This is a genomic window from Trichococcus sp. K1Tr (genome assembly GCF_028309625.1).
Taxonomy (GTDB): domain Bacteria; phylum Bacillota; class Bacilli; order Lactobacillales; family Aerococcaceae; genus Trichococcus.
In genome coordinates this window covers 1-115343 of the sequence record NZ_JAQMHR010000006.1, presented here as the reverse complement: position 1 = coordinate 115343, position 115343 = coordinate 1, and the positions used below count along the sequence as shown (strand labels likewise).

At 46.3% G+C, this 115343-nt stretch carries 96 protein-coding genes, 1 tRNA gene, 2 pseudogenes and 2 riboswitches; of the genes and pseudogenes, 77 read left to right on the top strand and 22 right to left on the bottom strand.

The features are described from left to right. Positions 1-129 precede the first annotated feature (129 nt). The 5 genes from tsaE (at position 130) to PH235_RS10725 (ending at position 4277) form a co-directional block, all read left to right on the top strand. On the top strand, positions 130-612 hold the full coding sequence (tsaE, locus tag PH235_RS10745; protein ID WP_272162338.1) for a tRNA (adenosine(37)-N6)-threonylcarbamoyltransferase complex ATPase subunit type 1 TsaE: 483 nt from the start codon (positions 130-132) through the stop codon (positions 610-612). A gap of 1 nt (position 613) precedes the next feature. After that, positions 614-1144 (top strand): GNAT family N-acetyltransferase, encoded by a 531-nt coding sequence (locus PH235_RS10740; protein WP_272162337.1) that lies wholly within the window; start codon positions 614-616, stop codon positions 1142-1144. Positions 1145-1814: 670 nt separating this feature from the next. Continuing rightward, positions 1815-2795, top strand: a complete 981-nt coding sequence (locus PH235_RS10735) for a metal ABC transporter substrate-binding protein (RefSeq protein ID WP_272162336.1) — start codon at positions 1815-1817, stop codon at positions 2793-2795. 182 nt (positions 2796-2977) lie between these two features. Continuing rightward, entirely contained in the window at positions 2978-3631 is a 654-nt protein-coding gene (locus PH235_RS10730) for a phosphoribosyltransferase (RefSeq protein ID WP_272162335.1), read from the top strand. Then, entirely contained in the window at positions 3624-4277 is a 654-nt protein-coding gene (locus PH235_RS10725; protein WP_272162334.1) for a dienelactone hydrolase family protein, read from the top strand. The genes PH235_RS10730 and PH235_RS10725 overlap by 8 nt, the downstream gene beginning before the upstream one ends. Positions 4278-4360: 83 nt before the next feature. Here the strand turns inward: PH235_RS10725 and PH235_RS10720 are convergent, their stop codons facing one another. The 3 genes from PH235_RS10720 to PH235_RS10710 are packed head-to-tail and all read right to left on the bottom strand — an operon-like array spanning position 4361 to position 6216. Further along, complete coding sequence (locus tag PH235_RS10720; protein WP_272162333.1) at positions 4361-5146, bottom strand: SDR family oxidoreductase; 786 nt, start codon at positions 5144-5146, stop codon at positions 4361-4363. Positions 5147-5189: 43 nt separating this feature from the next. Continuing rightward, entirely contained in the window at positions 5190-5951 is a 762-nt protein-coding gene (locus PH235_RS10715; protein ID WP_272162332.1) for an exodeoxyribonuclease III, read from the bottom strand. 16 nt (positions 5952-5967) lie between these two features. Continuing rightward, positions 5968-6216, bottom strand: a complete 249-nt coding sequence (locus PH235_RS10710; RefSeq protein WP_272162331.1) for a hypothetical protein — start codon at positions 6214-6216, stop codon at positions 5968-5970. 336 nt (positions 6217-6552) lie between these two features. Between PH235_RS10710 and murB the strand changes: the two genes are divergently transcribed. The 9 genes and pseudogenes from murB to PH235_RS10665 all read left to right on the top strand — a co-directional run bounded on the left by murB (position 6553) and on the right by PH235_RS10665 (position 14925). Continuing rightward, on the top strand, positions 6553-7467 hold the full coding sequence (gene murB, locus PH235_RS10705) for a UDP-N-acetylmuramate dehydrogenase (RefSeq protein WP_272162330.1): 915 nt from the start codon (positions 6553-6555) through the stop codon (positions 7465-7467). 98 nt (positions 7468-7565) lie between these two features. Then, complete coding sequence (locus PH235_RS10700; RefSeq protein ID WP_272162329.1) at positions 7566-9269, top strand: ABC transporter ATP-binding protein; 1704 nt, start codon at positions 7566-7568, stop codon at positions 9267-9269. Between the two features lie 182 nt (positions 9270-9451). Continuing rightward, positions 9452-10540: pseudogene (locus PH235_RS10695) on the top strand (ABC transporter ATP-binding protein). Between the two features lie 11 nt (positions 10541-10551). Continuing rightward, complete coding sequence (locus tag PH235_RS10690) at positions 10552-11367, top strand: ABC transporter permease (protein WP_272162328.1); 816 nt, start codon at positions 10552-10554, stop codon at positions 11365-11367. Next, complete coding sequence (locus PH235_RS10685) at positions 11364-12215, top strand: ABC transporter permease (RefSeq protein ID WP_272162327.1); 852 nt, start codon at positions 11364-11366, stop codon at positions 12213-12215. The genes PH235_RS10690 and PH235_RS10685 overlap by 4 nt, the downstream gene beginning before the upstream one ends. Then, complete coding sequence (locus PH235_RS10680; RefSeq protein WP_272162326.1) at positions 12212-13282, top strand: ABC transporter substrate-binding protein; 1071 nt, start codon at positions 12212-12214, stop codon at positions 13280-13282. The genes PH235_RS10685 and PH235_RS10680 overlap by 4 nt, the downstream gene beginning before the upstream one ends. Positions 13283-13562: 280 nt before the next feature. Further along, a complete protein-coding gene (locus tag PH235_RS10675) occupies positions 13563-14237 on the top strand; it encodes a zeta toxin family protein (RefSeq protein ID WP_272162325.1) in 675 nt (224 codons plus the stop codon). Beyond that, a complete protein-coding gene (locus PH235_RS10670; RefSeq protein ID WP_272162324.1) occupies positions 14230-14391 on the top strand; it encodes a hypothetical protein in 162 nt (53 codons plus the stop codon). Before PH235_RS10675 ends, PH235_RS10670 begins: the two co-directional genes overlap by 8 nt. Before the next feature lie 156 nt (positions 14392-14547). After that, positions 14548-14925 carry a RidA family protein gene (locus PH235_RS10665; protein ID WP_272162323.1) on the top strand — a complete coding sequence of 126 codons (378 nt, stop codon included), beginning with the start codon at positions 14548-14550 and terminating at the stop codon, positions 14923-14925. Positions 14926-15145: 220 nt separating this feature from the next. Here the strand turns inward: PH235_RS10665 and sdaAA are convergent, their stop codons facing one another. Further along, a complete protein-coding gene (sdaAA, locus tag PH235_RS10660) occupies positions 15146-16084 on the bottom strand; it encodes an L-serine ammonia-lyase, iron-sulfur-dependent, subunit alpha (protein ID WP_272162322.1) in 939 nt (312 codons plus the stop codon). Between the two features lie 18 nt (positions 16085-16102). Beyond that, positions 16103-16783: a serine dehydratase beta chain gene (locus tag PH235_RS10655; protein WP_272162321.1), complete on the bottom strand. Its 681-nt coding sequence runs from the start codon at positions 16781-16783 to the stop codon at positions 16103-16105. Between the two features lie 291 nt (positions 16784-17074). On the opposite strand from PH235_RS10655, the gene rpiA reads away from it, so the two are divergent. The 3 genes from rpiA (at position 17075) to PH235_RS10640 (ending at position 19474) form a co-directional block, all read left to right on the top strand. After that, on the top strand, positions 17075-17752 hold the full coding sequence (gene rpiA, locus PH235_RS10650; protein ID WP_272162320.1) for a ribose-5-phosphate isomerase RpiA: 678 nt from the start codon (positions 17075-17077) through the stop codon (positions 17750-17752). Positions 17753-17830: 78 nt separating this feature from the next. Further along, positions 17831-19132 carry a pyrimidine-nucleoside phosphorylase gene (locus PH235_RS10645; RefSeq protein ID WP_272162319.1) on the top strand — a complete coding sequence of 434 codons (1302 nt, stop codon included), beginning with the start codon at positions 17831-17833 and terminating at the stop codon, positions 19130-19132. Between the two features lie 132 nt (positions 19133-19264). Beyond that, entirely contained in the window at positions 19265-19474 is a 210-nt protein-coding gene (locus PH235_RS10640) for a hypothetical protein (protein ID WP_272162318.1), read from the top strand. A gap of 20 nt (positions 19475-19494) precedes the next feature. Here the strand turns inward: PH235_RS10640 and PH235_RS10635 are convergent, their stop codons facing one another. Continuing rightward, positions 19495-20199 carry an MgtC/SapB family protein gene (locus PH235_RS10635; protein WP_272162317.1) on the bottom strand — a complete coding sequence of 235 codons (705 nt, stop codon included), beginning with the start codon at positions 20197-20199 and terminating at the stop codon, positions 19495-19497. A 168-nt stretch (positions 20200-20367) separates the two neighbouring features. On the opposite strand from PH235_RS10635, the gene PH235_RS10630 reads away from it, so the two are divergent. From PH235_RS10630 to PH235_RS10620, 3 genes are all read left to right on the top strand, one after another. Next, positions 20368-21072, top strand: a complete 705-nt coding sequence (locus PH235_RS10630; protein WP_272162316.1) for an AzlC family ABC transporter permease — start codon at positions 20368-20370, stop codon at positions 21070-21072. Then, positions 21065-21388: an AzlD domain-containing protein gene (locus tag PH235_RS10625; protein WP_272162315.1), complete on the top strand. Its 324-nt coding sequence runs from the start codon at positions 21065-21067 to the stop codon at positions 21386-21388. The genes PH235_RS10630 and PH235_RS10625 overlap by 8 nt, the downstream gene beginning before the upstream one ends. A gap of 386 nt (positions 21389-21774) precedes the next feature. Beyond that, positions 21775-22800, top strand: a complete 1026-nt coding sequence (locus PH235_RS10620) for an ABC transporter substrate-binding protein (protein WP_272162314.1) — start codon at positions 21775-21777, stop codon at positions 22798-22800. 395 nt (positions 22801-23195) lie between these two features. Here PH235_RS10620 and fni read toward each other — a convergent pair whose 3' ends face one another. The 4 genes from fni to mvk are packed head-to-tail and all read right to left on the bottom strand — an operon-like array spanning position 23196 to position 27349. Further along, entirely contained in the window at positions 23196-24260 is a 1065-nt protein-coding gene (gene fni, locus PH235_RS10615) for a type 2 isopentenyl-diphosphate Delta-isomerase (RefSeq protein ID WP_272162313.1), read from the bottom strand. Beyond that, on the bottom strand, positions 24257-25372 hold the full coding sequence (locus PH235_RS10610; protein ID WP_272162312.1) for a phosphomevalonate kinase: 1116 nt from the start codon (positions 25370-25372) through the stop codon (positions 24257-24259). The genes fni and PH235_RS10610 overlap by 4 nt, the downstream gene beginning before the upstream one ends. A gap of 23 nt (positions 25373-25395) precedes the next feature. Then, positions 25396-26403 (bottom strand): diphosphomevalonate decarboxylase, encoded by a 1008-nt coding sequence (gene mvaD, locus PH235_RS10605; RefSeq protein WP_272162311.1) that lies wholly within the window; start codon positions 26401-26403, stop codon positions 25396-25398. Next, positions 26396-27349, bottom strand: coding sequence for a mevalonate kinase (gene mvk, locus PH235_RS10600; RefSeq protein WP_272162310.1), 954 nt, complete (start codon positions 27347-27349; stop codon positions 26396-26398). Before mvk ends, mvaD begins: the two co-directional genes overlap by 8 nt. Positions 27350-27742: 393 nt before the next feature. On the opposite strand from mvk, the gene coaA reads away from it, so the two are divergent. The 27 genes from coaA to PH235_RS10460 all read left to right on the top strand — a co-directional run bounded on the left by coaA (position 27743) and on the right by PH235_RS10460 (position 62489). Further along, complete coding sequence (gene coaA, locus PH235_RS10595; protein ID WP_086987514.1) at positions 27743-28666, top strand: type I pantothenate kinase; 924 nt, start codon at positions 27743-27745, stop codon at positions 28664-28666. 21 nt (positions 28667-28687) lie between these two features. Further along, positions 28688-30241, top strand: coding sequence for a glutamine-hydrolyzing GMP synthase (gene guaA, locus PH235_RS10590; RefSeq protein ID WP_272162309.1), 1554 nt, complete (start codon positions 28688-28690; stop codon positions 30239-30241). 217 nt (positions 30242-30458) lie between these two features. After that, positions 30459-31385: a tyrosine-type recombinase/integrase gene (locus tag PH235_RS10585; protein ID WP_272162308.1), complete on the top strand. Its 927-nt coding sequence runs from the start codon at positions 30459-30461 to the stop codon at positions 31383-31385. A gap of 706 nt (positions 31386-32091) precedes the next feature. Further along, the gene (locus PH235_RS10580) at positions 32092-32355 is read left to right on the top strand and encodes a hypothetical protein (protein WP_272162307.1); all 264 of its coding nucleotides are present in this window, start codon (positions 32092-32094) and stop codon (positions 32353-32355) included. 28 nt (positions 32356-32383) lie between these two features. Next, complete coding sequence (locus PH235_RS10575; protein WP_272162306.1) at positions 32384-32572, top strand: hypothetical protein; 189 nt, start codon at positions 32384-32386, stop codon at positions 32570-32572. Between the two features lie 303 nt (positions 32573-32875). Beyond that, on the top strand, positions 32876-34150 hold the full coding sequence (locus PH235_RS10570) for an exonuclease domain-containing protein (protein WP_272162305.1): 1275 nt from the start codon (positions 32876-32878) through the stop codon (positions 34148-34150). A 194-nt stretch (positions 34151-34344) separates the two neighbouring features. Further along, a complete protein-coding gene (locus PH235_RS10565) occupies positions 34345-35073 on the top strand; it encodes a GIY-YIG nuclease family protein (protein WP_272162304.1) in 729 nt (242 codons plus the stop codon). Between the two features lie 1068 nt (positions 35074-36141). Further along, positions 36142-36729, top strand: a complete 588-nt coding sequence (locus PH235_RS10560) for a recombinase family protein (protein ID WP_272162303.1) — start codon at positions 36142-36144, stop codon at positions 36727-36729. Positions 36730-37871: 1142 nt separating this feature from the next. Then, entirely contained in the window at positions 37872-38825 is a 954-nt protein-coding gene (locus PH235_RS10555) for a hypothetical protein (protein ID WP_272162302.1), read from the top strand. Beyond that, on the top strand, positions 38822-39121 hold the full coding sequence (locus tag PH235_RS10550) for a hypothetical protein (protein ID WP_272162301.1): 300 nt from the start codon (positions 38822-38824) through the stop codon (positions 39119-39121). The genes PH235_RS10555 and PH235_RS10550 overlap by 4 nt, the downstream gene beginning before the upstream one ends. A 3-nt stretch (positions 39122-39124) precedes the next feature. After that, positions 39125-39796 carry a hypothetical protein gene (locus PH235_RS10545; RefSeq protein ID WP_272162300.1) on the top strand — a complete coding sequence of 224 codons (672 nt, stop codon included), beginning with the start codon at positions 39125-39127 and terminating at the stop codon, positions 39794-39796. Then, a complete protein-coding gene (locus tag PH235_RS10540) occupies positions 39796-40857 on the top strand; it encodes a hypothetical protein (RefSeq protein WP_272162299.1) in 1062 nt (353 codons plus the stop codon). Before PH235_RS10545 ends, PH235_RS10540 begins: the two co-directional genes overlap by 1 nt. A 74-nt stretch (positions 40858-40931) precedes the next feature. Then, the gene (locus PH235_RS10535) at positions 40932-41834 is read left to right on the top strand and encodes a hypothetical protein (protein ID WP_272162298.1); all 903 of its coding nucleotides are present in this window, start codon (positions 40932-40934) and stop codon (positions 41832-41834) included. Positions 41835-42507: 673 nt separating this feature from the next. Beyond that, positions 42508-43257, top strand: coding sequence for a metal ABC transporter ATP-binding protein (locus tag PH235_RS10530; protein WP_272162297.1), 750 nt, complete (start codon positions 42508-42510; stop codon positions 43255-43257). Next, entirely contained in the window at positions 43247-44095 is an 849-nt protein-coding gene (locus PH235_RS10525) for a metal ABC transporter permease (protein ID WP_272162296.1), read from the top strand. Before PH235_RS10530 ends, PH235_RS10525 begins: the two co-directional genes overlap by 11 nt. Beyond that, positions 44089-45039, top strand: a complete 951-nt coding sequence (locus PH235_RS10520) for a metal ABC transporter solute-binding protein, Zn/Mn family (protein ID WP_443080874.1) — start codon at positions 44089-44091, stop codon at positions 45037-45039. The genes PH235_RS10525 and PH235_RS10520 overlap by 7 nt, the downstream gene beginning before the upstream one ends. 130 nt (positions 45040-45169) lie before the next feature. Continuing rightward, on the top strand, positions 45170-46111 hold the full coding sequence (locus PH235_RS10515; protein ID WP_272162295.1) for an alpha/beta hydrolase: 942 nt from the start codon (positions 45170-45172) through the stop codon (positions 46109-46111). Between the two features lie 237 nt (positions 46112-46348). Further along, positions 46349-47902 carry a sodium/proline symporter gene (locus PH235_RS10510; RefSeq protein WP_272162294.1) on the top strand — a complete coding sequence of 518 codons (1554 nt, stop codon included), beginning with the start codon at positions 46349-46351 and terminating at the stop codon, positions 47900-47902. Positions 47903-48316: 414 nt separating this feature from the next. After that, positions 48317-48449: riboswitch (SAM riboswitch) on the top strand. A gap of 86 nt (positions 48450-48535) precedes the next feature. Further along, a complete protein-coding gene (locus tag PH235_RS10505) occupies positions 48536-50077 on the top strand; it encodes an aminotransferase class I/II-fold pyridoxal phosphate-dependent enzyme (RefSeq protein ID WP_272162293.1) in 1542 nt (513 codons plus the stop codon). Between the two features lie 48 nt (positions 50078-50125). Continuing rightward, the gene (gene speB / locus PH235_RS10500) at positions 50126-50983 is read left to right on the top strand and encodes an agmatinase (protein WP_272162292.1); all 858 of its coding nucleotides are present in this window, start codon (positions 50126-50128) and stop codon (positions 50981-50983) included. 341 nt (positions 50984-51324) lie between these two features. Further along, entirely contained in the window at positions 51325-55902 is a 4578-nt protein-coding gene (gene gltB, locus PH235_RS10495; RefSeq protein WP_272162291.1) for a glutamate synthase large subunit, read from the top strand. Positions 55903-55916: 14 nt separating this feature from the next. Next, positions 55917-57398 carry a glutamate synthase subunit beta gene (locus PH235_RS10490; RefSeq protein ID WP_272162290.1) on the top strand — a complete coding sequence of 494 codons (1482 nt, stop codon included), beginning with the start codon at positions 55917-55919 and terminating at the stop codon, positions 57396-57398. A 518-nt stretch (positions 57399-57916) separates the two neighbouring features. After that, a complete protein-coding gene (locus tag PH235_RS10485; RefSeq protein ID WP_272162289.1) occupies positions 57917-59494 on the top strand; it encodes a hypothetical protein in 1578 nt (525 codons plus the stop codon). 379 nt (positions 59495-59873) lie between these two features. Further along, positions 59874-60842 (top strand): tocopherol cyclase family protein, encoded by a 969-nt coding sequence (locus PH235_RS10480; protein WP_272162288.1) that lies wholly within the window; start codon positions 59874-59876, stop codon positions 60840-60842. A 183-nt stretch (positions 60843-61025) separates the two neighbouring features. Continuing rightward, positions 61026-61319: a VOC family protein gene (locus tag PH235_RS14565; protein ID WP_334223640.1), complete on the top strand. Its 294-nt coding sequence runs from the start codon at positions 61026-61028 to the stop codon at positions 61317-61319. A gap of 51 nt (positions 61320-61370) precedes the next feature. Beyond that, a complete protein-coding gene (locus PH235_RS10465) occupies positions 61371-61778 on the top strand; it encodes a secondary thiamine-phosphate synthase enzyme YjbQ (protein WP_272162285.1) in 408 nt (135 codons plus the stop codon). A gap of 87 nt (positions 61779-61865) precedes the next feature. Beyond that, positions 61866-62489, top strand: a complete 624-nt coding sequence (locus tag PH235_RS10460; protein ID WP_272162284.1) for an NUDIX hydrolase — start codon at positions 61866-61868, stop codon at positions 62487-62489. A 257-nt stretch (positions 62490-62746) separates the two neighbouring features. Here PH235_RS10460 and PH235_RS10455 read toward each other — a convergent pair whose 3' ends face one another. Beyond that, complete coding sequence (locus tag PH235_RS10455) at positions 62747-63121, bottom strand: acyl-CoA thioesterase (RefSeq protein WP_272162283.1); 375 nt, start codon at positions 63119-63121, stop codon at positions 62747-62749. A 72-nt stretch (positions 63122-63193) separates the two neighbouring features. Next, the gene (locus tag PH235_RS10450; protein ID WP_272162282.1) at positions 63194-66625 is read right to left on the bottom strand and encodes a pyruvate carboxylase; all 3432 of its coding nucleotides are present in this window, start codon (positions 66623-66625) and stop codon (positions 63194-63196) included. A gap of 454 nt (positions 66626-67079) precedes the next feature. On the opposite strand from PH235_RS10450, the gene gcvT reads away from it, so the two are divergent. The 4 genes from gcvT (at position 67080) to gcvPB (ending at position 71580) form a co-directional block, all read left to right on the top strand. Continuing rightward, a complete protein-coding gene (gene gcvT, locus PH235_RS10445; RefSeq protein WP_272162281.1) occupies positions 67080-68198 on the top strand; it encodes a glycine cleavage system aminomethyltransferase GcvT in 1119 nt (372 codons plus the stop codon). Positions 68199-68386: 188 nt separating this feature from the next. Further along, entirely contained in the window at positions 68387-68782 is a 396-nt protein-coding gene (gcvH, locus tag PH235_RS10440; protein WP_272162280.1) for a glycine cleavage system protein GcvH, read from the top strand. A 1-nt stretch (position 68783) separates the two neighbouring features. Further along, positions 68784-70139, top strand: coding sequence for an aminomethyl-transferring glycine dehydrogenase subunit GcvPA (gene gcvPA, locus PH235_RS10435; RefSeq protein WP_272162279.1), 1356 nt, complete (start codon positions 68784-68786; stop codon positions 70137-70139). Then, a complete protein-coding gene (gene gcvPB, locus PH235_RS10430; RefSeq protein ID WP_272162278.1) occupies positions 70132-71580 on the top strand; it encodes an aminomethyl-transferring glycine dehydrogenase subunit GcvPB in 1449 nt (482 codons plus the stop codon). The genes gcvPA and gcvPB overlap by 8 nt, the downstream gene beginning before the upstream one ends. A gap of 80 nt (positions 71581-71660) precedes the next feature. Here the strand turns inward: gcvPB and PH235_RS10425 are convergent, their stop codons facing one another. From PH235_RS10425 to PH235_RS10410, 4 genes and pseudogenes are all read right to left on the bottom strand, one after another. Beyond that, complete coding sequence (locus PH235_RS10425; RefSeq protein ID WP_272162277.1) at positions 71661-71873, bottom strand: iron-sulfur cluster biosynthesis family protein; 213 nt, start codon at positions 71871-71873, stop codon at positions 71661-71663. 244 nt (positions 71874-72117) lie between these two features. Further along, positions 72118-73566 carry a transposase gene (locus PH235_RS10420; protein WP_272162276.1) on the bottom strand — a complete coding sequence of 483 codons (1449 nt, stop codon included), beginning with the start codon at positions 73564-73566 and terminating at the stop codon, positions 72118-72120. Between the two features lie 216 nt (positions 73567-73782). Next, a pseudogene (gene tnpA, locus PH235_RS10415) lies at positions 73783-74090 on the bottom strand (IS200/IS605 family transposase). A gap of 411 nt (positions 74091-74501) precedes the next feature. Next, entirely contained in the window at positions 74502-75122 is a 621-nt protein-coding gene (locus tag PH235_RS10410) for a DedA family protein (protein WP_411354484.1), read from the bottom strand. A 249-nt stretch (positions 75123-75371) separates the two neighbouring features. Here PH235_RS10410 and PH235_RS10405 point away from each other — a divergent pair, with 249 nt between their 5' ends. The 9 genes from PH235_RS10405 to PH235_RS10365 all read left to right on the top strand — a co-directional run bounded on the left by PH235_RS10405 (position 75372) and on the right by PH235_RS10365 (position 87650). Beyond that, the gene (locus PH235_RS10405; protein ID WP_272162275.1) at positions 75372-75950 is read left to right on the top strand and encodes a chromate transporter; all 579 of its coding nucleotides are present in this window, start codon (positions 75372-75374) and stop codon (positions 75948-75950) included. Continuing rightward, positions 75947-76510: a chromate transporter gene (locus PH235_RS10400; protein WP_272162274.1), complete on the top strand. Its 564-nt coding sequence runs from the start codon at positions 75947-75949 to the stop codon at positions 76508-76510. Before PH235_RS10405 ends, PH235_RS10400 begins: the two co-directional genes overlap by 4 nt. Before the next feature lie 54 nt (positions 76511-76564). After that, positions 76565-77137 (top strand): dihydrolipoamide dehydrogenase, encoded by a 573-nt coding sequence (locus tag PH235_RS10395; RefSeq protein ID WP_272162273.1) that lies wholly within the window; start codon positions 76565-76567, stop codon positions 77135-77137. 33 nt (positions 77138-77170) lie between these two features. Then, positions 77171-78520, top strand: coding sequence for a glutathione-disulfide reductase (gene gorA / locus PH235_RS10390; RefSeq protein WP_272162272.1), 1350 nt, complete (start codon positions 77171-77173; stop codon positions 78518-78520). Between the two features lie 471 nt (positions 78521-78991). After that, on the top strand, positions 78992-81700 hold the full coding sequence (locus PH235_RS10385; protein WP_411354485.1) for a cation-translocating P-type ATPase: 2709 nt from the start codon (positions 78992-78994) through the stop codon (positions 81698-81700). Positions 81701-82005: 305 nt separating this feature from the next. Next, complete coding sequence (locus PH235_RS10380; RefSeq protein ID WP_272162270.1) at positions 82006-82365, top strand: DUF2294 domain-containing protein; 360 nt, start codon at positions 82006-82008, stop codon at positions 82363-82365. 342 nt (positions 82366-82707) lie between these two features. Then, positions 82708-83946: an L-lactate MFS transporter gene (locus PH235_RS10375; protein WP_272162269.1), complete on the top strand. Its 1239-nt coding sequence runs from the start codon at positions 82708-82710 to the stop codon at positions 83944-83946. Between the two features lie 3 nt (positions 83947-83949). Further along, the gene (locus PH235_RS10370) at positions 83950-84792 is read left to right on the top strand and encodes a DUF6671 family protein (RefSeq protein ID WP_272162268.1); all 843 of its coding nucleotides are present in this window, start codon (positions 83950-83952) and stop codon (positions 84790-84792) included. Positions 84793-85046: 254 nt separating this feature from the next. Next, positions 85047-87650: a cation-translocating P-type ATPase gene (locus tag PH235_RS10365; protein WP_272162267.1), complete on the top strand. Its 2604-nt coding sequence runs from the start codon at positions 85047-85049 to the stop codon at positions 87648-87650. Positions 87651-88032: 382 nt separating this feature from the next. Here the strand turns inward: PH235_RS10365 and PH235_RS10360 are convergent, their stop codons facing one another. Together PH235_RS10360 and PH235_RS10355 are read right to left on the bottom strand one after the other, a co-directional pair. Continuing rightward, positions 88033-90765 carry a cation-translocating P-type ATPase gene (locus tag PH235_RS10360; RefSeq protein WP_411354479.1) on the bottom strand — a complete coding sequence of 911 codons (2733 nt, stop codon included), beginning with the start codon at positions 90763-90765 and terminating at the stop codon, positions 88033-88035. Positions 90766-91020: 255 nt separating this feature from the next. Continuing rightward, complete coding sequence (locus PH235_RS10355; RefSeq protein ID WP_086627271.1) at positions 91021-92484, bottom strand: NCS2 family permease; 1464 nt, start codon at positions 92482-92484, stop codon at positions 91021-91023. Positions 92485-92823: 339 nt separating this feature from the next. On the opposite strand from PH235_RS10355, the gene PH235_RS10350 reads away from it, so the two are divergent. Genes PH235_RS10350 through PH235_RS10340 form a run of 3 tightly spaced genes read left to right on the top strand, consistent with a single transcriptional unit; the run spans position 92824 to position 96237 of the window. Further along, a complete protein-coding gene (locus tag PH235_RS10350) occupies positions 92824-93531 on the top strand; it encodes a metallophosphoesterase family protein (protein WP_272162265.1) in 708 nt (235 codons plus the stop codon). 52 nt (positions 93532-93583) lie between these two features. Further along, complete coding sequence (locus PH235_RS10345) at positions 93584-95767, top strand: Tex family protein (RefSeq protein ID WP_272162264.1); 2184 nt, start codon at positions 93584-93586, stop codon at positions 95765-95767. A gap of 14 nt (positions 95768-95781) precedes the next feature. Continuing rightward, a complete protein-coding gene (locus PH235_RS10340) occupies positions 95782-96237 on the top strand; it encodes a SprT family protein (RefSeq protein ID WP_272162263.1) in 456 nt (151 codons plus the stop codon). Between the two features lie 94 nt (positions 96238-96331). Here PH235_RS10340 and PH235_RS10335 read toward each other — a convergent pair whose 3' ends face one another. Next, positions 96332-96901 (bottom strand): TetR/AcrR family transcriptional regulator, encoded by a 570-nt coding sequence (locus tag PH235_RS10335; RefSeq protein WP_272162262.1) that lies wholly within the window; start codon positions 96899-96901, stop codon positions 96332-96334. A gap of 717 nt (positions 96902-97618) precedes the next feature. Between PH235_RS10335 and PH235_RS10330 the strand changes: the two genes are divergently transcribed. From PH235_RS10330 to PH235_RS10265, 14 genes are all read left to right on the top strand, one after another. Continuing rightward, positions 97619-97792 (top strand): Flp family type IVb pilin, encoded by a 174-nt coding sequence (locus tag PH235_RS10330; protein ID WP_272162261.1) that lies wholly within the window; start codon positions 97619-97621, stop codon positions 97790-97792. Positions 97793-97935: 143 nt separating this feature from the next. Then, positions 97936-98508 carry an A24 family peptidase gene (locus tag PH235_RS10325; RefSeq protein WP_272162260.1) on the top strand — a complete coding sequence of 191 codons (573 nt, stop codon included), beginning with the start codon at positions 97936-97938 and terminating at the stop codon, positions 98506-98508. An 18-nt stretch (positions 98509-98526) separates the two neighbouring features. Further along, positions 98527-98919 (top strand): TadE/TadG family type IV pilus assembly protein, encoded by a 393-nt coding sequence (locus PH235_RS10320; protein WP_272162259.1) that lies wholly within the window; start codon positions 98527-98529, stop codon positions 98917-98919. A 75-nt stretch (positions 98920-98994) separates the two neighbouring features. Beyond that, complete coding sequence (gene cpaB / locus PH235_RS10315; RefSeq protein WP_272162258.1) at positions 98995-99660, top strand: Flp pilus assembly protein CpaB; 666 nt, start codon at positions 98995-98997, stop codon at positions 99658-99660. 26 nt (positions 99661-99686) lie between these two features. After that, positions 99687-100862, top strand: coding sequence for an AAA family ATPase (locus tag PH235_RS10310; RefSeq protein ID WP_272162257.1), 1176 nt, complete (start codon positions 99687-99689; stop codon positions 100860-100862). Between the two features lie 38 nt (positions 100863-100900). Next, positions 100901-102298 (top strand): CpaF family protein, encoded by a 1398-nt coding sequence (locus PH235_RS10305; protein WP_272162256.1) that lies wholly within the window; start codon positions 100901-100903, stop codon positions 102296-102298. Between the two features lies 1 nt (position 102299). Next, on the top strand, positions 102300-103262 hold the full coding sequence (locus tag PH235_RS10300; RefSeq protein WP_272162255.1) for a type II secretion system F family protein: 963 nt from the start codon (positions 102300-102302) through the stop codon (positions 103260-103262). A 13-nt stretch (positions 103263-103275) separates the two neighbouring features. Beyond that, complete coding sequence (locus PH235_RS10295; RefSeq protein WP_272162254.1) at positions 103276-104193, top strand: type II secretion system F family protein; 918 nt, start codon at positions 103276-103278, stop codon at positions 104191-104193. 25 nt (positions 104194-104218) lie between these two features. Continuing rightward, entirely contained in the window at positions 104219-106720 is a 2502-nt protein-coding gene (locus tag PH235_RS10290) for a VWA domain-containing protein (protein WP_272162253.1), read from the top strand. Between the two features lies 1 nt (position 106721). Beyond that, positions 106722-107066, top strand: coding sequence for a DUF192 domain-containing protein (locus tag PH235_RS10285; protein ID WP_272162252.1), 345 nt, complete (start codon positions 106722-106724; stop codon positions 107064-107066). A gap of 64 nt (positions 107067-107130) precedes the next feature. Continuing rightward, positions 107131-108051 (top strand): Tad domain-containing protein, encoded by a 921-nt coding sequence (locus tag PH235_RS10280; protein ID WP_272162251.1) that lies wholly within the window; start codon positions 107131-107133, stop codon positions 108049-108051. A 536-nt stretch (positions 108052-108587) separates the two neighbouring features. After that, on the top strand, positions 108588-110090 hold the full coding sequence (locus PH235_RS10275; protein ID WP_272162250.1) for a hypothetical protein: 1503 nt from the start codon (positions 108588-108590) through the stop codon (positions 110088-110090). A gap of 1219 nt (positions 110091-111309) precedes the next feature. Beyond that, positions 111310-111393 (top strand) — tRNA-Leu (locus PH235_RS10270). A 181-nt stretch (positions 111394-111574) separates the two neighbouring features. Continuing rightward, complete coding sequence (locus PH235_RS10265; RefSeq protein WP_272162249.1) at positions 111575-112441, top strand: YitT family protein; 867 nt, start codon at positions 111575-111577, stop codon at positions 112439-112441. Positions 112442-112733: 292 nt separating this feature from the next. Here PH235_RS10265 and thiT read toward each other — a convergent pair whose 3' ends face one another. The 3 genes from thiT to PH235_RS10250 form a co-directional block, all read right to left on the bottom strand. Next, positions 112734-113309, bottom strand: a complete 576-nt coding sequence (gene thiT / locus PH235_RS10260) for an energy-coupled thiamine transporter ThiT (RefSeq protein WP_272162248.1) — start codon at positions 113307-113309, stop codon at positions 112734-112736. A gap of 58 nt (positions 113310-113367) precedes the next feature. Continuing rightward, positions 113368-113468: riboswitch (TPP riboswitch) on the bottom strand. Positions 113469-113582: 114 nt separating this feature from the next. Then, a complete protein-coding gene (locus PH235_RS10255; RefSeq protein ID WP_272162247.1) occupies positions 113583-113900 on the bottom strand; it encodes a hypothetical protein in 318 nt (105 codons plus the stop codon). A gap of 145 nt (positions 113901-114045) precedes the next feature. After that, complete coding sequence (locus tag PH235_RS10250; RefSeq protein WP_272162246.1) at positions 114046-114834, bottom strand: NAD-dependent epimerase/dehydratase family protein; 789 nt, start codon at positions 114832-114834, stop codon at positions 114046-114048. Positions 114835-115343 lie beyond the last annotated feature (509 nt).

Genomic DNA, 115343 nt, shown 5'->3' with positions numbered 1-115343 from the left:
ATCCGGCTTTCCATTTTTTGTTGTGCTTGAAAATAGGCCATCCGCAAAAAAAAGGTGCATTCCGGAGTGAATATTTCTATAATAAGTAATGGAATAAAATAAATTGGTGAAGATGGGAGCAGATTCAGAATGTTCACCTTACTAGCAAAGAATGAAGAAGAAACGATGTTGATAGCCGCGCAATTGGCGCAGCTACTGGAACCGAAAGATGTCATCCTCCTAGAGGGGGATTTGGGGGCCGGCAAAACCACTTTTACAAAAGGCCTGGCAAAGGGGTTGGGCATTGACACGGTTATAAAAAGCCCCACGTATACTTTAATCAGAGAGTACACAAAGGGCAGGTTGCCGCTGTACCATATGGATGTCTATCGTTTGGAGGATGTCGGCGGCGATGAACTGGGCTTCGAAGAATACCTCTATGGGAATGGCGTTTCCGTGATCGAATGGGCAAAGTTCATCGAAGAGGAATTGCCGGATGCATATTTGACGATCCGCTTGGTTCCTACCGGGGAATTTTATGAAAACCGGGAAATCACTTTTCTGCCGACCGGCGAACGTTATGATACTTTGGTCGAAACATTACAGGGGATACTCACGAAAGAAGGAAAATAGCATGCGCAAAAGAGAAAAAGTCGAAATCATGATCCGGGAAGCCATCCCTGCAGATGCGAAGGATATCATCGCCTTCAGCAAAAAAACCGGCGCCGAAACGCCTTATTTGGCATATGGGGCTGAAGGCTTGGAATTGTCCGAAGCCTTCGAAGAATTATATCTGGAAGATCTGATGGAGAAAGACAACAATGTGATGCTGATTGCGACGATTAACAACAAACAATTGATCGGTTTGGCGTCAGTAGGGGCAACAGATAAACCGAAGCTTAGGCATGTAGGAGAAGTCGGTATCACCGTCGAGAAGGATTATTGGGGATTCGGAATCGGCTCGGTTCTGATGGAAGAAATCGAAACATGGGCAATCGAGAGCGGCGTGATCCGCCGCTTGGAGTTGACAGTCCATGGAGAAAACGAACGGGCCATTCATCTCTATGAGAAAATGGGTTATCAGCAAGAAGCGGTGATGCCGCGCGCCATGCTGATCGATGGGGAATTTGTCGATGGCGTATTGATGAGTCTGATGATCGATTAGCGTACAGGGACAGAATGACGTTTTAGGCAAAAAAAGTTGAAAAATTTTTGTTGAAATCGGCATTTCCTACTTGACGTGTTAGCGCTTACATGTTATTATAACTATACAAAGAGAAACATACTAAGTTAAACAAAGAAACACAAAAGAGTATGCTACTCTTTCAGGGAAATCCTTCAAAAAGATTTTCCGGTTAACAGCTTTTCAGTTAAGCTGTTAATGCAAAGTCTTAGATGGTTCGGAATTTGTGTTCTAGATGTATTTCTAAGACATGAAAACTTGAACCATTCTAAGATTGATAAACAGTAGATTTCATTCAAGCAGCTAGAAGCGAAAGCTTACATGTCTTGCCTGAAAAACAAGCATAACTAGTATTGAAAAGTTCGCAGATCGTTAAGATTGAACAATCAATGAAGCGAGGATGAGGCTACTGATTTAGGAGGAAGTGTTCCGATTGTTGGAGCACTTCCTTTTTTTTGCGTCGCTCGGGAAAGGACGTTATTTTACTGTTTATAAAAATTTGCATATATGAAGAAACAAATTATTGCACACAAATGACTTGCATCAGCTCAATCTTTACGCTATCCTTTAAATCGTAATCGTTACGATTTGTATCGAGCAATCATTATCCGATTTCGGATAGTCCATAAAGAGAAGGCGGAGGGAATAATAAATGAATCAAAAAAAGAGTATGAAGTGGGCATTGTCTCTATTGGGGACAACTGCACTATTGGCAGGATGCGGCGCAAACAGCGAATCTGCGGTGGACAGCAGTGCGGATTCAGGAACAGAAAAGCTGCAGGTCGTCACGACCTTTTATCCGATATATGATTTTACGAAACAGGTCACGCAGGACGATGCCGACGTGAGCCTGCTTTTGGAAGCCGGAATGGAAGTGCATTCCTTTGAGCCTTCGAGCCAGATGATCGCGGAAATCCAGGATGCGGATGTGTTCATTTACAACAGCGCTGAGATGGAGACGTGGGTACCAGACGTGCTGGCGTCCCTCGACACTTCGGATATGGTTGTCATATGTGCAAGCGAAGCAATCACACTATTGGAGTATGAAGGCGAGGCACACGCGCATGAGCATGAGTCCGAGGAGGAAGATGCGGAGTCTGGACATACCCATACTGTCGATCCGCACGTATGGTTGGACCCTGTGTTGGCGCAAACAGAGGTTACGACGATTGCGGAAGGGTTGGCCGAAGAGGATGCGGACCATGCCGAGAAGTATCTGGAAAATGCCGAAACTTACAACGGAAAACTGAACGAATTGGATGAAGCATACCGTGCTGCTTTTGAGGGAGCGGAAAACCGCACTTTCGTGACGCAGCATGCTGCCTTCGCCTATTTGGCGGCCCGCTATGATCTTAATCAGATTTCCGTGACGGGTCTGAATGCCGAAAGCGAGCCGAGTGCGGCAGCTTTGGCGACACTTTCCGATTACGTGAAGGCCAACAATATTTCGCACATCTATTTTGAGAACAATGCTTCTTCGCAAACAGCAGAGACGCTTGCCGAAGAGGTAGGCGTGGAATTGGCGGTGTTGAGTCCTCTCGAAGGGATCACTGAAGAGGACCAGGAAAGTGGTTCGGATTATATTTCGGTCATGTTGGATAATCTTGAGGCTTTGAAGAAAAGTATCAACTGATCCAGAAGTGTTATTGTTCCTCCTTGTGGCGTTTGCGTGCTATGATTTGGTTGAGATGAGATAACAGAACAATCGCAAAATGACTCAGTTGAGAAAACAGTCGAGCCAAGCGTAATTTCAGTCGACCAGCACGCACTTGTTTCAGTCAATGGGAAGGTATTGTCGGACAAGGAGGGAACTTTATGCTTTTTAACGATCGGAAAGAGGCCGGCATCCTGCTGGCCGAAGCTTTGGAGAAGTACCGCGGAGAAGATATCGTCGTATTTGCTTTGCCGCGTGGGGGAGTGCCTTTGGGCGTGGAGATCGCCAAGAAATTGGTGGCACCGCTTGATCTGCTTATCACGAAAAAAATCGGACACCCGTTCAATCCTGAATATGCCATCGGCGCCATCACAGAGGATGCGGACCCAATCTTCAATCCGGGCGAGCATGGGGTGTTGGACCAGAATTGGCTGGAATGGGAGCTGAAGCGGCTTCGCCAGGAAATCAAAAGGCGCAGGGAAACGTACATCGGGGCAGCGAACATCCAATCGCTGGAAGGTAAAACGGCCATCATCGTGGACGACGGCATCGCGACCGGCTTCACGATGTTCGCTTCGATAGCAGCACTCAAAAAGCGGAATCCGAAACGCATCATCGTGGCCATCCCGGTCACGCCGGAGGATACCGCGAAAAAGATGGACCAAATGGTGGATGCAGTCGTTGCTTTGGAGCGGACGGACGACTATCTCGGCGCTGTGGGCGCCTATTATGTCCGTTTCGATCAGCTTGATGACGCGGAGGTCGTCGCCTTGCTCCGAAGCATGAACGTGAAGGAGGGGAAGGCAGATGAGTGATCCAGAGAAGGCAGTGAAGATAACCGGTGCTGGTGTCACCTTGAATGGTGATCTGGTCTTGCACAGAGACCCGAAAGGACTCGTTATTTTTGCCCATGGCAGCGGGAGCAGCCGACACAGTGTGCGCAACAAATATGTTGCCAGTGTGCTGCGGGCGCATGGTTTATCGACCCTGTTGCTGGATTTGTTGACGGAGGCGGAGAGCGAATGGACCGACAAGCGTTTCGATATCGATTTGTTGGCCCAACGGTTGACGCTTGCGGAAAACTGGGTGAAGCAACAGGAGGAAACAAGACAGTTACCGCTCGGGTATTTCGGATCCAGCACCGGCGCGGCTGCCGCTTTGCAATCGGCCGCTGTGTTGGGAGATGGAATCAAGGCCGTCGTATCGCGGGGCGGCCGGCCGGATTTGGCCAAAGCCTATTTGGCTAAGGTCACAGCCCCGACGCTGTTGCTGGTCGGCGGCTATGATGACGGGGTGATAGAACTGAACGAGCAAGCCTATGCGTTGCTGAACTGTGAGAAGGAAATGACCATCATTCCGGGAGCAACCCATCTGTTCGAAGAAGCCGGCACGCTGGAACAGGTCGCCGAGTTGGCTGCGCAATGGTTCGTGAAGCAGTTTCCGGGAAATAAGGCTGGATAACAAAAATAAGCAGGACCCTTTCATAAGAGAGGCGTCCTGCTTATTTTTTTATGGGAACTTCAGCTTGCTTTCGACAATGCCGATCACTTGGATTCGGGATTGTAGGTCCAGCCATGATCGTTGTGGTAAATCATCAGCTTGGACATCCCGCCGTCGACAGTGAAATTCTGCCCGGTGATGAAGCCGGCTGCGTCGCTGCAGAGGAAGCGGATCGTCTGCACGATGTCATCAGGCACGCCGACACGACCGACAGGGTGCTGCAGGAGATCCGCCGCCTCGTAGGCAGGATGATAATCCTCATCTTTATGGAAGGAACCCGTGTCGATCCAACCTGGGCTGATGGAATTGACGCGGGCTTTTCCAGCCAACGAAATGCTGAGCGCATGCGTCAAAGCAAGGATGCCGCCTTTAGCTGCCGAATAACTTTCGGTGTCCTCTTGCGACATGAAACCGCGGCTTGATGCGATGTTCACAACTGAAGCGCCAGCTGTGAACACCGGTAAAAGCAAACTCGTCAACAGGTATGGTGCCGTGACGCCCAAAGCCAGCACATAATTGAAGTCCTGATAGGAACATTCCGACAGGATACCCTTTTTGCTGATGCAGGCGTTGTTCACCAGATAATCGACTTTGCCGAAGCGTTGCTTGACGGCTTCCGCAAAAGCGTGAAGGGCAGCTTCCGCCGCGATGTCCCCGTGATGGAAATACACATCCTTCGCTGCGAAACGGGAAACGATCTTTTCGCCGGCTTCCTTATCTGTGTCCACGAATGCGACAACAGCACCTGCTGTCAAAAAAGATTCCACAGTGGCTCGGCCGATGCCGTTCGCTCCGCCGGTCACCACGACCACACGATTTTGAAAATCCATATTCCATTCCTCCTGACTGGTTGATGCTTCAAATGTTTCGCGACTACAGTGAAAGCCTCAGTGATACCGGGCAATGGTCGCTGCCGAAGATATTTTCATGGATATCCGCGTCGACCAAAGCATCCTTCAAAGCGTCCGATACAAGGAAATAGTCGATCCGCCAGCCGGCATTGTTTTTGCGGGCGTTGAAGCGATAGCTCCACCAGGAATATCTTCCTTCCGCATCCGGATGAAAGTAGCGGAAGGTATCGATGAATCCGTTGGCGACCACTTCGCTGAACTTGGCGCGTTCCTCGTCCGAAAAGCCTGCGTTCTTGCGGTTCGTTTTCCAATTCTTCAAATCGATGTTTTCGTGGGCAACGTTAAGGTCTCCGCAGACGACAACCGGTTTTTCAGACTCCAGCCTTTTCAGATAAGCCAGAAAAGCAGTCTCCCAATCCATCCGGTAGTCCAACCGCTTCAGTTGCTCTTGGGAATTGGGCGTGTAGACAGTGACCAGGTAGAAGCCGGCATACTCCAAGGTGATGACGCGGCCTTCCGAATCATGTTCGGAAGCGCCTATGCCCAACCGGACAGAAAGCGGTGTATGCTTTGTGAATATGGCCGTACCGGAATAGCCTTTGCGCTCCGCGTAATTCCAGTAGGATTCATACCCGGGGAACGCAAGATCGATCTGGCCTTCCTGCAATTTCGTTTCCTGCAGACAGAAGAAATCGGCATCGAAGTCCGAAAAAATATCCGCAAAATTTTTATTTACGATGGCCCGCAAACCGTTGACGTTCCATGAGACAAATTTTAGATCCATTTTATGTTCACCTGCCTTAACGCAACGCAATCGTATAGTAAAGGAACAGGATGAAGAGGAAGAGATTGATGGCGGCCAGTGTCCACTTCATTTTAGGCTCTGGGATGTTCAGCGCAAAAATCGTTCCGACAATCGGCAAAAACAGCGCCAATATCAACGAGGTAGTGGATACGGAGCCGGGATCTTTGGTAGTGAAGAGGTAAAGAGGGTAAAGGATGGACAATAGTGTGAATGTTATTCCGTTTCTGGTTTGTTTCGGTTGCATAAAGCAGCCTCCTTTTTCTGTTATCTGTAATATTTTACCATACCTATGCGCTTGGATCGCAAGGAATAGGGCCGGAATTCGTGTCCAAAAAATGAAAAAGGATTCTTTCCGGCAGACAGATATCTAACAAAGCTATTTCAAATTGATTAAATTGTAAATTTTTTCATAAACTTGTGTTAAAATAGCATGAACAGGTGCGGAAATGCTTTTGATTAAAAAACGATTAATAATTGGTTAAAGAAATATAATTAATCGCTGCCGCTTACTTATTTGATACAAATCCGCATCAAGTGATGTTAGAATGGACTACATAAATAAAATTAGTGGGTGAAATGCATGTTGGGGACGGAAATAAAACAACAGTTTCCTGAAACGATCATTAAAGAGAATGAAAACTTATCAAATTATACATACACAAAAACAGGTGGCCCTGCGGATGTGCTGGTCTTTCCGAAATCCAAAGATGAAGTAGCGGCAATCGTTGCATGGGTGAATGAAAAGCAAGCGCCTCTGACCGTATTGGGCAATTCCAGCAATGTCATCATCAAGGATGGCGGCATCCGCGGTATCGTCATGATCCTGACGGAAATGGACCACATGGAAGTGAAGCGCCATCGGTTGATCGTCCAGAGCGGCGCACGCTTGATCGATGCTTCGCGGATGGCCTTGGCGGAGCGGTTGAGCGGCTTGGAATTCGCATGCGGCATTCCCGGCAGCGTCGGCGGAGCGGTCTACATGAATGCCGGAGCTTATGACGGTGAAGTCGAAGAAGTCATCGAATCCGTAGTGGTGATCACGCGTGAAGGCAAAATCAAAACCTACGAGAAAAATGAACTTGAGTTTTCCTATCGCCACAGCAAGCTGCAGGAAACGAATGAAATTGTTCTGGAAGTCGTTTTCCATCTGGAAAAAGGCAAGCAGGAAACAATCAAAGCCCGAATGGATGAATTGACGGCTTTGCGCGAATCCAAGCAACCATTGGAATATCCTTCATGCGGCAGCGTCTTCAAACGGCCGACCGGGTATTTCACAGGCAAATTGATCCAAGAAGCGGGTCTCCAAGGTTTGATTTGGGGCGGGGCACAGGTGTCGATGAAGCATGCAGGCTTTATCGTGAACATCAACAGTGCCACAGCGACCGATTACATTGAACTGATCGCACATATCAAAGAAGTCATAATGGAACATTATGGTGTGCCATTGGAAACGGAAGTCCGGATCATCGGAGAAGATACAGTGGGAAGCGTATAGGTGAAAAGAAGGCTGGGTGCGAACATTCAGCTCTTTTTTGAATAGCACTTAATTATTTTTTTATTATTTTTTGAATATATAATGAAGGAGGATAGCCCATGCGAAGACCACTGATATCTTTTCAGAACTTTAGTTTCACCTATTCAGATCAAAAGGAACCGACGTTAGAAGAACTGAATGTCACCATCTACGAAGGAGAAAAAATACTTGTGCTCGGCCCTAGCGGCTCCGGGAAAACGACCTTTGCCCGCTGCCTCACTGGCGTATTGCCGAGTGAAGAGAACGGCGATGCGAGTGGAAACATCCTCTTTCACCATCAGATCGATCAAACGGTTGCCCCCTTTGAAGATTTTCTTCCGAATGAAATGAAACTGGTCAAGAACAGTCTGATTCCCCACGCGGATCAGATGGGAAAATTTGGAGTGAAGCAACATGTCCCGTTCCGTACAGTGGATGATGTGAAAAAAATGGACAAATGGCACGACTTTCTGAAGAAACGCCCTTATCTGAAGCGCAGTTTCATGAAATTGTCGGAACAGCAGTTGGGTGATATCACGATGGCCGGCATCTCCTTGGATGGCAAGCCAGTGATTTTATTCGATGAGCCATTGGCGAATCTGGACCCGAGTTCCGGGGATTTGGCCATGAAATTCATCGATGATCTGCATCGCGTCAGCGACACGACCGTTCTCATCATCGAACATAGGCTGGAAGATGTTTTGGCGCAACCAATCGATCGCATTCTGCTGTTTTCCGGCGGGCGGATCATCGCGGATGCGACCCCGGAGGAGATACTCCGCACCGAAATTTTGAGCGATATCGGCATCCGGGAACCCCTTTACATCACGGCCATGCGCTATGCCGGAGTCGATCTGGACAATGTCCGGGAACTGGCGAATGCAAAGAAAGTGAACGGGCCGCAATTAAAGGAACAGATGGAGAGTTGGCTGAATTATCTGCCGCAATTCAGGTATCCCGACTATGATGAAGTGCTTCTGGAATTGGATGGCTTATCGTTCAAATACCCATGGAACGACAAGGATATCGTCGACGGTGCCTTTCTCCGCATCTACAAAGGGGAAATGCTCAGCCTGGTCGGTGCAAACGGCGCCGGCAAATCAACGCTTTCCCGTTTGATGACAGGTGAGGAGAAACCGCAGAGTGGCCACATCTATTGGAAAGGCCAAGAAGTCAGCGACATCGATGCGGATGAAGCGGAAAACTATGTCGGCTACGTCCCGCAGAACCCGAAAGACAGCCTCTCACAGGAAACCGTGTATGAAGAGATAGCCCTAAAAATGAAACAGCGCAACATGCCTGAGGAAGAGATTGTAAGGAAAGTCGATGAAGTTGCGAAAGTTTGCGGACTGCAATACATCAAAGACTTGCCGTTATCGATGCTGAGTTTCGGTCAACTGAAACGGGTGTCGATTGCATCCGTATTGGCGCTGGATCCGGAGCTGATCATCTTGGATGAGCCGGCAGCCGGGCAGGATTTCAGCCATTATAAAGACATCATGCATTTCCTCCAGCGGATCCACCAGAACGGTGTGACCGTTGTGATCGTGACGCATGACATGCACCTAATGCTGGAATACACCCGCAGAGCGGTCGTCATGGCCAAAGGGAAGATTGTGGCCGATACGAGTTCCGCTTTTGTCCTCATCAATCCGAGGCTGATCCAGATCGCCTCATTGAAAGAGACCACCTTGTTCACCTTCGCTAATCAGATTGGAATGACGGATCCCTACTCCTTCACGGAAAAATTCGTCTACTACGATCGGGCAGCGCGTCTTTTCTAAAAAAATACATATAAGTTCCAAACGTCAGAATGATCTTTCTGGCGTTTTTTGTTGTAAAGGATGCTACTTCTTATATAATAATAGTGTTTTGTGCTAACATAATAGTGATGAGTGAATATCCGGTCGCATCCGATTGGAGTGAACGTTCAACGCCCATACATAAACGATAAAGGCGGGAGAAAATGACTGATAAACCAATCATTACTTTAGAGAATGTAAAAAAAGTATACGATGATGAAACTGTGCTGCATGATATTATCTTTGAGCTTGAAAGAGGCAAATTCTATACCCTCTTGGGACCATCCGGCTGCGGGAAGACGACGATTCTGCGTTTGATCGCGTGATTCGCGGACGCAACGGAAGGCATCATCAAAATCAATGAAGAAGTAGTGAATGACATACCGGCGAACCGACGCAAAGTCAATACGGTTTTCCAGGACTACGCTTTGTTCCCCCACATGAATGTTTTCGATAATATCGCATTCGGTCTGACGATCAAAAAATTGCCCAAGGACCAGGTAAAGCTGAAAGTGGAAGAAGCACTGAAAATGGTTCAACTTGAGGGCTATGAAAACCGTGAAATCAGCGAAATGTCGGGCGGCCAGCAACAACGGGTCGCAATCGCCAGGGCAATCGTCAACGAACCGGATGTGCTGCTTTTGGATGAACCGTTGTCGGCTTTGGATTTGAAACTGCGCACGGATATGCAGTACGAACTGCGGGAACTGCAGGAGCGTCTAGGCATCACCTTCATTTTTGTCACGCACGATCAGGAAGAGGCATTGGCGATGAGCGATTGGATCTTCGTCATGAACAAAGGCGCGATTGTCCAGAGCGGCACACCTGTGGATATTTACGATGAGCCGATCAACCGATTCGTTGCGGATTTCATCGGCGAAAGCAATATCGTTTCCGGAACAATGGTGGAGGACTACAAAATCAGCTTCGTCGGCAAGGAGTTCGAATGTTCCGATGCGGGCATCACTCCGGGTGAAAAAATCGAAATCGTCATCCGTCCGGAAGATCTGGAGCTGACGACTGTCGAAAACGGCAAACTGGTCGTGAATATCGATACGCAGCTGTTCCGCGGTGTCCACTATGAAATCATCGGCTACGACAAGGACGGAAACGAGTGGATGATCCATTCCACCAAGCGCGCGGAAATCGGCAAGGATGTCGGCCTCCGTTTCGGTCCGCAGGATATCCATGTCATGCGCCTGGGCGAATCCGAAGAAGAGTTCGATGCCCGTCTGGAAAGCTATGAAGAATAGGGGGAAGAGACATGACGAAAAATTCTAGAGCGTTCTATTCTGTTCCTTACGTGCTTTGGCTGGGGTTGTTTGTCCTCTCTCCGATGCTGCTGATCCTGTACCAGTCGTTTTTCGACATCACCGGAGCATTCACGTTTGCCAACTACGCGACCTATTTCAGTTCGGGAAATTATCTGCGGATGACGTTGAATTCGTTCCTGTATGCGTTCACCATCACCCTCGCGACGTTCCTGATCAGTTACCCGACGGCCCTTTTCCTGAGCCGGACGAAGCATAAGCAGCTCTGGCTATCCTTGATCATTCTGCCGACCTGGATCAATCTCTTGCTGAAGGCCTATGCCTTCATCGGTTTGTTCAGTCAGAGCGGTACGGTCAACCAATTCCTGAGCTTCATGGGCATCGGTCCCCAACAGATCCTCTTCACGGACTTCAGTTTCATTTTCGTGGCGGCCTACATCGAGCTGCCGTTCATGATCCTGCCGATCTTCAATTCGATCGAAGAGCTGAACCCGTCCCTGATCGTGGCCAGCGAGGACCTTGGCGCCACAAGGATGCAGACTTTGACGCGGGTCATCTTTCCTTTGACGCTGAGCGGCGTTCGCAGCGGTTTCCAGGCCGTCTTCATTCCATCACTATCGCTCTTTATGCTGACGCGACTGATCGGCGGAAACCGGGTCATCACTTTGGGAACTGCTGTGGAGCAGCATTTTCTCGTCACCCAGAACTGGGGGATGGGTTCCACGATCGGCGTCATTCTGATCATCAGCATGATCGCCATCATGTCCCTGACGCGTGACAAAAAGAGGAAAGGCAGGGGAGTCAAATGAAGGAAACAACCAACACGAAGTGGAACAATGCGTTCCTTGTGCTCGTTTTCGCCATCCTGTATCTGCCGATCTTTTATCTGATTTTTTATTCGTTCAATGCCGGCGGGACCATGAACGCCTTCACCGGCTTCACTTGGGAGCATTACCAGGCCGTGTTTGAGGATACGCGCTTGATCGGAATCGTTTTGAACACATTTTTGGTGGCTTTGCTGTCGGCCCTCATCGCAACTGCAATCGGCACGATGGGCGCGATTTTCATTTATTACACGAAAAAACGCAGCATCAAGAATACGCTTTTGAGCCTGAACAACGTGCTGATGGTTTCTCCGGACGTCATCATCGGGGCGAGCCTGTTGATTCTGTTCACGATGCTGGGCTTCTCGCTGGGCTTCTCCTCCGTGCTGTTGTCGCACATCGCTTTTTCGATTCCGATCGTCGTGCTGATGGTGCTGCCGAAGCTTTATGAGATGAACGATTCGATGATCAGTGCGGCCCAGGATCTGGGCGCCAGCTCCGGCCAAGTGTTCAGCAGAATCCTGATCCCGAGCATCACTCCAGGGATACTGAGCGGCTTTTTCATGGCCTTCACCTATTCCTTGGATGATTTTGCGGTGACATTTTTCGTGACCGGGAACGGCTTCACTACATTGGCGGTGGAAATTTATTCGCGGGCCCGCCGTGGTGTCAGCCTGGAAATCAATGCGCTCAGTGCGCTGATGTTCCTGTTCACGCTGCTGTTGGTCTTGGGCTACTATTTCATTCAACAGTACGGGCACAATAAACATGCGCAGCAATTGAAGGCAATCGGGAAGCGCGCCGGCTCGGGACGGACGGTGAAAAAAGGATGAAAAAATTAATGGGAATGGCGGCCGTTGTCCTGCTTGCTTGTGCAGCGATCGCTTTCGGTATAAACGCTTTGAACAGAGCGCAAGGTTTTTCGGAAGGGAATACGCTGACCATCTACAACTGGGGCGACGATATCGAACCGGAGCTGATCACGAAATTCGAAGAGCAGTCCGGGTATAAAGTCTCATACGAGACGTTCGATTCGAACGAGGCGATGTACACCAAAGTCAAACAGGGCGGGACGGCTTACGATCTGAGCATCCCTTCGGAGTACATGATCAATAAAATGGCTGAAGAAGGCCTGCTGATCGAATTGGACCATTCGAAAATCGAAGGCCTGGAGAACATCGATCCGCGCTTCCTGGATTTGCCGTTCGACGAAGGCAACAAATATTCCATCCCTTATTTCTGGGGAACCTTGGGCATCATCTACAACGACAAAATGGTGACGGAAGAGATCACCTCCTGGTCCGATCTCTGGGATCCGAGCTATGCGAACAGTCTGCTTTTGATCGACGGGGCGCGCGAAGTGATTGGATTGGGACTCCAAAGTGAAGGCTACTCGCTGAACGAAACGGACCCGATGATCTTGAATGAGATTGCGGAGAAACTGAAGGACATCACGCCGAACATCAAAGCCATCGTTGCCGACGAAATCAAGATGTACATGATCCAGGAAGAAGCGGCCATCGCCGTGACTTTCTCCGGTGAGGCCAGCGAGATGCTTTGGGAAAACGAAAATCTCCATTATGTGATCCCTGAGGAGGGATCTAATCTGTGGTTCGACAACATCGTCATACCGAAGACCGCCAAGAACATCGATGGTGCCTACGCCTTCATCAATTTCATGCTGGAACCTGAGAATGCGGCCATCAATGCGGAATACGTCGGCTACGCCACGCCAAACCAAAACGCCATCGAGCTGATGGATCCCGAAATCACCAGCGACGAACAATTCTACCCCTCGGATGAAATCGTGGACAAACTCGAAGTCTACGAAAACCTGGGAGCCAAAACCCTGGGAACGTACAATGACCTGTTCCTGGAAATCAAAATGTATCGGAAATGATGGAAAACTTAAGTATAAACATTGTTATGATATCTTTTCTAGAGTTTTCTGCCAAAGAATATGCACTAAAAACCATGTTAGGAAAGGTTTACAGCACCTTTAATTAAAATGGAAATCATAACAAAAATGATTTAAGACGTTCAAGTGAATTGGGCGTCTTTTTTTTTGTTTAAATTTATTTGGAAAATAGTTCTTTAGTGTAACCATCTTCAAGCTGCTGTCTTTTTTTCATAAATGTCGTATAATGATTATAAAATAAGGAAAGTAAGAAGGTGTAAATTTGGGCATCAATGATCAATATTTAGATTTCGCCAAGGTAAACAAAGATCAGTTCATTGAACGTATTATCGAAGGCAAAAATCCAAGTGGTGAAAAAGATGCTGTGTTTATGGCCGGAAGTCCAGGAGCTGGAAAAACAGAAGTTTCATCAGGTTTAGCTGAAAATTATGATAATCACGTTGTTATTGATGCTGATTATTATAGAACTCAGTTTCCAGACTATAATGGGAAAAATTCTAGTCTTTTTCAGAAAGCTTCTTCCTGGTTAGTTGAACAATCTTTGAAGTATGTGCTAGAAAATGGCTATTCTTTCATATTGGATGCAACTTTTGCGATTCTTAGTGCAGAAAAGAATATTACACGGGCATTGAAAAATGATTTCCGAGTAACCATTTTCTATGTTTATCAAGATCCCAAAATTGCTTGGCAATTTACTCGAGAACGTGAAATTGCTGAAGGCCGCCATGTTCCTAAACAAACTTTTATCAATGCGTTTATCAAATCAAGAGAAAATATTGAGAAGGTTAAAGGGAGATATCCTGAAGTTACACTTCACATTATTATTAAGGATTATCAAAATAATATCTCTGAAATTCATTTTGATACAGATAATGTTGGGTTGATATTGCCGTTACGATATACTTCAAAAGAATTGGAGGATGAGTTACATGACTGAGAAGGAACAAGTTAAAAAAATCGTTAATAAATACAACAAAAGTATCGCTGATTTGTCAGATAACGCTTCAGCAAAGGAGTTCAAAACTGTGATGAAATATATTGCAGATCAAGCGAATCTGAAACAACGTAAAATGGTAGGTTTAGATAAATAGGTATTGAAAAATAATAAATGTTTAGTAGCTGTTCAGAGTGAACTGTTCTTGGCTTTTTTGTTTACTGTCGACATCCCGTCGGTGAATTTCCGCTTCACAATCTGCGCAAGGTTGTGCTATCATTAAAATAAGATTAAAAAGAAAGAAGGGAATCTCTTGACTAAATTCATCAGCTCAGACAAAGCACCCGCAGCGATCGGTCCTTATTCGCAAGGAACAAGAAAGAACGGTTTCATCTTTTCATCCGGACAATTACCGATCGATATGGAAACGAAGGAACTTGTTTCTGACCCTGCTGCAGCGACAACTGCCAGCTTAAACAATGTGTTGACGATCGTCAAAGCGGGCGGCGGCTCGTTGGAATCAATCGTGAAAGTCAACGTGTTCGTGAAGGACATCAATGATTTCGACGCCATCAACGGCGCGTACACTGCATTCTTCGGCGAACATAAACCAGCCCGTTCCTTGGTGCAGGTTGCCGCTTTACCGAAAGATGCCGTCATCGAAATCGAAGCTATCGCAGCAAAAGACTAATAATAATAAAGAAGAACGGCTAATCTCACTTTTTGAAAGCCGTTCTTCTTTTATTTGATAGGAATGTGTTCGGGATGTCCGATTCTTCCGGGTTATCGGACAAGTTTCTATCTGAATGTGTTCTGTATGTCTGATTCTTCCGCGTTATTAGACATTCCTAGCATTGATGTGGATGCAGCACAATGAATCTCAGATCAATCAATTAGGAGAGAGACGTCCGCTATTCGAACGGATTCGCTTTGACCGGTGGCTGGTCATCCACCCATTCCGGCTTGATTTCCAGCTGCTGCCCGAAGATCATCATTTTCAGCCGAACCCCTTCCCGGGTGGCTGCGAGGCCTCCCAAGCCGGTTTCGCGCAGGGAAGCGGGAAGGTTTTTTCCGACTTTTCGCATCGCTTCGATCACATCGTCGGCGGGTATTTTGTTCGTCAGCCCGGCCAAGGCCATATCGGCGCTGATCAGGGCATTGACCGCACCAATCGCATTGCGCTTGACGCAGGGAATCTCGACCAGTCCGGCAACCGGGTCGCAGACGAGGCCGAGCAGATTGCTGATGGCCATCGCCATCGCTTCCGATGACTGCTCCGGCGTGCCGCCCGCGATTTCGACGGCCGCAGCGGCTGCCATCCCGGATGCGCTCCCGACTTCGGCCTGGCACCCTCCGGCAGCACCGGCGATCATGGCATTGTTGGCGATCACCATGCCGAAGCCGCTGGCGCAGAAAAGCATCTGGACCATCTGTTCCTCCGTGAGAGCCAATTTGTCCTTAATGGCGAACATCACGCCGGGCAAAGTCCCCGATGAGCCTGCAGTCGGTGTGGCGCAGATGATCCCCAACGAAGCATTGACTTCGTTCGTGGCGATGGCGCTCTCCACCGCAATCAGCAGGTCGTCGCCGGAAAGTGTATTGCCGCGTTGGCGGTAGTTCCGCAGTTTCACGGCTTCGCCGCCTGTCAAACCAGTGGGGGAAAACACGCCGTCGCCAGCCAAGCCTTTTTCGACTGCGGCTTTCATGACGTGGTAATTGTTGCGCATCTGTTCCCAAATTTCCGTGCGCGTCCTGTGGCTCTTGGCCATTTCCTGCAGCAGCATCAATTCGGAAATCGGTTTGCCGCTTTCCTCCGCGGCCGTAACCAGTTCTGCAATCTTATTGTACAAAGCGGTATTCCTTCTTTCCTAACTGATCAGTATCGCCTTTTCGATGAAAGGCAGTTCGTTGATTTCGTAGATCATTTCTTTAGTGGGGACCGTATCCAGATAGAGGACGACCCATTCGGTATCGCTCTCCCTGAAAATGCGGATATCGTTCAGGGGATAGCCTTTGAATGCGAAATAATTCTGCCATTCCGCTTCGCTGAACAGGTGGTATTGGAGCGTATTCTGGTGGATGAAATAGATAGGCAGATGCGCGTCCAAACGCATCGAAAAGTTGTCGATGTCGACCTGGTTCAGAACAATCGAACCGCCCCCGATGGAACTGCCCGTGACGGATATTTTTTTCTTGTCCCGTTCCAACACCATCGTGGCTGTGTTAGGGTGGCCGACGGGAGAGTCGCCGATTTCTTCGATGAAGGTCACGGCTATCTTTTGGGATTCGGCCATTTTGAGGGATTGCGGAATCATCGGATCGTCCGCCGCAAAACCGAGTATTCCGCCAAGGATCGCAAAATCGGTGCCGTGCCCGAGATGGGTATCTGCGAACGATTCGTAGTAATGGATTGTGACCTTTTTCGGTTTCACCTGAAAAAGTTGTGCTGCCGCCTTTCCCAACGCCAGAGCACCTGCAGTATGCGAGCTGGAGGGGCCGACCATCACCGGACCGATGATATCGAAAATGCTTCTGAATGTATGGCTCATGCCGATCCCCTTTCCTTATTGGTTGATAAAAGCTTGCCTCTCATTATAGCGAAAAGGCTGTCGGAATGACAGAAGGCCGACGCGCTTTTTAGGAGATTCTAATGGCACGGGCACGATTATCGTGAAAGCAAATTACGTGGACAATCTGTGCGCGACTTTCTGATTCATCCATAAAATGAAATTTTCATGTGGGATTGCAAAAGCTCTCTCATTATCGGCATTCCGGCATAGTAACGCTTCCTTTTCATATGATATAATGACTTCATCATCCTGAAAGGAACGCGTGAGAATATGGAACTAAAAGAACTGGTTGGATTAAAAGCTGCAGAATACATCAAAGACGGTATGACAGTAGGTCTGGGGACAGGCTCAACTGCCTATTATTTTGTGAAGGAAATCGGTAGACGCGTGAACGAGGAAGGATTGAAGATCACTGGGGTGACGACTTCGATCCAAACGAAGGAATTGGCTGAGTCGTTAGGGATTCCGTTGAAGAGTGTGGATGAAGTGACTTGCATCGATATCACTGTGGACGGAGCCGATGAAATCAGCGAAGATTTCCAAGGGATCAAAGGCGGCGGTGGGGCGCTTTTGTTCGAAAAAATCGTTGCCGACAATTCCAAGAAAGTCATCTGGATCGTCGATGAAAGCAAAATGGTGAAACATCTGGGCGCCTTCCCGCTACCAGTGGAGGTCGTCTGCTACGGATCGATCCAACTGTTCAATAAATTCAATGAAAAAGGCTACAATCCGGAATTCCGCAAGACGGCAAGCGGAGACTATTATTTGACTGATGAGAAGAACAACATCATCGATCTGCATCTGGGTGAAATTTTGGATCCGAAGGCACTTGCCGAGGACCTGATCCATCTGACCGGTGTCGTGGAACATGGTTTGTTCCTTGACTGTGTGGATACCGTTTTGGTCGGTACAAAAGACGGTGTGAAAGTGATTGAAGCGAAAAGATAAGCTTCAACTAAGATGCACAAAAACGTTTTGCGCTGTGCTTGATATTCGAAAAGTCAGATTCAGATGGAGGAAAAGCCTATGAGAATGGTAGATTTAATTATCAAGAAACAAGAAGGCAAAGCATTGACGAAAGAAGAGATCCGTTTCATCATCGATGGCTACACGGATGGATCAATTCCCGATTATCAGATGAGCGCATGGGCGATGGCCGTCTTTTTTCAGGACATGACCGATGAGGAACGGATGGAATTGACGATGGCCATGGCTGAATCCGGCGATCAGATCGATCTTTCCGCCATCGCGGGCATCAAGGTCGACAAACATTCAACCGGCGGCGTCGGCGACACGACTACGCTTGTGCTCGCGCCATTGGTCGCCAGCTGCGGCGTGCCGGTAGCGAAAATGAGCGGACGCGGCTTGGGGCATACAGGCGGCACGCTGGATAAACTGGAATCGATTCCCGGCTTCCACGTCGAGATCGATGAAGCGACATTCGCGTCCATTGTGAATGAAAATAAAGTCGCCGTCATCGGACAATCCGGCAATCTCTGCCCGGCGGACAAAAAATTGTATGCATTGCGGGATGTGACCGGAACCGTGAACTCATTGCCGCTGATCGCAAGTTCGATCATGTGCAAAAAAATCGCAGCCGGTGCGGATGCGATCGTGCTCGACGTGAAAACCGGAGCCGGCGCGTTCATGAAGACGGAAGAGGATGCGCGGGCACTCGCCCATGCCATGGTCAAAATCGGCAATCTGGCCGGCCGCAAAACGATGGCGATCATTTCCGACATGAGCCAACCTTTGGGCGTGGCGGTCGGCAATGCTCTGGAAGTTGAAGTTGCAATCGAAACGTTGAAGGGCAACGGGCCGAAAGACCTGGAGGCGCTCTGCATCGAATTGGGAAGCCAGATGGTCTATCTGGGCGGAAAAGCGGCTGATTTGGCTGAAGCCCGCGAATTGGTAACCGAGAACCTCCGCAACGGCAAAGCGTTGGAGAAATTCAAAGTTTTCATTGCTTCCCAAGGCGGGAACCCGGAAGTCGTTGATGATTATTCATTGATGCCGCAAGCCTCGCGCCAACAGGATGTTTTGGCGGAAGCATCCGGGTATGTGACGGAAATCGTTGCGGATGACATCGGCGTAGCTGCGATGTTGCTTGGTGCTGGGCGCGCCACGAAAGAAAGCACGATCGATCTGGCGGCCGGACTGAAGATCCTGAAGAAAGTCGGCGACCCGGTCCAAAAGGGCGAAGCAATCGTCAGGATGTTCGCCAACAAAGCAGATTTCGCCCAGGCCGAAAAGCTCATCCAGGAAGCCTATTCCATCGGCGAAGAGAGAAAAGAAATCACCTTGATCCACGGCGTCATCACAGACTGAAAACAAAAGCATCCGAGCCGTCTCATATAATATGAGGCGGCTTTATCTATTTATATGCGTTCGCATTCTGCGGCATAAGCTGTACGGAAGCGCACTGGATTGGATCGAATATATCTATATGATGGATGGAACATGAATAAAGGCCAAGTATTCATGTTTTCGGATGCTGGGGTGCGAAAAAAGATGAATATCGGAAAAGTATTCATCTTTTTGAGTATCTGGCGGACGAAAAAGATGAATAAGGATAATTTATTCATCTTCCTGAGCCGTCGTGGGACGAAAAAGATGGATATCGACCAATCACCCATGCCGGCCACTCGCAAAAGGGCTGCCTCAATTTAAGAGACAGCCCCATGCTTTTCCTATTGGTCGAAGCTTACGTTCGTGATGTCCTTGCTCATGTTCATCAGATCGTTCACCAGATCCTTTTTCTTGTAGTAATGCGGCAATCCGATCCCGTAGATGACGATGTATCTCGGGTGCTCGCTCTCCGGATTCTCGATCAGAAACTTCATGTCCGAAGTCTCGATGTTGTTTTCGGAAAGGAACAGTTCGATCGCCTTTTTCAGATCCTGGTGCCGGTAATGGATCTCCACATGCAGCCCGCCTATGGAAGTCCTGAGTTTTTTGATGATATGCAGAACGACATAAAGAATCAGGCAGCCGATGAAAGATAGGAAATAATAGCCCATCCCGACGGCAATACCGAGACCGGCGACCGTCCAAATCGTTGCTGCCGATGTCAGGCCGGTGACCGTATCCCGTTTGGTGATGAGGATTGTGCCGGCGCCGAGGAAACCGATGCCGCTGACGATCTGGGCGATGATGCGGGTAAAGTCGACCGTGATGCTGGATGCGATATCCGGATTGGCGATCGCCAAGTTCAGACTGTAAAAAGCGATTTCTAGCTGAATCAAGGTGATAAGGCAAGCTGAAACGGAAACGATGATGTTCGTCCGCAGACCTGCCGCTTGGCGGTTCTCTTCGCGTTCATAGCCGATGATGCCACCGACAAATACCGCCGCAAGCAAGCGCATCGTTATTTCCAATGTGCTGATGGCATACACAGCAGTCCCCCCTTTCAAAATAGAGCATTTCTTCTATTCTAATGCACGGACCGTTTTATGTAAAAGGAAATGACGATTTTCTGAAAATATGCAGAATCCTCCCGATTCTTCCGTCAGCATGTGATAAAATGGAAGATATTATGATTTTTTGATTAGAGGAGGGACAATATGTCGAAAAAAGAATGGCTGGAGGGGATGAAAGCCATCTATCCGGTTTGTTTCGGCTACATTCCGATGGGGTTAGCCTGCGGGGTTCTGCTGCAGCAAGCCGGCTATCATTGGCTGGCTGTCATGCTGATGAGCCTGCTCATCTATGGGGGCGCTTCCCAGTTCATGATCGCATCGATGACGGTGGCCGGGGCAGGGCTGCTGGAAATGGTCATCATGATTTTTTTCATCAATCTTAGGCACCTGTTGATGAGTTCCAGCTTGGCCCACAGAATCCGCGAGAAGAACACGGCTTTCAGCATGTTCTTTGCGCAGACGATCACCGATGAATCGTTCGCCGTCAACACGCTGTATTTCAAAACCGAAGGCATGTGGAATCCGACGAAAGCGATGGCTGCGAATGTGACGGCCTATTCAACTTGGATTTTGAGCACCGGGATCGGAGCGATGGCCGGTAAGAGCATCGCTTTGTCGCCGGTTGTGATGAACTACATCCTGATTGCGATGTTCATCTTCCTGCTCGTTTCCCAAATCGAGAACCGCATCGTGTTCTGGACGGCGGTATTTTCCGGCATCACAGCGGTCCTATTAATGAACTTGCTGCACCATAACATCGCCATCGTTCTGACGTCGATCTTGGCTTCCGGGTTCGGGCTCTATCTGCAGAACAAGAAAGACGAAAAGGAGGGGATTTTGCGTGGATGACAAAGCATTGTGGCTCATTTTGGGTGGCGGATTGGTGACTTTTTTGCCCAGATGGCTCCCGATTGTCGCCCTGAGGAATGCGCGGATTCCGATCTGGTTCCAGAAATGGATGAGCTTCCTGCCGGTTTCCATCTTTTCAGCATTGATCGCCTCGGATATCTTTTTCTGGGAGGGAAATGTTTCCTTGAACGCATTGGAAAACGCCAAATTGCTGCCTTCGCTCGTGACAGCTGCGGTAGCCTATTATTCAAAAAATATGATCCTTTCCGTCATCGTCGGCATCGTAGGCATCAGCCTGATGGTGTGGGCACTTTAAGTTTTCTTGTTGTTTTCTAATTATTTAGCCATCTTTTTATCATTATTCTGTTGACATGCTTTTGTTTGTTGATTATGATGAATGCATACCCAAGGGAAAAGGAGGCAGTCGAATGCAAACGATCACGCGTGTTACAGCAATGAACGGAAAAAGCTGGCAAATCCGCATAGTGTAGGTTGATCGTGTGACAGGACTGTCCATAGATGCAACCTCAGATTCAGTCTGGATTAGCGTCTATGCGGATTTTTCCTACTTTTACTTATTCAGGAAACCAACACCGCAAAGACTATTAGGGTCTCTGCGGTGTTTTTGTATCCAAAAATGCGTTGCCGATCCAGATTGGGATGTGTACGAAAAATCAAATTTCAAAAAATGGAGGAGTTTTGATGATGAAAAATACGATGAAAAACATGTTACGAATGAGTTCGGTATTGGCAATCGGGATATTGGCTGCTTGCGGAAATACAGCGTCGGAAAGTGATTCTTCTGCAGCGACGACGGAAAGCAAACAGGAAAAAGTCTATATTGGCATTCTGCAGTTGACGACGCATCCGGCTTTGGATCAGATTACGGAAGGGATCATGGATGAATTGGCGGCGGCCGGCTATGTCGACGGCGAGAATGCCACCATCGATTTCCAGAATGCGCAAGGGGACCAGGCCAACATGAAATCGATCGCGGAAAGCTTCGTCAGCCATGACGCGGACATCATGATCAGTGTTGCGACACCTGCCGCGCAAGCATTGAAGAACGCATCAGATGAGATTCCGGTGATTCTTGGGGCAGTACAGGATCCGGTCGGCGCCGGCTTAGTCGAATCTTTGGAAGCTCCCGGCAGCAATGCAACGGGGCTGTCTAACCGGACACCATCCAATGAACAGATGGCATTGATCAAGCAATTCCTGCCGGATGCCACAACAATCGGTGTCATGTACACAACTGCCGAAGACAATGCGATCATCTCCGGCCAACGCGCCGAGCAAGCGGCAGCGGACTTAGGCTTCGAGGTCGTCACGAGAACGATCACTACTTCGAACGACATCGCCCAAGCGGCGGAAAGTCTGGCTAAAGAAGTGGACGCGATCTATGTGCCGAACGATAATGTCATCGCGAGCGGGATGGCAACCTTGGTGGATGCGGCCGATGCATTCGGCATCCCGGTTTTCCCGGCGGCTGACACAATGGTGAAAGACGGCGGCGTTGCAACTTTCGCGCCAAGTCAATACGGCATGGGTACGCAGATCGGCCAAATCGCGGTCGACATCCTGAAGGGCGCGGATCCGGCGACTTATCCGGTCCAGTTGGTCAAAGAGAATTCCGTTTACATCAACCAAGCCAAAGTGGACGAATTGGGCTTGACGATTCCGGAAGAAGTCAAAGCCGATGCGGTGTTTGTGGAATTGGCTGAATAATAATTGTTTAGAGGAGGGGCTTCATCCAAGTGCGGATGGGCCTCTTTTTTTGGCGTGGCGCTAGTTAGGCGATTACTGAGGTTACCGGATACAGAACAAAAGCCATGAGGATATGTCGGCCGAACGCATGAATTATTAGTGTGAACAGCCGAGACATACCGAATGTCTTGACTGAACGTATCAAGCGTTGGCGCGAACAGCCGAGACACACCGAATGCGTTGACTGAACGTATCAAGTGCCTCACCGAACAGCCGACGCAGCGGGGGTTTGTCGATTGTTCGCCCGTAAATCCAAAATAACAGCATATATCAAAACTACACCCAACAAAAAAACGCGCCAGCGACCGGTATCATTCTCCCGTTCGCTGGCGCGTGCTATTTATATTTAGATCAGGTTACTTCACTGAACGATTGGCGTACTGACGGTAGTCGATCCCGCGCATGTCGCACCAGTCGAGGATGTCCCGTTGGAAGATAAGATCTGTTCGATCCAGATCGGCAACCGATGTTTTGCCCAGCATCGCCATCACCGTTGTGATCTGTTGCTTCCAGGCTTCGACCGTTTCGGCCGTCTTATCCGGTCCATCGCTCAGGACCTTATGCAGGAATTGGCCGGAAAGGCCGACAGCCTTCGCGCCCAGGCTCAAAGCCTTGACGATGTCCAATGGTGTTTTGATGCCGCCGGATGCCAGGAACTCCGCTTTGCCGCGATGAACATCGGCTTCAAGCAAAGAGATCAAAGTCGATTGGCCCCAGTTTTCCAGGTCGTCATAGGCTATGGCCGTGCGCCTTGCGTTTTCGATCGCCGCAAAGTTTGTGCCGCCTTTGCCGGAGACATCGATCGTCCGGACACCTACCGCAATCAATTGCTGGATCGTTTCCCGGCTCATGCCGAAGCCGACTTCCTTCACGATGACGGGGACGCCGACATGCGCGGTGATCTCTTCGATCTGACGAAGCCACATCGTGAAATCGCGGTCGCCTTCCGGCATGATCATTTCCTGTGGTGCGTTGATGTGGATCTGCAGAGCATCGGCTTCCAGAATATCCACGGCGCGCTTGGCATTCTCAAGCGAATGGTGGGCACCGATATTCGCGAATATCTGTCCGTTCGGGTTCACCTTGCGGATGACCGAAAAGCTGTCGCTCACGCTGGGATCCTTCAACGCCGCACTGACGGAACCGGAAGCCATCGCCAAGCCGGTCATTTTTGCGACTGTCGCCAAATCGGCATTGATCCGTTTGGTCCGCTCGCTACCGCCGGTCATGCCGTTGATGTAGAAGGGCGCAGCCAGGTTCATCCCTGCCATCTCCGTCTGCAGCGAAATATCCGCCACCTTCAGATTGGGCAAAGAGTGATGAACAAAGCGCATCTTCCCGAAGTCGGAAAGGTCGGCTGGTTGATACTGTTTTTCGGCCAGATCGACATGCTGGTCTTTTCTGTTTGAATCAAGCGTCATTCGGAAGCTCCTTTCCAATCAATGGCTGCTGCACTTCTAACGTAGCTGAAGACGTGCAGCGGCAAGTTCATGATCCCGACTTTTTCCCATTCCGAAATCAAGGGGATGATGCCAGATTGCCTGTCGATGATGACGATGCCGCAGTCTCCGCCGCCGGCACCGGATGATTTTGCCGCACCCAGGTTCTCTTCTGCCAAATCGCATAATTGCGTCAATGGGGGCGTTTCAATGACGACGCCGGTGTGCACAGTCAACTGTTGCAGCAGCAGGCGGTTCTCACGGATGCCTGCTTGAATCATCTTCAGATCGCCATGTTCGAAAGCGGCGATCATAGCATTTACGCACTTTTTGCTGGCTTCCAGGAATGTTTTGTAAAAATCATCGATGCCGCCGCGGACATCATTGACGCGGTCGACAAGATGGGTGGTCGAAGCCGGGGAGCCGGTCCAACCGATCACCAACCGCAGATTGGCTGGTGGTGTCAATGGCCGGATCATTAATTGCGGCCAGGCTGATTCCAACAAATCGGTGAGCGTCAGCTCGGTTGCCTTCTTCATTACCCATTCCCTGTCGAAACAGGCATACGCGATCCAGCCGCCGTAGGTACTTGCGGCAATGTCACCGAAGGAGCCGTTGCTTTTGACGGACAGGTGCGCCAAAGAAGCCAGTTTGTAAACCAACTCAAAATCCGGATCGATTGCATAAAATTTCAGCAACGCTTTGATCGTTGCGACCGTTACAGCGCCGCTCGATCCCAGTCCGTATTTTTTTCCGCTGGCGTTGTCCAACTCGCTCTTCACGGACAGATGGAAATAGGATAACAGTATCCCGGTTTCTTTGATGTAGCGTTCCGTCACCTTGACAGCCTCGGTAATGTAGAGGAAAGGATTTTCGCGCTGGTCGATGACCAACTGATCCTCTTCGCGGATCCAAGGAATCGGCAAACCGCCATACTGCGCCGACCGGATCGTCCCGGTCGTATCGGCTTCCTCCAAAGAAACCGTAATGAACTGATCCAATGCGACCAAAATCGATGGGTGGCCCGGCGTCACTACCGCATATTCTCCGGCGATGAACAATTTACCCGGAGCACTTGCTTCTGTTACAGTCATGAATTCAACCCTCTCTGTTCCTGTTAGTCGTTCCAACTGTAGACAGCGCGTTCGTCTGCAGTCAATTCCCGGATTCCTTTTCCGGGCTTGGTGATGATCAATTTATCCTCTGTGAAATGTTCCAGCAACGCTGCTTTTATCGTTTCGGCTTGCGAAAGGCGGCACAGCACCTTCACATTCGGGCCGGCATCCATCGTGACATAACAAGGGATGCCTTGTTTGCGCAAAGCCTGTGCGGTCTTGATGGCGACGATGCTGTCCGGTTCCCAATAGGAAAAAGGCGGTTCCGCCCCTAACATGGTTCCGTGCATCTTCATGCCGTTCGCTTCGGTGATTTCGCCCAAACGGACGAAATCCTTCGCAGCGATGGCTGCTTTGATGTCCAGGATATCTCTTTTCGCCGATTCCACCCAAGCCGGATAGAAGGGCGAAGTTTCGACAGTCCGTTTCATGCCGACGCGGCTGGAGACTTCCTTTGCTTTCTGGTTGACGGCCACAATGACCATACCGATATCCCAGCCGGCATCGTCGACCGGTACCGCGAAGGAATCGTCGGAACAAGTCCCCATATCCCATTCCACAAAACCGCCGTAGATGCTGCGCGTGGCACTGCCGCTGCCGCGTCTTGCAAAGGTCGACAATCGCTGCGGATCCAAATCAAGTCCCAAAGCCAAGTTGGCAGCTCCTGCCAAAGCAGCGAAGGCGGAGGCTGATGAGGCCAAGCCGGCTGCGGTAGGGACGTGATTGATGCTTTCAACGCGCGCACGTATGGCTGTCTTTTTTTCTTCACGGAACAGATCAAGGAATTTGGAGATTTTTTGTGTCTCTTTTTCGCCTTGCTTCTCGCCGTTCAGATAGAAGGAATCCTGCGGGAGGGCTTCATCGAAGACGACCATCGTATCCGTATAGAGTTTATCCAAAGTCATGGAAAGGCTGCTGTTCATAGGAAGAAAGTCGGTTTCATCCCGCTTCCCCCAATATTTGATCAGCGCGATGTTGGTATGCGCTCGGACATAAGCTTTCTTAGGCATCTTCATTTCCTCCCATTTGATAGATCCAAGTCCGGATCGCCCCGGCTTGGCGTATAGCTTCTTCAACTTTTTCCGCTTCGGAGCGGGTACCGGCCAAAGCAATCATGCAACCGCCGCGTCCGCCGCCTGTTAATTTGGCGCCCAGCGCTCCTGAAGAAAGGGCGGCTGATACGAGTCTGTTCAGATCAGGACTGGATACGTCCAGAAAAGACAACACCTCATGGGCCTGGTTCATCAATTGCCCCAATTGTTGCGGGTCATTTGCTTCGATTGCTGACTTCGCCCTTTGAGCAAGGTTGCCCAAACGGGTGATGGCGGCTCGGTACGGTTGCGGATTTTTTCCGTTCAGTTTTGTGGCGATGCTGGTTACTGCTTCCTTTGTTTGGCCTGTCACGCCGGTATCCCCGACAATCATGTAAGCCTTCAGGTTCAAAGGAAAAGCTTCGAATGGCTGGCCTTTGATGTAAAAGAGCGGTGCCTCGCCGCTTGCCGTTGCGGCATCCAGACCGCTGGGGTTTCCGTGTGCAACCATCTCGGATATATTAACGAGCCGCAGCAAGGTCGCTTGGTCCAGCGGCTTATCGAAGTAGGCGAAAAGGGCGCGGGTCAAGGCCACCGAAACGGCAGCGCTGGAACCCATGCCTCTTTCGGCCGGGATGGTGCTCGCGAGCGAAATCGCCAAATCCTTGTCCGAAACCTGCAGTTCGGCCAAAGCCGATTGGATCGCTGTCCGCATGCTTTCCAGGATTTCAGGCATTTCTGCAGCGATGCCGTTATAATAGGAACAATCAATGGTCAAGGGACCTTCCGCTTCGCATACGGTCGCGGTCATTTCAACTGCCGGGAAGGGCAGTGCAATGGATGGCTCCCCGTGGACGACAGCATGTTCACCCATCAGGATGATTTTGCCGTGAGATTTGCCGGTTGAGCAACGAGTTTTTATCATATGGGATCGTCCTTTACTGGTTATGAATCAAGCGGAAAAGTCGTACTGTCGCTGATTCTTACGCGTCTTCTATTATGCTTGCTGTACATGGATTTTGCAAATCGGCATGATTTCGCCAGATCATTCGCATTTTAAATTCTTTTTTAAATAAAATTTGACGAATTCAGCACATATTTTCCGCTATTTTCTTTCATCATTTTCATTGTATCGGAGCAAAAATGCAAAGTAAATCAAATCTTTGGGATTTTACGGAAACTTAAAAAGCTTTACCACCGCAGAAAGCAAAGATTAGGTTTCAATTAAAATTTAATGTTCGTATTTGATGGGGGTTAAATTTTCAGAAAAGTGTGATACAATTACCAAAAGTTTGATTATTTCCAGAAGGGAAAAGCTATGATAGAAGATAGAAACTACTACGAAATCCATCGTGAAGAATGGCAAACTTTTCATCAAGATTCCATTCCGACAATCACGGAAGAGGAACTGAAGGAATTGACATCATTGAATGATAGGCTTTCATTGGAAGATGTTAAGGATGTCTATGTGCCGTTGGTGCATATGTTCGATATTTACTTGCAGCAGTACCGGAATCTTCAGCGGGATAAAAGCAGATTTCTTGGCAGATCCTATGAACCGTCGCCGCTCATCATTGGCGTTACGGGTAGTGTCGCAGTCGGTAAAAGCACGACAGCACGTGTCCTGCAGAACCTTTTGAAGCGGGCTTATCCGACAAAAGCTGTCGAATTGATGACAACAGATGGTTTCCTGTATCCGAACCGGATATTGAGGGAACGCAACATCATGGATCGTAAAGGATTCCCGGAAAGTTACGATATGGAAAATTTGGTGCAATTCCTGTTGGATGTGAAGACAGGCAAGCCGAATGTCCGGTTTCCGGTCTATTCCCACCGCATCTATGATATTGTCCCTGGCGATTATGAGGAAGTGAATCATCCGGATATCCTGATCGTGGAAGGGATCAATGTGCTGCAGTTGCCGAGCAATCAACAGATTTACGTCAGCGACTTCTTTGACTTTTCCATCTATGTGGATGCCGAGGAAGAGATGATCGAAAAATGGTACATCGAACGTTTCGAAATGCTGATGGACTTGGCAATCGATCAACCGGACAATTATTATTACAACTATGCAATCGGCAAACGCGAGGATGCCATCGAGATGGCCAGAGGCGTCTGGAAAAGGGTCAACCTCAAAAACCTTCGGGAGTATATCTATCCCACGATCACACGGGCAAATTTAGTGATTCATAAAACAACGAATCACTTTATTGATGAATTGTACATAAAAAAATATTAAGGAAATTGGAGAGATTATTAGATGATAGAGCAATTTACCGAGTTGGAAAAAATCGTCGTACTGGATTTCGGCAGTCAATATAACCAATTGATTACACGACGCATCCGTGAATTCGGCGTATTCTCAGAGTTGGTTTCACACCGCACAACTGCTGAAGATATCAAAGCGATGGGGAACGTCAAAGGGGTCATTTTCTCCGGCGGCCCGAACAGCGTCTATGAAGACGATGCTTTCAAAGTCGATCCGGCCATTTTCGCTTTGGGCATCCCTGTACTGGGCATTTGCTACGGCATGCAATTGATGACCGACCATTTCGGCGGAAAAGTCATTCCTGCTGATGAAAGAGAATACGGACGTTCCGATATCCAAATCCTTGATTTGGATACGCCAATGTTCAAAGGCCTTTCCGACATCGAGTCTGTCTGGATGAGCCATGGTGACAAAATCACTGAAATTCCTGCTGGCTTCAAAGTGACTGCGACAAACGACAACTGTCCTGTTGCAGCCTTCGCCAATACAGCAGAAAAATTCTACGGCGTTCAATTCCATCCGGAAGTACAGCACTCTGTACACGGCAATGAAATGCTGAAGAACTTCGCCTTCGAAGTCTGCGGCTGCTCAGGCAACTGGTCGATCGCCAACTTCATCGAAATCGAAACCAAAAAAATCAGAGAAACTGTCGGCGACAAAAAAGTCTTGTTGGGACTGTCCGGCGGGGTTGATTCAAGCGTAGTCGGCGTGTTGCTGCACAAAGCGATCGGCTCTCAATTGACTTGTATCTTTGTTGACCACGGCCTTTTGCGCAAAGGCGAAGGCGATCAAGTTATGGAAAGCCTTGTAGGCAAATTCGGCTTGAACATCATCCGCGTTGATGCGAAAAAACGTTTCATGGACAAACTGGCAGGCGTCAGCGATCCGGAACAAAAACGTAAAATCATCGGTAACGAATTCGTTTACGTATTCGATGATGAAGCTACGAAATTGCAAGGCATCGACTTCTTGGCGCAAGGAACGCTTTACACCGACGTGATCGAAAGTGGAACGGAGACTGCCCAAACAATCAAGTCCCACCACAACGTAGGCGGACTGCCTGAAGATATGCAATTCAAGTTGATCGAACCATTGAACACATTGTTCAAAGATGAAGTCCGCGAATTGGGAACACAACTTGGCATGCCTGACAGCATCGTTTGGCGCCAACCATTCCCAGGCCCTGGTTTGGGTATCCGTGTCATCGGCGAAATCACCGAAGAAAAATTGGAAATCGTCCGCGAATCAGACTACATCCTGCGCGAAGAAATCGCGAATGCTGGTTTGGACCGCGATGTATGGCAATACTTTACAGTCCTGCCAGGCTTCCGCAGCGTAGGCGTAATGGGCGACGGCCGTACGTATGACTACACAATCGGTATCCGCGCCGTGACATCCATCGATGGCATGACGTCCGACTGGGCTCGCATCCCTTACGAAGTGTTGGACAAAATTTCCCGACGCATCGTAAATGAAGTGAAGCACGTCAACCGCATAGTGTACGACATCACGAGCAAGCCACCATCGACCATCGAGTGGGAGTAACCCGGGCATTTTCCGGTTGTTATTGCCGTTAGAAACGTTGATATATCAGGCTATTGTAGGTATTAATACAGCTATTTAGCAGTTTATACCTTATACTATTTACCTGATTGAGGTGCAACTATAGTACACGTTATATCAAATTTAATAAGCTAGTGCTTTTAAGCACCCTTTTAACTTGAATTTCCTTAAATGGAACAGGTTAGGAGGGTGCTTTTTTATGCTTATTCGGGATGCTATAGAGGATTTTACGCTAAATCAGGAGATATTAAGCAGAGCTCAAAAGTATATCGAGCTTTGCACGTATACCCTGGAGGAGTTTGAAACGTTCTTATTTAAGCAGTACGAGATAAAAACGATAGAGGCCATTAAATCAGCGCATATTAAACAGTTAATTAGATACTGGCAACAGTCCGGGCGCCTTAAAAACATTACAATAAACGGCAATATTGCCCGGGTAAAGTCTTTATACACGTTCCTAGTAGAGGAGGAGTATATAAGCCGTGACGATAACCCTACACGGTTTATAAAGAATCTGAAAGAGGAAAAGACTGTAATAAGAACATTTAACGACAGAGAAGTAAGGGCCATGCTTAAGGACTGTGAGGGCCGGACGTATAGCAATATCCGGGATATGTTAATGCTTATGCTACTTTTTGACTGTGGTTTGAGGGTGTCGGAATTGATCGGGATTAAGACAGAGGATATTAACCGCAACGGGCTACTTGTCAGAGGTAAGGGGAGCAAGCAGAGGCTTATGTATATCAGCCCCAGGGTTAAACGGCAGATGAACAAATACAAGTTTGCTAAGGAGAAACGCTTTTCTAATTGGGACCCTGAGGAGCTAGAGGATTATTACTTTTTAACGCAGTCAGGCAAGAAAGTTACACGTACCCGCATTAATCAGATGTTAAAGGAACACGGTAAGAACGTAGGAGTAAGGGAGGGTGTAAGGTGTTGCCCGCATGATTGCAGACATTACTTTGCACAAAAACAACTGAGGAACGGGATAGACATTTACAGCCTTTCCCGGCTACTGGGCCATTACGATACGACAATAACAGCCACGTATTTAAAAGGGCTTGATGATGAAATGATCGTTAAGCACGGGGTTAAAACTAGCCCCTTACAGAATCTTAAGCAGTAAATGAAAACTGAATATAAGGGCACAAAAAGAGCCCTATAACCGTTATTACCAGGTATTGGAGTACCTTAGTAACGGCCTGATAAAACAACTATCAGACGGAACGGCTACAGAGCTATATAAGTAATTTTAGCAGTGTAGCGGTTAAATTTCAAGTATACGAAACCCTATACAACGGGATCAGCGCTTGTACTGTTATCTGAAAGTGTATCAGGAGCAGTATAGGCGCTTTTTACGTTGCTCTAACGTCTATCCCGGAGGAATGTTAGTTACCGGGCGAGGACGGTTATAAACCAGGCACGGCTCAGCCATTGTACTAACCCTAGTAAGAGAGCAGGGTTACTTTGCGTAAGAATACCACAAGCAAAGGGGCGAGCACGGCCCTGGGAGCTATTCCCTAAACAGTGAGGCAGGCTTGTCTGTTTTTGGCGGGCCCGTTAACCATTAAGCCGGATACAAAGCCCGTTACACAAAACACGGGAGCGGTACTCTTAAAGTCTCAACCGCAGAACGAAATGCAGAGATATGCCGGTAAAGGGTTGTCTGAGGAGCAGATAAAGACATAAAAACGGGCTTACATTCTATACCATACCAATAGAATAACGTTCTTTTGTAGGGCGTATTCTGCCCATAGCCCGGCAAGCCGGACAGGAACTAACAGCATAACCAACGGCAATAATAAACTTAATATAAAAGGAGAAATGACAGCATGAATAAGACGGTAACAGCGGGACGATCAATTACACAGGAGGCACAACATGAACAGGTAACCCAGGCACGGCTTAATGAGGTAGTGGACGTACTGGCAGAGGAATTAGGGAGTAACGCCCTTATAGATATGTTAATCAGTAACCTGGGGGACAAAGCTATTACCGTGCTTACAGATATTGCCGAGGAAATAGGTTTAGGACAGGAGGTACAGGATCACTTAAGGGCTGATGGCGAGGAACAGGAGCATTTTAAGGTAGTTTAACAAGAGCATACAGAGAGGAGCGCTTAACATGGGACAGCATTATATAGCTAAGAATAACGTTAAAATAACTGTAGACAAGGATTACCTAGCTAACATGCTTATGTTTTTGGGGGACAAGGTGGAGGCGTGCTACCAGGCGGAGACCGATAGAATTATCCAAAGTTTGATACAGCAGATTGAAGCCGGGGCTGTAGTACCTGAGGATACAGAGACCTAGGGGCAGGAAAGCCGTAAGCCCTGGAATAACAGCACTACCTGGATAGCAGTATCCCTAACTTAATAGCCACCCTTAAGGCTCTTACAGGCAATCGCTGTAGGGGCCTCTTTCTTTCATACGCTTTTTAAGCACAGCTAAAAGCCTGGACACTACACCCTGATTATCACTAAAGTTAAATTATTTTTACAGTTGATTGTAAAATATATAGGGCAAAATTACGGCATAAAGAGTATACTAAAGGAAGATACACAGCTTTTTATCTCAGTGTTGGCTTTACAATAACAGCTAGGGAGATGGGGAAAGATGGAGGGTATTAATTTTGTAGCTTTAGACGTAGAGACTGCTAATTACAATAAGGGGAGTATTTGTTCTATCGGTTTAGTTAAGTTTCTTAACGGTGAGATAGTGGATACTTTTGATACGTTAATAAACCCCGAGGAAGAATTCGACGGCTATAACATTTATATACATGGGATAACTGGGGACGCAGTGAAGAACAGCCCTACCTACCCGGAAATAGCCCCCGATATTTTAAGTTTTATTGACAGCCTACCAGTAGTGGCACATTATGCCCCGTTTGATTCAGGAGCCATAAGAGAATGTAATGAGAAATACGGTATTAATGATTTTTACATGGAATACTTTTGTTCTTACTACCTTTCAAAAGCCGTAATTTCACGTTTAAGTTACAAGCTGAAAAACCTGGCTAAAGAATTTAATATCCCTCTTAACCATCATAACGCTCTATCAGACGCACAGGCCTCAGGGTTAATAATAACAGAGCTGATCAGGCAGAGTAATGCGCAAGATCTTGCTGACCTACTGGATAAAACGCACTATAAGCGGTTGGGTGTTATTAATGGTAGTGAGCGGTCCCCTTTCTCAAAAGCAATAAGGCACATCAAAAAAGAGCATGTTAATTTATTAGATACCCTGGATCCTAGCTATTTTAATGAGGACCACCCGTTCTATCGTAAATATGGAGCAGTGACCGGTAAATTAGAGACTGGGCCCCGTGAGTATATATTCGAGTTGTTCGGCAAAGTTGGGGGTATTAGAGAGGAAAACATTACAAAGAAAACTAACTTTCTGATCATGGGCGAGCAAGATTTAAGCCATTTGAACGGTAAGAATGAGAGCAGTAAGATGATTAAAGCTAGGAAATACCTGGAACAAGGACAGGATATAGAGTTAGTAGGTGAGGACGATTTCCTAAGGATGTTACAGCTACCGATAACGGAGGAAGAGCAGGCTAACCTTACGGCGGAGGCAGAGCAGGATGACCTTAAGAAAATCACATCTACTAACGGTTTTACTTTTATTATTGATGATACGAGTTCAGACAGGGATAAACGTCAAGGTATTTACAGGGGCGATCACATTCTGTTAAGCAGGCGGAAAACTTTAGACCCTGTTACTCCGTTCTTTGCCAAGGACTCTCAAACAGTGAGATATGAAAATGTATCGGAAATTGCAGATCCTGCGGATATTGAAAGAGAGATATTCCTTACGCTTAAAGCCGGCCAGGACCTTACAGAGGATCAAAAGGAATATATAAAGAGTAATTATGTAAGATAAACTATAGTAATCAGAGGTATCTGTAAATTTAAAGTAACTTAATAGTGTAGGTTGTTCTGAACCACGAGGCGGAACAGCCTTTTTTTATGTATACAACTAAAACGACATTGTGGGCCGGAAATTCAAGACTAATAAGAATAGATAAATAAGTTAAGGTATCATGATGTTTAAAGATAGAATTCAGGGGTGATTGCATGCTTACAGAAAGTGAAATAAGTTGGATAAGAGAGGTGCTGGGTGATGAACCTTTTGGAGAAATATCTCCGTCATATTTTTATAGAAAGGATCTTGAAATCGAACGAACCCAAAACAAAAGACGCGTTAGGAAAGAGCTAGATAGTTTACGAAAAGAAATGCCAAAATATGCTCCCAAAGACTTTTATGAACTTAAGAAGAAAGGAACAAGTGAATATCTTGTTGGTATTTATCTTATCTATAATTATGATAGAGACCTTTATTATGTGGGTAAATCGAAAAATATGGTTAACAGAGTATATGAACATTTTATGCTAAATATGGGAAGTCCCGAATTACATGAAGATTATTGTTCGGGAGAAAAATTCAGCATTAGCTTGATTCCTTTAGCAAAAACATCGTTCTCATCTTTAGATGATTTAGAGGATTATGCGATAAGGGCATATGATTCATTATTACCAAATGGATATAACAAAATACCGGGGAACATAATGGTGAAACCCATTTACAGAAACGATGATCACAAAATAATATCAGATTTAATATTAAATGACATAAAGGAAACGGAAGAATTTTTTAGTCTATCTAATGACAAAAAGAGGAGGAATTACATCCGTGATTTACTCTCAGAACTAAACTTACCGCAAAACTGGAGTTTTATTTCAAGTTTTATGAAAGCGATAAAAGAATATCAAAAAGATTATAAAAAAACGAATAAACCACAATAAAATCGGGGGCTGGTCAAAAAGAGCGTATCAAAAATAACGACATATATAGTATGTAAAGTGTATCCGAACACAATGATGGATGGCCTTTATATTTGAAATTGTAGATAAAAATAAATTGGCGACAACATATCAAGAATTAATTATAATTGAGCATGTAAAGTTTTAATACATTGATCAAATCATATTAAAGGAGTTGCTTTGCAATGAGAATGTTTATGAAGACGCTTATAAGAATCGCTATGTTTCTGTTAATTATCATTATCATATCTTTGTTCCCAATAATTTTCGGTAGCGTGCTGTACGAAGCCGTAAGTTGGACCATGCTAGTATTACCATTTTTGTTTGTTGCGTTTTTGATCGTGGCAATAGGCTTAATGTTACGTATCTACAAGAACAAATAAAAAAACAAAGTAAAAAATGAATTCGTAAAAGCGTATTAACAACAACTGCATGTATACGGTATGTTAGGCTTATTCGAACTAGGTGGCCCTGTTTGAAAACTATTTTTAGGAATTGTAAAAATTTTATAGGGTTATCCTGTTTTTTTAAAAGCTAAAAACCTGGGTACGGGGGTACAGGACAGTATGGTGGCTGTAGACTACCGTACTGTCCTGTTTTCCGTTCCCCGGATCCCGTACTGTTAAAACGCCCCGTGCAGAATCTCAGAGGGGGTGTCCCCCGGGGTACCCAGGTCCGCCCTATAACTAGGCCTACAACGTGAAAAAAAGACTCAGACAGCGAAAACTAATCGTACAGCTTAATACATTTACTAAAGGTAAAACGCTGTTAAATGGCTGTTATGCGCTGTTTATTAACGTATCATTAACAGTAACAAGGTTGCGATCCTGGGTAATACAGTTAGTATCACAGGAGTTTAACAGCCGTACCTAGGATAAACAGTAAAGCCCCCAGATATAGCCAGTCCCCTAGCCAAGTATAACCGTAAATAGAACGCCTTGTATCATTGAGGTATACTCACTTGACACAATAGCGGAATGGCTTTATACTAGGGTTATGGATGTATCAGGTGAGTGTATCAAGAGTAAGCGGGGAAAAGGGGTTATTACAATGATTTACGGATATGCAAGGGTCAGCTCAGTAGGTCAGGATCTTACAATACAAAAGAAAGCCCTAAAGGGGGCCGGGGCTGAAAAGATTATCTCAGAGAAAGCAAGCGGTAAGAATACAGACCGGGCCGGGCTAAATAAGCTACTTAATCAGCTACAGGCCGGAGATACGTTAATCATTACCAAAATGGACCGTATAGCCCGTAACGTTACCCAGGGCATACAGCTTATAGACAGCCTAAACGATAAGGGAATAACCCTAAACGTGCTTAATATGGGCGTATTCGACAACAGCCCTACCTCTAAACTTATAAGGAATATCCTGTTATCTGTAGGGGAATGGGAACGGGAAATGATACTAGAACGGCAACGGGAGGGCATAGCAGAGGCTAAGGCTAGGGGCGTATATAAGGGTATGCCTAAAAAGTACACTAAGGACAATAAGAACTTACAGCTTGCCTTAGAGTTAATGGCTAACCGTGATACCAACGGAAAGAGCGTTAACGATATTGCAGAGGCTACAAAGATAAGCCGGGCTACCATTTACAGGGAATATCGGGCGCAAGGAGCACGGCAGTATAGCAACTAAACAGCAGTTATATCAGGGGCCTACAGGGTCCCTTTTTTGTTGCCCTGGGAACAAAGGTTTACCGGATCCACAGCAAGGCCTATAACGTTATTAAGGGCCCTACAGCGTTAACAGGGTCCTTGTAATTAAGGCTATCCCTTTTCTAGCCCTGTAGGAACAGCAACGGGAACAGTGGTAGGACCGGCCCAAAGCACAGCAGTAGCAAGGGTTTAACGTTCTTAATGCCGGTGAATTGTTAAATATTGGGCCAGTGGAACGGTCAGGCACAGCCGGCACTTCCTGGGTGTAACGGGTATTTTTACAGTGCTACACAGTACCTATACAGCCCTTAAACAGCGTATAAACGTCCTAGCCCCCTGGTACAGCATTACCTGGAAATACAGCGGTACAGCAAGGGCCCGGGTTTATACCTGAGGGCCTCCTTTTTTACCCTTTTTTTACAGTGTATCCTCATAAGTACCTTACCCCAGGGCTTTTCGTACCTCTTTTATATACGGTAATAACCGTTAGTTAAGGTTAACCCTTATAGGGTCCCTACCGGTCCCCTGGCCTACCGGCCCCGCCTAAAACAATACCTGAGATATTACCTTTTTAGTTAACAAGGATCCAGTAACAGTACCCAAGGCTTACGGCTTAACGGCTATACAGTACCCCGGCCAGGACGTTATAAAGAAAAGGGATTTAAATATGGTTATTTTGTAAGGATGCGGGCGTAGCCCGTCGTGAAGCCGTAGGCTAACGAGTATTCTTTATTAACTGTTAAACAGTATTAAGGCAGTGGGAACGTTAGAAAGGCAGTAATAAACAGTTAGATAACGGGGATCAGGTTAGAAGATTAAGAAGGGTTCTTTTTAGGATGAAACGCTGTACGCTTACGGCCCCAAAGGTTACAGCGTTTTTTTAGCCTGAAAGTCTTGCCACTTATGCAATGTCTGAGGCGTATTTTGACCCACTTTTGCATTGTTTGAACACGCTATAGCCGGGAAAGTCCTGGACTATAGCTTTTTTTTTATGGTTTATGTCCTACGTAACTGGAGAAATGGCATAACACCTAGAGTCACAGATAACCGTTTTCCCTCTTAATATAGTAATAGAACGGGAAAAGAAAGCCCGTTACTAACATTTAGGAGGGATCGCTAACAATGGGTATTAACAACAATACTAACAAAGGCACTAACCTAGCTTTAGTCAATACAGAAACAGGGGAAATAATCAGCGATGTAGCAAATTACAGAACAGTGGCACAGCAAAAGGCCTACCATCAGCTTAAGCATAAAGAAACACAGCTAGCCTCAGCTGATACTAAACCGGAACAGTTTATCTTTGCCGGAATGCAGGAACTAAAGGAGAGGCTGGAAAATATGACAGAATTAACATTTAGACAACTGGGGTACCTGGCTGTAATCAGCACTTACGCAGGTTATGACGGTATTTTAAAACTGACGGATCAGAGCAACGTACCAATGAACAAGGCGGAGCTTAAAGAGGCACTTAAAATAGGAAAGGACCAAACCCTTAACGAGCTGATTAAGGACCTGAAAACGGCCGGCTTTTTAACAGAAATCACGGTAGATAAGTACGGGCAGAGACGCACAGCATTTCTGTTAGATACGTCTATTCTGTTTAGGGGAGCAGGTGCAGGTAATGGCGTAAATGAAAAAGCTAAACTATGGCAGGCAAACATACAGCAGGCCTTTAATGATGGCACTGTAACGGTTTATAACCTGGGGCTATTGTTTGCCATTATCCCCTACTTGTCCTATGAGAGCAATATTCTAGCCTATGACGTTATGGAACGTGAGGGGGATAAAGTCCAGGGTATCGCTATTGTAGACCTGGCAGAAATGCTAAATATAGACGTAAGCACGTTACAGCGCAACATGAACAGCGCTAAGTTTGACGGTATGCACATCTTTGGCAAGTCCCAGGCAGGAAAAGAAAAGTTCATTAAGGTTAACCCTTTGATTGTTTACCGTAAAGCAGGCGTACCGCCTCTAAGCTCTTATATTGAGTTCAAAGCTAAGGTTGGTAAGCCGAAAAAGAAAACTGTTACAACTAAGAAAACAGCAACTAACCAGGGAGGCACAACAGCATGAGCATAGACAGCATAAGCAAGGCATACAGTAAAATTAATTTTACAAAGCCCCGTAAGCAGGCCGTTATTACACGGGAGAGCCTGGGTATTTCGATCCGAGGACCTGAAAAGAATGAACGGGTAAAGAGCCCTACAGAGCGTATCAGCAACGGCCTACAGGCTAGAAAAGACGCCAAGTTTGAAAAGGAACTACAGAAACGGGCTAAGGCCAGTAATGACGCAATCGCTAAGAAGAACATAGAGGACCATGAAAAGGCAATGGCACACTTAAACGCTAACACGAAAGGGAGTAAATAAACTATGAATACATTGAGCGCACAGAATACACTTATCACAGCAACGGGGAACAACAGAGAAACGTTACTAGAGACGTTTAACAAGGAGGTAGAGGCGTTAAAATTGTTATCAGAGCCTATTTTTTCAGCGGTGCAGGAGTACGAGGCTAACGATCAAGAACAGCAATTAATTACAGCTAGAATTGCAGAGATTGACAAGGCCTTACTGACTATTACGGAAAAAGTGCAAGGTGTAAAACTAACCAGGGAGCGCCGGGAATTGCAGGACGAACTGGCTTTCATGCAGATTATCCATAAAAACCGTAGACCGGAATTTATTAAGGAGCTTACAGCCCTGGCTATCCCCTACTACAAGCAGGAGCCTACAGCGTTTGAAGCTCTTAAGGCTCTTTATGCCGAGGTGTACGATACAGCAACGCCTCAGACAGTGGGAGAGGACTATAAAACAATGGTAGCGCTGAGACTGGAAAAGGTAGGCACCGGTAACTTAGTACAGCATGCTCTTAAAGCCTATAACGTATTAGAGCTAGGTAACAAGGCAGTGCAGGACGAGGACGGCAACCGGGTTATTATCGGTAACAACGCTAAAATTGACTTAATAGCCCTGGAGACGCTAAACAAGGCTGTAGAGGCGCTAACTAAAGATTTAACGTATAGAGGAGGCTTATACAGATAATGGCAGAAACAGAAAAGGAACGTAAAGCCAGAGTTATTGCGGATTCCCTGGCAGAGAAACAGCCCGCTACCCCTAAAGCGCACGCTATAACTTTTGCATTTTTAAACGCTACTGAGGGGGTTACTCAGCTAGAATATGCTAAGGCTTTAAATATCAGCGATAGGACTGTAAGGAAATATATTTCAGGTAACAGAGCAGACTATGACGCAGAATACAGCAGATCAGAGGCGGAGCTTAAGCAGGCGTTAGGACGTAGTAAACAGCGTGCCATGACCGGATCAGAATTAGATACCTTTACCAACGTCTTAATAGAGCGTGCCCTGGATCCAAAAGGGAGCACGCAGGACCGTAAGTTACTCATTGAATTTACAGGGCTAAACGGTAAGGACCTTGTAGCCCGTACAGCACAAAAAAAGACCAGTTTACACTGGTTTATTCTAAACAGCTTAAGCACGGTATCCGGCTATATGGACACGCGCGCCCTAGGGATACAGCTTACTGAGACCGGATTACTAAACCGGGAGACCCGGGACAGCGAGGAGAACCTACAGCGCTTTACGGACAGCAGTATCTTTACTGATCCGGCGTTCTTTAGGGAGGCTACTTACTGGGGTCTAGTCTTTATGTCAATGTATAACGAGGTACAGCACCCTGATTTGGAGCTGTTAAGTGACGCTGTAAGGCTTGAACGTATCATAGCAGGGCCGGCAGATACGGTTAACCCGTTACATAGCCCACTGGGTGCCAACGTATACGCAGAGGGTAAGGATTACCATAAGAGAGTGGATCCCATCACTGACAAGGAATTTGAGGATATGCTTACGGAGCTTAACGAGGGCCCTAACGTAACACGGGAGCGGGCACGGGAACAGGCTAGAGAGACCATGAGAGGCCATAAGAACGCCGTACCGGCCTTAAACAGTATTAAAAACGTAGAGGCGCCGGCTAGGGAAAACGTTATTCAGCGGGTTACAGACGCCTCAGAGCTTTTAGAGCTACACTTAACGGCTGGCGAGTGGTTAACGGCACTGAATAACCCGGGTAAACGTAAGGAATATTAACAGGTAAGCAGGTAAGCAGTAACACGAGGGCCCTTTAGAGGGTCCTTACTTTACGTATATAGGAGGGGTAAATATTGGATAATAACAGATTGTACCGTGCCAGGTATTTAAGCAAGGTAATAGGCGTTACAGACGTTAACGAGATAGCAGAGCAGGCAGGCCTTTCCAGGGAGCAGGCAAGCAAAGCGATCGGCAACGATAAAGCAGAGTATACGGATATTAAGGCAGATTTTGAGGCGGATACGTTAACAGGGGACTACAGCCGTAAGTATGACGTACCTAAACCGGTAACACTGAGAGGAGACAAGTTAGAGAGCACTGTGGAGCGCTATTTTAGCCTGTTAACCCGTGGAAATATTACACTGGATATTGTAAAAAGCTACTTAATCAGTGATGACGTTAAGGACAGTCAGATAACCAGTATCCTTAAGGGCCTGGCAGAACGGTTAAAGGAGTATAGAGCCGGGGACCTAAATAGCTTTGCTGAGAAACTGTTACAAATTGAGCAGTTACCGGTTAAGTGGGCGATAGACCGTAAAACCCTCAGCCTAGTGAATATTTACCCGTCCCCTATGTTAAGTAATGACGGCAGATTAGACGGGGTTAAGTATTCCAGGGAGCGGATCGACTGGAGAAAAGGTCTACCGCAGGAACTGGCTACAGCTGTGTACCGGGCAGATAATCCTTTATACATTGACGGCCATAAGCTACCGACAGACCCTGAGACCTGGGGAGAACGTGAGTACAGTATACTAGCATCTAAAGACCGTGAGCGCGGCTTTTTTGCAGAGTTAGCAGACTACCTAGGATATACGACTGAGGAGTTCGCTATTTACGTAGGGAGACTAAATTGCCACAAGAGAGCTACTGCACGTAAGGAGAGCCAGGAGCCCGTAGACTTTAAAAAGGTGGCACTGATCGTTGCGGAGGGAATGGCAGAGTTTAAGGCTAAACAACATAGTACCGTGACTAACTGAATAAGTAACAGTAAGGGACCCCTTGGCACAGTAATAACCGCCGGGAGGTCCTTTTTTTTTAAACCGTTAATCCCTTTGCTTAAACGTATTTTGAGGGAAGTTAGCGTACAGATACCCGTAACTTAATCTGAAATAGCCTTTAATACGTCCTGAATAAAACCGGGTTATCCCTTTAAATATAAGGCAGGCTACAGTATACTATTATTATATAGTAGATAAATGGTTAAAATACCTTGCTATTGCTGAATTAATCTGTTACTATTTCCTTAAAGAAATTCACGTTACCAAGGGCTGAAAACCTTGATATAACAGTACATCACGAGCAAGCCACCATCGACCATCGAGTGGGAGTAAACTTTTCACATATAGAACCTTGCAAATATTAATTTGATGGGCTGTATGGTGTAATAAATCATCTTTTTAAGTTGTTGTATGAATGGACTTCATTCATGTATATGACCTAAAAAGGTGATTTTTTTGGCATTCATAGAAAAGGGCTACAAAAAAGGTCTGCGGGAAATGCAAAATACTTGCTTACTTGGATTAAATAAGCTAAACTTAAATAAAAAGTTAGGTGTGCCTAACGATTAGTTTAATTCAGCCTTATATATTGTGGGTCGATCGACAAAAATTCAGAGACAGGAAAATAAAAACGAGAAGGGATCGACGCATCATGGAAAATTTAAAAATCCAGAATATGAATATAGCCTATCAAGGGCAGTCTGCAATCAAAAATGCAACACTTGCGTTTGAGCCGAACAAATTAACAGGGATCGTAGGACCAAATGGAGCCGGGAAATCAACATTATTGAAAGGGATCATGGGCTTGACGCCGTTAAATACTGGAGCAGTCAGTCTTTACGGCAAACCGCTGAAGGAAATGATAAACAAGATAGCCTATGTCGAACAGAGACAAGAAATCGACCTCTCATTTCCGATAGATGTTTTCGGAACCGTACTTTTTGGCACTTATGCAAATCTAGGCTTTTTCCAAAGACCGAAGCAAAAAGAAAAGGATTTGGCATTGAAAGCTTTAGAGAAAGTCGGAATGGCAGCTTTTAAAGATCGACACATCAGTGAATTGTCCGGTGGACAGCTGCAGCGCGTTTTCATTGCGCGAGCGTTGGCGCAGGAAGCAGAATGGCTGCTGCTTGACGAACCTTTTGCCGGGATCGATGCTACAAGCGAGAAAATCATCATTGAGCTGTTGAAGCAACTCCGCGATGAAGGCAAATCAATCCTGATCGTGCATCATGATCTGCATAAAGTACAGTCTTATTTTGATAATATTGTCCTGATCAATAAAGAAGTGGTTGCCAATGGTCCTGTATCTGAGGTATTTACTGCCAATAATATGGGAAGGGCTTATGGGGAAGCAATTACCGAAATGATCAGTCTAGGGGGTGGAACAAATGTTAACTGAATTCATTCAAGGACTCTTGGATTTCCAATTCCTGCAGAACGCTTTGATCACTTCCGTTATGGTCGGAATATCTGCCGGAATCATCGGTTCCTTCATCATCTTGCGGGGGATGTCCTTGATGGGGGATGCCATCTCGCACGCCGTATTACCGGGAGTGGCGATTTCTTATATGATGGGGAGCAGCTATATCATCGGCGCCACGATTTTTGGGATGGCGTCGGCCGCTCTCATTGGTTTTGTCACGAAACACAGTCGTTTGAAAAACGATACGGCAATCGGAATCGTCTTCAGTGCATTTTTTGCTCTAGGGATCATCTTGATTTCCTTTGCCAGAAGCTCCACGGATTTGTATCATATCCTTTTCGGGAATGTGCTCGCTGTCCGGGATTCAGACATGTTGTTGACAGCCGCTGTGCTTATCATCGTCTTGATTTCGGTGCCGCTTTTCTATAAACAACTCAAACTGACTTCTTTTGCGCCGACTATCGCTAAATCATATGGTTGGAACATCAGTGCCATCAATTATGGCTTGATGTTTTTGCTGACGCTTGTGGCGGTGACTTCGCTGCAAACAGTCGGGACGATTCTGGTGATCGCAATGCTGATCACCCCGGCTGCAACTGCCTATCAACTGACCGATAAATTGCTCGTCATGATTGTCCTGTCGACAGTATTTGGAACCCTCAGTTCTATCGTAGGGCTTTACTTCAGCTACAGTTACAACTTGCCGTCTGGGGCGACGATTGTCATGGCAGCAGCTATATTTTTCATTGTAGCATTCATTTTTGCACCAAAGAAGGGCCTTATCGGTCAATTAAGAAAGGAGAATTCATTATGATGAAGAATAAATTATTGTTGCTTACTGCAGTGCTGTTTGTAGGTGTTTTGGGAGGCTGCGGAAATTCTCCGGAAGAAGATAAAGGAATCACGGATGCACCAGAAACAACAGAAACCAAGCTTAAAGTTGTCTCCACCAATTCCATTATCGGCGACATGGTAGAAAAAATTGGAGGGGATCTGATCGATGCCCACAGTATCGTGCCTGTCGGGACCGACCCGCACGAATACGAACCCTTGCCGGAAGACATTCGAAAAGCCAGCGAAGCCGATATCGTGTTCTACAACGGATTGAATTTGGAAACTGGCAATGGCTGGTTTGATAAATTGATGGAAACTGCTGGCAAGGCAGAAAATGAGGACTACTTTGTCGTCAGCAAAAATGTCGAGCCGCTGTATCTGTCGGGCAACAGTTCGCAACAAGATCCTCATGCCTGGTTGGACATTTCCAACGGCATTAAGTACATCACCGAAATCTCTCGCGTGATGAGCGAGAAAGATCCTGAAAATAAAGCAGCCTATGAAAAAAACGCGGATGCTTACATTGCCGATTTGACGGAACTGGATAGCGAAGCAAAAAAAGAATTCGCTGATATCCCCGAGCAAAAGAAACTGTTGGTGACGAGCGAAGGAGCTTTCAAATATTTCTCCCAAGCTTACGGATTGCAAGCCGCCTATATTTGGGAAATCAATACCGAGAGTCAAGGTACGCCTGATCAGATGAAGCAAATCATTGAAAAAGTCCGAGATTCTCAAGTTCCAGTTCTCTTTGTGGAGACGAGCGTCGATCCACGAAGCATGGAACGATTGTCAAACGAGGTGGATCTTGAAGTCTACAGCAATCTGTTCACGGATTCCGTTGCGGAAGAAGGGGAAGACGGCGACAGCTATTACGATATGATGAAATGGAATGTAGAAAAGATTTATGAGGGGTTGAGCCAGTAAAAGAGATTCGTTACCCTGCTGTTATGGTGCTTGACATTTTGAACCGGTATCGCTAAATTGGAGAAAAGTATAGCGTTAGCCATGCTTATTAACCATTTGTATAACCTGATACCAGAAGAGGGGTCCACTCATGACAGCAGCATCATTCACTTTCCAATCAAGTGACGAGACAGAAATCTTCGCGATGAAATGGTCGCCGGAAGCTCTTCAGAAACCGAAAGCCGCCGTCCAAATCGCGCATGGTTACGCAGAACATATCGGACGCTATGATGCTTTTGCAAGCAAATTGGCGGAAGCAGGGATCGTCGTCTACGGAAATGATCATCGTGGCCACGGCAAAACGAACGGGAATGTCGGGGAAGCAATCTGCTTTGCGGATGAGGCAGGATTCGACAAGGTCGTCGCAGATATGCGCGCGCTGACTGAAATCATCCAAGCAGAAAACCCAGCCATTCCGTTGTTCCTGTTTGGCCACAGCATGGGCTCTATGTTGACCAGACGCTACATTCAGTTGTACGGGGACGATCTTACCGGCGCAGTTCTGTCCGGTTCCGGGGTGTTTTCGAATGGGTTGCTGAAGCTCGGCACAGTCGTGGCAGCGTCGGAAATCAAAAGAAATGGTCGCACCCATCCAAGTCCTTTGCTGGACAAGCTGGTCTTCCAGAACTTCAATCGGGGTTTTAAGCCCGCTCGGACGGATTTGGATTGGCTCAGCCGGGACCCGTTGGAAGTGGATAAATTTCTAGCGGATCCGTTGCGTGGCAAAATCGGCTCGGCCGGTTATTTCCATGATTTCTTCAGCGGATTGCTGGTAATGAACAACGTTGAGAACATCCATTCGACACCGAAGGACCTGCCCTTGCATTTCATTTCCGGTACCGCCGACCCGGTCGGAGGCAAGGCCGGAAAAGGCATCGTCCAGACATGCAGGGCTTACCAATATGTTGGCCTTCAGCACGTGAGCTACAAACTGTATGAGGGTGCCCGCCACGAACTGCTGAACGAGACGAACAAAGATGAAGTAACGCAGGACATCATCGAGTGGGTTGTTGCTCGCCTGAAAGCTGTATGACCTGCGCAAAATGAAGGAAGCTTACCTACTATCCTGTAATGGGGAATGTAGGTAAGCTTTTTTACTTTGACTGGTTCAATGGATATTTGTAACCGCTATAAGAATGCTTGACCTGCTTATCCTGAAAATAAGGTTGCTTACAATTTTACTCTTGTGCTATGATGGCTGAGTGAATTCATTAAATTTTAATTAAATTAAAATGATGAAACATGTCATTATTTATTTTGGAGGGTAACTATGGATAAAGCATTAATTTTTATGGCGATGGCCGGCTATATGTCAATCATCATCGGTATCGGTTTTTATTACTACAAGCGATCAAACGAAAGCTCCGATAATTTCTTCTTGGGCGGACGCAGTCTGGGTCCTTGGGTCGCCGCAATCAGTGCCGGAGCTTCGGACATGAGCGGTTGGCTCTTGATGGGACTTCCGGGCGTGGCTTATTGGTCAGGATTGTCCGACGCATTCTGGACAGCGATCGGATTGGCACTGGGGACAGCGCTGAACTGGATAATCGTCTCGAAACGGTTGCGTCATTATTCCGAATCAGCGGAAGCAATCACGTTGCCGGAATTCTTCAGCAATCGATTCCATGAGGACAAACGCATCATTTTGACGGTATCTTCCACGTTCATCTTTGTATTCTTTTCCGTCTATGCAGCCAGCTGTTTTGTGACGGTAGGGAAGCTCTTCGCTACCTTGTTCGAAGTGCCGTACATCCCGGTTATGATTGCCGGAGCGGTATTCGTCGTGTTCTACACGTTCATCGGCGGATTTTTGGCGGAGAGTGTTTCCGACTTTATGCAGGGCATCATCATGATCGCGGCTTTGGCAGTTGTTTTGGTCGGAGGCGTTGTGCATGCCGGTGGTCCTGGAGCGGTCATCGATAACCTGGATGGCATACCAGGATTTTTGGATTTCTTCGGTATCGCCACACCGACATTGGTTGATGGCGTGCAACAGGCTGATGGCGCGTTGGCTGCCTTTGGACCTGCAGGCAAATACGGACTGATCACGATTGCATCGAGCATGGCTTGGGGACTTGGGTACTTCGGCATGCCGCAAGTGCTGTTGCGCTTTATGGCAATCCGTTCAGCCGATGAAATCAAGCAATCACGCCGCATCGGCATCATCTGGACGACACTTTCACTGACTGCTTCCGTCCTGATCGGTCTGATCGGACGTTCGATGTTCCCGATGGCGTTGACGACTGCTTCCACTTCGGAAACGATCTTCATCGAAATGTCGACTTTATTGTTCCCACCGCTATTGGCCGGAATCGTCATGTCAGGCATTTTGGCTGCGACGATCAGTTCCGCGGATTCGTACCTGCTGATTGCCGCAAGTGCTTTTTCGAAAAACATCTACAAAGGCGTTCTGCGCAAGGATGCCTCCGATCAGCAAATCATGGCGATGACGCGGATGATTTTGATCGTTTTGGCGATTGTCGGAAGCATCATCGCTTTGGATGAGAACTCCGTCATCTTCACGATCGTATCCTTCGCGTGGGCGGGCTTCGGTGCGACATTCGGACCATTGATGCTGTTCTCCTTGTTCTGGAAAAAAACGACGCGTCAAGGCGCCATCGCCGGTATGTTGACAGGCGGAATCGCTGTTTTCATCTGGAAACTTCTGATCAAACCGATCGGCGGCGTGTTCGGCATCTACGAACTGTTGCCGGCATTCATCCTTTCCTGCGTGGCAATCGTGATCTTCTCCTTGATCGGGGAAAAACCATCCGCTGCGATGGAAGAAGAATTCGAATTGGTGAAAAGCCAGTCGAAAGCCTAAAAATAGTGCGCATAAAAAAACACAATCCTAATTACGGGTTGTGTTTTTTTATGGCGTAGTGCCGGGTGTGCAAGTAAAATCCGATAACATGGCCTGATCTCCGGCGAATCGGGCTTTCACCAGAGGAAAACAGAAAATCCGGACCGCAACTCCGACGAGGTGAGGTTCGTCGGAGGACAGGGGAGAAATCGACCTTCAACTCCTGCGAGGATCTTCTCACCGGAGCAGGAATATAGGAAAGGCGAATACAACTTTTTCGGAATACGAGGGCGTTCACAGTGATTCATGAATGTTGCGAAACAACTGTTTAAGTATCGTTCGGAAAAACGTTTGAAAAAAATTATTATTTTATGTTCAAAATCATTGACATATACACCATATTTGTATAGAATTTAGCTTGCATAAATTGAATATCTCTTATTAATAGCCGTTGAGACGAGGGGTCGAAGATACGGTGGCAAACCAATCAATCTAATTTTTGAGTACAGATTGATATTGGGTGCCCAACCTGAGCGTAGGATTATCCAAGTCCTATGAGCAATAAGAGGAAAAGCAGCTGATAGATATCGAAGCTTTCCTTTGGTTGGAGAGCTTTTTTTATGCCCATTTTTTATATCAAAGGGGGAAATCTATTTGGCTGAAAAGGTTTTATTCAATTCAGACACTTATTTGGAAGGTCATTCTGACAAAATTACTTACCAAATTTCTAACGTAAAAGCAAAAAATATTACACATATCAAAATGCCGCTTTTCGAAGCGCTTGTTAAAAATGCGAAACAGGACGTTACGCCTTTCGATGTCCCTGGACATAAAATGGGTGCGCAGATGACGCCATTTAAAATGGCAGTCGGTGATATGACGATGCAGATGGATGTCAACTCCATGAAAGAATTGGACTTGTTGAGCCATCCGCAATCCGTCATAAAAGAAGCACAGGAATTGGCTGCAAAAGCATACAATGCCGATCAAGCCTTTTTCTTGGTTAACGGTACGACTGTAGGCATCCAAGCGATGATCATGAGCGTGGTGGGGCCGAACGATTCGATTTTGGTTCCCCGCAACTGCCATAAGTCAGTGATGAGCGGGTTGATCTTGAGCGGCGCAAAGCCGATCTTCATTCAGCCTGAAATGGATTTGGCTTTCGGAATTTCTCACGGTATCTCCGTGGAACGCATCATCAAAGGCTTGGATGAAAATCCTGAAGCGAAAGCTCTTTTGGTCACTTATCCGACTTATTTCGGATCTTTGAACGATTTGGAGACGATCTGTGATATCGCACATGAACGCGGCGTCGTGGTCATCGTCGACAGTGCGCATGGCGCGCATTTGCCGTTCATGCCCGGAAAAATGAAGGATCCGATGAAAGCTGGAGCCGATGCGGTGACTTATTCCATGCACAAAACCGGCGGATCTTTGACGCAGAGTTCCTTGATGGTGATGCAAGGGGAGCGCATTTCCGCAACAAAATTACAAAAAGTGCTGAACATGCTGCAATCGACAAGCGCGAACTACTTGTTGATGAGCTCGATCGATGCCGCACGCAGCGAATTGGCGATGTACGGCAAAGACCGCTACAAAAAATTGCGTCCGATCGTCAGCGAAGCGATTGAAGCGATCGAAGCATTCGGCGACTATGAAGTATTGAAATCCGACTACATCAAGGATAAATTTGACCAGACTTATGACTGGACCAAATTGGTGATCCGTGTCAATGATATCGGCTTGACCGGTTTCGAAGTATACACAATCTTGAAGGAAGAATACGGCATCCAAATGGAGTTGGCTGAAGGCTATGTAGTGATGGCAGTCATCAGCACAGCCGATACGCGCGAATCAATCGGAAGACTGGTTGATGCCTTGATGGATCTCCGCAGACGCTACAAAAAAGCAAGCCAACACTTCGATGCGCACGTGATGACTTGCAGCATCAACAAATTGGCCTGCAGCCCGCGTGACGCCTTCTATGCCGACAATGAAGTGGTCGGCATCGACGACGCAATCGGCCGCATCAGTGCCGACTCGATCATGATCTACCCGCCAGGAATTCCGTTGATCATCCCTGGTGAAGTGATCTCTGAAGCAGTCGTGCAGCATTACCACTACTACAATGAAACTCTAGGCAACGTCCTGACTGAGGAAAAAATGCCTCATCAGATCAAAGTCCTGAAAGACTGATCAATCGAAACAACAATCAAATAGCATACAGTTGGAGGACGGCAGACAGTGAAAAATAACATGAACATCCAGACTTTTATCGGCTGCGAATCTTCATTTGAAGAAGCATCTACCGTATTATTCGGGATCCCATTCGACGGAACAACCAGTTTCAGGCCAGGCACGCGCTTTGCGATGCAGGCGATCCGCCAGGATTCATTCGGCTTGGAAAGTTATTCCCCTTATTTGGATCGCGACCTTGAAGAAGAGGCCATCCATGATGGCGGAGATCTGGATCTGCCTTTCGGCAACACAGAGCGCGTCTTGAGCGATATCGCAGCCTACACAAAAGAAGTATTGGACAATGGCAAGAAATTTTTGATGGTCGGCGGCGAGCACCTCGTGAGCCTGCCTACCATCGAGGCTGCCTATGAAAAATACCCAGATCTGCATGTCATCCATATCGATGCCCACACAGATCTGCGTGAAGACTACATGGGCGAATCCTTGTCGCATGCTTCAGTCATCCGCCGCTGCTTCGACTTCCTGGGAGACGGCCGCATTTTCCAATTCGGTATCCGTTCCGGTTTGAAGGAAGAATTCGAATGGGCGAAAGAGCATACTTATATGGAAAAATTCACCATCGACACGCTGCCGCAGATTGTCCAGCAATTGAAGGATGTTCCCGTTTATGTGACGATCGATCTGGACGTATTGGATCCTGGCACTTTCCCTGGAACCGGAACACCTGAGCCAGGCGGCATCACCTACAAAGAATTGTTGGCGGGTATCGCAGCGTTGCAGGACTTGAACCAGATCGTTTCAGCCGACGTGGTTGAACTTTCTCCGCAATACGATCCGTCAGGCGCTTCTACCGCTATGGCCTGCAAGACCGTCAGAGAAATGCTTTTGACACTGACCAAATAGTACAAAATCAATTACCCGACCTTAAAATTAATCAAGGTCGGGTATTTTTTAATAAAAATCAGCTATTTTCAATCAGAATGTCATGATGAAGGCATCTTGCATTAAAAAGTGATGAAAACGGTAACTGTTTACATGGTGATGTTATGAAATCTATCACAAGTCAGTAACCGGTCGCCAGGTTGTATAATTGTGTTATATCAAATGTTTTTTCCAAAGTTAATATTGTTACTATCAAAAAAAAGATGCAACTAATTGTGAAAAAATGAATGAAAATGGATTGTATTTAAATTAGAGTTTGATTATAATATCAGAATAACATAATAGAAAGTAGGGACGCCGAAATGAATAGTTACACTCCTCCAAAAAAACAAGGAATGTATGATCCCGCCTACGAGCATGATGCATGCGGTATGGGATTTGTCGTTGATATCAATGGAAATGGCTCATATAAATTAGTCTCTGATGCGTTGGATTTATTGGAAAACATGGAGCATAGGGGTGCTTCCGGCGCTGATGCCAAAACAGGTGACGGAGCAGGTATCATGGTGCAGATTCCTCATCATTTTTTCAGCAGGGAGTGCGACGTCCTAGGAATCCATTTGCCTAAAAAAGGCGATTATGGAGTAGGGATGCTCTTTGCCCATAAATATGACGATCTACGTCACGAACAAATGAGAATGGTGGAAGAGATTGTCACTTCCGAAGGTCAAAAAGTGTTGGGTTGGCGTGAGGTTCCGATCGACAGCTGCGAAATCGGTGTGACTGCAAAAGCAGCCATTCCGCGTTTTATCCAAGTCTTTGTCGGTAAAGGAAATCCTGAGATGACTGAAATGGATTTCGAACGCAAATTGTTCGTCATCCGTAAATTATCCGAAAAACTAATCGTACCGATGAGCGAAAAAAGAGGCGGCTCGTTCTATTTTGCCAGCTTCTCTTCGAAAACAATCGTCTACAAAGGGATGTTGACTGCAGAACAATTGCGCAGCTTCTATCTTGATTTGACGGATTTGGATTTCACATCCGCTTTGGCGATGGTCCATTCCCGCTTCAGTACGAATACTTTCCCAAGTTGGGAAAGAGCTCATCCAAACCGTTACTTGATCCACAATGGCGAAATCAACACAATCCGCGGAAACATCAATTGGATGCGCGCCCGTCAAGGCAGCATGTCCCAGGATCTGTTGGATGCCAGCGAAAAAATCTATCCGATCGTCGACGAAACAGGGAGCGACTCTTCCCAATTCGACAACAATCTGGAATTCTTGTATCTGAACGGCCGCTCATTGCCGGAAGCTGTCATGATGATGGTTCCTGAGCCTTGGGAAAAGAACAAAACGATGTCGAAATCCAAAAAAGATTTCTATAACTTCAACAACTTCCTGATGGAACCATGGGATGGCCCTGCAGCAATGGGCTTTACGGATGGCGAAATCGTCGGAGCGGTGTTGGACAGAAACGGTTTGCGTCCGTCCCGTTACTATGTGACGAAAGATGATCGCGTAATCCTTTCATCCGAAGTAGGTGTCGTAGATGTGCGTCCGGAAGATGTAGCCTATAAAGGCCGTCTGGAGCCAGGCAAGATGCTGTTGATCGATACGAAGCAAAAACGTATCATCTCGGATGAAGAGATCAAAGAAACAGTCGCTGCCAAACAACCTTACGGAGAATGGGCTGAGAAGCACATTTCCAAAATGAAGGACCTTGCACCTGCTCCATTGACCGCAACGGTTGAACCTGAAGAATTGTTGCACCAACAGAAAGCTTTCGGTTATACGTTCGAGGACATCCAGTTACTAATCAAACCGATGGCCGTTACCGGTGGCGATTCAGTCGGAGCAATGGGGATCGACTCTCCGTTGGCAGTCTTATCAGACAAACCACAGATGCTTTATCTGTACTTCAAACAATTATTTGCGCAAGTTACGAACCCTCCGATTGACGGGATCCGTGAGGAAATCGTTACTTCCGATACAATGCTTGTCGGAAATTGCGGTAACCTGTTAGATCCGGATAAGGCTGACACACATGCCATCTACTTGGATAGCCCGATTTTGACGGATTCTGAATTAGCGAAAATCAAAGCGTTGCAGGACGACAAATTCAAAACGGTCACTCTTTCCCTTTTATACCGTGTCGAAGAAGATGCGAAAGGGATGGAAAAAGCTTTGGAACGTCTTTTCAGTGCAGCGGACAAGGCTATTGCTTCAGGCGCCAACATTTTGGTCCTTTCCGACCGCGGCGTGAACGCTGAATGGGCAGCCATTCCGGCTTTATTGGCTGTTTCCGGTCTGCATCATCACTTGATCCGCGAAGAAACACGCACAAGCGTCGGCCTTGTGCTGGAATCCGGTGAACCAAGAGAAGTGCATCACTTCTGTACATTGGTCGGATACGGCTGTAACGCGGTCAATCCATATTTGACTTATGCGACCATCCGCGAACTTGCTGAAGAAGACTTGTTGGACGGACTGGATGCTGAATCAGCGGAAGCGAACTACATCCACGCAGCTGTCCATGGTATGTCCAAAGTATTGACCAAAATGGGTATTTCAACGATGCGCAGTTATCATGGTGCACAAATTTTTGAAGCACTGGGAGTCAACAGCGAAGTTGTCGCTAAATACTTCACAGGCACACCTACCCGTATCGAAGGTATCGGTCTGCAGGAAATTGCCACAGAAAACAGAATGCGTCATGACAGTGCCTATAAAGCTACAGCGCCTTACAGCGAAACGCTGGGAGTGGGCGGTCATTTCCAATATTCGGCTATGGGTGAAGAACACTTGTACAATCCGAGCACGATCTACCGTCTGCAGCAAGCGACTCGCCAAGGGGACTATGAGCAATACAAGGAGTTCTCCCGCGAAATCAATGCTGATACGAACGCGTACACGTTGCGTCAACTGATGCAATTCAAGCCAAACGCACAAGATGCGATTCCGATCGAAGAAGTCGAATCGGCTGAAAGCATCGTGAAACGCTTCAAGACTGGAGCGATGTCTTACGGTTCGATCAGTATCGAAGCGCACCAAACCTTAGCGATTGCTATGAACCGTCTCGGCGGGATGAGCAATTCTGGTGAGGGTGGAGAAGATCCGCGCCGTTTCGAATTGGATGAAAACGGGGATTCCCGCAACAGTGCCATCAAGCAAGTCGCTTCCGGACGTTTCGGCGTTACCAGCCACTACTTGGTGAACGCGAAAGAAATCCAGATCAAGATGGCCCAAGGTGCTAAACCGGGTGAAGGCGGCCAATTGCCAGGACAGAAAGTGTATCCTGAAATCGCCAAAACACGTGGCTCCATCGCGGGTGTAGGCCTGATTTCACCGCCTCCGCATCACGACATCTACTCCATCGAAGATTTGAAAGAATTGATCTTCGACTTGAAGAATGCCAACCGTCATGCGCGCATCAACGTGAAGTTGGTTTCTGAAGCCGGCGTTGGTACGATCGCAGCCGGTGTTGCGAAAGCAAATGCCGATACGATCCTGATCAGCGGTTATGATGGCGGTACAGGTGCAGCACCAAGAACCAGCATCCGTAATACCGGCTTGCCGTGGGAACTGGGCTTGGCTGAAGCGCACCAAACATTAGTGTTGAACAAATTGCGTGACCGTGTCCGCGTCGAAACGGATGGTAAATTATTGACTGGTCGCGATGTTGCGATCGCCTGCATGTTGGGTGCCGAAGAATTCGGCTTTGCGACAACACCGCTGGTGGCTATCGGCTGCATCATGATGCGTGTCTGCCACCTGAATACATGTCCAGTGGGTATCGCTACGCAAGATGAAACGTTGCGCAAGAACTTCCAAGGCAAACCGGAATACGTCGTGAACTTCATGATGTTCGTTGCCGAAGAATTGCGTGAAATCATGGCGAAATTAGGCTTCCGCACGATCAATGAAATGGTCGGACGCAGCGACAAGCTGAAGATGAAAGAAAATGTGAAGCATTGGAAAGCGAAGACAGTCGATCTGTCCAGCGTATTGTACCAACCATATGCAGCACCGAATGTCGGCAGATACAACATGACGGAGCAAGACCATGAGTTAGAGAAAACATTGGATATGCGTCGTCTGTTGAGAATCGTGAAACCGGCCATCGACTCTAAGAAACGCATCGTAGCGAAATCAGCTATCCAAAACATCGACCGCGTTGTCGGAACCATCATCGGCAGCGAAATATCGAAAAAATACGGTGCTGAAGGCTTGCCGGAAGATACGATCCAATTGACCTTCGTGGGATCAGCAGGACAAAGTTTCGGTGCATTCATTCCGAAAGGGATGACATTGACGCTGGAAGGCGATTCGAACGACTACATCGGTAAAGGCTTGTCCGGTGGTAAAATCATCGTACGCGTACCGAATGAGGCTACATTCGCACCTGAAGAAAACATCATCACAGGTAACGTCGCTTTCTATGGCGCGACCAGTGGTAAAGCATACATCAATGGAATCGCCGGAGAACGTTTCTGCGTCCGTAACAGTGGCGTGGATACTGTTGTTGAAGGAATCGGCGATCACGGTTGTGAATACATGACTGGCGGTACGGTTCTGATCATCGGAAAAACCGGTCGTAACTTCGCTGCCGGGATGTCAGGCGGGGTAGCTTATATCCTTGATTTCGACGAAAACAACCTGAACATGGAAATGGTCAGCGCAACGACAGATTTGAATGGCACAGAGCATGACACTATCAAGCGCATGTTGCAGGAGCATATGATCTTTACGGGAAGTCCAAAAGCGCAAAATATCTTGGCTAACTGGGATCAAATGAAATCCCGCTTCACTAAGGTCATCTCCAACGACTACAAGTTCATCCTGGAGAACATCGAAATAGCGAACCAGATGGGCATCACCGGAGAAGACGCAATGCGTTATGCCTTTGATGAGCGCTACAAACCAGTTGTGACAAACTAAGGAGGAGGGATAAGATGGGAAAAGTTACTGGATTTAAGGAATATAGCCGTTCCAATTATGAAAAGATTTCTCCGGAGGTCCGCATCAAAAATTGGGGCGAGATGCGTGAAGAAACATCAGAAGAAAAAATTCGGACTCAAGCGTCCCGTTGTATGAGCTGTGGCATTCCGTTCTGTTCAGCAGGCATCATGTTGCCGAACGGGGCGTCCGGTTGCCCGCTGCACAATCTCATCCCTGAGTGGAATGACATGGTGTACCGCGGTCAATGGAAAGAAGCTTACGAACGTCTAGCATTGACCAATCCGTTTCCGGAATTCACAGGTCGTGTCTGTCCTGCTCCTTGTGAAGGATCTTGTACAGTCGGACTTATCGGTGAACCCGTTACGATCAGCAGCATCGAATACGAAATCATCGAACATGCTTTCCAGAATGGTTGGGTAAAACCGGCTAAAGCTCCGGCTACCGGCAAACGCGTTGCGGTTGTCGGATCCGGTCCTGCCGGCCTTGCGACTGCGCACTACTTGACTTCAGTCGGCCATGCGGTCACTGTCTTCGAAAGAAGCGACCGTCCGGGTGGTTTGTTGATGTACGGTATCCCAAACATGAAATTGGACAAGGATATCATCCAAAGAAGACTGGACATCCTGGAAGAAGCCGGTGTGGCATTTGTCTGCAACACCGAAATCGGCAAAGACATCAGCGCGCAAGAATTGGTCGACACGTATGATGCAGTCGTTCTATGCGGCGGCGCAACCCGCGCCCGCGGCATCAATGTCGAAGGCAATGACGCAAAAGGCGTACATATGGCCATGGACTTCCTGACTGCAAACACACAAAATATCCTTGCGGGCGAACCGCAGGAAAGCAAAATCACTGCCAAAGACAAACACGTCATCGTAATCGGTGGCGGGGATACCGGTACCGACTGTGTCGGTACTTCCATCCGTCATGGCGCGAAGAGCGTGCATCAATTCGAAATCATGCCGCAAGCACCGGACAAACGTGATGCCGATACGAATCCTTGGCCAGAATGGCCTAAAAAGCTGAAAACGGACTACGGCCAAGAAGAAGCGATCTACTTGACCGGCTCCGATCCGCGCAACTACGAGATCAACACGACGAAAGTCGAAAAGAATGAGGCAGGTGAAGTTACCGCTGTCCATACTGTACAGATCGAATGGAAACGTGATGCGTTAGGCAGAATGAATCCAGTTCCTGTCGAAGGAACCGAAAAAGTCTGGAAAGCGGACTTAGTCTTATTGGCGATGGGCTTCACCGGTCCTGAAGATACGATTCCGGATGAATTGGCTTTGAAACGCGATCTGCGCAGCAATATCCAAGCAACAGAGACCGACTACAAAACTAACGTGGAAAAAGTCTTTACATGCGGCGACATGCGCCGTGGACAAAGCTTGGTCGTGTGGGCTTTGCAAGAAGGAAAACTAGCCGCAGGCGAAGTGGACCGTTTCTTGTCAGGCGATACTGACATCTACTAATCAGTTGAAAAAACCGAAGCAACGGGGAATCGTTGCTTCGGTTTTTTTGTGCTGCTCTGGCGAGGATGCGTTTGGCCGGAGGAAAACGTCAGCTCCGGCGAGAGTGCCCTCACCAGAGAACAACTGCGCCAGTCAGCTCAGCTCCGGCGAGCGAATGTCCGCCGGAGGAGGTTGTGTTGCGGACGGCTGTACTCCGGCGAAGCCGCCGTGGTCGGAGGTGATCGTCTTTTTGGATTTTCTCCTCCGGCAGAGCACCTCCTCTCCGGAGGAAAACGTCAGCTCCGGCGGGCATCCACCTGGCCGGAGCACCCGACCATCCCGAAGTGCTGTCCTCCGGTGAAGCCGCATTTCCTGCTTTTGACCGGAGCACTGATCAAGCGTGCCAATCTGCTCCGGTTGCCTAAATAATCCGATATATTGAAATTAGAAATATAGCTCAAAAAAATGGTATAATACTAGCATCAAATCCTTAAGTGTTTAAGAGGAAAGATTCGAAGGAAAAGAAAGGGTGCAGAGTTGTGAAAAATTGGAAAAGTGTGGCGATTGCCTATGGCCTGCCAGCAGTCGTTCTTTTAGGATATTGGTATTCGGCGTTGACCCCAGTGTCGATCCAGTCACCGGAGTTTTGGACGAATATGTTTTTGTATTTAGTCGCAAGTGCAGCATTGATGAACGTCTTGGATCGGTCGAAAGCTGATAAAGTCAACAAAGTTTCTGGAGCAATCATTGGAATCAGTATTGTCTTCTTGATTGGTGGGATGCTTTTTGGTTCCCAAATTTTCAGGGCCAAAGATTACGCCAGCTTGATTACGCATACGGAAGGAAATTTTGAGGAGGACCTGACCATCACGGACCCTTCGCAGATACCGACGATCGACCGCGATATGGCGGAGCGTCTGGGGAGCCGTAAACTCGGGGAAGTCCTCAATTTAGTTTCGCAATTCGACGTCAGCACGGAATACACGCAGATCGCTTATAAAGGCGGTTCGGTCCGCGTTTCGCCATTGGAATACGTCAGCTTTTTCCGCTGGTTGAACAACCGCGCCGATGGCATTCCGCATTATGTGACCGTCGATATGGTGACGGGAGATTCTGAATTGGTGAATCTGGAGAAGAACATTCATTACTCCCATTCCGGCTTTTTCGGGGATGATATCACGCGGCATATCTTTTTCAACTATCCGACTGTAATGTTTGAAAATCCGGTCTTTGAATTGGACGAAGAGGGCAATCCGTATTACATCGCGCCTATCGTTGAAAAGAAATTCAGCTTCATGGGGCCTAAGGAAGTCGTCGGTATTTTCGTTGTGGATGCTTCCTCCGGTGACATCACGCGCTATAGCGTTGCCGATGTTCCTGATTGGGTCGATCGCGTGTTCCCGGCGAACATGGTGATGACGCAGATCAATTACAACGGGCAATACCAAGGCGGTTACCTGAACAGCGTCATCAGCAAGAAGGGTGTCATCCAAAATGCGCAGGGCTACAACTACATCGTGCTGAATGATGATCTGTATCTGTATACCGGTTTGACTTCCGTCGCGGCAGATGAATCGAATATCGGGTTTGTGCTGGTCAATTCCAGGACCAAAGAATCGAAACGCTACAACATCAGCACGGCAACCGAATGGAGTGCCATGGAGAGCGCGCAGGGATCGGTGCAGGAAAAAGGCTACATCAGCACTTTCCCGCTTTTGTTCAATATGGAAAACAAGCCGGTCTATCAGTTATCCTTGAAGGATGATGCCGGTTTGATCAAAATGTACGCCTTTGTGAATGCGACGAACTATCAGAAAGTCGGGACCGGCAATTCCTTGGCTGCTGCGTGGAACGCCTATACCGGCGGCGTCGTTTCGACAACAACCGATGAGGAAGAAGAAGTCGTCGAGACCGAAACACTCAGCGGTGCCATCACTGCTTTGGAATCAGTCGTCATCGACGGCGAAACGACTTATTACTTCACGATGGAAGGCGATGCAGAAACCATCTATATCGCTAAAGTATCCATCGACAAGCAGTTGCCGTTCATCAAAGCCGGCGACAGCGTGACGATAGAAGTGGACGGCGCACGCGTCGTATCCATCATCAAACAGTAAGAACAATCGGAAGAAGGGTCTGCCTCATTTTGAAGGTGGGCTCTTTTTTTGTTGTGCACGGGTGACTGCGATGTTGCTGTGCCGGAGGGAAAGATCAAAAAAGATCATCACCTCCGACCACGGCGGCTTCGCCGGAGTACAGCCGTCCGCTACGCAGGCAACTCCGGCGGACATTCGCTCGCCGGAGCTGAGCTGTCTGGCACAGTTGTTCTCCGATGAGCGATCCTCTCACCGGAACTGACATTCAAAAAACAACCATTGGCTAAACAACCGGATCAAACGAAAAAAATGACTTCTCTGCAAATGCAAAAAATTGACGGAACAAGGGCTGTTGTTGCATAGTAAAGGTAAGAATGCATGCGAAAGGAAGCGCTGCGCCATGGCAAACAAAGTGACCCATCCGATCCTGTTTCAAGGCGACCTGAAAAAGCAAGGTCCCTATTTTGAAGGATGGTATTTCAAAAGTGTTTCAGCAGATGAAAAGACCGTCCTTAGTCTGATTCCCGGCATTTCAATCACCGAGGAAGACCCGCACTGTTTTATCCAATATTCCTATGTCCATGTCGGAGAAGCGCTCGAAAAAGAGCTGCGGACCGGCTACATCCGCTATCCATTGTCTGCCTTTCAATATAACCAAACTCCTTTTGTGCTGAAAGTCGGCAACAGCGTCTTTTCGGAAACGCTCGTCAGCGTGCATCTCGAAGAGGATGATTTCCGGATAGAAGGCATACTGAAACTAGGGCCATTCCAAGCGGTCAAACGCACACTGGTGTCTCCATCCATCATGGGTTTCTTCGCCTACATCCCGAACATGGAATGCTACCACGGCGTCATCAGCATGAATCACGCCATCGATGGAACGGTGGCGATTGGAAATAAAACCAGTGATTTTACGGGCGGCAAAGGCTACCTCGAAAAGGACTGGGGAACGTCTTTCCCGCAGGAGTACGTCTGGATCCAGTGCAACCATTTCCGGGACGATAGGACCAGCCTCTTCTTCTCCGTGGCGAAAATCCCTTTCCGGGGTTCCTCATTCGAAGGCTTCATCTGCAATTTTATCGTGGATGGAGAGGAGTACCGTTTTGCGACCTATAACCGCAGCAAATTCACTTTGGGATTGTTGACCGATGACAGGATTGAAATCGAAGTATCCCATGCCTCCGCCTCCCTGACCATCTGCGCGGAAGTGCTCCATGGAGGGGCTTTGCTGGCGCCGACCGAACAGGGGATGAACAAAATCGTCAAAGAAGGACTTTCCGGCATCGTCACGGTTGACTTCACCGACAAAAAAACCGGAAAAAATTACCACGATGTCGGGAATGTAGCCGGTATCGAAGTCGTGCGTTAGTTGTTGGAAAATAATAAAATCGAAAGAAGGAATCCGTATGTTGACAAGCTTATTTCCTTATCTGAATTTCGACGGCAACGCCAAAGAGGCAACGCATTATTATGTTGCGGCCCTTGATGGCGAACTGCTTGGCATAACAACTTTCGGGGAGGCTCCGAAGGACGATTCCGAGGCGGCGGAAGAATTTTCCTTGCCACCTGGTGTGGAGGATCTGATCATGAATGCGCAGATCAAACTGAAGAATGGCGCCATGCTGATGATTTCCGATGTGTTCCCGGAAGGGAATTCCATACCGGAAACCATATCTCCTTGACGCTGACCTATGACGATGTGGAGGAAGCCCGGACCGTCTTCAACCGCTTGGCCGATGGTGGATCCATCGGCATGGAGCTCCAACAGACTTTCTGGAGCCCACTGTACGGCAGCCTGACGGACCGCTACGGCGTCGAATGGCAGATATCGGTGGACGGCGCGTGAGTTTCAGCTTTTCGGGAAACTGTCTGACGTTGCAGAATGGAGGGGAAGCAATTGAACCAAAATCTGTTTACATACCGCATCCAAACGAGCGGCAAACAGTCGCTGACGAACATCGATGTCTACCTCGAGGACGCTCTGGCGAAAAGCGGCGTGAAGGATGGCATCATGGTCGTCTTCTGTCCGCACACGACAGCCGCCATCACGATCAATGAGAACGCCGACCCGGATGTGCAGAAAGACATGAATTGGGGTTATACGGATACCTTTCCGAACAAGGGCAGCTATCACCATGTCGAAGGCAATTCCGATGCCCACATCAAGTCATCTTTGACTGGTGTCAGCGAAACGCTCATCGTGACGGAAGGTCGGATGCTGCTGGGTACCTGGCAAAGCATCTACTTCTGGGATTACGATGGCCCGCGCAACCGCAAATTCCATGTGAAGATCATCGCCGGATAGATTTAATAAATGTCCCGAGCGTATTATTTCGAATTCGAGATAATAACGGGTATAATGTAAGAAAAACAAGCGGTAGGTGAGGACACGATGCTGGAGGATATCAAAAAAATATTGGCGGAACACAAACCCGAGCCGATCGGGGAACAGCGCTACTTCTCCGTCCTGCTCCCTTTGATCAGGGTGGATGGGGCGCTTCATGTGCTTTATGAAGTGCGGGGCGAGCATATCTCCCAACCGGGGGATACCTCATTCCCGGGCGGCGCAGTGGAGCCTGGGGAGAGCTTTGAAGAGACGGCAATCCGGGAAACAATGGAAGAGCTGAGCATAAAAAGGGACAATATCAATATTTTGGGAGAAATGGACTATATCATGAATGAGCGCGCGATCATCCATTGCTACGTCGGCGAAATCGTCGGCGTGGACAAGGATGATATCCGCTTCAATAAAGAAGTTCAGGAAATTTTCACGGTGCCGCTTCAGTATTTCATGGATAACCGGCCGACTTACTACTCTTCAACGGTCAGGCTTGAGCACCCGGATGATTTCCCGTTCGAACTGATTCCGAACGGCAGGGACTATAAATTCAGGATCGGCGTCCATAGCGTCCCGTTCTACCATCTGGAGACCCATCGACTCTGGGGCTTCACCGCGAACCTGACCGACCGCTTCGTGAGCATATTGGAACAAAATGAAAATCAGAGCGCAGAATAAAAAGCATGAGCCCATTCATTCGAGGGCTCATGCTTTTTGCGATAGATAAAGGCGCCGTGCTTGCCTCTTCGGGTGATGAGTAACTTTGACGCATCCACCACAGTTTTCTTCCTTAAAGGCCGCTTTTGCGAAGCTGAGGGGCAGGCTGGTGCTTTGGTCGGGTTATTTTTTGGCAGAGATCCTATTTCACTTACTCAAACGCTGAAAACATGCTCCCGATAGGTTTCGAAACTGTCGTGCACATTTGGTTGGACTTTTTACAACGAAACAGGTCGGCCTTCTTCGTTCAGGAAGCAATGCTTGCTTTTGCCGGTCGTGCGCAACTCGCCAGTTGCAACATCGATGACACGGTAGGTTAGGCCTAATTTCACTCCGCTGTACGAGTCGATTTCGGTCAGGACATAGACGGAGTCTCCGAAGCGGACCATCGTTTTGTAGTGCGCTTCGACGGAAAGGACTGGGCTGATGATGCCGGCTTCTTCCAATTTAGCATAATTCGCGCCGATCTGGTCAAGGAAGTCCACGCGGGCTTCTTCGAACCAACGGATGTAATTGGAATGGTGGATGATCTTCATCTGATCCGTTTCGTAATATTGGGCGACGTGGATATAGGGTTTCAATTCATTTTCCAAAAAAAGGTTCCTCCTTGTGACAGCATTCTTTCAATAAGAAAAGGAGCAGAAATCTGCTCCTTCTTGTACATTTTATTTTGCTTCGATTTCGATCAGGAGGTCTCCGGCTTCGATCTGATCGCCGTCGATGACGTAGATCTGATCAACGACACCGTTGATTGTGGAACGGATCATTGTTTCCATCTTCATCGCTTCGGTGATCACGACTGGATCGCCTTGCGATACGCGGTCGCCGCGTTTGACGAGAACTTCCAATACAGAACCCGGCATGGTTGCGCCGACGTGTTCTTTGTTGGTAGGTTCCGCTTTTTTGCGGATCGCTTTCGTGCTGGTGATGGACATGTCTTTGACTTCAATCTCACGGCCTTGGCCATTCAGGTCGAAGTAAAGGATGCGCATCCCGTCCGAATCAGGTTCACCGATCGAGTTCAGTTTGATGATCAAGGTTTTGCCTTTTTCGATCTGAACTTCAATCTGTTCGCCCATACGCATGCCGTGGAAGAAAGTAGGGGTGTCAAGTTTTGTGACATCGCCGAACTTATCATAGACTGCGATATAATCCAGGAAGATTTGCGGGTACATCAGATAGCTGATGACATCTTCATCGCTGGCTGGACGTTGGATTTTTTCCTCCAACTCGGCTTTCAAAGCAACGAAGTCGATCGGCTCGCGCAGGCTGCCCGGTCTTACTGTGATGGCTTGTTTGCCTTTCAGGATGATTTCCTGCAATCTTTCAGGGAATCCGCCTGTAGGTTGACCCAAGTCGCCCTTGAAGAAGCTGATGACGGATTCAGGGAAGTCGATGGTTTCACCTTTTGCGTAGACATCTTCTTCATTCAGTTTGTTTTGGACCATGAAGAGGGCCATATCGCCGACAACTTTGGAGGATGGTGTCACTTTCACGATGTCGCCGAACATTTTGTTCACGTCAGCGTACATCTCTTTGACTTTATCCCACTCGTCGTTCAAGCCGACAGCATTCGCCTGTTGTTGCAGGTTCGTGTATTGTCCGCCCGGCATTTGGTGGTCGTAGACTTCTGTTGAAGTCGTTTGGATGCCGCCTTCGAATTCTTCGTAGTAGTCACGGATATCTTCCCAATAACGGTTGATTTTGTGAACGTTATGGATGTTGATGTCCGGCTCGTGTTCAGAACCTTCCAAAGCATAGTACAAGCTGCTGATGCTCGGTTGGCTGGTCGTACCGCTCATGGCACTCATGGCCACGTCAACGATGTCGACGCCGGCTTTGATCGCTTCTGAGTACGTGTAGATGCCGTTTCCGCTTGTATCATGCGTATGCAGATGGATCGGAAGGTCGACGGTATCCTTCAATTCGCTGATCAGACGGTAAGCCGCTTGCGGTTTCAAAAGACCGGCCATATCCTTGATCGCGATGATGTGTGCGCCCAATGATTCCAGCTCTTTGGCCATCTCTTTGTAGTATTGGATCGTGTATTTCGTTTGTGTAGGATCATTGATATCGCCTGTGTAACAGATGGCTGCTTCAGCGATCTTATTGTTGTCGCGCACGTACTGGATGCTTCTTTCCATCTGCTTCGTCCAGTTCAAGCTGTCGAAGATACGGAAAACATCGATTCCGTTTTTAGCGGCAAGTCTGATGAACTCTTCCAAACCGTTGTCCGGATAGTTTTGGTATCCGACTGCATTCGATCCGCGGAACAGCATCTGCAATAGCGTATCCGGCATTTGCGAGCGCAGTTTCTTCAATCGTTTCCATGGATCTTCGCTCAGGAAGCGGTAGGCCACGTCGAAGGTAGCTCCTCCCCACATTTCCGAAGAGAACAGTTGCGGAATTGCTGCTTGCGTTTCGGCTGCGATGGCTTGCATTTCGTTTGTGCGGATACGGGTAGCCAACAAGCTTTGGTGCGCGTCACGGAAAGTCGTATCCGTCAAGAGCACACGGTTTTGGTCCTTGATCCATTGGCTCACGGCTGCAGGACCTTTTTCATCCAAAATGTTTTTGGCAGTAATGATTTTTTGCTCCGGCACGACAATGTCGGTCGGGATTCTAGGCTTATCATAGAATTTCTTGTGGCCTTTTTGGATGCCCGGGAAGCCATTAACGGTAATGTTTCCGATGTACTGCATCGTTTTGTTACCACGGTCGCGCGTTTTAGGGAATTCGAACAATTCCGGCGTCGTATCGATGAACGTCGTTTTCGCATCGCCTGATACGAAAATCGGGTGCGTGATGACGTTGAACATGAACGGAATGTTCGTTTTCACGCCACGGATACGGAATTCGATCAGGGAACGTTCCATTTTGCGGACGGCTTGGTCGAATGTCGAAGCATGCACGCATAATTTAACCAATAAGGAGTCGAAGAACGGTGTTACGACCGTACCTTGGAATCCGTTACCAGCATCCAATCGGATACCGAAGCCGCCTGGAGAACGGTAAGTGTTGATTTTTCCGGTATCAGGGAAGAAATTGTTCAACGGATCTTCCGTCGTGATCCGGCATTGGATAGCAGCGCCAATCAATGGGATATTTGCCTGTTGCGGGATGCCGATTTCTTTATGCAGATCTTGTCCTTGGGCGATCAGGATCTGTGATTGCACGATATCGACTCCTGTGATCAATTCTGTGATTGTGTGCTCCACTTGGACACGCGGATTCACTTCGATGAAGTAGAATTGATCGCCTTCCAAAAGGAATTCAACAGTTCCGGCATTCACATAGCCGACGTGTTTCATCAATTGAAGTGCAGAGTTGCAGATTTCATGGCGGACTTGATCCGACATGGAAACGCATGGTGCCACTTCGACAACTTTTTGATGGCGACGTTGCACGGAGCAGTCGCGCTCGTAAAGGTGAACGATGTTGCCATGCTCATCCCCTAAAATCTGGATTTCGATGTGCTTTGGATCTTGAATATATTTTTCGACATAAATTTCATCGCTGCCGAATGCTGCCAAAGCTTCACTGCGGGCTCTTTCAAAACCTTCGCGGGCTTCTTGTTCGTTGAAGGCCATCCGCATGCCGCGTCCGCCGCCGCCTAAAGCCGCTTTGATCATGATCGGGTAGTTGTAGGTTTCCGCAAACTCAATGACTTCGTCGATGTTTGCGACTGGACCGTCCGAACCAGGGATTGACTGGATGCCGGCTTCCACAGCTGCAACTTTTGCTTTGATTTTATCGCCAAAAATGTCTAGATGTTCCAAAGAAGGGCCGATGAATTTGATGCCTTCTTCTTGACAACGTCTAGCGAAGTCGATATTTTCAGATAAGAAACCATATCCAGGATGAATGCCGTCTGCACCGGATTCTTTAGCGATGCGGATCAGGTCTTCGATGTCCAGATAGGCGTCGATAGGCTTTTTGCCTTTTCCGACCAAATAGGCTTCATCTGCTTTAAAACGGTGCACAGAACCTTCATCCTCTTGCGCATAAACGCCAACAGTAGGGATTTTCAGTTCAGTCAGTGCACGAAATACACGTATCGCGATTTCGCCGCGATTTGCAACCAAAACTTTTTTCAATATTTCCACCTCGCCAGTTTTATTAAATTCAGAAACATTTCTTATACAATGATTAAAAATGATTCGTGATTTCCGCCAAAGATGAAAATTTGGCGAGAGAAATCAATTATATCTTTTTAATTATTCATTTTACACATTATTCTGCTTGTTTACAACTACCTTTTTAAGAATCTGTTAATAATTGAGAAAAATGTCGTTTTTGGATAAAATACGAACTATATGAATCGTAATTCTTCATAACGTAAGCATATTTTTCGTAATTTGAAATGAACCATGCTATTGTGAGAATGGATTTGCGTTTAATGCGAACGATCTATTATGAGAGTATATTGCCCGTTTTCTGTGCTAAAATAGATAACAAAGGGACGTGAAGCGGTTACACGTTAATGTGACGGAAAGCCGAAAAACAGTCGTAAAAAATGCGGAATCCAGGAAAGAAAAGGGGGATTTGTACGTGAGTGAACCAACGATAGGCAAACGCACGCCATTATTTGAGTATTATAAAGCGAACGGCGTGAAGCTGATTGATTTCGGAGGCTGGGAGATGCCGATCCAATTTTCCGGAATTCTTGCCGAACATGAAGCAGTCCGTGAACGCGCCGGACTATTCGATTGTTCGCATATGGGGGAGATCGAAATATCCGGCGGGGAAGCCGAAAGCTACCTGAACGGGCTGCTGACGAATGATGTCAGCGAGATGACCATCGGACAAGCCCAATACAATGTCATGTGTTATCCGGATGGCGGGGCAGTCGACGATGTCATCTTGTTCAAAATGGACGAAGAGCGCTACCTGTTGGTCTGCAATGCTTCCAACACGGATAATGTCTATGCATGGATGCAGCAAAACAACGGATCGGAAGCGATCCTCAACAATATTTCCGACAGCATAGGCCTGCTCGCCCTGCAGGGACCGGCAGCCATCAAGATTTTGAAGGAACTGACGGAAGCCAATCTGGATGCCATCGGAAATTACCATTTCATCGCGGACCAGGAAGTGGCGGGCATTCCGCATGTCCTGATTTCCAGGACGGGCTATACCGGTGAAGACGGCTTTGAATTGTATCTGGCGAGCGAGCAGACCGCGTCTTTATGGGAAAAACTTTTGGCAGCTGGGGAGGCCTACGGTGTGTTGCCTTGCGGGCTCGGTTCGCGGGACACGCTTCGCCTGGAAGCAGGGATGCCGCTCTACGGCCATGAATTGTCCGAGGAAATCAATCCGTTGGCGGCTGGGCTGGGATTTGCGGTCAAAACGAAAAAAACGAGCGATTTTATCGGCAAAGCGGCCTTGACGGCAATCCGCGAAAACGGATCATCCGAAAAGATCGTCGGTTTCGAAGCAACCGAAAGAGGGATCCCACGCGAAGGATACAAAGTTTTTTCCTTGGACGGGGAGGAAATCGGAATCGTCACTTCCGGAACGCAATCGCCGACTTTGAAGAAAAGTATCGGGATGGCCTTGGTGAAGTCGGAAGCGGCCGCCATCGGCACAGAAATCCAGATCGAAATACGCAACAAACGCATCCAAGCGACAATCATTCCGAAACCATTTTATAAAAGAAAGAAAAGCTGAACGGGTTCGTTCAGCCCTGAAAGAAATTTAGGAAATCGTGCCGACTGAGCATCGTAGAGCGCAATAGGTACGATTTATATAATTTCCGAAGGGCTTACCCGTGAAGCTAGCCATCATTATTGAATAAGGATAAATTTTATAATTCTCTATAACAATAAACCAGCGCACTGCGCGGAAGGATGATCAACATGGCAGACCACAAAAATTTTTATTACACAAAAGAGCATGAATGGGTAGAAAAAATCACGGATGATACGGTACGCATCGGCATTACGGAACATGCGGCGGAACAACTGGGCGACATCGTGTTCGTCGATTATGTTGCCGATCTGGATGCGGAATTGGCCAAAGGGGACGAAGCGGTCACTGTTGAATCCGTAAAATCCGTTTCGGAAGTGTATGCGCCGGTTTCCGGAACAATAATCAAACAGAACGAGGCTTTGGCTGATGCGCCAGAAACCGTCAATGCGGAAGCTTTTGCAGGTGGCTGGATGTACGAAATGCGCTTGAGCGATGCCAGCGAATTGGATGAATTGTTGAGCTACGAAGAGTACGAAGCATTCGTGGCCGAGGAGGAAGCATAAGATGACTGAGGAGCAATTCCGTTATTTACCGGATACAGCCGAAGACGAGAAGGAAATGCTGGCTGTCATCGGGGTCAAAAGCATGGAGGACCTGTTCACGGATATCCCTGAAGAGATCCGCCAGAAGGAAGAATTGGCGATTCCGTCTGCCGTCTCCGAATCGGAACTATTGAAGCAAATGAAAGCTTTGGCCGAAAAAAACGTCAGCGCCGGGCAGATGCCGATCTTCATGGGCGCCGGAACCTACGATCATTACATTCCGAGCGTGGTTGATGCAGTGATTTCGCGCTCCGAATTCTATACAGCCTATACACCCTATCAGGCGGAAGCCAGTCAAGGGGAGCTGCAGGCGATTTTTGAATTCCAATCGATGATCAGCGAATTGACCGGGATGGAAGCGACAAACTCTTCCTTATATGATGGATTCGCTTCCTTGAGTGAAGCAGTCGGTTTGGCAGCGGCAGTCACGAAACGGAACGAAATCGTGCTTTCACAAGCGGTCCATCCGAATGCCCGTGCCGTCATCCACGCCGCCGCAAAAGGTCGCGGTCTGGATGTCATCGAAGTGTTGATGGAGAAGGACGTCACCAATTTCAATGTCACAAGATGCCTGACGACTCCGGATACCGCTGCGATCGTAGTCCAATACCCGAATTTCTTCGGATCGGTGGAAGATTTGGCTGTTGTTAAAAAGATCGCCGAAGACAAAGGGGCGCTGTTGATCGTGATGGCCAATCCGTTGGCGCTGGGAATCCTCGAAGCGCCCGGCAATTTGGGTGCGGATATCGTTGTCGGCGACACGCAGCCTTTCGGTTTGCCGATGTCATTCGGCGGCCCGCACTGCGGTTACTTCTCCGTTAATCAAAAGCATATCCGCAAAGTTCCCGGCAGAATCGTCGGGGAAACCGTGGATGCGGCTGGGGAGCGCGCCTTTGTGTTGACGCTCCAAAGCAGGGAGCAGCATATCCGCCGCGAAAAAGCGACATCCTACATGAGTTCGAACCAAGCCTTGAATGCGTTGGCTTCCGCCGTCTGCATGGCGGCCCTCGGGAAGCAGGGCGTCCAGGAAATGGCGCAGCTGAACGTCGACAAAGCGGCTTATTTTGCCCAAGCTTTGCAGGCTAAAGGCTTCGCGATCCTGAACCAAGCGCCATTCTTCAATGAGTTCGTCATCGATCTGTCTTTCCCAGCCGAAGAAGCCAACCGCGCTCTGCTGGAGGCGGGAATCATCGGCGGTTACAGCTTGGCGGAGACTTATCATAAGCCGAATCAGCTGTTGGTTTGTGCCACCGAAAAACGCACGAAGGAAGAAATCGACCGATTCATTGCGGTATTGGAGGGTATGAACCATGCGTAAAACGAAAAATGTGATCTTTGAATTAAGCCGTCCGGGTCGCGTCGGCTACACCCTGCCGAAAAGCGATGTCCCGAAAACGGACTTCAAAGCAAAACTGCCGGAGCATCTTGTCCGCAAACAGCCAGCCGAACTGCCTGAAATCAGCGAACTGCAACTGATGCGCCATTACACCAACCTTTCCCAGGATAATTTCGGCGTGGAAAACGGCTTTTATCCGCTGGGATCCTGCACAATGAAATACAATCCGAAAATCAATGAGGTGACCGCCCGCTTGGACGGGTTCGCCAACATCCACCCGTATCAACCGGTGGAGACCGTCCAAGGCGCACTGCAACTGATGCATGAGCTGCAGGATGATCTGGCAGTCATCACCGGCATGGATGGCGTTTCTTTGCAGCCGGCAGCCGGAGCGCACGGCGAATGGACCGGATTGATGATGGTGCGGGCTTACCATGAAAAGAATGGCGACCTGCAGCGCACAAAAGTCTTCGTGCCGGATAGTGCGCATGGCACCAATCCATCCAGCGCGCATATCGCGGGCTTCGATGTGGTAAGCATCCCATCGACCGCTGAAGGGTTGGTCGATCTCGAAGCCTTGCGCAACGCAGTCGATGACCAGACTGCCGCCTTGATGCTGACGAATCCGAATACGTTGGGCCTTTTTGAACGCGACATCGTCCAGATTGCCGAAATCATCCACGGAGCCGGCGGATTGCTGTATTACGACGGAGCGAACCTGAACGCAATCCTCAGCAAAACGACGCCGGGCACGATGGGCTTCGATATCGTCCACCTGAACCTGCACAAGACTTTCAGCACGCCGCATGGCGGTGGCGGACCGGGAGCCGGTCCGGTAGGCGTAAAAGCTTATCTCAAGGAGTTCTTGCCGATCCCGAGAGTGGAGAAGACGGAAGAAGGCTATGTGCTGAACAGCAATCATCCCGCTTCGATTGGGCCGGTCAAAGGCTATTACGGCAACTTCGGCGTCCTTGTCAGAGCCTATACCTACATCCGCACAATGGGTCCAGTCGGCTTGCGCAAAGTTTCTGAGAGCGCCGTATTGCATGCGAATTATTTGCGCAAGCTTCTCGAGAACGATTTCGACACGCCTTATCCGGTCATCTGCAAGCACGAATTCGTCCTTTCTGGCAACCGCCAGAAGAAAGGCGGCGTGCGGACATTGGATATGGCTAAACGCTTGTTGGATTACGGCTACTATGCTCCGACCGTCTATTTCCCGCTGATCGTCGAGGAAGCCTTGATGATCGAGCCGACGGAAACCGAGAGCAAAGAAACGCTCGATGACTTCGCGAACGCGCTGATCGCGATTGCGCGCGAAGCCGCCGAAACGCCGGAAACCGTCACCCAGGCCCCGCATCAGACATCTGTCAGACGACTGGATGAAGTGCGCGCTGCCAGGGTGATCAAGGTAAAATACTGAATGGGTTAAATCAAAAGAACAGCCCCCGCTTATCCATTGATTAATGGATCGGCGGGGGCTGTTCGTTGTCTGCGACGTGATTATTGTGCGACAGTCTGTTCCAGCAACAGGTTCATGTTCAGGAAGCCGCGCTCGCTCTTCAGTTGGAGGGCTCGCAGACGCTCATTAAAATCGACGACATTGTCACTGTCGAGGAAAACCAGCGCCCATTTTTGAGCAGGGACAGGTCCGATGTTTTTGAAGTTGTAATATTTTTGGATTTCCGTGATGGCGGAATCGGTAAAACTGACCACTCCCCATGACTGAAGTCAGGGGGTTCTGAGAGATAGCGCACAGTTGTAGCTATCTACGTTTCTGCTCATAAGACTTTCAAACTTGTGGTCGAAAGGCCATAGGGCCACTAGCGTATTTATTCTCGGAACTTCGCGGGGCTAGTGCGTATAGCTCGGTACTACTCTGACTCAGCCAAGAATGACCTGTCGTGTACTTTCGGCACCCGCTGTTTACGTCCGTGCAGTCAATCGGACGGGTTTGCATTTATGCGACAAACCAACGCAATGTTTTACTTTGGGAACAACATAATCGTTCCACTTCTTGGTTATGCAGTTTGACAAAGTTCTCCCATTTACGATTGCACAAGTCTACGTCAACACTGTCCAGACTGTCCGTTGTATTTCCAATTAAAAATCCGCTGTAGAGATCGCGTTGGATTGGTACACCCAGGATGTCCGCATTCCAGCGCTCATTGAGTTGTTTCTTTGTATACTCGCCGGTTGCATGATTGAATTGACTTGCTTTCGTTGCGCAAGTATCGATTTTCTGTAAGGGCCGGTTTTGATAGCCTAGTTTTCGGGCGACAATCTCCAGAAGCAAGGCAGGGCCATGGACCTGAATGGACTTGCCAAAGCGTTTCTTTTTGTTGATTTTGCCGTTTTGTTTGTTTCGTGTTGTTTTTTTGGCACGTTTCTGCAGCGATTGAAACCTCATGGTTTCAACCCGGATATCCGAACCCAGTGCCAAAATGTCATTCGCCAGTTGTTCGTGCGCTTGTTTCCTTTTGCGGGCAATCTTACGATGTCTGTCTTTCCGTTTTGCTTTGAGCTTCAGGTAACGCTTTGAAAAGATCCACCGGGCCCCGATTTTCGCAACTCCATTTTCTTTGAAATTATCGGGATTGGTTGCTCGTTTTGACCGATCCATGGCGCGCTCGATGCGGCGAAGTTCTTTCGCATCTTCGTTGATTTCAGGTGCCAGTTCACGTAGGGTCACGCGTTCATCCGAAACGATTGCGATTGTGGACGTACCGATATCCAACCCAACTCGTAGGTTGTCTTCAGCAATAAGCTTTCGATTCCGTTTCTGTGGGGGATAGCCTTCCTGCACGAATTGGACAAAGTAGCGTTGTTTGCCGCGGATTTCCCGTCTGATTATCCGGCAATACTTGGTTCGATCCATCAGAGCAAGGTGTGCGTATACGTCATTTGGTTTGAGTAGGTAGTCAAACACGTTGCCACGGCCAAATGTAATGTATCCTTCTTTGCGTTTGATCGTGGAATTATTGGACTTTCCTTCGATGCTTATGTTATCCAATTGAGACTTGAAATGTACGCGATCGGCTTGACCATAGTTAATTTTTTCTACTGCCTGGAAAGCACGCGTAGCCAGTTTTTGGCACTCATCAATACCGAGAGAACCAAAGTGATGTTTGGACGCAACGACAAATGCATGCAGTTGGTATTCGGAATACCCATAGGCAAGTTCGATGCCACGAAGTGCCTTCACGCGATCCACACCGCCTTTTTCTGCGACCAATTCGCGATAGGTTTTGTCGGCACGCACGGCTTTCAAACGTTTGAGTGCTTCGCCCAAACAGGTATTGTAGATTGCTTTTGCGATTCGCATTTTCTTTTCCAGGAAATCACGTTGTCGTTTGTTTACCTGCAGTTCGAGTTCCAACACATAACTCGGTGTTTTCGCTTTTGCCATCCGGGTTCAGCTCCTTTAGTCGTCGTTCCACCGACGGTCTCTCGTGCAGTTTCAGCGGTTGGATCGGACAGCGGAAGGATTGGTTTGGACTAGCATACAGGTGCATCATTTGAAAGAAAGAGACCTAAGGTCGTAGTATGTTGCTAAATTTGAATAGGCTTTCTTTGGCTGGGAAAAAGCTTCGATTGCCTTCTAAAGATAGGATACGCATTTTGTTCAGACATTCTTTTGGTTTTCGATATATTTTTGGATTGTTTCCTCGTCGATATGTCCAATGGAACTTGAGAAATAACTGCGGATCCAGAGGCTCGGCAAGCGCGATTTCAGAGATGGTAATTCTTTGCGCAGGATACTGGCAGACTGTCCCTTGAAATCCTTAATGATTTTATGTAGTAACAAACGTGGATCGAAATCGATGAAGAGATGCACATGGTCCGGCATAATCTCAAGGGCTTTTATTCCAAACCCTTTTCTGTTGCAATCTCATAAAGGACTTCTTTCAAGCGTTCCGCTATGTCATCCACCAAAACCGGGCGGCGATATTTCGGACAGAAGACAATATGGAACTGATTCTTATAGACGATCCCTTTTTTATGGGTGTATGTCTCTTTAACCACTGGTGCCACAACCGTTCTGTTAAGTTTATTGTACCGTATATGAGTAATTTGTTAAATAATTAACTACCTTGATTTTGGGGTACTATAGGTGTGTCAACAAGAATTTTTGAGAAATCCCCTGTTTTCGAGCCAACTAAATGTAGCCTGAATCCAGAACCGCAATTCCTCCCCTCGATTGAAGTCGATGGCTTCCTTGCCTAATACTTGTAACGGTTCGGGCAAACTGCCTATCCGGTTCTGTTTTCTTACAAGAACTATATGATATATCATTCAAAAATCAAAAAAAGCCATCTTCCAAATGGAGGATGGCCAGGCTTATCAGTCTGCTTTTACGGTCTGTTTTCGTTTGCGGATATACCAAATGATGACGGCGATCCCGATAATGCCAAGGATGACGTAGGCGACATTGGAATAGATGTCCATGTAATGGACGATCGTTTCCCATTGCGAGCCGACAGCCGCGCCCAGGTAGATCAGGACGGTGTTCCAGATGACGGTACCGACAGTCGTGAACAGAAGGAAAAGGCCGAAGTTCATGTTGGCCATTCCGGCAGGCAATGAAATCAAGCTCCGGATCAACGGCACGAAGCGGCAGAAGAAAACCGTCCAGAAGCCATAGCGGTCGAACCACGAATCCGCTTTGTGGATATCAGCATGTGTGATGCGCAGGATGTTGCCGTACTTATCGACGATTTTGTCCAATCTTTCGACATCCAAAAGGGTACCGATACCATAAAGAATCGCAGCCCCGACTACTGCACCGATTGTTGCAGCGACAATCATCAAGGGAATGTTGAGCTCCGTAGTGGTTGTCATAAACCCGCCAAAAGTCAAGATGACCTCAGAAGGGATCGGCGGAAAAAGGTTTTCGATCATAATCAAAAATGCTACACCTAAGTAGCCAAATTGCTCCATAATGCTTTGAATCCAAGCTTCGATAGTGATTCACTCCTCAAAAATTAGTTCTATATTATTCCAATGTTCTAATCTAACTATACACGAAGCACCGGCATTTTCAATTTATTTTGAATAATCTTAAGAAAATCCTATTGGAATGATCGCTGCTCAATCATGTCCACGACCAGTTTGGACGCGCATTTGCCGAATCGTTCTTTTTACATCGAAAGCCAATTTTGGTAGAATCAAAGGTATATGGGTTGAAAATAATGAAGAGGTGGGGGAGATTCTTTGGCAAATAAAGAAAAGTCAGGCCGATTGTTTTGGATGCTGTTCAAATCAACGTTTGTGCTGAGCGCATTCACTTTCGGCGGCGGGTACGTCATCGTGCCGTTGATGCAAAAGAAATTCGTGGAGGAACTCAAATGGATCGAGGCGGATGAAATGCTGGATCTGGTCGCTTTAGGGCAGTCCGCGCCCGGTGCGATCGCCGTCAACACGTCCATTCTGGTAGGCTACCGGATGGCGGGATTGCTGGGGGCTTTGGTGACTGTCTTCGGGACGGTTACACCGCCGCTGATCATCATCACGCTCATATCCTATTTCTACATGAATTTCCGTGAAAATCCGATCGTGGATGCTTTGATGATCGGGATGCAGGCCGGTGTGGCGGCAGTCATCGTCAATGTCGTCATCGGCATGGTCAGCGGCGTCGTCAAACAACGGGACATCATCAACACACTACTGTTGATTTCAGCATTCATCGCTTCTTACTTTTTTGATGTCCACGTTGTCCTGATCATTTTCCTGGCAGGGCTGGTCGGTTTCATCAATCTGAGCTACCGCGCGAAGATGGGGGTGGGCAAATGATTTATCTGCAATTATTCTGGTCTTTTTTCCAGATCGGCTTATTCACAATCGGAGGGGGCTATGCTTCCTTGCCGCTGATCCGGGATGAAATCGTCGTGAACCAGGGCTGGCTGACGATGCAGGAATACACGGACATCATCACGATTTCGCAGATCACGCCAGGCCCGATCGCCATCAATTCAGCGACTTTCGTGGGCACAAAGGTGGGCGGTTTTGCGGGAGCGATCATCGCGACGCTGGGTACGGTCACGCCTTCGATCATCCTATCGCTGATTTTGGCATGGGCCTACTATAAGTACCGCGACATCAAAATCATGCAGGGGATCCTCGGCGGGCTTCGTCCGGCAGTTGTGGCTTTGATTGCTACGGCAGGACTGGCGCTCTTTGTGGCTGCCTTATTCCAATCCGGCGGGACAGCAATCGGCGGAATCACAATCAACTTCCTCGCGGTGGCGATCTTCCTTGCGGCACTGTATGCGCTCCGGACCACAAAAATCGATTCGATTTGGCTGATACTCGTATCGGGAGCCGTGAGCATCCTCTTCCATTTTTTCAGTTGACAGGGTGTATAATAAAAAGATAGCTCATTCGCTTTGTCAAGAAAGGAACTAGTCATGACGTCAAATCATTCAGATAAAAAGCTTCAGTCCAAAAAGAGTTTGCCAAAGAAATGGAACGGTCTGAAACCGTCACGCTTCGCGAAGTACCGCAGTTGGATCAACAGCGGCAGCCCGGGAATCTGCGGAACTTATTGCAGCGCCGTGCTGGTCCATGATGCGGTTCTGCATAAATACAAGCATTCCCTTGATAAAGATACCTTGCTGGCAGGTTTATTGACGGTCGTTGACGAATTTATGCCCTACAAAGGCACCTTCTTCTGGGATGTGCAACACGGCCTGAAAGTCTTGCTGGCAGATATTCCTGACTGGATTGTAAAATCGGGCCTCATCACGGAAAAAATCGTACCAGCCCTGTTGGATCGCCCGGATCCGGTACCTGTCATAGTCGGAACGACGCGTCTGTTCAACAGCAAGTACAAGAACCATTGGGTGGTCGTCTATGCTTACGGCTACAACGAAGACGGAAAGCTTTACTATAAGGCTTACGATAACCACGGCCGCTACCAGGCCATTTTGCCGGCATCGCAGACGATCGGTTGTGTCTGGTTGGAAGAGAGAAAAAAATAATTAGAATACATAGCTATTATTGGGAGGAAAAAGATGAGGGAATATGATTTTATCGCCATCGGAGGAGGCAGCGGCGGCATTGCGACGATGAACCGAGCATCAGAATATGGTGCCAAAACAGCTGTTATTGAAGGGAATTTATTGGGGGGAACCTGTGTGAACATCGGTTGCGTACCGAAAAAAATCATGTGGTATGCATCCCAAATATCCGAGGCGATCCACAAATACGGACCCGATTACGGGTTCGCTACTGGCGCGCATAAAATCGACTTCCCGACCTTATTGAAGAACCGGGATGCCTACGTCGAGCGCTCCCGCAATTCCTATCAAGCGGGCTTCGAACGCCGTAATGTCGATGTGATCGAAGGCTTCGCCAAATTCGTCGACAACCATACCGTTAAAGTGAACGGGGAGCTGATCCGCTCCAAGCATATCCTGATTGCGACCGGCGCAAAACCGATCCGCCCACGGATTCCTGGAGCGAAACTCGGCGACGTTTCCGATACGTTCTTCGAATGGACCGAATTGCCGGAAAAAGTCGCTGTTGTCGGTGCGGGTTACATTGCCATCGAATTGGCCGGCGTGCTGCACAATCTGGGCGTGGATACGCATCTTTATGTCCGCTACGATTCGCCGTTGCGCAAATACGATGACATCATCATCGAAGGCCTGATGCAGGAAATCGAAAATGACGGTCCGACGCTTCACACGCATGCCGTATCGAAAGCTGTCGAAAAGAATGCGGACGGCACTTTGACGCTGCATCTCGAGGACGGCAGATCGGAAGTTTTCGACAAAATCATCTGGGCCATCGGACGGACCGCCAACATCGACGGTCTCAATATCGAAGCGACGGATGTGAAAGTCAGCGACAAAAAGTTCATCATCGTCGACGAATACGAGAACAGCTCTGTCGATGGCATCTATGCAGTCGGGGACGTAACCGGCAAGAACATGCTGACGCCGGTAGCGATCGCAGCCGGACGCAGACTTTCGGAACGCCTGTTCAACAACAAGCCAAACGAAAAGCTGGACTACGACAACATCCCGACCGTTATCTTCAGCCACCCGCCAATCGGCAGCATCGGATTGAGCGAAAAAGACGCCATAGCGAAGTTTGGTGCTGATCAGGTGAAAGTATACAAATCCACCTTCGCATCCATGTACACGGCTGTTACAGCCCATCGCCAGCTTGTGAAGATGAAACTGGTCTGCGTGGGTGAAAATGAAAAAGTCGTCGGCCTCCATGGCATCGGTTATGGCGTCGATGAAATGATCCAAGGCTTCGCGGTAGCCATCAAAATGGGCGCCACAAAAGCCGACTTCGACAACACCGTAGCCATCCATCCCACTGGAGCGGAAGAATTCGTGACTATGAGATAAAAAATTGAGAAATTCCGATTCATTCATCGTTCGTTGGAGAAAACGGATGGCAATAAAAAAGATAACACAACTCTTTACCTGGGTACCTGTATAATTAACAATTTTCAAATTTTCAAATAACAAATTTTCAAATAACAACTTTTGATTTGCTTTTTTCTTCCCCGTCGTTTATATTGAATAAGAACTGAATAGAAGTTTTCCGTAAGGGAGTAACTAGCAGCCATGCTGCGGTAATGCCAACAGTAAGTAGATCCGACAGGGTCTGCTGGTTTTACCTTAAATAGTGAGACTTACGCCTACCGATTCTTGAGAAAGACGGTAGCGCGTAAGTCTCTTTTTTGTTACTCAGTTGCGGAAGAAAGTGGGGATGAAATCGGAAAAAGCTTAACGCAGCAATAGTTGAAATCAATGCAACGGGGAATGATGAAAATAGATAATCCAACTGGAGGTTTTCAAATGGAAAACGAAAGAATGAGCAAAACAATAGTAGAGGCAAAACAGAAGGCGGTCCATCCGCACAAGATCAAGCCGGAAGGGACTTCCCTGGCGGCCTACCAGAAAAGCCTGGATACAATTTTTGTGGAAACAGGAAGCACCAAGGAAGGTCTCGATGAACAGGCTGTAGAAAACAGACAGGCGGAGCACGGGTTCAACGAACTGGCGACGAAGGAACGTGATTCGGCCCTGAAGTTGTTTGTTGAGACGTTCAAGGATGCAATGGTTTTAGTGTTGCTGGCTGTCGCCGCAATTCAGATGGCCATGGGGCATGCAGCAGAATCCTTGATAATTTTCGCAGTTTTGATGATCAATTCGATTGTCAGCATCATCCAGACAAGGAAAGCGGAAGGCTCGCTGGATGCTTTGAAGAGTCTGTCCGCTCCGATGGCAAAGGTAAAAAGGGCTGGCGCTCGGCTCACTATTCCGGCAAGAGAATTGGTTGTCGGTGATATCGTCAGCTTGGACGCCGGCGATTATGTCCCTGCGGATGGCCGCTTGGTTGAAGCTGGTTCGCTGAAGGTGGATGAAGCGATGCTGACCGGGGAGTCCCTCCCTGCGGATAAGGAAGTGAAGAATATCAACGGTTCCGTGCCGATAGGGGATCGCTTCAACATGGTGCATAGTGGGACGCTGACGGTATATGGCCGGGGCGAGTTCGTGGTAACGGGTATCGCCAAAGACACCGAAATCGGAAAAGTGGCGAACCTATTGGAAAATGCGCTGGCAAAGCAAACGCCGCTGCAAAAGAATCTGGAGCATTTCAGCAAAAGATTGGGCGTGGGTATCCTGGCGCTTTCCGGCTTCATTTTTGGTATCCAGTTCGTCCGTATGATGGGAGAAGGCACAACGGATATGGGCGCAGGCATGCTGAGCGCCTTCATGTTTGCTGTCGCAGTAGCTGTTGCTGCGATTCCGGAAGCCTTGCAGTCGATCGTAACGATTGTCCTTTCGATCGGGACGAAGAAAATGGCCAAGCAAAACGCAATCATTCGCAAACTGTCTGCAGTAGAAACATTGGGATCGACTAGCATCATCGCCACCGACAAAACCGGAACTTTGACCCAGAACAAGATGACGATCGTCGACCACTATTTGGCGAACGGTCAACCCGGTACATTCAACAATCAGCCGGAGACGTGGTCATTCGATGAGCAGCGACTGATGCAGATTGCGGTCTTGTCCAATGATGCCAGTATCAACACGGAAGGACAGGAATTGGGGGATCCAACGGAAGTTGCCATGGTCGCCTTCAGCAACAAAATGAACCAGCCCTTTGGCTCATTGCGGGAAGCCTATCCCCGCGAAGCGGAGTTGCCCTTCGATTCGGAACGGAAACTGATGTCCACGGTCCATACGATCGAAAGCGAACGCTTGCTGCTGACGAAGGGCGGTCCTGATGTCGTGTTCGGGCGCAGCACAAAAATATTGATTGATGGTGAGGTATTGCCGTTGACGAAAGAAATTTTGGACAGAATCAAGCAACAGAATGAGCATTTCTCGGAGCGTGCCCTTCGTGTCTTGGCTTTCGCCTATAGGCCGATGGAAGCAAACGACACAGTCGATTTTGATGCGGAGCACGATCTGATCCTGGTCGGCCTTATGGCGATGATCGATCCGCCTCGCGAAGCGGTATACGCTGCGGTTGAGGAAGCAAAGAAGGCCGGCATAAAGACCGTGATGATCACCGGCGATCACAAAACGACGGCGCGCGCAATCGCCCGGGACATCGGCATTGCGGATGAGGAGGACCTCGCTTTGACAGGCCAAGAACTGGACAATCTCAGCGATCGGGAATTGGATGGTATCTTAGAGCAAGTATCCGTCTATGCAAGGGTATCCCCCGAGAATAAAATTCGAATTGTCCGCGCATGGCAGAAAAAAGGCCATGTCACCGCAATGACGGGCGACGGGGTGAATGATGCGCCGGCTTTGAAGCAGGCGGATATCGGCATCGCCATGGGCAGCGGAACGGATGTAGCGAAAGAGGCGGCGGCAATGGTACTGACCGATGACAATTTTGTTTCCATCGTCAGCGCGGTCGGAGTCGGCCGGAACGTCTATGAGAACATCAAGAAAGCCATCGCCTATCTTTTCTCGGGTAATCTGGGGGCGATCATCGCAATTATCGCAGCGCTCCTGATGGATTGGGTAAATCCGTTCACAGCTCTGCAACTGCTGTTCATCAACTTGGTCAATGATTCCATTCCCGCGATTGCTTTGGGGATGGAGAAGGGAGAGCCTGACGTGATGTCGCGCAAACCAAGGGATCCAAACGAGGGCATTTTCTCCGGTGACACGCTCGTTTCAGTCATCTACCGTGGGGTGCTGATCGGGGGAGCCGTTATCCTTTCTCAATTCATCGGGCGCGGATACTCGGATGAATTGAGCGTAGCTATGGCTTTCTCCACCTTGATCATCGCCCGTACGTTGCAGACATTTCCGGCCCGTTCGAATTCCCAGACGGCAATCGGAGCAGGTTTCTTTTCAAATAAGTATGTGCTCTATGCTGTAGCTTTCTGCAGCACCTTGTACGCAGTGACTTTGCTGCCGGCGGTACGCGGTATCTTCTCGATACCAGCCGATTTCGGTTTGGTGCAGTTTGGTATAGCAGCAGGCTTGGCCTTGGTTGCGGTCGCATTGATGGAAGCGACGAAGCTAATCATAAAACGAGTCAGGAACTGATGAAATGACTAACAAATTAGGCCGAGATATATTTTCCCTTAATATCGAGGGACTTATCTATGAAAGGTAAAATAATGTATGGTCGGTTACTCAGGCTTTCTCTACCTTGGCTTTTGTATATTCAAAGCAATACAAAGTGACATTTTGCTAATAACGAACTGATTTTTTTCAATATTCAAAACATTTACCATGTTTGTTTTTTGTAAAATATATTGTAATGCTCTTGTGGTTGTGGTAAAGTTTTGTTAGGGTCTATCAGAATGCTGAACGATAGATTTATTTTGATGAGTTTGGAGATTATGTTCATGACAAGAGGACAAATTGAATCGAAAATAAGCGAAGCAATAAGTAAATTTGAGATTGAACAAATGGGCAGAGGCCCTGAGAGAATAAGGACGATAATTTTTCAAGATTTGATTATTATCAGACTTAAAGGTTTTTTGAGTCCTTCTGAGAAAAGCCTAGCTAAAACCAAGCATGGAATTGAGCTAGTCAAAAAAGTTAGGATAGCTCTCTTTGAAAACGCTCAAGTCGAATTAGAGGCTGCTCTTAAATCAGTAATAGATGTTGGAGTTATCAGCACTTACTCTGATGTCAGCACTAAAACAGGAGAAAAAATCATAGTTATTGTCGTTGATAGGAATATTGAGGAAATTTTAGCATAATAAATGTGGAAGACTTTTAGAAGGGTTTTTAATCAGTCTAAGAGTAAGCCAATAACAACATCTCTTCTTTTTAGAGTGTTGTTATTGGCTTATTTCTTTATAATGTGTAAAAATATTATATAGGAAACAAATAGATTGATTATTGCACTTAAGTTTGATGCGTAACTTTAAGTTGTGTGATAACTTGGGAAATTCGCTAATAAAAAACGGTAGAATTAAGATTTTTGGTTTTGATTTTGAATACCAGAAAACAGTAAGAACATAATTCTTGCGACGCACTCATAAAATTGGGAATCTGGTATTTGATTTATTTATACTTATCGGAAGAGAGTTGGGATACACATGAAACGGGATTTAAAAATAAACAACAAGATGCAACAAAAAGTAAGATGGCTATATGTTTTATTAGGAATAATAATTATGATGTTTCTTGGAACCGTTTATTCATATAGTGTCTTCAGGATTCCGCTAGAGGAAGAATTCCAAATTGGTTCAACAGAAAGCGGACTACCATATATGACGTCATTAGCCTTTTACGCGATTTTCATGTTTTTGACAGGCAAATATATTGAAAAGTATGATCCAAGAATGATCATTTTAACTGGAGGATTGCTTGTTGCAGTAGGTTGGATCATGTCATCATTTGCGACAAATATAATAATGTTAACAATAACCTATGGCTGTATAGGTGGAGCTGGCGTGGGGATTGCATACGGTGCACCAATGAATGTTGTTGCAAAGTGGTTCCCAGAGAAAAAAGGGTTTGCAGTTGGAATGGTATTAATTGGATTTGGACTTTCGCCACTAATTACTGCACCTCTTGCCAGAGTATTGGTCGAGTCATTTGGCGTAATGCAAACATTCCTTATTCTTGGAGTATGCTTAAGCGTGTTGCTGCCTATAGTTGCCTTCCCTCTTAGTTATCCGAGACAAATCGATATAAAGCAGGTAGAGTACGATAGAGGAAAAGTTGATGAGACGCTAAATGTCCAAGTTTACGAAATGATCAGAATGAGAACCTTTAAAGGCATTTATTTAAACTTTGTGATTGGAACAATGATAGGATTGATGTTAATAGGTAGCACGGTGAATATAGGTGTTGACTATGTAGGTATGGATTCAAAAATAGTAACGCAATTTATGGCATTGTTTGCAATTTTTAACGGTTTGGGTCGACCAATATTTGGGTGGGTGACAGACAAATTAAAACCACAAAAAGCAATGTTCTTATCGTATGCATTAATCCTTGCGTCTTCCGTCTTGATGTTGCTGTGGGGTAAGGGCAATGAAATTATATTCGTTATTTCATTTTCGATGTTTTGGTTCAATTTAGGTGGTTGGCTTGCAATTGCACCGGCATCTACCCTAAAACTGTTTGGGATAAAATATTACACTCAGAATTACGGGCTGATATTTACGGCATATGGCTTCGGTGCGATTACTGGAGTTTCGACCACAGGCGGGCTGTTAGATGCTACTGGCAACTATGATTCGATATTTTATTATGTTTTGATATTATGCATCCTAGGCATTTTTTTAACAACGAAATTCATGCGGGACAACATTTCAAAAGGGGTATAGGAGATGAGAATATTTGAAAACCGCAACATGGTTTTTGTAACAAAGCATAGCAAAGAAAGTGTCGTTAGTCCAATAATGGAAAAAGAAACTGGGTGTAATGTGATTGTCGAGAGTAGATTTGACACTGACAAACTGGGCACATTCTCGAGAGAATGTGATCGAACTGAATCACAACTGAATACTGCACGTATTAAAATTAATGAGGGGATGAAGCTGCAAGGTATAGATATTGGAATAGCAAGTGAGGGAAGTTTTGGATCCCATCCTTTTGTTCCTATTCCTTGGAACACAGAAATAGTCTTACTTTTTGACAAAAAAGAAAATCTGGAAATATATGGAATTTACGAGGGACCACAAACAAACTATAACCATATGCTTACAAGTTCTTATGAGGATGTGTTGGAATTTGCAAAAAAAATTGGATTCCCGGAGCACTACTTGATTCTTCGTCCTGATAATGAATATTCCTCAGAAATAATTAAGGAAATTCATAACTACGAAAAACTTTTTGATGCCTTTAAACGATGTGCGGAACTCTCTAAGACTGGTGTAGTGTTCATCGAAACCGATATGCGCGCGTATGCCAATCCAACGAGAATGAGAAATATCGGGCGCGCAACCCAAGATTTAGTCTCAAAGCTATTGAGCTTATGTCCGGAATGTGGTGCCCCGGGGTTTATAGTTAAGGATATAGTGAGAGGTTTGCCTTGTGAAGATTGTAACCATCCAAGCAAAATGCCTCTAAAGTATAAAAGCGACTGTTATAAATGTGGACATTCGGAGGAAAATTTGTACCCGAAGGGACAGTTTGCTTCACCGATGTACTGTGACATATGCAATCCTTAGAGGTTCTTCACTCAACACCATTCTTATAAACATCATAAATTAACAAGTAAAATATTCCAGTTACGCGAAGCCGGTACGGAAATGGTCAAAGTAACACAAAGATGAACAGTTCTCGTTCAATAATGTTTGGTGATTTAATAACGAGTCATCCGTTGGTCAACCAACGAGGACGACTAATTGTTGACCTCCTGTGTCTTATGATGCTGATTCTTTGCGCTTAACTTATACTGATTTTTTAAGAAAGAAGGATGGATATGATGGAGTTTTATAGGAAATCAAAAGATGAAATTATGCATGAATTCCAAAGTGGTATAGAAGGACTTAATGGTATTCAAGTTGAAAACATGCGTATCAAATTTGGTTCTAATGAATTACAGGAAAGACAAAAAAAATCTCCGTTCATCGTTTTTTTGTTACAGTTTAACGACTTCTTGATATGGATTCTTTTAGTAGCCGCAGTGCTGTCAGGGGTTTTGGGGAAGTTAGAAAGTACGCTTGTTATTGCTATTGTGGTTCTTATCAATGCAATATTGGGAACGGTTCAACACTTGAAGGCAGAAGAGTCTCTGTCTGCGTTAAAAGCGTTATCGGCACCTAGGTCTAAAGTGATAAGAAATGGCGAAATTGTGACAGTTGACTCAAAGGATGTTGTTGTTGGGGATTTGATGCTTGTTGAGACGGGTGACTTCATATCGGCAGACGGAAGAATTATTGATTCATTCAGTCTAAGGGCGGATGAAAGCTCACTAACAGGCGAGTCAGTAAGTGTTGAAAAAGATACTTTACCCATTAATGAAATAAACTTATCTCCTGGAGATCAGCATAATATGATTTTTTCTGGAACGCATATCACTTATGGGCGAGGCCGGGCTATTGTTACAGGTGTTGGTAGGAGTACAGAAATTGGTAAAATCGCAACCTTAATTGAGCAGGCAAAGGAAAAAGCGACACCTCTGCAAAAAAGTCTTGATGAATTCGGGAAAAAGTTGGCTATGATAATCATTGCAATCTCTGTATTGATATTTGCCCTGAATTTATACAGAAACAATCCCCTTGTGGATGCGTTGATGTTTTCCATATCTCTTGCAGTAGCAGCAATACCTGAAGCATTGAGCTCAATCATCACAATCGTATTGGCTGTTGGTACCAGAAGGATGGCCCAGGAGAATGCGATTGTAAGAAAGTTGCATGCCGTCGAAGGCTTAGGAAGCGTATCTGTGATTTGCTCAGACAAAACAGGCACGCTGACTCAGAATAAGATGTCCGTAAAAAGGATATATACAAGAAGACAGTTATTCAAAGAAAATGAACTGGACATTCACAGAGAACATGATTTCAGACTATTGTTGATGGCGTTGCTATGTAATGATTCTATCACAAATGAGTATAATGAAATTGGTGATCCAACAGAGATTGCCCTAGTTAAACTAGGGGAAATATACGGAATTGATGAACTGGAGGTTAGGCAACAGAATAAGCGAATATCAGAGTTGCCGTTTGATTCCAACAGAAAATTGATGAGTACACTTCATGATATTGATGATAAACGCGTGATGATTACAAAAGGTGCGATGGATGTCATTCTAAGTAGGTCAACTATGATAGATGATGCAAACGAAATCAGACCAATATCACCTGAAGTTCAAGAAGAGGTAGAGCAAATGAATCATCTTTTAAGCAAGGATGGACTCCGCGTCCTTGCTTTTGGATACAAGGAATTAAATAGAGATAAATTGGACATCGATGACGAATATGGACTGACTTTCATGGGGCTGATAGCTATGATGGATCCTCCTCGACCAGAGTCAAAAAAAGCTGTTTCTGATTGTCATAGTGCGGGCATACGAACAGTTATGATTACAGGAGACCACATAATTACAGCATCAGCTATAGCCAAGGAAATTGGTATTTTGGATGAGGCATCTCAAGCTATTGAAGGATACCGACTTGAGTCAATGAGTGATGAAGCACTTAGGGAGCTTGTTCCAACGGTATCTGTCTATGCCAGAGTTTCTCCAGAGCATAAAATCAGGATCGTGCGAGCATGGCAAGAGTTGGGTTATTCGGTCGCAATGACTGGAGACGGCGTTAATGATGCCCCCGCGCTGAAGCAGGCGGATATCGGCGTAGCTATGGGGATAACCGGTACTGAGGTTTCAAAAGATGCTGCTTCTGTGGTACTAACTGATGACAATTTCGCAACTATAGCAAAAGCCATAAGTAATGGGAGAAGCATATACGATAACATAAAGAATGCGGTTAAATTTCTTCTTTCAGGGAACACTGCAGGAATATTGGCAGTCCTCTATGCTTCGCTGGTTAATCTCCCGGCCCCGTTTGCTCCCGTCCATTTATTATTTATAAATCTAGTTACGGACAGCTTGCCGGCTATTGCCATTGGCATAGAAGCTCCAAATGCTGGAGTGATGAATGATAAACCAAGAGACATCAAAGAACCGCTTCTTACTAAACCATTTGCAATTGAAATTTTCACTCAAGGTTCATTGATTGCATCTGTGACTATGGTAGCATTCTATATTGGAATGCAAACATCTGTAGCTACGGCTACAACGATGTCGTTTGCCGTTTTGTGCCTTTCTCGCCTTGTTCATGGATTTAATTGCCGAACTAAGGAGCCATTGACGTTCAATATTTTGTTTTCAAATAAATACAGCTGGGGAGCTTTCATAATAGGTGTTTCACTCCTTTTATCTGTGCTTACTTGGAACCCACTAAAAAAACTATTTGAAATTGCCGACCTTACAAATGAACAGTATCTTATTGTTCTCGGACTCTCGATAATCCCATTAATATGCATACAGGCAGCACGCAGAATTAGAAAGCGCAGACACCTATAAGATATTAATATACAAATTGAAAATTGCATATTTACGTTAGTAATGATGTAAGTCCAAAAAAAATAGCGCACCTCCTTAAATGGATACGTTTATCATACCATGATGTGCGAAGCATTTATATTCGTTTTTTGAATGTGGGCTTACGGAATGATGCAAGCCAGAGCTGAAAAAGTGAAAAAGTACTATCCCATGTGGCAGTATCAAAAGAAATAGCCGAATACTTGCGAAAAAATCGCGTTGTATTCCGACTACTTGTGTTGCGTTAATTTAATTTTTAGGAACTAATTACTTATGAAACCGCGCACCAACGCTGAAGCTCCTGAGTAACTAGTTCCTAAAGCGAAGGGCACAAATAAGGTTGTTTCTCAGCTATCCTTGAGATTTATTTCATTATTTTATTGACTTTATCGTCGTATCCGATACCGCGTAAGATTGCTTTCATAATCTCGACGAATGGAATAACTGACAAAGCAGCTGCGGCAACGATTATCCATTGTTGACCAGTCATGTCATAGATGCCGAAGATTGTGTTCAATCCAGGTGTGAATGCCACCATCAGCATCAATGCTAACGAAAGCAAGATTGCGTAGTTGAACATTTTATTGCCGAACGGGTTGACCGAGAACAATGATTTGAATACTGATTTACAGTTGAAGGCATGTGACAATTGGATGAATCCTAATGTCAAGAAGGCCATTGCTTCACCGATGTGCAGTTCAAAACCATAGTAGCCAGTTGCCAACCAGAATACGAACAAGGTGATACCACCTTCATAGATACCTTGGTAGATCATGCTGGCGAATACGCCGTTCGAGAAGAAGTTGGAAGAACGGCCACGAGGCGCTTGTTCCATAACATCTTTCTCAGCTTCTTCCAAACCTAAAGCGATAGCAGGGAATACGTCAGTAACCAAGTTGATCCACAACAAGTGGATTGGCTCAAGGATCTGCCATCCCAAAACAGTTGCGATGAACAATGTTAATACTTCACCCAAGTTAGCGGAAAGCAAGTATTGAACCGCTTTTTGGATGTTTGCGAAAACTTTACGTCCTTCTTCAACCGCGTGAACGATTGTAGCGAAGTTATCATCAGCCAATACCATATCGGAAGCGCCTTTAGATACTTCCGTACCTGTGATACCCATACCGATACCGATGTCAGCTTGTTTCAATGAAGGAGCATCGTTTACACCGTCACCAGTCATGGCAACAACTTTACCTTGGTCTTGCCAAGCTTTAACGATACGTACTTTATGCTCAGGAGAAACACGAGCGTATACAGAGTAGTTTTGAACCGTGCGCAAGAAATCATCATCAGAGATATCATTCAATTCAGCACCCGTGATGACTGCTTTAGCAGAAGAGTTCTCATTCAAAATGCCTAAACGCGTTGCGATAGCAGATGCAGTGTCTCTGTGGTCACCAGTGATCATGACTGTACGGATACCCGCTTTTTGGGCTTGAGCGATTGCTTCTTTTGCTTCCGGACGCTCTGGGTCGATCATACCGATCAAACCGGCAAAGACTAAGTCCGTTTCGACTGCTTCAGTCGTCATTTTTGCAGGTACAGCAGCGACGTTTTTGAATGCCATCGCCAATACGCGCAATGCTTGGATAGCCAAGCTGTGGTTTGTGTCCAGGATTGCGTTTCTGTCAGCTTCTGTGATTGGTGAAATGACGCCAGCTTTGATGATGTGCGTACAACGTTTCAACAATTCATCAGGAGCACCTTTTGTTGCGATCATGAATTGATTGCCTTCAGGGTGGATCGTTGACATCAATTTACGGTCTGATTCAAAAGGAACTTCAGCAACACGCGGCATGTCAACCAATTTAGCGGAAAGGTCGAAACCTTTTTCTAAACCATATTGAACCATCGCTGTCTCGGTAGGGTCACCAATCAGTGATTTGTCGTTTGCGATTTTTGTGTCATTCGCCAAGTTCATGATCTTCATGACAGGCAATTCCAAGTCGATGTTTTCATCGGCATCGTGGACTTGGCCATCGTAGTAAACTTTTTCGATCGTCATTTTATTTTGAGTCAATGTACCGGTTTTGTCGGAACAGATGACTTCAGTACCGCCCAATGTTTCAACAGCAGGCAATTTACGGACAAGCGCATTTCTGCTTGCCATTTTTTGCGTACCCAACGCCAAGATGATTGTCGTGATGGCAGGCAAACCTTCAGGAATAGCGGCTACGGCTACGGAGATGGAAACCATCAACATATCCAACCAAGGACGGCCATTGAAACCGAAGCCGATGATGAACATCAATACAGCGATGACCAAAATCAGAATAGTCAAAGATTTACCCATTTGATCTTGGTTGATCTGTAATGGCGTTTTCTTCTCTTCAGCGTTTTGCAGCATATTCGCGATATGTCCGACTTCTGTGTTCATCCCTGTAAGGACGACGACACCTTCCGCACGGCCATAAGTTACGTTAGTGCTTGAGAACGCCATGTTCTTGCGGTCACCCAAAGCAGCATCGGTTTCAACGTCGCGCAAGTCTTTTTCGACCGGTACAGACTCACCAGTCAAAGCAGCTTCTTCGACTTTAAGTGAATTCACATCATAAAGGCGGATATCTGCAGGAACAACATCTCCGGCTTCCAATACGATGATGTCACCAGGCACAAGTAATTCTGACTTGACTTGGATGATTTCTCCGCCACGTTTAACGTTGGCAAGAGGTGAAGCCATTTTCTTCAAAGCTTCGATTGCTTCTTCTGCCTTGTTTTCTTGGAAGACACCCAGGAATGCGTTGATGATAACAACAGCTAAGATGATGATAGCATCAGCGATTTCATGACCGATAGTACCAGATATGATAGCTGCAGCCAATAGAACGAGAATCATGAAGTCCTTGAATTGATCCAAGAATTTTTGTAAAGTGGTGCGTTTTTCACCTGCTTCTAGTACGTTCTCGCCATACTCAGCCAATCTCTTCGCGGCTTCCTCGTTAGTAAGTCCACCTCTGGTCGAATTAAGTTCTGCTAAGACTTCCTCTTCCGTTTGCGCGAAGAACGCTTTATTCAGTTGTTCTTTTGACACAGTATTTCCCCTCTCTTGACCTGAATGTAGTAGTGTTAAAATGAAAAGAGACCTATGCATAAAATTGTCTTTCAGACAACACTGTATGCATAAGTCTCACTATTTAAGGTAACACCAGCAGATAGGATTACTCTACTTATTGTTGACATTACCACAGCCTTGTACTGCTAGTTACTCCCCTATGGAGATATTCAGTTTAACACTCGAATTTATTATATCGACAAAATCATGTAATCGCAACAATTTATTACCGAAAACGAAAACAATTAAAAAAATGGACACATTTCCGATCAATCGGAAATGCGCCCAGTCATATTAAAGCAATGCCAAAATGATGAAGTTGGCCAAGAATAAAGCCGAAGAGAACCACACGATCGGATGGATTTCGTACGACTTTCCTTTTACGACTTTCACGATGCAGTAGAAGAAGAAGCCGGCTGCGATACCGTAGGAAATGCTGTAAGAAAGACCCATGAAGATGGATGCGAAGAAAGCAGGGATCGCATCTTCCAGATCATGCCAGTTGATTTCCGTGAATGATCCCATCATCAAAATACCGACAAGGATCAAAGCAGGAGCTGTTGCAGCAGCGGGAACAACACCAATCAGCGGTGCGAAGAATGCGCTGATGATGAACATACCGGCAACAACAACCGCAGTCAAACCAGTACGTCCGCCAGCACCGATACCGGCAGCACTTTCAACGTAAGTAGTAGTATTTGAAGTACCGAAGATCGAACCGATTACCGTACCGACTGAATCGGCGAACAAAGCTTTGTCCATTTTCGAACTGAATCCGGATCCTTCTTCAAGCGCTTTTTCATCTTCTTCAGAGAAGATACCAGTACGACGGCCAGTTCCGATGAATGTACCGATTGTGTCGAAAGTATCGGAAAGGCTGAATGCGAAGATGGTCATCAATACTAAAGGCAGTTGGGAAACATCGGAGAACAAGGACAAAAGACCTTCTGAACCGAATGCAGCACCGAATGTTACGCCTAATTCGGAAATAGCAGTTGCAAGCGAGTTTGCTTGCAGGCTTGCTGTTGAAATATCAACAACACCCATCGGGATACCCAAAAGAGTAGTGGCAACGATACCGATAAGGATAGCGCCGCGGACATTTTTGACCATCAGTACAGCTGTAATGACCAAACCGATCAAAGCCAATAAAGCAGGCATTTGCGTGAAATTAACCAAGGCAGGGACGATGCCGCCGCCAGTTACGACTGATCCTACTCCGCCAGTGAAAGTCTCAGCTGTTGCGTCATAAGGAGCGCCGTTGATTGCAGTGATGGAGCTGGCGTCGGAAGAGAATTCCAAAAAGCCGGCATTTTTGATCCCGATATAAGCGATGAAGATGCCGATACCGCCGCTGATTGCATGCTGCAGGCTTTCAGGAATCGATTTGATGATCATTTTTCTGATTTTTGTTACTGTGATCAGAACGTTGACCATCCCACAGATGAATACCATGGCCAAAGCTTGTTGCCAAGTGAAACCAAGTGAGAAGACAACAGTGAAAGTGAAGAAGGCGTTCAAGCCCATACCCGGTGCCAAAGCATAAGGTACGTTTGCGAAAAGGCCCATCACCAAAGTGCTGACTGCAGCGGAAATGATTGTTGCCAAGAAGACTGCTTGGCTAGGCATCCCAGATAAAGAAAGGATTGCCGGATTGACGAAAATGATATACGACATTGCGAAGAAAGTTGTGATCCCCGCAACAACTTCTGTGGAAACTGTTGTTCCGTGTTCTTTGAGTTTAAAGAAATTTTCCATTTTGAAAAGATCTCCCATCTGAATTTTTTTCGGCAGCGACAGGAAACAGTAACAATAAATGATTTCATATGCTTTCCTTGCTTACCACTCGACTATTATAACCAATCACACAAAAGCTTGCAATAAATAAGTGAATGATTTAATCAATTTATCACTTTAATGTTCGTGATTTGCTGGATTCGATAATGAAAGCGCATCAAAAATGCCGTCCTTACAACTTAACGTTAGCATTTCAGGAAATTAGGTCCTTTTTTTTGGTAAATCTGCCTGAGCAGGAAAGTCGGTGATATGCTAAAATGAGAAGGAGCGAAACAGTCTGAAAGTTAGAAGGTGATGATTGTGAAAGACGAAGTGTTTGTGGTGGGCGATGTCCATGGGGAGATCACCTTACTGAAGAAATTATTGGAAAAGTGGGACCGGGAGAAGCAACAGTTGATTTTTATCGGTGATTTGGGGGACCGCGGCGAAAATTCGAAGGCTTGTTTTCTGCTGGCGAAGGAATTGGTGGAAAGGTACGGTGCCATCTATCTGAAGGGCAATCATGAGGACATGCTGCTGCGTTTTATCGAAAAGCCGGAGGAATTCGCGGGCAATTATTTCCTGAACGGCGGTCTGGGTACCCTGGAAAGTTTCCTGCATGAGCGCATCAACGAGGAGTATTCGCCTACCGAAATCGCGCTGATGATGAAACATTACTATAAGGATCTGCTCGCTTTTTTGGCGGAGCTTCCTGTGTACCATGAATGGGAACAGTACATATTCGTCCATGCTGGTGTCGATTTGGGCAAGAAGGATTGGCATGACGGTACCGAGGAGGACTTCCTTTGGATCCGCGAACCGTTCCACAAAAAGAAGAACCGCACAGGTAAAACGATCGTGTTCGGGCATACCCCGACCTTTTATCTGCACGGCGACAACGACCGTTCGGACCTTTGGATTTCGGACGACAAGATCGGCATCGATGGCGGAGCCGTCTACGGCGGATCGTTGCACGGCGTCGTGTTTGACAAAAACGGCCTGAAAGCCGACCATATTATACAGAAATGATGAAGTTGCCGAAACGGCAGTTTTATTTTGAAAGGCAGGAATAAACAAAACTATGACAGAAACAGCACAACAAATCGTTTTGGACTTGGTGAAAGCCGAGTTGAACCAATTCAGACCCGCACAGATCGAAAAAGTACTGCAGCTATTGGAAGAGGGCAATACCGTCCCGTTCATCGCGCGCTACCGGAAGGAAGTGACAGGTTCGCTCGATGAGGTCGAAATCCGCCAAATCGAAGAACGCCATCAGTACGCTACGAACCTGCACAAGCGCAAGGAAGAAGTCATCCGCATCATCGAGGAACAAGGCAAACTGACGCCGAAGCTGCGTGCCGACATCGAACGTGCCGACAAAATGCAACGCGTTGAGGATCTGTACCGCCCCTACAAACAGAAACGCCGCACGAAAGCAGCCATCGCCCGCGAAAAAGGACTGGCACCGTTTGCCGAGTGGCTAATAAGCGGACCAATGAACGGATCCTTATCAGTAGAAGCGAAAGCCAAGGAATACCTGAACGAGGAAATGGAACTTGCTACTATAGAAGACGTTTTGGCTGGAGCCCACGAAATCATCGCCGAAATCGTCAGCGACGAGCCGGCTTACCGCGAACATATCCGCGAGTTCACGCGCAAAAACGGCCAGATCGTCAGCACCGCCAAGGATACCGATAAGGATGAAAAAGGCGTCTATGAAATGTACTACGAATTTTCCCAAGGCATTTCTTCGATGGTTTCGCATCGCGTGCTGGCCATGAACCGCGGCGAAAAAACCGGCATCCTCAAGGTCGCCGTTCTGATCGACGAAGATAAAATCTTCGCTTACTTGGCGAAAAAGGTAGTGAAGAATCCGAAAAGCATCGCCGTGCCTTATCTGCAGGCCGCTTACGAGGATAGCTACCGCCGTTTCATCGGCCCGGCCATCGAACGCGAGCTGCGCAACGATTTGACCGAATCCGCCGATGCGCAAGCAATCGATGTCTTCGGCGACAATCTGCGCAACTTGTTGCTGCAGCCGCCTTTGAAAGGCAAAGTTGTGCTCGGTCTGGATCCGGCTTACCGCACCGGCTGCAAACTGGCGATTGTGGATGCGACAGGGAAAGTGTTGGCGAAGAGCGTGATCTATCCGCACAAACCGGCCAACCAAGAAAAACGCGCCGCTGCCGGCCCGGCTTTCCGCAAAATGCTTTCGGATTACAAAGTGGAGATGGTCGCCATCGGGAACGGAACCGCCAGCCGTGAATCCGAACTGTTCGTCTCCGACCAGATCAAACAAGTCGCCGAAACCGTTTATTACGTCATCGTCAACGAAGCGGGCGCATCGGTCTATTCCGCCAGCGACATTGCCCGCGAAGAATTCCCGGATTTCCAGGTCGAAGAACGCAGTGCTGTCAGCATCGCACGCCGCCTGCAGGATCCGCTTGCCGAATTGGTGAAAATAGATCCGAAATCGGTCGGTGTCGGCCAATACCAGCATGACGTTTCCCAAAAACAACTGGGCGAACGCTTGGACTTCGTCGTCGAAACGGCAGTCAACCAAGTCGGCGTCAACCTGAACACTGCCAGCGCGCCATTGCTGCAGCACGTCGCCGGCCTGAACAAAACGATCGCGAACAACATTGTCGCTTTCCGAGAAGAGAACGGCGCCTTCGATAGCCGCCAACAGTTGAAGAAAGTGCCGCGCCTGGGCCCGAAAGCTTTCGAACAATCGGTCGGCTTCATGCGCATCGCCAACGGCAAGAATATCCTAGACAACACGGATATCCATCCGGAATCGTATCCAGCCGCCAAAGAAGTGTTGGCATTGGCCGGTCTCAGCCTGAAGGACATCGGCACCGAACAAGCCCGCGAAGCGCTGGGCGCCTTGGATCGCACCAAAGCCCGCGAAGTGACCGGTCTTGGTAAAGAAACCTTGCAGGACATCATTGCCGGCCTGACCAAACCAGGCCGCGATCCGCGCGACGACATCGCGCAACCATTGCTGCGCCAAGATGTACTCTCGATGGAAGACCTGAAACCGGGCATGGAACTGCAAGGAACCGTCCGCAACGTCGTTGACTTCGGCGCCTTCGTCGACATCGGCGTCAAACAGGACGGCATGGTCCACATCTCAAAACTCAGCAACCGCTTCGTCAAACATCCATCCGATGTAGTCGCAGTCGGCGACATCGTAACCGTCTGGGTCGATAATGTCGACACGAACAAAGGCCGGGTTGCCCTGACGATGCTACCGCAAAAATAATGAGGACCCTATAAATGAACGAACAAGAACTGCAGCGATTGGTGGAGCATATTTCACACACTGTTTTCCGGAAACCGTTCCGCCACTGTGCCACTTTCAACCGCCGCCTGCGCACGACGGGCGGGCGCTACCACCTGAATAGCCATAACCTGGATTTCAATCCCTTGGTGCTGGAAATGCACGGTCCGGAAGAACTGGAAAAGGTCGTGAAGCATGAACTCTGCCACTATCATCTGCACATGGAAGGGCGAGGGTACCGCCACATCGATGCCGATTTCCGGAGCCTGCTGAAGGAAAGTGGCGGGAGCAGGTTTGTAAAGGATCTTAGGCAAGCTGGAACTATTGCGCCGCCGAAATGGCTTTATAGTTGCAGTGCATGCGGGCAGCTTTATCCGAGGAAGCGAAGGATTGATTTGAAGAAGTATGTTTGTGGGAAGTGCAAGGGGAAGTTGCGATTGAAGATAGAATAGAGAAGTGATTAATATTAAAAGCCCGAAGAATCTGAAAATAGATTCTCCGGGCTTATTTGTGTATGAAGTTAGGTGAATAAGGGCACTCACGACATTAGAAAGCTTGGTTATGATAGGCTACAAACGAGGCTCTAATTTCATCGGGAGGCGTACGGAAATTATCATCCATCCATCCATTGATTGTGCCTGCCAGAGTGTAGGTGAAAAGTCTTGCATCGGAAGCCAGTTGCTTCTCTGGGGCGTTGATGAGCGTGGTCCAGGTTGCCATGAGCTCTTGATAGATTGTATCCAAACTTTTGAGGGTGAGTTTTTTTTGCACATCGTTTTGGAAGCACAAGGAAATGGCCTGCCGATGCTGATGTACGTAATCGAAAATGGTGATTTCAGACGCCTTCATCGGAGTGCGTTGACCAGGGTGATAAGTTTTGAAGCTGGATCGGATTGCTGTTGCCAAGCCATCCAACAAATCCTGCGTAAGATCATCCAGCAAATCATATTTGTCATAATAGTGATTATAAAAAGTCGTCCGATTGTATTCGGCGGTTTCCACGATATCCTTGACTGAAATACAGGCAAAACTTTCTGTCTCCAATAAACGCACCAATGCATCCTTGAATAGATGCTTAGTTCGTCGTGCGCTTCTGCTATTCGATTCACTTGTCATGGGAAAAACCTCCTAAACACGATAGATTATGCTTCTCTGTCGAAAATTCCGACACTTTTGTAAGCGGTGTCGTTTTCGTGTACAAAACCGCTGGAATTGTGGATTGTTTTGATGGGCAAATGATTTAAAATAAAGACATAAATAAAACACACCACAACCTAGCTTGATAAACACCAGCTGGTTAACTTTCATCTTATCTTACATCGATAACCGTTCTTCAACGGTCTGCGTACAATTCTCTCGCATCAAATCTCTTAGCTCAACCAAATTTGACAGCGCAACACTCTCCAACAGAAGTAGTCGTTAGTTTATCTTCTATGCAATTCAACGAAAACCCTCATCAACACATCAATGCTTGCCTTCAAAACCATTTGCTGCTCCATCAGCCAAAAGCGACCGTTTTTTAGTAAGTAAAGAATATCTACTTACCACTAGTAATTACTCTTCAGATAGAATGAACAGGTGTTTATTAATTATCTCATGTTGATTTCATTATATCATTTTTTGATCACCTGTATATCCAAAACTGCCACCAGAATGTAAATTTTGTAAGCAGACACTCTATTTTTGAATAGGCATGGTCCGGGAAGCTATACCTATTGAAAAATGGAGTTGTTGCTAAATGAAGTGATTTCTCTCTATACGGGTATGGGGAAGTCGCCTCATAAACAACAACTGCATAAAATAAAAAGCGGATAGAAAGAGGAGGAAAACATCATGGAAATCATGAAAAGATTGTTCACAGAAGAAGAAGGACAAGGGTTGGTTGAGTATGTGATGATTCTTGCCGTTGTGGTAGCTATCGGAGCAGTGATTAGTAGTACGAATTTGGGTAATACCATTAGCGCATCATTAAGTAATCTTGTCTCAAAAGCTACCACCACCAAATGATACTTATGCAAAAAAGCTGTTACAAAGAGCCCGCTGAATATAGCGGGCTCTTTGTATAAAAATTTCAACCTCTTATATGTCCATATGAGGTAAGGAAAAATGGTAGTTTAAATACACAAAAAAACATTAAGGAGCTGAGAAAGATGGCGACCGCAAGCAATGTACTGCTTTTGATACTGGTCTCGCTGTCCGCAGCGTTTGACGCCAAAGAACGGCGGATACCCAACAAAATTACCTTTATGGGTGTTGTTGTTGGCTTGTTATTCAATTTAATTAATGGAGGATGGATTGGATTATTAAACAGTTTTTTGGGATTGCTAGCAGGAATCGCCATCTTTTTCATTCCGTTTGCTGTGGGTGGAATGGGAGCTGGTGATGTGAAATTAATGGGGGCTATTGGTGCTTTAATGGGATGGCGCTTTTCAATGGAAACAGCTATTTATTCTGCTCTGGTGGGCGGAGTGATGGTACTTGTTTTCTTGCTTTACACCGGAAAAATGCGTGACACACTGATCTGGATGCTAATGGCTCTTGTCCAATTATTAAATCGCATTATCCAAAAAAGAGGCTACAGCGAGACGCTAATGAAGGCTGAACAAACCTTTTACAGGAATGGTCAGGAGTATAAAAAAATATATATCCCTTACGGAGTAGCGATTGCCGGCGGAGCGGTACTGGTGTTGCTTGCATATAGTCAAGGCATACAAGTTTTTTAAAAGAAGAGGGTGAAGTTCTTGAATAAAATAGTGGAACTGCGAAGTAGCGAAAAGGGGCAGGGGATGGTGGAATTTATCTTTGTGTTGCCTTTTTTATTACTTTTGTTACTCGGCATGGCTGAAACTGGGATGATTCTGAATGCCAAAATAACGGCCACACAGGCTGCAAGAGAAGGCGCCAGATCAAGTGTAATACTGCCTAAGGGGGCTGATTATGTCGCAGCTGCAGAAAGTAATGTCGCGACATACATGGCTAACATCGGGAAATCTTCAGGCTATTCGGCGGATGCTACAGTGCTTTCAAGTGATTCGTTGTCGGTGACGGTAATTTATGATTATACACCCAGTTTTATCCCTGGATTACCGAATCCGCTGCAAATAGAATCAAAGGTTATCATGAGGATTGAGTGATAAGGATGGAGATTAAGAAAATATTACATAACTTTTTTTAACTCAATCATTAAATTTGCTAGGGGTGAACAGAAAATGAAGAATAAAAAAAGAGTATGGATCATAACAGCTTTTTTGGCTTTATTCACAACAGGATTGGTTTATGTTTATCTCAATAAAGTGGCAGCAGCGAGTGAAGCAAACAAAGTGAAAACAGAAACGGTTGTTGTAGCTATTACCACAATACCGGGACACGTCAAAGTTACCGCTGATATGCTGGAAACAAAAGAAATCGCAGAAGATGCGGTTCATCCGGATGCACTGACTTCCATTGATGAGGTTGTCGGTGGAACAACGACAACTGACTTGGTGGTGGGGGAACAAATATTGAGTGAACGTATTGTTTTGGATACTGGAGTTGGACCATTAGCTTATCGGGTGCCGGAAAATATGCGGGCAATCACGGTCCCGACCACAGAAGTGGACAGCATCGGAGGGTATATCATGCCAGGAGATAAAATTGACATTTTGGCACGCTATCCTTCTGCTGAAGATTTACCAGTAGTCGAAAAGATCCAGAATATAGAAGTTTTGGAAAAAGGTCCCTATGCAGTTGGAGCAGAAGGAGAGCAGACAGGGGTACCCACATCGATAACCATTCTGGTTTCGCCTGGACAAGCAGACGTCATTGCCAACGCATCGCTTAATGGTAGTCTTTACTTTACATTACGAAATCCAGTGGACACGAATATAGTGGAGTGAACATGAATTCAGGGAAAGTGCGGTGAATGAAAATGAACAAAATGAAACTAATGCTGTTGGCTGATACAGAGTTTGATCGTCAGAACATCATGGGAATATTAAAAAATATCGATTACGTCAATGTGATTGGGGATTATACCGATGAAGAAGCAGCATGGGATAGTTTGGAAAGAGCTTCAGCTGAAATTATGCTCCTAGGAGCCGGAGTGAACGGAGAAGGATATGCTTTTGCGGAAAGAATTTCTGCCATTCATCCTGAACTCGGAATTATTATGCTGGAAAGTGAATTGCTGGAAGAAACCATGCATAATGCCCTTTTTTCAGGGGCCAAGGATGTGCTCGTGAAACCGTTGGAGCCTGAAAAAGTGGCAGGTGCTATCTATCGCATCCATCAACTGAGCGAAAGGAAAGCGGCTCTACAAAACAACAGTGTAAACAAGAAAGTTCGGAAAAGAGATCTTGGCCAAGTGTATACCGTATTCAGTACCAAAGGCGGCGTAGGAAAGACTTTTGTTTCCATAAACTTAGCAGCTTCCCTGGCGAAGAAACAAGATGCTCGGGTAGTTTTGCTCGATTTGGATCTCGATTTTGGGAATGCCGCATTGGCCTTGAATCTGTATCCAAAATTCACTATTTCTGACGTAGTTGATGATATTCGCAATATCGACAGCGATCTGATCGAAAGTTATCTGATGCCACATGAATCAGGAATTAAAGTATTGCCGGCAAACTTGCAGCAACAAATGAACGATTACATGAATGCGGAACACATCCGTATCATTCTGGAATCATTGCGGGAATCATTCGACTACATCGTCGTCGATATGCCTGCCCGTTTCGTGGACAAGGTGATGCCTGCTTTGGCTTTGGCAGATACACTTTTGGTTGTTACCACACCGGAAATTTCTTCCGTAAGGAACGTGAAGGCCTTGTTGGCTACCCTGATGGATTTGAATTTCCCGCAATCAAAAGTAAAAATCATCTTGAACAAAGAGCAGATCCGGGGAGACATCAAGCAGAAAGACATCGAGCTCACGCTGAACAAAAAGGTGGACGCTGCAATCGGATTTGATTATCAAAAAGTTCTGTCTTCTTTAAATAGAGGAATCCCCTTGGTATCGGAGTATCCAAAAAATGTAGTTTCAAAGAATATTGAGAAACTCTGCCTTAGGATTGTACAAGATGAACCATTAAAAGCCTAAAGATCAAATAAAGCAACCTATCAAAAGAGGGTGAAAAAATGATGAATATCGAGGCATATGGAAATTTCGGCTCCTCTGAAAACAAGGAAATGGGTGGAAATCTGGAGGGGCAGAATGTTATTGCCAAAAGGCGCAGTGATTTGGACGAATTGTCCTATGAGGTTTTGCAGATCGTCATTGATCAAATTCCCGAATCAAAAGCAGGGGACGACCTCTCTGCACAACATAAGAGAACGCAAGAGAAGATAAATGACGTGATTAATACCATCATTTTTGAACAAAAACGGCATCTTTCCTTTGCGGATAAAAGGCGCGTGAATATGACCGTAATGAATGAAATTTACCATTATGGTCCGATTACGGATTTGCTGAATGACGTAACAGTTACGGAAGTAATGGTAAATGGCCCAAAAAAAATATTCGTAGAACGAGAAGGGAAAATTCAGCAGACGGATAACGAATTTCGTGACGACAAGCATGTCATGCACATCATTGACAGAATCATTTCGCCGTTAGGCAGACGTGTTGATGAGAGTTCTCCATTAGTCGATGCACGCTTGCCGGACGGATCACGTGTCAATGTCATTATCCCACCACTGGCAGTGAAAGGGCCGTCCATAACGATCCGAAAATTTGCGAAAGATCCTTTCACCGCTGATGACTTGATCTCTTTCGGAACACTGAGTTCTGACCTTGCCCAATTTTTGCGTCACTGCGTAAGAGGGCGCACAAATGTATTGGTTTCTGGAGGAACCGGAAGCGGGAAAACCACATTGTTGAACATCCTATCCGGTTATATCCCTGATGATGAACGGATTATCACCATCGAAGATGCTGCGGAAGTACAGTTGCAGCAACCGCATGTAGTGACGTTGGAATCAAGGCCTGCCAATATCGAAGGAAAAGGAAAAATAACCATTAGGGATTTAGTGGTCAACTCATTGCGTATGCGCCCGGACCGCATTATTGTTGGTGAAGTTCGTGGTGGGGAAGCTTTGGATATGTTGCAGGCAATGAATACGGGGCATGATGGGTCGTTGACGACAGTTCACGCCAACACACCTCGCGACAGCTTGTCGAGGTTGGAGACAATGGTCATGATGTCTGGAATCGAATTGCCATCCCGCGCTATTCGGGAACAAGTATCTTCAGCCATAAATTTGGTTGTCCAAATCGAAAGAATGTTGGATGGGAGCCGCAAAATATCGAAGGTCAGTGAAATTGTCGGTATGGAGGGAGATACTGTTACCTTACAGGACATCTTTATCTTCAATCAAGAAGGAATCGATGAGAAGGGAAAAGTCAGAGGAAGACACCAAGCAACAGGTGTAACACCAAGCTTTTTGCCGAAATTGAAAGCTCACGGCGAGAATGTATCAGCAAGCCTTTTCAAGCCATCGAATTTCCGCTCGGACATGTTTAGAAAGGGGAATTGATATGCTGCCGATTATGTTGATTTCCGTTTTCATTACGGTTCTGTCCGCCGTGTATGGCATTTACTTGATTTTCTTTGAACATAGACATTCTGTAAAGGAAAGACTGTCACAAACCAGGCAAGCTGATGTGACAGATTCGAATGAGGAAGTCGAGGCTGAAAAAGGGAATAAGCTTTCCGGATTGTTAAACAAATTCAATAAAGATACTGAGAAATCAAAATACTTTTTGAATGTACAGTCCAAATTGCTTCAAGCTTACATCAAGATGAAGCCGCTCGAATTTGTAAAAATTTCCCTTGGGGCAGGCTTGGTAACAGGCACGTTGCTCTATCTGTTTTCCGGCAATCTGTTATTTTTGTTTATCGGCTTCCCTCTAGGCTATAAAGTTCCGGACATGATTTTGGAAATAGTCAGAAAAAAAAGAGTACGCAAGTTGAATTCGCAATTGCCGCAATCTTTAGGGCTTCTCGCTAATGGCTTGCGGGCAGGTTACAGTTTTTCGCAGGCGATGGCGGTCATTACGAAAGAAATGGAAGCCCCTATCGCTGATGAATTCGGAAAAGTTTTGCGCGAAAATGCATATGGCAAGCCAATGGAAGAGGCTTTGTTGGACTTTTCTAAACGGACAGATGACGAAGATCTGGATATGTTTATCACCACCCTTTTGATCCAAATGAATGTCGGAGGCGATTTAGCGGAAATTTTGGACACGATTTCGGAAACAATCCGTGAGCGCGTCAAATTAAGAGGGGAAATCAGAACGCTTACCGCGCAGAACCGCATGTCCGCTTGGGTAGTTGGTATCATGCCATTCGCTATAGCGTTATTGATCTATAAAGCGAGTCCAGATCAAGCGGTTGCTTTCATCACGAATCCAATTGGAATGATGATGGCGATCGCAGCAGCAGTATTAATGGTCATCGGTGTTTTCGCATTGATCAAAATCGTAAACATAAAAATATAAAGGGGAGATACAAATGGAAATTCTGGTTTACGGTTCTGTTTTTCTCACCAGCATGGGAATTTTCTACGTAATCTATGAACTATTACTGGCACCAAAAGCGTTAGTAAAAGAACGCTTGGATAATGTGAAAGTCATTACCGATACGCGGGAGGTTCTTTCTGATGAGATGCATGAGCCTTTCGCACAGCGAGTCATCAATCCAGCATATGAAAAAATAGTAATAAATTTGGGGGGAATTGCCCCTTCCTCAATTCGTGACAAGTACAATGCATTGCTCGCCAGTGCCGGTTTATTGGATAAAATGAAATACTACAATATCCTTGCAATTCAATTTCTTCTGGCAAGTCTGTTGGTTCTGATGAATTTCGTGATATCCAGAAGATTTGGAAGTCCGATCAATTCCGCGTTCCTGTTTTTGGCTGTGCTAATTGGTTTCTTATTCCCGTATTCGGTCTTGAAATCAAAGTCAGAAGAGCGGAGACAACAAATTCAGCATGCTCTGCCAAGCTTCTTGGATTTGCTGCATGTAACAGTTGAAGCCGGCTTGTCTTTTGATATGTCCATTTATCGCACCACCAGCAAATTGAAAGGACCGTTAAGTGATGAACTATTATTCACTATGAACGAGATGAATAAAGGGCGAGACCGCTCAGAGGCATTTCGTGATTTGGTGAAACGCACACAGGTTGAAGATTTGGCCACGTTCGTCACGTCGATTATTCAAGCTGAGGAACTTGGTTCAAACATCGGGAACGTCCTTCGCATTCAGGCGGAAACAATTCGTATCGCAAAACGCCAGCGGTTAGAAACACAAGCTGCAAAAATTCCAGTAAAAATGACGATTCCCATGACACTCTGTTTATTGCCTGCGATGTTGATAGTGGCTATTGGTCCATCCATCATCAGTATAATGGAGAACTTTTTGAAGTGAAAACAGCAGAAAGGAGACGCTCAGCATGTCCATTAAGAAAACATTCGTATTCTGTTTGCTCTTCGTCCTGTTTTTTTTCAAAAATGTATCCTCTGTATTCGCGGAAGAAACGACTACTTCGGAAAAAATTGCTGTTTCTCTGGTGATTGACACCTCTGGGAGTATGGCCGATACGGACCCGAATAACTTGAGAAAGACAGCAGCAGAAATCTTTATTGATCTGTTGAGCTCTGATGACTATTTTGGTGTCGTCATGTTTTCTACTGATGCAGTGGAAGCAATCCCTATGCAACTGGTGGCAAGCATGGAAAACAAAGCAAATTTGAAAGCTACACTTGCCCCTGCGATAACGGCGTCAGGGGATACGGATTATTTAAAAGCTTTACAAGCCGCAGAGTATCAACTTGACAGTTTTGCTGAGCAAGATGTCCGAAAAGTAATCATCTTTCTGACAGATGGGGTGCCCGATCCAGACCCGGTTCAAAGGGATAATCCGGATTTCATGTCAGGCTATATGGAAAGTATTTGGTCAACGACGGCAAATATCGGATTGAAGGATTACCCGATTTATACCTTAGGATTCGGAAATTCCGATCAGAGTATTCTAGAACGAATTGCAGCCGATTCCCGTGGTGAAGCGAAATTCATTGAAAATCCCAGTGCGATTGCAACCAACTTTTTTGAGGTTCTTCGAACTCTGAAGAATCGTCAGCCATTCTTCAACGAAAGCTTGGACATTCAGGGAGAGCACGCCATTCCCTTTTCTGTCGATCCCTATACTTCCCAAGTGACGATGGTTTTGGTAAATGAAAATGCCGGGTCGAATGTGTCTGTCATATCGTCAGATGGGCAAACGGCACCGCAAAATTTAGGGGTGCAAAAGAACGATAATTATTCCATCATCACATTGAATCAGGATGAGAAGGAACTGGCTGGCGAATGGCAATTAATCGTGAACGGGACTGGAAACGTGCAACTGTTCGGCGATAAAGATCTTTTCTTCAAATCCTGGATGGTAGAACCTCAGACAAACATGCAACATCCCGTAAACGAACCACTGACAGTATCGGTTGCTGTACTAGGGGAGTTGTCCCCTGATATGACGATTGAGGTCTTGGTATCAAAAAACGGCATTCCTGAAACGAACAATATCCAGTTAGCCTTAAAGGATGGTTATTATGTGGGCACATATGATGAAGTAGATCAACAAGGGGCATATTCTTTGGAAACGATCGTCAAAGATGGGGATATTTTGGTTACGAAAAGCTTGACCAATATAAAAGTACAAGAATTGCCTGCTTTGAGAACAGATGAGTACGAAAAGGGTAACAGTACCTATAAGCTATCGGAAAGTAAAAAGATCACTGGATATCTCGAAATGCGTGAGAATGTGGTCAGCAGTCAACAAGGTATAGAAATCACCAGTTTCAATTTGGTGAAAGACTATGCTGATGGCAGACAAGAAATACAAGTGTTAACGGACAATCCGGATGAAGCAAGCGGAGACGTAGCTAGTGGAGATGGAATCTATTCAGCGATTATGCCATTTGACCAAGAAGGTGAATTTTCGGCGTCGTTGGTTGTGCAAGGAGTTTATCAAGGCGACATGTTCCGGTTGGAAGAGGATTTGGGAGATTACAAGGTCGTCTCTTCGGGAGAGGTCGTGGGTGCAATTCCGAAGGCTGATTTGATTGGAAAAGCCGGGGGAGATATCAGCGTCCCAATTCATTTGGAAAGTTATTCCGGTAGGCGTGAAACGATAACAGTCGAAGTCGACCCTGCAATTGGTACTGTCCAATCAACCCCAATTTTGTTGGAATCAGGTGAAATACTGGACGGTGTTGTTGAAGTGAAACTTTCCGATGGTATGAATTTGGATGATCATAATGTTCAGTTAAGTTTAGCAGCTCTGGACCCTTTGACAGCGGTTACGACAGATATGAAGGCTACTATTTCTGTCGTATCCGGAACAAACCTATTGCTGATAAACTTAAAAGACACATTCCAAAATAATCAGAGTATCATAATCCTGATTGCCGTGCTAATGATTGCGTTTATTGCGATTGGCCGGTTGCTGTATTTCGTCTTAGTCAACAAGAAACTGAACAACTTGGGATACTTGGAGTACAACAAAAAAGGCTCCATTGATTCTATGATGAAGTTCCAGTTGCCGAGGAATTCCTCAAAAATAACTATTTCTTTTGGAGGACATGATAAAAATGCCGAGGTAAGCATCGTGGAAACCCGATACAAATACAATCTGAACCTTGACGTGGTAAAAAATAACAACGCGATGAAATGGGTTGAAGGATATAAATCGTTATCAAAAGGCTACAAACCATTTCACCTACTATTGAATGCAGAAGCACCTGGTATATTCATAATTGATGGGGAAGTTCTGACACATAGGGAAATATTTGATCAGGATTCCTTTGAAACTGGGGGATATACATTTGTGTACAGAACAGAAGTAAAAAGTCTCAAGCAACAAGAAAAAGCAAAAAATGTGCTGGAAGGTAAGATGTGATATGGGCAAACTAGTGAAGAAAGATACGAATGAGGTCATTTTAGAGAATGCCAAGGTCGCAGATAGCTTCGGCAGCCGATTCTTGGGCTTGATGGGGAAAAAGGATTTGCCTGAAGAGGCAGGTCTGATCATAAAGCCATGCAATAGTGTGCATTGTTTTTTCATGAGATTCCCTATAGATGTCATCTTTGTGGATTCTGATGATAGGGTCGTCCATATTATGCCCGCGATGAAACCAGGAAAAATTTCTCCGATTGTTAGGAAATCAACATATGTGATTGAGAGCAATGCGCACACATTGAGCGAAAAATTACGGATTGGTGACGCAATCTCTGTCGGAAAATAGGCAAAAGACATCAATGAAAGATAAATGGCTCACTGAGAAATCCTTTTACGAAGGAGGGAAGGCAATGCTGAGGAAAATAAGAAAATTAAAGAATGAAGAACACGGACAGGCATTAGTTTTTTTTGTCGGAATATTTGCGATACTGTTGGCTGTTATGGCTTTTGTTGTTGATGTAGGCAGCGTATATGTAGAGAAAGCGAAACTGCAAAATGCAGTAGATGCAGCTGCTTTAGCTGGTGCGTACGATTTAACTGGTGTGGATGATGTAATTGCTGAAACTATTGCTAGAGGCGCTGCTGACGATTATTTTGATTCAAATGGATATGAAGATGTTATTCCCATAATTGATCCTGAAGCTAATAGTGTAAAAGTATCAGCAATTAAGAATGTAAATTATACATTTGCACAAATCATTGGGTTGAGTAGCGCAAATGTAAAGGCCAGTGCGACCGCGTCCATTAGTCCAGCGGATGGTGTCACAGGTGTAATACCTGTAGGGATTGTACAACAGACTTTCAACATTGGACAGGAATATACTTTGAAAGAAGGCGGAGGAGACGGGGCTAACGGAAACTTCGGGGGGTTAGACTTTGGGTCATTGACCAGTTTTGTAAATAGCAGTTTCAACAAAGGCGGAGCTGCCTTATTTCAGGATCTCGTCACAGAAGGTTATGATCAACCCATTTTTGTCGGCGAGAAAGTATTTACCGAGCCTGGTGCTATGTCCGGTAAAAGCTTTACAGAAAACAAAATGGCTTATATACCATTAGTCGATAGCATGGATGTTGAGGGAAAGAAGGAGCTAATGATTGTCGGGTTTGCTGCATTTAAAGTTAAGAGTTATTACGAAGAAAAAACAGAAATTGATGGAAAAATAGTCAAAAAAGGTGTAATCGTTGGTACATTTGAATATGATGTTGCTGCCAGTAGTGTTGCCGGAACATATCCTGACTCTGGTTTGCGTAACGTGAGGCTTACTGAATAGCGTGCAGCACAAGATTAATTTTGTATGTGGGCCATTAGTTAGGTATTAAATTGGAATATTTGGGACTTAATATGAAAAAGACAAAAGGGTCTTTTTTAAATACACTAAGATGAGTAGTACAATTCCACTATCGTGATCTTACACTACTCATCTTATGGTTTTATTGCTATTGAATAACTAATAGACTGTATGTACCGCTGTTACTTCATCCGCCAATTAAGGAGATGGATCCATACAATTAAAATAATGGAGACATTGTTAACTGGGAATTCTCAATTATTATCACCAGATCTGTGTTATGGTAGACTTAACTAGCGGGCGGTGAAATGACTATCAAACCAGTTTTATAAGCGAATTGCATTACCTATGTTTAAGAATCCTTATGCTATTGGGATATTTTCGTTTTGAGAAGTGTAGAATAGCTTATAAACATCCCTATGACAAAATCATTTCTTCACAGCATTGTTTTGCCTATGAAATAAGAAGAAAGGGGAAATTTGTTAGTATGTTGAGGATTAAGGAGATGGGGAAATAAAATGAAAACAACACAAAAAAGAAGTGGCGAAAATAATATGTTCATTCTGCTTTTAGCGATTCTAATTACTGGATTAATCTACTTTTATAGAATGGGTATTTCAGGAAATGATTTTTGGTGGCATGTAAAAGCAGGAGAATGGATGGTAAATAACAGAGAAATACCATATATTGATGTTTTTTCATGGTTTGCTAAAGAAAATGATATTTTATGGGTATCGCATGAGTGGCTTTCAGATGTATTTTTCTATGTGATTCATGCTTTTTTGGGGGATATTGGTATTTTTTTCTTATCTTTATTTTCCGCACTGGGAATGTCCATGCTTGTAGTAATAAGAAATAAGCATGGAATAAAAATGAATGTCTTGCTATCATTACTATATTTAATTCCAATAATCGGGATGTTCCCAACCTTTTTTTATGGAAGGCCACAGTTGATAAGTTATTTTTTACTCTATGGAACATTATATTGTTTATATAGATATAAAGAAGATGAATCTTCAAAGGCTATTTACTTTGTACCTTTTATTTCATTGTTATGGAGTAATTTTCATGGAGGCTCATCGACACTACCATACATCCTTTGCTTTATTTTCATGTTTTCTGGTATTTTTAAATTTTCAATCGGGAAGTTAGATGGAGAAAAATTATCAAAAAGACAAATAAGGACATACCTAGTTGTTGGGATTTTATCGATTTTAACATTGGTAATCAATCCTCATGGTTTGCAGATGCTTACTTACCCATTTACTAATATGGGCGATTCATTCATGCAGTTGGTTATTTCTGAATGGGCTCCACCAGATGCAAAAAAATTACCACAATTATTTTCTTATTTTTTGCCCTTATTTGTTGTGGGACTCAGCTTTATAAGCACAGATAAAAAGATAAGAATAGTTGATTTATTAATTTTTTTATTTTTCACATACATGTTTTTTAGGAGCGCAAGATTTAGCATTCTTTTTTTTATCGCATCAACGTTTTTTTCTTTTAGGTATTTTGTTCCTAGAGAAGTTAAACCTATGAAAACGAAATTAGATTCAGGAATATTTTATATGATCATAGTATTTTTTATAGCAATTAATATTTTTAGTATTTCCACAATGGTCAATACTGTTAGCGAAGGAAACCTTTTATCGGTTGCGTTGGACAGGGAATTTATTGAGTTGATAAAGGAAGAGGAGCCCGAAAGATTATTTAATGATTACAATTTTGGAGAAACACTTATTTATAATGACATAAGTACATTTGTTGATGGCAGAGCAGATGTATTCTCACAGTATAATCTACATGATGCAATATCCTTGTTACTCCTACAGCAGACAGAAACAAGTAATGAGAACAAAATATTTAATCCAGAGGATATTATTGAGAAATATAATTTCGATGCCTTCTTAATTGATTCTGAACGAAGTTTAGCGGTGTATTTGAAGAATAACCCGGAAAAATATGAGTTGTTATTGGAGGACGGAAATGCTGTGTATTTTAAGGTTATTTCAAAATAATTGCTCAACACATATTTAGAAGAACTGCTATGCTCTCTAGAAGCTCTCGCCCAGCAGTGTAAGAGGAACGGAAAGCTTCGGAAAGTGTTCATAGTGGAATAAAAACGAGGTATCTTCCGGATTGCCAAATTGAGCGTTACGCTGCACCTCGCATATCTGTTGAGGTGCCTATTCGGATAAAGCAGTCATCACTAATACATCTATTCATGAGGTTAACCGCTTGTAGGTTGTAGTAGAAAAGAAGTTTATCTCTTATATTTTTAACTGTATCAATTTGGAGTGTGAATAGTTTGATAAACTCGCAAACGATTGCATCCTCTCCGTATTCCACAGCAGGAAGGATACTTTGGTACGATGCCAGGAGGGATTTAGAGTCCTCGATAGAGGGGTGATCCATCAGAATCGGACAAATGTTCTGGGGAGAAATAAATTTGTAAAGGGAGTGATAATTTTGATTGGTTAGATAAGTCAGACAAACAGGGAAACAATGTTAGTAATCAAATATCTAAAATTTATGAGGATAAAAAACGTTAATAGCGGATATTAAGTAAGCCCGAAATATAAAAAACCAGCGCACCTTTTGGTGCGCATCATGAATAGCCGTATACCATGCGATTTTTTCGCGAGTATCCGGCTATTTCTTTATGTGCTGCCACATGTCTCTTGGATATTTTTCGACCAAGGCATGTACTGCTCCAGCACGTAGTTGCTTTGATGGATGTCCAGGTTCGGTAAATCCATGAGCAGCTTTTTGTACCTCTCACCGATTGTATCTTGCGGAAAAAATCCGCGGAACTGAGAATAGCCTGTTATCAAGTGGACGAGAAAGCGAAAGCTGCCTTTCCGTCAAAGGACATAGAGAAATATATCCAGTCTGATATTGCTTATACGAAGGAACTCCATCGTGTGATCGAGTGGAATGAGACCATTGTGCGCATTTTTGGTGTCAGAGAGAAGTACAATCTCACGCAAAAGAGGGTAGCAGATAACGAGGAACACATTTCTACAGACAAGTCGCATGATCCAAGTGCTGTCTTTTCGCATATTTTGTATATGAGGTATTCAGAAAACCTAGATAAAGCGATAAGTCATCCTAAATTTATGAGTGCAAAAGTTGAGTGAGTAATTAAGCGTGTTGGTAATTGGTTAATTTTACGAGAATCAGTAAGCAGACGTTGACAGAAAACCACTTCAAAAGTATAATGAAATAGTTAGTTTTGCGGTCATGGCGGAATGGCAGACGCGCCAGCTTGAGGGGCTGGTGGGAGTATCTCCCGTGGAAGTTCGAGTCTTCTTGGCCGCATAATAATTCAAAATAGGATTTCTTTCATCATATTGATGTCGGGAATCCTATTTTTCTTTAAATAATTTCCAAAGGCACATACAGCTCTTTCCATCAACCATTTATCTGTTATAATGGCGTGGATATAACTTTCCTGAAAGGTATCCAAGCATCATTAATCTCAGAAAAAGGAGTGACATATTTGAAACTACTGCATACTTTAAAACCGATAGCGGCGGTAGTCGCAGGGAATATCATCGTTGCGTTTGCGATTGCGGCATTTATCCTGCCTAAAAATCTGATTGCCGGAGGAACGACGGGTCTTGCCATTATTTTGAATCATTTTTTTGGATTGAACATCTCTCTGGTCGTGCTGATTTTTAATGGGTTCATGTTTTTTGTCGGGGCAGCCTTGTTGGGCAGGAAGTTCGCCTTGACGACGATCCTAAGCACGATTATCTTTCCGACGTTTTTGACTTTTTTCCGGACAGTGCCTGCTTTGCAGGACATGACGGATGATATTCTGCTTTCGGCAATCTACGCGGGGATCCTGTGCGGATTGGGTGTGGGGCTGGTGTTCAAGGTCGGAGCTTCCACGGGCGGGATGGACATTCCACCGCTGCTCCTGAACAAGCATTTCCGCATTCCGGTAGCGGTGGGGATGTATGCGTTCGACGTGATTTTCCTGCTGGTCCAGGCCTTCTTTTCCAGTATGGAACAGATCCTTTACGGGCTCATCATGGTATTCCTGACGTCCATCGTCATAAACAAAGTCATGGTCACCGGGACAAATAAGATGCAGCTTTTCATCATTTCCAAAAAGTTTGAGGAAATCAAAGAGGCATTGCTGTATGTGCAGGATGTGGGTCTGACGCTGGTGAACATCGAAACGGCCTTTGAAGGGGTGCAACAACAAGCAGTGCTTTGCGTCATCGAGCAGCGTAAACTGTCCGCCATCAATGCCTTGGTGAACGACATCGATCCATTTGCTTTCGTGATTATCGGACAAGTCCATGAGGTCGCAGGGAAGGGCTTCACGCTGGAACGCCAATCCGGGCTAGTAGAATAATAAAATAAAGCATAGGAGCCCCGAAAATGGAGGCTGCCTATGCTTTATTTGTGGAATGGCAAATAGAAAATCTGGATATCCGGTTTACCGGTGTCCAGTAACCAATTAATGGTGGGTCCGTCGACAGTTCTTTCAGCTCGCGAGCCTGAACAGCCAACAATACCCGGAAACGTTGACTGTTCTATCGAACGAAAGCGTGAACAGTCAACACCCGGAAGCGTCGGCTGTTCTATCTGCCTACCTGCTCAAACAGCCGACGCGGCCCGGTAACAACCACTTGTTTGTCAGCTAATCAGTACCCGCGCACGGATTTTTTTGGAACGAACAATTGCGGGTTCGTTTTCGCGATTACAGCCAGTACCATGATGGTGAATGTGCCGGTAGCCAAGGCGCTGGCGCCGTTCAGCGTGATGGAGTAGAACCATGCGCTCCAGCCTTCAGGGGCGTAGGATCCCCAGAAATAGTAGCCGGCGATTGTGTGCCAGAAGTAGCGGCCGACAGTCCCGACGATGGTTCCTAATATGACTTGCCACACTAATGACTTTTGGTTTTGGTCCGCGATCGCTTGTTGGACTTTCGGCGTGAAGAGACCGGCCAAACCGGTGAAACCGAAGGCGATGAAGTACTCGATGAATCCTTGCAGCGGTGTGAGGATGTAGGCCGTCCCGATCAGGATGTGCAATACACCCCACAGGAAACTGGCAAAAAAACCAGGAATCAGGCCGCGGCGCAGGCAGTAAAGCATCATGACCGGTGCACCCACTGTTACGGAAAAACTAGGGCCGATATTGAAAGGGATCAAGGACAACACGGTCGCTAAAGCAGCGATGATGGTTCCTTCAATCCAGATATTCAGATTTTTAGACATAAAAAAAACTCCTCCTTTTTGGGCATAATATACCATCGACAAAGGAGGAGAATGAAGTTCATTTCTCAATCACAATCCCTACGCTCGTGTTAACGAACAGGTTCGAAGGGTCAGAATCTATGTTCAATCTCAGCCATGAAGGCACCCCTTTGTGAAACGGTTTATTTAGTTAAAGCTAACTTTACTACAGTTTATTTCGTTATGCAAGGTTCACGCTGCACAAAAGCATATCCGAAAAAACGGCGGTCTGAACAATCTTTTGTGCAAAAGGACCTAGTTCTGTTCTTTTTCAGCCTGCGCCTTCAGGATGGCTTCTCGTTTCTTTTTCTTCTGAGTATTCAGGTAGGAATCGATTACGCCTCCGACTAGCGTGCCGATACCGAAACCGAGCGTCAGGTTGCCCGCGAAGTAGCCGATTGAAGCGCCGATCAGCATACCGTACATCGTGAGATTAAAGGAATTCTGCAGTGTTGGATCTTCATCCACGGGCAGATTTTTCTTTGCCGTTGCTTGATTATTTTTATGCAGTTCCGGCACTTTTGGGGTCACATTTCTGCGTTGGATCTGGTTGCCTTTGTTCTTTTTCGCCATTTATTGTACATCCTTCCGTCTATCTGAAACATCTTCTGTCTCCACTAAACATCATATCAGTTCGATTCTGGCTCTTCAATAGCCTTTGGTGGTAGAAGTGGGCGAAATCGTACAAAAACGGGAAAATATCAATAAAATCGTCGGATCAATGTTCGCCGTTGGAGAGTTCGACAGGATCGCCGTTGTCATCCTTAAAGAAGCCCTTCATTACAAAGGCATCGTCGAGTGGCCGATAACCGATGGCTGTGCGTGCCTGCGAGATGTCCAGGCGCGGAAACCGATTGTCCGACAGTCCATTCACCAAAAGGAACGGCTCAATCAGCGTGGCGTTGAGAGCGCAATCGATGAGATGACAAAAGTCCCGCGGCGACACGTATTCGGCCAAGTCTGCTTCATTGATGAATGGATTGTCGAGGTTTTCATCGAAGTTGCCGATGCGGAGGCCAATCGATTCTTGGCCTTCGGTAAAGGCGAAATGGCTGGCCAAGCTCTCCAAATAGGCTTTTGAGACGCCGTAAAGGTCGCCGGGACGGACTGGGGCATCGACGGGAATCTGCACATTTTTCGGGTAGGCGCTGACAGTATGGAAGGAGCTCGCAAAGATGATGCGCTTGACGAAGTTCTCGTATTTGGATGATTCCTTGAACAGGTAGTAGGGCATTTTGTAGTTCAAACTAATAAGCGAATCGTCGAAAGCAGCATAGGGCGAAGGGTTTGCGGCCAGATGGATGACGTAATCGATCCCTTCCAACAGGCCATCCCAGTTGCCGACGACAGTCAGATCCAGTTCCTTTACGATGGTTCCCTCCAAAAGGGTAGGGTCGACGTCATGGAAATGGATATCAACCAAAGTCAGTTCGTAGTCCTTCTTCAGATGATCCACCAAAACTCTTCCTATATTACCGCTTGCGCCTGTGATCATGATTGTGGTCATTAGGGGTCAACCTCCTTGTTTCTATGCGACAAACGTTGCTGTTATGCTCGTGAGTGGCTTTGCTTTAACTGTATGCAAGCCGCCGGAAAATGTCAAAGGATAGCACTTGCAAAGGCAATGAATGGGCACGATAAAGGGGAATGTTTTATTTCTGTAAGGAATGGGTAAATTAATTGAGCTGCGCGGATTATCCTAGTATAATAAGGGTAAGATGATAGGCAAGGGCAAGATACTTTTCAAACGAAAACGAGGGAGTGAGTCGGATGGACTTGTTGAATTTGCAAATGCGCGCTTCTCAAGGTCAGTGCGGATCTGTTGTGCAACAATATTCCCATTCATTCTTTTGCCCGACAGAACACGTGCTTTCGCATGTGTTTTTTTGTATTATAGGAAAGTATAAAATTTTTCAGCTGTGGAATGTGATGATAGCACATGTTCCACAGTTTTTGTTTTGGTTTCACAGTGGTAAAATAGAAGTATGAATCAGAATATTCTCCATACCATTTTCT

What these genes read in the sequence shown, in the direction of transcription:
- tsaE (WP_272162338.1), top strand. Translation starts at nt 130, where the DNA reads ATGTTCACCTTACTAGCAAAGAATGAAGAAGAAACGATGTTGATAGCC.
- PH235_RS10740 (WP_272162337.1), top strand. Translation starts at nt 614, where the DNA reads ATGCGCAAAAGAGAAAAAGTCGAAATCATGATCCGGGAAGCCATCCCT.
- PH235_RS10735 (WP_272162336.1), top strand. Translation starts at nt 1,815, where the DNA reads ATGAATCAAAAAAAGAGTATGAAGTGGGCATTGTCTCTATTGGGGACA.
- PH235_RS10730 (WP_272162335.1), top strand. Translation starts at nt 2,978, where the DNA reads ATGCTTTTTAACGATCGGAAAGAGGCCGGCATCCTGCTGGCCGAAGCT.
- PH235_RS10725 (WP_272162334.1), top strand. Translation starts at nt 3,624, where the DNA reads ATGAGTGATCCAGAGAAGGCAGTGAAGATAACCGGTGCTGGTGTCACC.
- PH235_RS10720 (WP_272162333.1), bottom strand. Translation starts at nt 5,146, where the DNA reads ATGGATTTTCAAAATCGTGTGGTCGTGGTGACCGGCGGAGCGAACGGC.
- PH235_RS10715 (WP_272162332.1), bottom strand. Translation starts at nt 5,951, where the DNA reads ATGGATCTAAAATTTGTCTCATGGAACGTCAACGGTTTGCGGGCCATC.
- PH235_RS10710 (WP_272162331.1), bottom strand. Translation starts at nt 6,216, where the DNA reads ATGCAACCGAAACAAACCAGAAACGGAATAACATTCACACTATTGTCC.
- murB (WP_272162330.1), top strand. Translation starts at nt 6,553, where the DNA reads ATGTTGGGGACGGAAATAAAACAACAGTTTCCTGAAACGATCATTAAA.
- PH235_RS10700 (WP_272162329.1), top strand. Translation starts at nt 7,566, where the DNA reads ATGCGAAGACCACTGATATCTTTTCAGAACTTTAGTTTCACCTATTCA.
- PH235_RS10690 (WP_272162328.1), top strand. Translation starts at nt 10,552, where the DNA reads ATGACGAAAAATTCTAGAGCGTTCTATTCTGTTCCTTACGTGCTTTGG.
- PH235_RS10685 (WP_272162327.1), top strand. Translation starts at nt 11,364, where the DNA reads ATGAAGGAAACAACCAACACGAAGTGGAACAATGCGTTCCTTGTGCTC.
- PH235_RS10680 (WP_272162326.1), top strand. Translation starts at nt 12,212, where the DNA reads ATGAAAAAATTAATGGGAATGGCGGCCGTTGTCCTGCTTGCTTGTGCA.
- PH235_RS10670 (WP_272162324.1), top strand. Translation starts at nt 14,230, where the DNA reads ATGACTGAGAAGGAACAAGTTAAAAAAATCGTTAATAAATACAACAAA.
- PH235_RS10655 (WP_272162321.1), bottom strand. Translation starts at nt 16,783, where the DNA reads ATGAGCCATACATTCAGAAGCATTTTCGATATCATCGGTCCGGTGATG.
- rpiA (WP_272162320.1), top strand. Translation starts at nt 17,075, where the DNA reads ATGGAACTAAAAGAACTGGTTGGATTAAAAGCTGCAGAATACATCAAA.
- PH235_RS10645 (WP_272162319.1), top strand. Translation starts at nt 17,831, where the DNA reads ATGAGAATGGTAGATTTAATTATCAAGAAACAAGAAGGCAAAGCATTG.
- PH235_RS10640 (WP_272162318.1), top strand. Translation starts at nt 19,265, where the DNA reads ATGAATAAAGGCCAAGTATTCATGTTTTCGGATGCTGGGGTGCGAAAA.
- PH235_RS10630 (WP_272162316.1), top strand. Translation starts at nt 20,368, where the DNA reads ATGTCGAAAAAAGAATGGCTGGAGGGGATGAAAGCCATCTATCCGGTT.
- PH235_RS10620 (WP_272162314.1), top strand. Translation starts at nt 21,775, where the DNA reads ATGATGAAAAATACGATGAAAAACATGTTACGAATGAGTTCGGTATTG.
- fni (WP_272162313.1), bottom strand. Translation starts at nt 24,260, where the DNA reads ATGACGCTTGATTCAAACAGAAAAGACCAGCATGTCGATCTGGCCGAA.
- PH235_RS10610 (WP_272162312.1), bottom strand. Translation starts at nt 25,372, where the DNA reads ATGACTGTAACAGAAGCAAGTGCTCCGGGTAAATTGTTCATCGCCGGA.
- mvaD (WP_272162311.1), bottom strand. Translation starts at nt 26,403, where the DNA reads ATGCCTAAGAAAGCTTATGTCCGAGCGCATACCAACATCGCGCTGATC.
- mvk (WP_272162310.1), bottom strand. Translation starts at nt 27,349, where the DNA reads ATGATAAAAACTCGTTGCTCAACCGGCAAATCTCACGGCAAAATCATC.
- coaA (WP_086987514.1), top strand. Translation starts at nt 27,743, where the DNA reads ATGATAGAAGATAGAAACTACTACGAAATCCATCGTGAAGAATGGCAA.
- guaA (WP_272162309.1), top strand. Translation starts at nt 28,688, where the DNA reads ATGATAGAGCAATTTACCGAGTTGGAAAAAATCGTCGTACTGGATTTC.
- PH235_RS10585 (WP_272162308.1), top strand. Translation starts at nt 30,459, where the DNA reads ATGCTTATTCGGGATGCTATAGAGGATTTTACGCTAAATCAGGAGATA.
- PH235_RS10580 (WP_272162307.1), top strand. Translation starts at nt 32,092, where the DNA reads ATGAATAAGACGGTAACAGCGGGACGATCAATTACACAGGAGGCACAA.
- PH235_RS10575 (WP_272162306.1), top strand. Translation starts at nt 32,384, where the DNA reads ATGGGACAGCATTATATAGCTAAGAATAACGTTAAAATAACTGTAGAC.
- PH235_RS10570 (WP_272162305.1), top strand. Translation starts at nt 32,876, where the DNA reads ATGGAGGGTATTAATTTTGTAGCTTTAGACGTAGAGACTGCTAATTAC.
- PH235_RS10565 (WP_272162304.1), top strand. Translation starts at nt 34,345, where the DNA reads ATGCTTACAGAAAGTGAAATAAGTTGGATAAGAGAGGTGCTGGGTGAT.
- PH235_RS10560 (WP_272162303.1), top strand. Translation starts at nt 36,142, where the DNA reads ATGATTTACGGATATGCAAGGGTCAGCTCAGTAGGTCAGGATCTTACA.
- PH235_RS10555 (WP_272162302.1), top strand. Translation starts at nt 37,872, where the DNA reads ATGGGTATTAACAACAATACTAACAAAGGCACTAACCTAGCTTTAGTC.
- PH235_RS10550 (WP_272162301.1), top strand. Translation starts at nt 38,822, where the DNA reads ATGAGCATAGACAGCATAAGCAAGGCATACAGTAAAATTAATTTTACA.
- PH235_RS10545 (WP_272162300.1), top strand. Translation starts at nt 39,125, where the DNA reads ATGAATACATTGAGCGCACAGAATACACTTATCACAGCAACGGGGAAC.
- PH235_RS10540 (WP_272162299.1), top strand. Translation starts at nt 39,796, where the DNA reads ATGGCAGAAACAGAAAAGGAACGTAAAGCCAGAGTTATTGCGGATTCC.
- PH235_RS10530 (WP_272162297.1), top strand. Translation starts at nt 42,508, where the DNA reads ATGGAAAATTTAAAAATCCAGAATATGAATATAGCCTATCAAGGGCAG.
- PH235_RS10525 (WP_272162296.1), top strand. Translation starts at nt 43,247, where the DNA reads ATGTTAACTGAATTCATTCAAGGACTCTTGGATTTCCAATTCCTGCAG.
- PH235_RS10515 (WP_272162295.1), top strand. Translation starts at nt 45,170, where the DNA reads ATGACAGCAGCATCATTCACTTTCCAATCAAGTGACGAGACAGAAATC.
- PH235_RS10510 (WP_272162294.1), top strand. Translation starts at nt 46,349, where the DNA reads ATGGATAAAGCATTAATTTTTATGGCGATGGCCGGCTATATGTCAATC.
- gltB (WP_272162291.1), top strand. Translation starts at nt 51,325, where the DNA reads ATGAATAGTTACACTCCTCCAAAAAAACAAGGAATGTATGATCCCGCC.
- PH235_RS10490 (WP_272162290.1), top strand. Translation starts at nt 55,917, where the DNA reads ATGGGAAAAGTTACTGGATTTAAGGAATATAGCCGTTCCAATTATGAA.
- PH235_RS10480 (WP_272162288.1), top strand. Translation starts at nt 59,874, where the DNA reads ATGGCAAACAAAGTGACCCATCCGATCCTGTTTCAAGGCGACCTGAAA.
- PH235_RS10460 (WP_272162284.1), top strand. Translation starts at nt 61,866, where the DNA reads ATGCTGGAGGATATCAAAAAAATATTGGCGGAACACAAACCCGAGCCG.
- gcvH (WP_272162280.1), top strand. Translation starts at nt 68,387, where the DNA reads ATGGCAGACCACAAAAATTTTTATTACACAAAAGAGCATGAATGGGTA.
- gcvPA (WP_272162279.1), top strand. Translation starts at nt 68,784, where the DNA reads ATGACTGAGGAGCAATTCCGTTATTTACCGGATACAGCCGAAGACGAG.
- gcvPB (WP_272162278.1), top strand. Translation starts at nt 70,132, where the DNA reads ATGCGTAAAACGAAAAATGTGATCTTTGAATTAAGCCGTCCGGGTCGC.
- PH235_RS10420 (WP_272162276.1), bottom strand. Translation starts at nt 73,566, where the DNA reads ATGGCAAAAGCGAAAACACCGAGTTATGTGTTGGAACTCGAACTGCAG.
- PH235_RS10400 (WP_272162274.1), top strand. Translation starts at nt 75,947, where the DNA reads ATGATTTATCTGCAATTATTCTGGTCTTTTTTCCAGATCGGCTTATTC.
- PH235_RS10395 (WP_272162273.1), top strand. Translation starts at nt 76,565, where the DNA reads ATGACGTCAAATCATTCAGATAAAAAGCTTCAGTCCAAAAAGAGTTTG.
- gorA (WP_272162272.1), top strand. Translation starts at nt 77,171, where the DNA reads ATGAGGGAATATGATTTTATCGCCATCGGAGGAGGCAGCGGCGGCATT.
- PH235_RS10385 (WP_411354485.1), top strand. Translation starts at nt 78,992, where the DNA reads ATGAGCAAAACAATAGTAGAGGCAAAACAGAAGGCGGTCCATCCGCAC.
- PH235_RS10380 (WP_272162270.1), top strand. Translation starts at nt 82,006, where the DNA reads ATGACAAGAGGACAAATTGAATCGAAAATAAGCGAAGCAATAAGTAAA.
- PH235_RS10375 (WP_272162269.1), top strand. Translation starts at nt 82,708, where the DNA reads ATGAAACGGGATTTAAAAATAAACAACAAGATGCAACAAAAAGTAAGA.
- PH235_RS10370 (WP_272162268.1), top strand. Translation starts at nt 83,950, where the DNA reads ATGAGAATATTTGAAAACCGCAACATGGTTTTTGTAACAAAGCATAGC.
- PH235_RS10365 (WP_272162267.1), top strand. Translation starts at nt 85,047, where the DNA reads ATGATGGAGTTTTATAGGAAATCAAAAGATGAAATTATGCATGAATTC.
- PH235_RS10360 (WP_411354479.1), bottom strand. Translation starts at nt 90,765, where the DNA reads ATGCATAGGTCTCTTTTCATTTTAACACTACTACATTCAGGTCAAGAG.
- PH235_RS10355 (WP_086627271.1), bottom strand. Translation starts at nt 92,484, where the DNA reads ATGGAAAATTTCTTTAAACTCAAAGAACACGGAACAACAGTTTCCACA.
- PH235_RS10345 (WP_272162264.1), top strand. Translation starts at nt 93,584, where the DNA reads ATGACAGAAACAGCACAACAAATCGTTTTGGACTTGGTGAAAGCCGAG.
- PH235_RS10340 (WP_272162263.1), top strand. Translation starts at nt 95,782, where the DNA reads ATGAACGAACAAGAACTGCAGCGATTGGTGGAGCATATTTCACACACT.
- PH235_RS10335 (WP_272162262.1), bottom strand. Translation starts at nt 96,901, where the DNA reads ATGACAAGTGAATCGAATAGCAGAAGCGCACGACGAACTAAGCATCTA.
- PH235_RS10330 (WP_272162261.1), top strand. Translation starts at nt 97,619, where the DNA reads ATGGAAATCATGAAAAGATTGTTCACAGAAGAAGAAGGACAAGGGTTG.
- PH235_RS10325 (WP_272162260.1), top strand. Translation starts at nt 97,936, where the DNA reads ATGGCGACCGCAAGCAATGTACTGCTTTTGATACTGGTCTCGCTGTCC.
- cpaB (WP_272162258.1), top strand. Translation starts at nt 98,995, where the DNA reads ATGAAGAATAAAAAAAGAGTATGGATCATAACAGCTTTTTTGGCTTTA.
- PH235_RS10310 (WP_272162257.1), top strand. Translation starts at nt 99,687, where the DNA reads ATGAAAATGAACAAAATGAAACTAATGCTGTTGGCTGATACAGAGTTT.
- PH235_RS10305 (WP_272162256.1), top strand. Translation starts at nt 100,901, where the DNA reads ATGATGAATATCGAGGCATATGGAAATTTCGGCTCCTCTGAAAACAAG.
- PH235_RS10300 (WP_272162255.1), top strand. Translation starts at nt 102,300, where the DNA reads ATGCTGCCGATTATGTTGATTTCCGTTTTCATTACGGTTCTGTCCGCC.
- PH235_RS10295 (WP_272162254.1), top strand. Translation starts at nt 103,276, where the DNA reads ATGGAAATTCTGGTTTACGGTTCTGTTTTTCTCACCAGCATGGGAATT.
- PH235_RS10290 (WP_272162253.1), top strand. Translation starts at nt 104,219, where the DNA reads ATGTCCATTAAGAAAACATTCGTATTCTGTTTGCTCTTCGTCCTGTTT.
- PH235_RS10285 (WP_272162252.1), top strand. Translation starts at nt 106,722, where the DNA reads ATGGGCAAACTAGTGAAGAAAGATACGAATGAGGTCATTTTAGAGAAT.
- PH235_RS10280 (WP_272162251.1), top strand. Translation starts at nt 107,131, where the DNA reads ATGCTGAGGAAAATAAGAAAATTAAAGAATGAAGAACACGGACAGGCA.
- PH235_RS10275 (WP_272162250.1), top strand. Translation starts at nt 108,588, where the DNA reads ATGAAAACAACACAAAAAAGAAGTGGCGAAAATAATATGTTCATTCTG.
- thiT (WP_272162248.1), bottom strand. Translation starts at nt 113,309, where the DNA reads ATGTCTAAAAATCTGAATATCTGGATTGAAGGAACCATCATCGCTGCT.
- PH235_RS10255 (WP_272162247.1), bottom strand. Translation starts at nt 113,900, where the DNA reads ATGGCGAAAAAGAACAAAGGCAACCAGATCCAACGCAGAAATGTGACC.
- PH235_RS10250 (WP_272162246.1), bottom strand. Translation starts at nt 114,834, where the DNA reads ATGACCACAATCATGATCACAGGCGCAAGCGGTAATATAGGAAGAGTT.